General features: G+C 70.6%; 104 protein-coding genes, 2 tRNA genes and 1 pseudogene (1 of these 107 only partly in view). 48 read left to right on the top strand and 59 right to left on the bottom strand.

The features are described from left to right. From ACLQ2R_RS11915 to ACLQ2R_RS11900, 4 genes are all read right to left on the bottom strand, one after another. On the bottom strand, positions 1–257 hold the 5' end (the start) of the coding sequence (locus ACLQ2R_RS11915) for an urease accessory protein UreF (protein WP_425959483.1). The gene continues 715 nt to the left of window position 1, outside the view; only the first 257 of its 972 coding nucleotides appear in the window; the start codon lies at positions 255–257; its stop codon lies beyond the left edge, outside the window. 118 nt (positions 258–375) lie between these two features. Then, on the bottom strand, positions 376–2091 hold the full coding sequence (locus tag ACLQ2R_RS11910; protein ID WP_425959482.1) for an urease subunit alpha: 1716 nt from the start codon (positions 2089–2091) through the stop codon (positions 376–378). Continuing rightward, positions 2081–2407: an urease subunit beta gene (locus ACLQ2R_RS11905; protein ID WP_425959481.1), complete on the bottom strand. Its 327-nt coding sequence runs from the start codon at positions 2405–2407 to the stop codon at positions 2081–2083. The genes ACLQ2R_RS11910 and ACLQ2R_RS11905 overlap by 11 nt, the downstream gene beginning before the upstream one ends. 175 nt (positions 2408–2582) lie before the next feature. Beyond that, positions 2583–2885, bottom strand: coding sequence for an urease subunit gamma (locus ACLQ2R_RS11900; RefSeq protein ID WP_425959480.1), 303 nt, complete (start codon positions 2883–2885; stop codon positions 2583–2585). A gap of 326 nt (positions 2886–3211) precedes the next feature. Between ACLQ2R_RS11900 and urtA the strand changes: the two genes are divergently transcribed. The 7 genes from urtA to ACLQ2R_RS11865 all read left to right on the top strand — a co-directional run bounded on the left by urtA (position 3212) and on the right by ACLQ2R_RS11865 (position 10370). Further along, positions 3212–4453, top strand: coding sequence for an urea ABC transporter substrate-binding protein (urtA, locus tag ACLQ2R_RS11895; RefSeq protein WP_425959479.1), 1242 nt, complete (start codon positions 3212–3214; stop codon positions 4451–4453). Positions 4454–4605: 152 nt separating this feature from the next. After that, on the top strand, positions 4606–5472 hold the full coding sequence (urtB, locus tag ACLQ2R_RS11890; protein WP_425959478.1) for an urea ABC transporter permease subunit UrtB: 867 nt from the start codon (positions 4606–4608) through the stop codon (positions 5470–5472). Continuing rightward, entirely contained in the window at positions 5469–6575 is a 1107-nt protein-coding gene (gene urtC / locus ACLQ2R_RS11885; protein ID WP_425959477.1) for an urea ABC transporter permease subunit UrtC, read from the top strand. The genes urtB and urtC overlap by 4 nt, the downstream gene beginning before the upstream one ends. Further along, positions 6572–7330, top strand: coding sequence for an urea ABC transporter ATP-binding protein UrtD (gene urtD, locus ACLQ2R_RS11880; protein WP_425959475.1), 759 nt, complete (start codon positions 6572–6574; stop codon positions 7328–7330). Before urtC ends, urtD begins: the two co-directional genes overlap by 4 nt. Further along, on the top strand, positions 7308–7997 hold the full coding sequence (urtE, locus tag ACLQ2R_RS11875; RefSeq protein ID WP_425959474.1) for an urea ABC transporter ATP-binding subunit UrtE: 690 nt from the start codon (positions 7308–7310) through the stop codon (positions 7995–7997). The genes urtD and urtE overlap by 23 nt, the downstream gene beginning before the upstream one ends. A gap of 199 nt (positions 7998–8196) precedes the next feature. Then, on the top strand, positions 8197–9333 hold the full coding sequence (locus tag ACLQ2R_RS11870; protein WP_425959473.1) for a transporter substrate-binding domain-containing protein: 1137 nt from the start codon (positions 8197–8199) through the stop codon (positions 9331–9333). Continuing rightward, the gene (locus ACLQ2R_RS11865) at positions 9330–10370 is read left to right on the top strand and encodes a hypothetical protein (RefSeq protein WP_425959471.1); all 1041 of its coding nucleotides are present in this window, start codon (positions 9330–9332) and stop codon (positions 10368–10370) included. Before ACLQ2R_RS11870 ends, ACLQ2R_RS11865 begins: the two co-directional genes overlap by 4 nt. On the opposite strand, the gene ACLQ2R_RS11860 is transcribed toward ACLQ2R_RS11865, so the two are convergent. Together ACLQ2R_RS11860 and ACLQ2R_RS11855 are read right to left on the bottom strand one after the other, a co-directional pair. After that, a complete protein-coding gene (locus tag ACLQ2R_RS11860) occupies positions 10348–11775 on the bottom strand; it encodes a pyridoxal phosphate-dependent decarboxylase family protein (RefSeq protein ID WP_425959470.1) in 1428 nt (475 codons plus the stop codon). The two genes, ACLQ2R_RS11865 and ACLQ2R_RS11860, sit on opposite strands and share 23 nt — an antisense overlap. A 128-nt stretch (positions 11776–11903) precedes the next feature. Continuing rightward, a complete protein-coding gene (locus tag ACLQ2R_RS11855; protein ID WP_425959469.1) occupies positions 11904–12728 on the bottom strand; it encodes a helix-turn-helix domain-containing protein in 825 nt (274 codons plus the stop codon). A 175-nt stretch (positions 12729–12903) separates the two neighbouring features. On the opposite strand from ACLQ2R_RS11855, the gene ACLQ2R_RS11850 reads away from it, so the two are divergent. Continuing rightward, positions 12904–14103 carry a ricin-type beta-trefoil lectin domain protein gene (locus tag ACLQ2R_RS11850; RefSeq protein ID WP_425959468.1) on the top strand — a complete coding sequence of 400 codons (1200 nt, stop codon included), beginning with the start codon at positions 12904–12906 and terminating at the stop codon, positions 14101–14103. 186 nt (positions 14104–14289) lie between these two features. Further along, positions 14290–15645, top strand: a complete 1356-nt coding sequence (locus tag ACLQ2R_RS11845) for a M23 family metallopeptidase (RefSeq protein WP_425959467.1) — start codon at positions 14290–14292, stop codon at positions 15643–15645. Between the two features lie 166 nt (positions 15646–15811). Here the strand turns inward: ACLQ2R_RS11845 and ACLQ2R_RS11840 are convergent, their stop codons facing one another. After that, entirely contained in the window at positions 15812–16057 is a 246-nt protein-coding gene (locus tag ACLQ2R_RS11840) for a DUF2630 family protein (protein ID WP_425959466.1), read from the bottom strand. 286 nt (positions 16058–16343) lie between these two features. On the opposite strand from ACLQ2R_RS11840, the gene leuA reads away from it, so the two are divergent. The 6 genes from leuA (at position 16344) to ACLQ2R_RS11810 (ending at position 22880) form a co-directional block, all read left to right on the top strand. Continuing rightward, on the top strand, positions 16344–18059 hold the full coding sequence (leuA, locus tag ACLQ2R_RS11835; protein ID WP_425959465.1) for a 2-isopropylmalate synthase: 1716 nt from the start codon (positions 16344–16346) through the stop codon (positions 18057–18059). Between the two features lie 753 nt (positions 18060–18812). Continuing rightward, positions 18813–19145 carry an SSI family serine proteinase inhibitor gene (locus ACLQ2R_RS11830; RefSeq protein WP_425959464.1) on the top strand — a complete coding sequence of 111 codons (333 nt, stop codon included), beginning with the start codon at positions 18813–18815 and terminating at the stop codon, positions 19143–19145. 184 nt (positions 19146–19329) lie between these two features. Then, the gene (locus tag ACLQ2R_RS11825; RefSeq protein ID WP_425959463.1) at positions 19330–20115 is read left to right on the top strand and encodes an aminoglycoside phosphotransferase family protein; all 786 of its coding nucleotides are present in this window, start codon (positions 19330–19332) and stop codon (positions 20113–20115) included. 152 nt (positions 20116–20267) lie between these two features. After that, positions 20268–20654, top strand: a complete 387-nt coding sequence (locus ACLQ2R_RS11820; RefSeq protein WP_425959462.1) for a TraR/DksA family transcriptional regulator — start codon at positions 20268–20270, stop codon at positions 20652–20654. A gap of 200 nt (positions 20655–20854) precedes the next feature. Continuing rightward, positions 20855–22138 carry an FAD-binding protein gene (locus tag ACLQ2R_RS11815; RefSeq protein ID WP_425959461.1) on the top strand — a complete coding sequence of 428 codons (1284 nt, stop codon included), beginning with the start codon at positions 20855–20857 and terminating at the stop codon, positions 22136–22138. 190 nt (positions 22139–22328) lie between these two features. Next, a complete protein-coding gene (locus ACLQ2R_RS11810; RefSeq protein WP_425959460.1) occupies positions 22329–22880 on the top strand; it encodes a hypothetical protein in 552 nt (183 codons plus the stop codon). A gap of 121 nt (positions 22881–23001) precedes the next feature. On the opposite strand, the gene ACLQ2R_RS11805 is transcribed toward ACLQ2R_RS11810, so the two are convergent. From ACLQ2R_RS11805 to ACLQ2R_RS11795, 3 genes are all read right to left on the bottom strand, one after another. Beyond that, a complete protein-coding gene (locus tag ACLQ2R_RS11805; RefSeq protein WP_425959459.1) occupies positions 23002–24327 on the bottom strand; it encodes an acyltransferase family protein in 1326 nt (441 codons plus the stop codon). A gap of 77 nt (positions 24328–24404) precedes the next feature. Then, a complete protein-coding gene (locus ACLQ2R_RS11800) occupies positions 24405–24623 on the bottom strand; it encodes a DUF397 domain-containing protein (RefSeq protein WP_425959458.1) in 219 nt (72 codons plus the stop codon). Next, on the bottom strand, positions 24611–25438 hold the full coding sequence (locus ACLQ2R_RS11795; RefSeq protein WP_425959457.1) for a helix-turn-helix domain-containing protein: 828 nt from the start codon (positions 25436–25438) through the stop codon (positions 24611–24613). The genes ACLQ2R_RS11800 and ACLQ2R_RS11795 overlap by 13 nt, the downstream gene beginning before the upstream one ends. Before the next feature lie 145 nt (positions 25439–25583). On the opposite strand from ACLQ2R_RS11795, the gene ACLQ2R_RS11790 reads away from it, so the two are divergent. Further along, positions 25584–26036 carry an ATP-binding protein gene (locus ACLQ2R_RS11790; protein WP_425959455.1) on the top strand — a complete coding sequence of 151 codons (453 nt, stop codon included), beginning with the start codon at positions 25584–25586 and terminating at the stop codon, positions 26034–26036. A gap of 146 nt (positions 26037–26182) precedes the next feature. Here ACLQ2R_RS11790 and ACLQ2R_RS11785 read toward each other — a convergent pair whose 3' ends face one another. The 9 genes from ACLQ2R_RS11785 to ACLQ2R_RS11745 all read right to left on the bottom strand — a co-directional run bounded on the left by ACLQ2R_RS11785 (position 26183) and on the right by ACLQ2R_RS11745 (position 35687). Then, positions 26183–26521, bottom strand: a complete 339-nt coding sequence (locus tag ACLQ2R_RS11785) for a hypothetical protein (RefSeq protein WP_425959454.1) — start codon at positions 26519–26521, stop codon at positions 26183–26185. Between the two features lie 18 nt (positions 26522–26539). Beyond that, positions 26540–26962: a hypothetical protein gene (locus ACLQ2R_RS11780; RefSeq protein ID WP_425959453.1), complete on the bottom strand. Its 423-nt coding sequence runs from the start codon at positions 26960–26962 to the stop codon at positions 26540–26542. A 212-nt stretch (positions 26963–27174) separates the two neighbouring features. Next, a complete protein-coding gene (gene modA / locus ACLQ2R_RS11775) occupies positions 27175–28002 on the bottom strand; it encodes a molybdate ABC transporter substrate-binding protein (RefSeq protein ID WP_425959676.1) in 828 nt (275 codons plus the stop codon). 357 nt (positions 28003–28359) lie between these two features. Then, positions 28360–29049 carry a response regulator gene (locus tag ACLQ2R_RS11770; RefSeq protein ID WP_425959452.1) on the bottom strand — a complete coding sequence of 230 codons (690 nt, stop codon included), beginning with the start codon at positions 29047–29049 and terminating at the stop codon, positions 28360–28362. Continuing rightward, the gene (locus tag ACLQ2R_RS11765) at positions 29046–30350 is read right to left on the bottom strand and encodes a sensor histidine kinase (RefSeq protein ID WP_425959451.1); all 1305 of its coding nucleotides are present in this window, start codon (positions 30348–30350) and stop codon (positions 29046–29048) included. The genes ACLQ2R_RS11770 and ACLQ2R_RS11765 overlap by 4 nt, the downstream gene beginning before the upstream one ends. Positions 30351–30402: 52 nt before the next feature. Beyond that, a complete protein-coding gene (locus tag ACLQ2R_RS11760; RefSeq protein WP_425959450.1) occupies positions 30403–31191 on the bottom strand; it encodes an ABC transporter permease in 789 nt (262 codons plus the stop codon). Positions 31192–31395: 204 nt separating this feature from the next. Further along, a complete protein-coding gene (locus tag ACLQ2R_RS11755; protein WP_425959449.1) occupies positions 31396–32328 on the bottom strand; it encodes an ABC transporter ATP-binding protein in 933 nt (310 codons plus the stop codon). Positions 32329–32658: 330 nt separating this feature from the next. After that, positions 32659–34914, bottom strand: a complete 2256-nt coding sequence (locus ACLQ2R_RS11750; protein WP_425959448.1) for a GmrSD restriction endonuclease domain-containing protein — start codon at positions 34912–34914, stop codon at positions 32659–32661. A 71-nt stretch (positions 34915–34985) separates the two neighbouring features. Beyond that, a complete protein-coding gene (locus ACLQ2R_RS11745) occupies positions 34986–35687 on the bottom strand; it encodes a TetR/AcrR family transcriptional regulator (protein ID WP_425959447.1) in 702 nt (233 codons plus the stop codon). A 171-nt stretch (positions 35688–35858) separates the two neighbouring features. Between ACLQ2R_RS11745 and ACLQ2R_RS11740 the strand changes: the two genes are divergently transcribed. The 5 genes from ACLQ2R_RS11740 to ACLQ2R_RS11720 all read left to right on the top strand — a co-directional run bounded on the left by ACLQ2R_RS11740 (position 35859) and on the right by ACLQ2R_RS11720 (position 42219). After that, positions 35859–36803, top strand: a complete 945-nt coding sequence (locus tag ACLQ2R_RS11740) for an NAD-dependent epimerase/dehydratase family protein (RefSeq protein WP_425959446.1) — start codon at positions 35859–35861, stop codon at positions 36801–36803. A gap of 233 nt (positions 36804–37036) precedes the next feature. Continuing rightward, entirely contained in the window at positions 37037–38617 is a 1581-nt protein-coding gene (locus ACLQ2R_RS11735) for a S1 family peptidase (protein ID WP_425959445.1), read from the top strand. A 168-nt stretch (positions 38618–38785) separates the two neighbouring features. Then, the gene (locus ACLQ2R_RS11730) at positions 38786–40090 is read left to right on the top strand and encodes a S1 family peptidase (RefSeq protein WP_425959444.1); all 1305 of its coding nucleotides are present in this window, start codon (positions 38786–38788) and stop codon (positions 40088–40090) included. Between the two features lie 219 nt (positions 40091–40309). Continuing rightward, a complete protein-coding gene (locus tag ACLQ2R_RS11725; RefSeq protein ID WP_425959443.1) occupies positions 40310–41221 on the top strand; it encodes a Gfo/Idh/MocA family protein in 912 nt (303 codons plus the stop codon). Between the two features lie 77 nt (positions 41222–41298). Further along, positions 41299–42219, top strand: a complete 921-nt coding sequence (locus ACLQ2R_RS11720; protein ID WP_425959442.1) for a carbohydrate kinase family protein — start codon at positions 41299–41301, stop codon at positions 42217–42219. 21 nt (positions 42220–42240) lie between these two features. Here ACLQ2R_RS11720 and ACLQ2R_RS11715 read toward each other — a convergent pair. Beyond that, positions 42241–43074: pseudogene (locus tag ACLQ2R_RS11715) on the bottom strand (DUF2382 domain-containing protein). Positions 43075–43614: 540 nt separating this feature from the next. Between ACLQ2R_RS11715 and ACLQ2R_RS11710 the strand changes: the two are divergent. Beyond that, positions 43615–45216: an alkaline phosphatase D family protein gene (locus ACLQ2R_RS11710; protein ID WP_425959441.1), complete on the top strand. Its 1602-nt coding sequence runs from the start codon at positions 43615–43617 to the stop codon at positions 45214–45216. Positions 45217–45293: 77 nt separating this feature from the next. Here ACLQ2R_RS11710 and rocD read toward each other — a convergent pair whose 3' ends face one another. From rocD to ACLQ2R_RS11685, 5 genes are all read right to left on the bottom strand, one after another. Next, a complete protein-coding gene (gene rocD, locus ACLQ2R_RS11705; RefSeq protein WP_425959439.1) occupies positions 45294–46505 on the bottom strand; it encodes an ornithine--oxo-acid transaminase in 1212 nt (403 codons plus the stop codon). Beyond that, positions 46502–47341, bottom strand: a complete 840-nt coding sequence (gene ddaH / locus ACLQ2R_RS11700) for a dimethylargininase (RefSeq protein ID WP_425959438.1) — start codon at positions 47339–47341, stop codon at positions 46502–46504. Before ddaH ends, rocD begins: the two co-directional genes overlap by 4 nt. 133 nt (positions 47342–47474) lie before the next feature. Continuing rightward, complete coding sequence (locus tag ACLQ2R_RS11695) at positions 47475–47972, bottom strand: Lrp/AsnC family transcriptional regulator (RefSeq protein WP_425959437.1); 498 nt, start codon at positions 47970–47972, stop codon at positions 47475–47477. Between the two features lie 256 nt (positions 47973–48228). Continuing rightward, entirely contained in the window at positions 48229–48936 is a 708-nt protein-coding gene (locus ACLQ2R_RS11690; RefSeq protein ID WP_425959436.1) for a DUF5941 domain-containing protein, read from the bottom strand. Next, on the bottom strand, positions 48933–50507 hold the full coding sequence (locus tag ACLQ2R_RS11685) for a CDP-alcohol phosphatidyltransferase family protein (protein ID WP_425959435.1): 1575 nt from the start codon (positions 50505–50507) through the stop codon (positions 48933–48935). Before ACLQ2R_RS11685 ends, ACLQ2R_RS11690 begins: the two co-directional genes overlap by 4 nt. A gap of 168 nt (positions 50508–50675) precedes the next feature. On the opposite strand from ACLQ2R_RS11685, the gene recO reads away from it, so the two are divergent. Together recO and ACLQ2R_RS11675 are read left to right on the top strand one after the other, a co-directional pair. Continuing rightward, positions 50676–51413, top strand: a complete 738-nt coding sequence (gene recO / locus ACLQ2R_RS11680; protein ID WP_425959433.1) for a DNA repair protein RecO — start codon at positions 50676–50678, stop codon at positions 51411–51413. Beyond that, positions 51410–52225 (top strand): isoprenyl transferase, encoded by an 816-nt coding sequence (locus ACLQ2R_RS11675; protein WP_425959432.1) that lies wholly within the window; start codon positions 51410–51412, stop codon positions 52223–52225. Before recO ends, ACLQ2R_RS11675 begins: the two co-directional genes overlap by 4 nt. Before the next feature lie 49 nt (positions 52226–52274). On the opposite strand, the gene ACLQ2R_RS11670 is transcribed toward ACLQ2R_RS11675, so the two are convergent. From ACLQ2R_RS11670 to ACLQ2R_RS11645, 6 genes are all read right to left on the bottom strand, one after another. Further along, positions 52275–52823, bottom strand: coding sequence for a CGNR zinc finger domain-containing protein (locus ACLQ2R_RS11670; protein ID WP_425959431.1), 549 nt, complete (start codon positions 52821–52823; stop codon positions 52275–52277). Between the two features lie 152 nt (positions 52824–52975). Continuing rightward, complete coding sequence (locus ACLQ2R_RS11665) at positions 52976–53401, bottom strand: Fur family transcriptional regulator (RefSeq protein WP_425959430.1); 426 nt, start codon at positions 53399–53401, stop codon at positions 52976–52978. Then, the gene (locus ACLQ2R_RS11660) at positions 53398–54231 is read right to left on the bottom strand and encodes a metal ABC transporter permease (RefSeq protein WP_425959429.1); all 834 of its coding nucleotides are present in this window, start codon (positions 54229–54231) and stop codon (positions 53398–53400) included. Before ACLQ2R_RS11660 ends, ACLQ2R_RS11665 begins: the two co-directional genes overlap by 4 nt. Next, on the bottom strand, positions 54228–54980 hold the full coding sequence (locus ACLQ2R_RS11655) for a metal ABC transporter ATP-binding protein (RefSeq protein WP_425959428.1): 753 nt from the start codon (positions 54978–54980) through the stop codon (positions 54228–54230). The genes ACLQ2R_RS11660 and ACLQ2R_RS11655 overlap by 4 nt, the downstream gene beginning before the upstream one ends. Positions 54981–55016: 36 nt before the next feature. Beyond that, on the bottom strand, positions 55017–56003 hold the full coding sequence (locus tag ACLQ2R_RS11650) for a metal ABC transporter substrate-binding protein (protein ID WP_425959427.1): 987 nt from the start codon (positions 56001–56003) through the stop codon (positions 55017–55019). A 311-nt stretch (positions 56004–56314) separates the two neighbouring features. After that, positions 56315–56704, bottom strand: a complete 390-nt coding sequence (locus ACLQ2R_RS11645; protein ID WP_425959425.1) for a DUF6703 family protein — start codon at positions 56702–56704, stop codon at positions 56315–56317. Between the two features lie 113 nt (positions 56705–56817). Between ACLQ2R_RS11645 and ACLQ2R_RS11640 the strand changes: the two genes are divergently transcribed. The 5 genes from ACLQ2R_RS11640 (at position 56818) to ACLQ2R_RS11620 (ending at position 64207) form a co-directional block, all read left to right on the top strand. Next, the gene (locus ACLQ2R_RS11640) at positions 56818–57096 is read left to right on the top strand and encodes an antibiotic biosynthesis monooxygenase family protein (RefSeq protein ID WP_425959424.1); all 279 of its coding nucleotides are present in this window, start codon (positions 56818–56820) and stop codon (positions 57094–57096) included. 284 nt (positions 57097–57380) lie between these two features. After that, positions 57381–58766, top strand: a complete 1386-nt coding sequence (locus ACLQ2R_RS11635; RefSeq protein ID WP_425959422.1) for a glycine--tRNA ligase — start codon at positions 57381–57383, stop codon at positions 58764–58766. Positions 58767–59086: 320 nt separating this feature from the next. Then, entirely contained in the window at positions 59087–59758 is a 672-nt protein-coding gene (locus ACLQ2R_RS11630) for a response regulator transcription factor (RefSeq protein ID WP_425959421.1), read from the top strand. 381 nt (positions 59759–60139) lie between these two features. Beyond that, complete coding sequence (gene ppdK / locus ACLQ2R_RS11625; RefSeq protein WP_425959420.1) at positions 60140–62782, top strand: pyruvate, phosphate dikinase; 2643 nt, start codon at positions 60140–60142, stop codon at positions 62780–62782. A gap of 192 nt (positions 62783–62974) precedes the next feature. Continuing rightward, positions 62975–64207 carry a deoxyguanosinetriphosphate triphosphohydrolase gene (locus ACLQ2R_RS11620; protein ID WP_425959419.1) on the top strand — a complete coding sequence of 411 codons (1233 nt, stop codon included), beginning with the start codon at positions 62975–62977 and terminating at the stop codon, positions 64205–64207. Between the two features lie 121 nt (positions 64208–64328). Here the strand turns inward: ACLQ2R_RS11620 and ACLQ2R_RS11615 are convergent, their stop codons facing one another. Then, entirely contained in the window at positions 64329–65216 is an 888-nt protein-coding gene (locus tag ACLQ2R_RS11615) for a peptidoglycan DD-metalloendopeptidase family protein (RefSeq protein ID WP_425959675.1), read from the bottom strand. A 156-nt stretch (positions 65217–65372) separates the two neighbouring features. Between ACLQ2R_RS11615 and dnaG the strand changes: the two genes are divergently transcribed. From dnaG to ACLQ2R_RS11595, 4 genes are all read left to right on the top strand, one after another. After that, positions 65373–67223, top strand: coding sequence for a DNA primase (dnaG, locus tag ACLQ2R_RS11610; protein ID WP_425959418.1), 1851 nt, complete (start codon positions 65373–65375; stop codon positions 67221–67223). A gap of 185 nt (positions 67224–67408) precedes the next feature. Next, complete coding sequence (gene rpoD / locus ACLQ2R_RS11605; RefSeq protein WP_386231868.1) at positions 67409–68512, top strand: RNA polymerase sigma factor RpoD; 1104 nt, start codon at positions 67409–67411, stop codon at positions 68510–68512. Positions 68513–68866: 354 nt separating this feature from the next. Beyond that, positions 68867–70165, top strand: coding sequence for an MGH1-like glycoside hydrolase domain-containing protein (locus ACLQ2R_RS11600; protein ID WP_425959417.1), 1299 nt, complete (start codon positions 68867–68869; stop codon positions 70163–70165). Next, the gene (locus ACLQ2R_RS11595; RefSeq protein ID WP_425959416.1) at positions 70162–70623 is read left to right on the top strand and encodes a hypothetical protein; all 462 of its coding nucleotides are present in this window, start codon (positions 70162–70164) and stop codon (positions 70621–70623) included. Before ACLQ2R_RS11600 ends, ACLQ2R_RS11595 begins: the two co-directional genes overlap by 4 nt. Positions 70624–70870: 247 nt before the next feature. Here the strand turns inward: ACLQ2R_RS11595 and ACLQ2R_RS11590 are convergent, their stop codons facing one another. After that, positions 70871–71179, bottom strand: coding sequence for a YtxH domain-containing protein (locus ACLQ2R_RS11590; protein ID WP_425959414.1), 309 nt, complete (start codon positions 71177–71179; stop codon positions 70871–70873). Between the two features lie 172 nt (positions 71180–71351). Here ACLQ2R_RS11590 and ACLQ2R_RS11585 point away from each other — a divergent pair. The 3 genes from ACLQ2R_RS11585 (at position 71352) to ACLQ2R_RS11575 (ending at position 73889) form a co-directional block, all read left to right on the top strand. After that, positions 71352–71424 (top strand) — tRNA-Asn (locus ACLQ2R_RS11585). 246 nt (positions 71425–71670) lie between these two features. After that, positions 71671–72891 (top strand): nitric oxide synthase oxygenase, encoded by a 1221-nt coding sequence (locus ACLQ2R_RS11580; RefSeq protein WP_425959413.1) that lies wholly within the window; start codon positions 71671–71673, stop codon positions 72889–72891. A 224-nt stretch (positions 72892–73115) separates the two neighbouring features. Further along, a complete protein-coding gene (locus tag ACLQ2R_RS11575) occupies positions 73116–73889 on the top strand; it encodes an enoyl-CoA hydratase (protein WP_425959412.1) in 774 nt (257 codons plus the stop codon). Between the two features lie 210 nt (positions 73890–74099). Here ACLQ2R_RS11575 and ACLQ2R_RS11570 read toward each other — a convergent pair whose 3' ends face one another. Then, positions 74100–74621 carry a DUF402 domain-containing protein gene (locus ACLQ2R_RS11570; RefSeq protein ID WP_425959411.1) on the bottom strand — a complete coding sequence of 174 codons (522 nt, stop codon included), beginning with the start codon at positions 74619–74621 and terminating at the stop codon, positions 74100–74102. Between the two features lie 200 nt (positions 74622–74821). On the opposite strand from ACLQ2R_RS11570, the gene ACLQ2R_RS11565 reads away from it, so the two are divergent. Beyond that, positions 74822–75895 carry a hypothetical protein gene (locus tag ACLQ2R_RS11565; RefSeq protein ID WP_425959410.1) on the top strand — a complete coding sequence of 358 codons (1074 nt, stop codon included), beginning with the start codon at positions 74822–74824 and terminating at the stop codon, positions 75893–75895. Between the two features lie 83 nt (positions 75896–75978). On the opposite strand, the gene ACLQ2R_RS11560 is transcribed toward ACLQ2R_RS11565, so the two are convergent. Continuing rightward, positions 75979–77244: an MFS transporter gene (locus ACLQ2R_RS11560; protein ID WP_425959409.1), complete on the bottom strand. Its 1266-nt coding sequence runs from the start codon at positions 77242–77244 to the stop codon at positions 75979–75981. A gap of 77 nt (positions 77245–77321) precedes the next feature. On the opposite strand from ACLQ2R_RS11560, the gene ACLQ2R_RS11555 reads away from it, so the two are divergent. Beyond that, positions 77322–77933: a MarR family winged helix-turn-helix transcriptional regulator gene (locus tag ACLQ2R_RS11555; RefSeq protein ID WP_425959408.1), complete on the top strand. Its 612-nt coding sequence runs from the start codon at positions 77322–77324 to the stop codon at positions 77931–77933. A 148-nt stretch (positions 77934–78081) separates the two neighbouring features. Here the strand turns inward: ACLQ2R_RS11555 and galK are convergent, their stop codons facing one another. Beyond that, on the bottom strand, positions 78082–79203 hold the full coding sequence (gene galK, locus ACLQ2R_RS11550; protein ID WP_425959407.1) for a galactokinase: 1122 nt from the start codon (positions 79201–79203) through the stop codon (positions 78082–78084). A 159-nt stretch (positions 79204–79362) separates the two neighbouring features. Between galK and ACLQ2R_RS11545 the strand changes: the two genes are divergently transcribed. Next, positions 79363–79436, top strand: a tRNA-Ile gene (locus ACLQ2R_RS11545). Positions 79437–79579: 143 nt separating this feature from the next. Here ACLQ2R_RS11545 and ACLQ2R_RS11540 read toward each other — a convergent pair. The 12 genes from ACLQ2R_RS11540 to ACLQ2R_RS11485 all read right to left on the bottom strand — a co-directional run bounded on the left by ACLQ2R_RS11540 (position 79580) and on the right by ACLQ2R_RS11485 (position 90955). After that, entirely contained in the window at positions 79580–80989 is a 1410-nt protein-coding gene (locus ACLQ2R_RS11540) for a tyrosine-type recombinase/integrase (RefSeq protein ID WP_425959406.1), read from the bottom strand. After that, positions 80989–81174: a helix-turn-helix transcriptional regulator gene (locus ACLQ2R_RS11535; RefSeq protein WP_425959405.1), complete on the bottom strand. Its 186-nt coding sequence runs from the start codon at positions 81172–81174 to the stop codon at positions 80989–80991. Before ACLQ2R_RS11535 ends, ACLQ2R_RS11540 begins: the two co-directional genes overlap by 1 nt. A gap of 118 nt (positions 81175–81292) precedes the next feature. Then, positions 81293–82537: a DUF3631 domain-containing protein gene (locus ACLQ2R_RS11530; protein WP_425959404.1), complete on the bottom strand. Its 1245-nt coding sequence runs from the start codon at positions 82535–82537 to the stop codon at positions 81293–81295. Between the two features lie 32 nt (positions 82538–82569). After that, on the bottom strand, positions 82570–83472 hold the full coding sequence (locus ACLQ2R_RS11525) for a bifunctional DNA primase/polymerase (protein ID WP_425959403.1): 903 nt from the start codon (positions 83470–83472) through the stop codon (positions 82570–82572). Continuing rightward, the gene (locus tag ACLQ2R_RS11520) at positions 83469–85037 is read right to left on the bottom strand and encodes a DNA cytosine methyltransferase (protein WP_425959402.1); all 1569 of its coding nucleotides are present in this window, start codon (positions 85035–85037) and stop codon (positions 83469–83471) included. Before ACLQ2R_RS11520 ends, ACLQ2R_RS11525 begins: the two co-directional genes overlap by 4 nt. A gap of 518 nt (positions 85038–85555) precedes the next feature. After that, positions 85556–87811: a cell division protein FtsK gene (locus ACLQ2R_RS11515; RefSeq protein WP_425959401.1), complete on the bottom strand. Its 2256-nt coding sequence runs from the start codon at positions 87809–87811 to the stop codon at positions 85556–85558. Then, a complete protein-coding gene (locus ACLQ2R_RS11510) occupies positions 87808–88140 on the bottom strand; it encodes a hypothetical protein (protein WP_425959400.1) in 333 nt (110 codons plus the stop codon). Before ACLQ2R_RS11510 ends, ACLQ2R_RS11515 begins: the two co-directional genes overlap by 4 nt. After that, positions 88140–89159, bottom strand: coding sequence for a hypothetical protein (locus ACLQ2R_RS11505; RefSeq protein ID WP_425959398.1), 1020 nt, complete (start codon positions 89157–89159; stop codon positions 88140–88142). Before ACLQ2R_RS11505 ends, ACLQ2R_RS11510 begins: the two co-directional genes overlap by 1 nt. A 13-nt stretch (positions 89160–89172) precedes the next feature. After that, positions 89173–89337, bottom strand: coding sequence for a hypothetical protein (locus tag ACLQ2R_RS11500; protein WP_425959397.1), 165 nt, complete (start codon positions 89335–89337; stop codon positions 89173–89175). Between the two features lie 335 nt (positions 89338–89672). Then, positions 89673–90029 (bottom strand): WhiB family transcriptional regulator, encoded by a 357-nt coding sequence (locus tag ACLQ2R_RS11495; RefSeq protein WP_425959396.1) that lies wholly within the window; start codon positions 90027–90029, stop codon positions 89673–89675. Then, entirely contained in the window at positions 90026–90157 is a 132-nt protein-coding gene (locus ACLQ2R_RS11490) for a hypothetical protein (protein WP_425959395.1), read from the bottom strand. The genes ACLQ2R_RS11495 and ACLQ2R_RS11490 overlap by 4 nt, the downstream gene beginning before the upstream one ends. An 81-nt stretch (positions 90158–90238) precedes the next feature. Further along, positions 90239–90955 (bottom strand): hypothetical protein, encoded by a 717-nt coding sequence (locus tag ACLQ2R_RS11485; RefSeq protein WP_425959394.1) that lies wholly within the window; start codon positions 90953–90955, stop codon positions 90239–90241. Positions 90956–91023: 68 nt separating this feature from the next. Here ACLQ2R_RS11485 and ACLQ2R_RS11480 point away from each other — a divergent pair, with 68 nt between their 5' ends. From ACLQ2R_RS11480 to ACLQ2R_RS11465, 4 genes are all read left to right on the top strand, one after another. Further along, positions 91024–92199, top strand: a complete 1176-nt coding sequence (locus ACLQ2R_RS11480; RefSeq protein WP_425959393.1) for a helix-turn-helix domain-containing protein — start codon at positions 91024–91026, stop codon at positions 92197–92199. 4 nt (positions 92200–92203) lie between these two features. Next, complete coding sequence (locus ACLQ2R_RS11475) at positions 92204–92761, top strand: cysteine hydrolase (RefSeq protein ID WP_425959392.1); 558 nt, start codon at positions 92204–92206, stop codon at positions 92759–92761. A gap of 472 nt (positions 92762–93233) precedes the next feature. After that, complete coding sequence (locus ACLQ2R_RS11470; protein WP_425959391.1) at positions 93234–94472, top strand: pentapeptide repeat-containing protein; 1239 nt, start codon at positions 93234–93236, stop codon at positions 94470–94472. 1279 nt (positions 94473–95751) lie between these two features. Then, complete coding sequence (locus ACLQ2R_RS11465; protein WP_425959390.1) at positions 95752–95967, top strand: hypothetical protein; 216 nt, start codon at positions 95752–95754, stop codon at positions 95965–95967. Positions 95968–96319: 352 nt separating this feature from the next. On the opposite strand, the gene ACLQ2R_RS11460 is transcribed toward ACLQ2R_RS11465, so the two are convergent. Beyond that, positions 96320–96754 carry an ATP-binding protein gene (locus ACLQ2R_RS11460; protein WP_425959389.1) on the bottom strand — a complete coding sequence of 145 codons (435 nt, stop codon included), beginning with the start codon at positions 96752–96754 and terminating at the stop codon, positions 96320–96322. 199 nt (positions 96755–96953) lie between these two features. Here ACLQ2R_RS11460 and ACLQ2R_RS11455 point away from each other — a divergent pair, with 199 nt between their 5' ends. Further along, positions 96954–97811, top strand: a complete 858-nt coding sequence (locus ACLQ2R_RS11455) for a helix-turn-helix domain-containing protein (RefSeq protein ID WP_425959387.1) — start codon at positions 96954–96956, stop codon at positions 97809–97811. Further along, positions 97808–98044 carry a DUF397 domain-containing protein gene (locus tag ACLQ2R_RS11450; RefSeq protein WP_425959385.1) on the top strand — a complete coding sequence of 79 codons (237 nt, stop codon included), beginning with the start codon at positions 97808–97810 and terminating at the stop codon, positions 98042–98044. Before ACLQ2R_RS11455 ends, ACLQ2R_RS11450 begins: the two co-directional genes overlap by 4 nt. Positions 98045–98165: 121 nt before the next feature. On the opposite strand, the gene ACLQ2R_RS11445 is transcribed toward ACLQ2R_RS11450, so the two are convergent. After that, positions 98166–99608, bottom strand: a complete 1443-nt coding sequence (locus ACLQ2R_RS11445) for a S28 family serine protease (RefSeq protein WP_425959383.1) — start codon at positions 99606–99608, stop codon at positions 98166–98168. Between the two features lie 282 nt (positions 99609–99890). Continuing rightward, a complete protein-coding gene (locus tag ACLQ2R_RS11440) occupies positions 99891–100637 on the bottom strand; it encodes a DUF72 domain-containing protein (RefSeq protein WP_425959382.1) in 747 nt (248 codons plus the stop codon). 408 nt (positions 100638–101045) lie between these two features. Here ACLQ2R_RS11440 and ACLQ2R_RS11435 point away from each other — a divergent pair, with 408 nt between their 5' ends. Beyond that, a complete protein-coding gene (locus tag ACLQ2R_RS11435) occupies positions 101046–101417 on the top strand; it encodes a hypothetical protein (protein WP_425959381.1) in 372 nt (123 codons plus the stop codon). 163 nt (positions 101418–101580) lie between these two features. On the opposite strand, the gene ACLQ2R_RS11430 is transcribed toward ACLQ2R_RS11435, so the two are convergent. From ACLQ2R_RS11430 to ACLQ2R_RS11415, 4 genes are all read right to left on the bottom strand, one after another. Continuing rightward, the gene (locus ACLQ2R_RS11430) at positions 101581–102345 is read right to left on the bottom strand and encodes an SDR family oxidoreductase (RefSeq protein WP_425959380.1); all 765 of its coding nucleotides are present in this window, start codon (positions 102343–102345) and stop codon (positions 101581–101583) included. Positions 102346–102636: 291 nt separating this feature from the next. Beyond that, positions 102637–103158, bottom strand: a complete 522-nt coding sequence (locus ACLQ2R_RS11425; RefSeq protein WP_425959379.1) for an O-acetyl-ADP-ribose deacetylase — start codon at positions 103156–103158, stop codon at positions 102637–102639. Between the two features lie 298 nt (positions 103159–103456). Next, positions 103457–104248: an SAM-dependent methyltransferase gene (locus ACLQ2R_RS11420; protein ID WP_425959378.1), complete on the bottom strand. Its 792-nt coding sequence runs from the start codon at positions 104246–104248 to the stop codon at positions 103457–103459. 233 nt (positions 104249–104481) lie between these two features. Then, complete coding sequence (locus ACLQ2R_RS11415; protein WP_425959377.1) at positions 104482–105054, bottom strand: MarR family winged helix-turn-helix transcriptional regulator; 573 nt, start codon at positions 105052–105054, stop codon at positions 104482–104484. A gap of 153 nt (positions 105055–105207) precedes the next feature. On the opposite strand from ACLQ2R_RS11415, the gene ACLQ2R_RS11410 reads away from it, so the two are divergent. After that, complete coding sequence (locus tag ACLQ2R_RS11410) at positions 105208–106056, top strand: SDR family NAD(P)-dependent oxidoreductase (protein ID WP_425959376.1); 849 nt, start codon at positions 105208–105210, stop codon at positions 106054–106056. A gap of 125 nt (positions 106057–106181) precedes the next feature. Here the strand turns inward: ACLQ2R_RS11410 and ACLQ2R_RS11405 are convergent, their stop codons facing one another. The 3 genes from ACLQ2R_RS11405 to ACLQ2R_RS11395 are packed head-to-tail and all read right to left on the bottom strand — an operon-like array spanning position 106182 to position 110179. Next, positions 106182–108701 (bottom strand): PEP/pyruvate-binding domain-containing protein, encoded by a 2520-nt coding sequence (locus ACLQ2R_RS11405; protein ID WP_425959375.1) that lies wholly within the window; start codon positions 108699–108701, stop codon positions 106182–106184. Continuing rightward, complete coding sequence (locus ACLQ2R_RS11400; protein ID WP_425959373.1) at positions 108698–109447, bottom strand: TetR/AcrR family transcriptional regulator; 750 nt, start codon at positions 109445–109447, stop codon at positions 108698–108700. Before ACLQ2R_RS11400 ends, ACLQ2R_RS11405 begins: the two co-directional genes overlap by 4 nt. A gap of 48 nt (positions 109448–109495) precedes the next feature. Then, the gene (locus tag ACLQ2R_RS11395) at positions 109496–110179 is read right to left on the bottom strand and encodes an ATP-binding protein (protein ID WP_425959674.1); all 684 of its coding nucleotides are present in this window, start codon (positions 110177–110179) and stop codon (positions 109496–109498) included. Positions 110180–110487: 308 nt separating this feature from the next. On the opposite strand from ACLQ2R_RS11395, the gene ACLQ2R_RS11390 reads away from it, so the two are divergent. Continuing rightward, entirely contained in the window at positions 110488–111138 is a 651-nt protein-coding gene (locus ACLQ2R_RS11390) for a class I SAM-dependent DNA methyltransferase (protein WP_425959372.1), read from the top strand. 87 nt (positions 111139–111225) lie between these two features. Here ACLQ2R_RS11390 and ACLQ2R_RS11385 read toward each other — a convergent pair whose 3' ends face one another. Next, complete coding sequence (locus ACLQ2R_RS11385; RefSeq protein ID WP_425959371.1) at positions 111226–111984, bottom strand: neutral zinc metallopeptidase; 759 nt, start codon at positions 111982–111984, stop codon at positions 111226–111228. Between the last annotated feature and the right edge of the window lie 431 nt (positions 111985–112415).

Here is a 112415-nt window from a genome sequence, read left to right as displayed (position 1 = left end):
GCGGCTTCGGGAGGGAGGGGGGTGAGGCCGGCGGTCTCAGGAGGAAGGGTGACGAGGTGGGTGGCGTACTCGCAGGCCGCGGCGGCCAGGGCGGCCGTCACCAGCCCCGCGGTGGCCAGGCGGCCCCGCAGGAAGGCGGCGAGGCCGACGAGGTCCTGGATCGCGCCCATCCTGACCGCCTCCTCCACCCCTCCCGAGTGGCCGTGGCCCCCGGCGGGCAGCCGGGAGTCGGCCAGGAGCAGCAGGGCGGCGTTCATGTGCCGGGGCCTCCTTCGCGGCCGGACGGAGCGGTGACGATCGGGGACGGCGGGGTGAACGAAGGCGCTGGACGGCCGAAGCGGTGAAACGGCCGAAGGCGGGACGGTCGAGGGGCGGTCAGAACAGGAAGTAGCGCTGGGTCATCGGCAGGGTCTCCGCGGGGGCGGGTTCGATCAGGACGCCGTCGACGCTGACCGCGAACGTGTCGGGGTCCACGTCGATCCTGGGCATGGCGTCGTTGAGCGGCATGCTCTCCTTTCCCCGGCCGCGCACGTCGCCCACCGGCAGCAGGCGCCTGCGCACGGCCAGGCGGTCGGCGAGGCCGTCCTCGATCGCCATCGGGGCGACGAAGTGGACCGACGTGGCGGCGGCGGTGACCGGGGACGCGCCGAACATCGGGCGCGGCATCACCGGCTGCGGGGTCGGGATGGAGGCGTTGGCGTCGCCCATCTGGGCGTAGGCGATGACGCCGCCCTTGACCACCAGGTCCGGCTTGACGCCGAAGAACGCCGGGTCCCACAGCACCAGGTCGGCCAGCTTGCCGGGCTCCACCGAGCCGACCTCGCCGTCCAGGCCGTGGGCCACGGCCGGGCAGATCGTGTACTTGGCGACGTAGCGGCGGGCGCGGAGGTTGTCGGCGGGGCCGTCCCCGGGCAGCGAGCCCCTGCGGCGCTTCATCACGTGCGCGGTCTGCCAGGTCCGGATGATCGTCTCGCCCACCCGGCCCATCGCCTGCGAGTCCGAGCCGATCATCGAGATCGCGCCCATGTCGTGCAGGACGTCCTCGGCGGCCATCGTGGAGGGCCTGATCCGGGACTCGGCGAAGGCCAGGTCCTCGGGGATGGTCGGGTTGAGGTGGTGGCAGACCATCAGCATGTCGAGGTGCTCGTCGAGCGTGTTGACGGTGTGCGGGCGGGTCGGGTTGGTCGAGGACGGCAGGATGTTGCCGTAGGAGGCGACCCGGATGATGTCCGGCGCGTGGCCGCCCCCGGCACCCTCGGTGTGGTACGCGTGGATCGTCCGGCCGCCGATGGCGGCCAGCGTCGACTCCACGAACCCGGCCTCGTTGAGGGTGTCGGTGTGGATCGTGACCTGGGTGCCGGTGGCGTCGGCGACCGACAGGCAGGCGTCGATGGCGGCCGGGGTGGTGCCCCAGTCCTCGTGCAGCTTGAAGCCCGAGGCCCCGGCGCGGAGCTGTTCGAGCAGCCCCTCCTCGCTGACGGTGTTGCCCTTGCCCAGCAGCGCGACGTTGACCGGGTAGGAGTCGAGCGACTCCAGCATCCGGGCCAGGTACCAGGTGCCGGTGACGGTGGTGGCCTTGGTGCCCTCGGCGGGCCCGGTGCCGCCGCCCACGATGGTCGTGACCCCGGCGGCGAGGGCCTCGTCGAGGATCTGCGGGCAGATCAGGTGGACGTGGGAGTCGATCGCCCCGGCGGTCACGATCTTGCCGTTGCCCGCGAGGATCTCCGTCGAGGGGCCGATGACGAGGTCGGGGTGGACGCCGTCCATGGTGTCGGGGTTCCCGGCCTTGCCGAGGGCGACGATGCGCCCGTCCCTGATCCCGATGTCGGCCTTGACCACGCCCCAGTGGTCCAGGATCACCGCGCCGGTGATCACCAGGTCGGGTGAGCCCTCCGCCCGGGTGGTCCTGGCCTGGCCCATCGACTCCCTGATCACCTTGCCGCCACCGAACACGGCCTCGTCGCCCGCCCCGGCGGGGCCCATCGACAGGTCCTCGGTGACCTCGACGAGCAGGTCGGTGTCGGCCAGCCTGATCCGGTCGCCGGCGGTGGGGCCGTAGAGCGCGGCGTAGCGGGATCGTTCAACGAACACGGGGGCTCCCGTCGAGAGGTCCGGCCCACTCGGGGCGGAGGCCGGGGACGATCCGCGACCCGCCGATCGGCACCAGGGTCACGTCGCGCTCCACGCCGGGCTCGAAGCGCACCGCGGTCCCGGCCGGCACGTCCAGCCGGGTGCCCCAGGCGGCCTGGCGGTCGAACTCCAGGCCGGGGTTGCAGGCGGCGAAGTGGTAGTGCGAGCCGACCTGGATCGGCCGGTCGGCGACGTTGACGACGCGGACGACGATCCGCTCGCGGCCCGGGTTGAGCGGGACGGGCGCGTCGCCGTACAGGATCTCACCGGGTCTCATCGGGACTCACGGCTCCTCGGGGTTCACGGGGTCGGCCGGGGTGCGCAGGGGCGGCCGAGGGTCACGGGATCGGCCGGGACGCCCGGGGACGATCGGGGGTCACGGGATCGGCCGGGACGCCCGGGGACGGCCGGGGGCCATGGGATCGGCCGGGGTTCACAGCGGTGGCCCGGGGTCATGGGATCGGCTGGTGGACGGTGACGAGCTTGGTGCCGTCGGGGAAGGTGGCCTCGATCTGCACCGACGTCAGCATCTCGGGCACCCCCTCCATGACGTCGTCGCGGGAGAGCACCGTGCGGCCCGCCTCCATCAGCTCGGCGACGCTGCGGCCGTCCCTGGCCCCCTCCATCAGGAAGGACGCGATGATCGCCGTCGCCTCGGGGTGGTTGAGCCGGAGACCACGTGCCCTGCGGTCCCGGGCGACCCCGGCGGCGACGTGGATGAGCAGGCGTTCCTGCTCGTGTGGTGTGAGCCGCATTCCCGGACCATAGGAACCGGTGGTTTCCATGGTGTTGCACGTCGATGTCGTGCCGGTTTCCAGGTGCCGCGAGCCGCCCGGACCGGGCGGAACCGGCCTCCGGAACCTCTTCGCGGAAGGCCCCCGGCATCTTTCGACGTAGATATCACGAAATGGCGTCACCGACGGCGCGGAGGTGGTGAATCGCGCGCCGCCATCTCCTGTCACGACGGTGAAATCCCGGCCATCCGCAATTAACAACCGTGAACTCACCGGGAAACCTCACTCGGTCACCTTGGCGGCAGATAGATCGGTGCGGGGGCCGTACCGGCAAGGAGGAATAGTCAATGAGGAACACAGCATGGCGTTCCGCGGCGATCGCCGCCGCGCTGGCCACAGCCCTGACCGCCTGCGGCGGTGAAGCCCCCGCCGGCACGAGCGTCGCCTCGGCCGGAGGCGGCGCGGAGGCGGAGGGCATCAAGGTCGGCATCCTGCACTCGCTGAGCGGCACCATGGCCATCAGCGAGGTGACGGTCAGGGACGCCGAGCTGCTCGCCGTCGAGGAGATCAACGCCGCCGGGGGAGTGCTCGGCAAGAAGCTGGTCCCGGTGGTGGAGGACGGCGCGTCCGACTGGCCCACCTTCGCGGAGAAGGCCACCAAGCTCATCCGCCAGGACAAGGTCGCCACCACCTTCGGCGGGTGGACCTCGGCCAGCCGCAAGGCGATGCTCCCGGTCTTCGAGCGGAGCAAGGCCCTGCTGTGGTACCCGGTGCAGTACGAGGGCCTGGAGAGCTCGCCGTACATCTTCTACACCGGCGCGACCACCAACCAGCAGATCATCCCGGGCCTGGACTACCTCAAGGAACAGGGCAAGAAGAAGATCTTCCTGGTCGGCAGCGACTACGTCTTCCCGCGCACCGCGAACAAGATCATCAAGGCGTACGCGGCCGCGAACGGGATGGAGGTCCTCGGCGAGGAGTACACCCCGCTGGGCCACACCGAGTACAGCACGCTGACCAACAAGGTCGTCCAGGCCAAGCCCGACGCGGTCTTCAACACCCTCAACGGCGACAGCAACGTCGCCTTCTTCAAGCAGCTCGCCAGCGCCGGCGTCACCGCGAAGGACATGCCCGTGCTCTCGGTGAGCGTCGCCGAGGAGGAGGTCAAGGGCATCGGCGTCGACAACATCGCCGGCCACCCGGTCGCCTGGAACTACTACCAGACCACCGAGACCCCGGCGAACGAGAAGTTCGTCGCCGCGTTCAAGGCCAAGTACGGCGCCGACAAGGTCACCTCCGACCCGATGGAGGCCGGCTACAACGCCGTGTACCTGTGGGCCGAGGCCGCGAAGAAGGCCGGGACCGTCGAGGTCGAGGCCGTCAGGAAGGCCGCCGGGGGCATCGCCCTGGACCGTCCCGAGGGCCTGGTCACCATCGACGGCGAGAACCAGCACATGTACAAGACGGCCCGGATCGGCGTGATCCAGCCCGACGGCCTCATCAAGGAGGTCTGGAACTCCGGCGAGCCGATCAAGCCCGACCCCTACCTCAAGGGCTACCCCTGGGCGAGCGGCCTGGCCGACGGCTGACCCCACAGACCGGCTCCGGGCCGTGACCGGATCACGGACAGCACCGTGACGCGTCCGTCCCGCACCGCACCGCCGTGCCGCACCCACCGCGCCGGTAGGGGACGGACGCGGCACGGCCCGGAGCCAGACACCCGCAGGAAGGGGACCTCCCGGTGGAGGCGTTTCTCAACCAGCTCCCGATCGGCCTGTCCATCGGAGCCGTGCTGCTGCTCATCGCCGTCGGCCTGACGTTCACGTTCGGCCAGATGGGCGTGATCAACATGGCCCACGGCGAGTTCATCATGGCCGGGGCGTACACCGCCTACCTGCTCCAGGACCTCACCGGCCGGATGGCCGTGATCGTCGCACTGCCCGTGGCCTTCCTGGTCGCCGGGCTGATGGGGCTCGTCCTGGAGCGGCTCGCGATCCGGCACTTCTACGGGCGCCCGCTCGACACCCTGCTGCTCACCTGGGGCGTCAGCCTGGTGCTCCAGCAACTCGCCCGCGACCTGTTCGGGGCGCCCAACGTGCAGGTCCAGGCGCCTGCCTGGCTGCAGGGCGGCATCGCGTCCCTACCGTACAACCGGCTGTTCATCTTCGGCCTGGCGATCGCCACCGTGGTCGGCGTCTGGGCGTACATGAACCGCACCGGCCAGGGCCGCCGGATGCAGGCCGTGATGCAGAACCGGCAGCTCGCCGCGGTCAGCGGCATCAACACCGCGCACGTGGACCAGCGCACGTTCTTCATCGGCTCCGGCCTGGCCGGGGTCGCCGGGGTGGCCCTCACCCTCATCGGCCCGGTCGGGCCCGCCCTGGGCACCTACTACATCGTCGACGCCTTCCTGGTGGTCGTCGCCGGAGGGCTCGGCCAGCTCCGCGGTGCCGTGATCGCCGCCGCCGGGCTCGGGCTGCTCAACTCCTACGCCGAGTTCTGGACCGACGCCAGCCTGGCGAAGGTCATCGTGTTCGCCGCCATCATCGCCTTCCTCCAGTTCAGGCCGCAGGGCCTGTTCGTACTCCGATCGAGGGCACTCACGTGAATCTCGCACGCCTCAGGGGGCCGGGGGTCTTCGCGGCGGTGGCCGTCGCGGCCCTGGTCGTCGCGCCGCTCCTGCTGGAGCCCTTCCGCCTCGGCCTGCTGGCCAAGTACCTCTGCTTCGCGATCGTCGCCCTGGGCATCGGCCTGGCCTGGGGGCAGGGCGGCATGCTCGTCCTGGGCCAGGGCGTGTTCTTCGGCCTCGGCGGCTACGCCATGGCCATGCACCTGAAGCTGGTGGACGCCCGGGGCGACCTGCCCGACTTCATGGTCTGGAGCGGCGTCGAGCAGCTCCCCGCCCTGTGGAGGCCGTTCGCCAGCCCGGTGTTCGCGCTGGTCATGGTCGTGCTCGGGCCGATGCTGATCGCGACCCTCCTGGGCCTGCTGGTCTTCCGCCAGCGAGTGCGCGGCGCCTACTTCGCGATCCTCACCCAGGCGCTCGCCGCCGCGTTCGTCATCCTGCTCATCGGACAGCAGGGCCTCACCGGCGGCACCAACGGCCTGACCAACTTCTACGACCTGTTCGGCCAGGACCTGGCGGCCGACTCCACCCAGCGCGGGCTGTACCTCGTGGTCGCCGTCGTCACCGGCCTGCTCTACCTGGGCGCCCGGCACCTCGTGAACAGCCGCTTCGGACGGCTGCTCGTCGCGATCAGGGACGGCGAGGACCGCGTCAGGTTCCTCGGCTACGACCCGGCCCTGGTCAAGACCGTCGTCTTCGCGCTGTCGGCGGGCATGGCCGGGCTCGCCGGGGCGCTGTTCGTGCCGGTCGTCGGGATCATCTCGCCCGCGCTGCTGGGCGTGGTGCCCTCCCTGGAACTCGTCGTCGCCGTCGCGGTGGGCGGCAGGTACGCCCTCGCCGGGGCCATCCTCGGCGCGATCGTCATGGGATACGCCAAGACGACCTTCAGCGAGCAGTTCGCCGACGGCTGGCTCTACCTGCAGGGCGCGCTGTTCATCCTGGTCATGACGCTGGCACCGAAGGGCGTCTGGGGCCTGGCCTCCTCGGCCCGCGAGGCCCTGGCCCGGCGCTCCACGCGCCCGCCCGCCCCGGCGCCCGTACCCGCGGACGCCCCCGGCGGCAGGATCATGGAGGAGGTCCGATGAGAGCGATGCTGGAGGTACGCGGGCTGAGCGTCGTCTTCGACGGCTTCCGCGCCGTCGACGGCGTCGACCTGACCGTACGGGAGGGGGAGCTGCGCTTCCTCATCGGCCCCAACGGCGCCGGGAAGACCACGCTCATCGACGTGATCACCGGCCTGACCCGTCCCACCACCGGCCAGGTCCTCTTCGACGGCCGCGACCTGGCCGGCCTGCGCGAGCACCGGATCGTCCGGCTCGGCGTCGGGCGGACCTTCCAGACCTCGGTGGTCTTCGAGGAGCTCACCGTGGCGGAGAACCTCGACCTGGCCGCGTCCTTCCGCCGCCCGCTCTGGTCGCTGGCCAGGCGCGGGCGCGGGATCTCCGACGCCGTCGCCGAGGCGCTGGAGACCACCGGGCTGAAGGACCTGGCCGCACGCCCGGCCGGGGTGCTCTCCCACGGCCAGCGGCAGTGGCTGGAGATCGGCATGCTGCTCACCCAGCGTCCCAGGCTGCTCCTGCTGGACGAGCCGGTGGCCGGGATGTCCAAGGACGAGCGGGAGCGCACCGGCGAGCTCCTGACGTCCGTGGCGAACGACCACACCGTGATCGTGATCGAACATGACATGGAGTTCCTGCGCAGGTACGCCTCGCAGGTCACCGTCCTGCACGAGGGCAAGGTGCTGATCGAGGGGTCGGTGGACGAGGTCCGCGACGACCCGCGCGTGCAGGAGGTCTACCTCGGAAGGAAGCGGAGCGATGCTGTCGGTACGGGAACTTGACGCGGGGTACGGCAGGGCCCGGGTGCTGTTCGGGGTCTCCCTGGAGGTCGAGCCGGGACAGCTCCTGTGCGTGATGGGCCGCAACGGGGTGGGCAAGACCACCCTGCTCAACACCGTGACGGGCGTGCTGCCCGCCACCGCGGGCACCGTCGTCTTCGAGGGCCGCGACGTGACACGCCTGCCGCCGCACGAACGGGTGCGCCTCGGCATGGCGTACGTCCCCCAGGGGCACGAGACCTTCCCGCAGCTCAGCGTGCTCGGCAACCTCCAGGTGACGCTGGAGGCCGCCAGGGGGCCCAAGGAGGCGCTGGAGGAGGCGCTGGAGACCTTTCCCCGGCTCAAGCCGCTGCTCAAGCGGCGCGCCGGGTTCCTGTCCGGCGGCCAGCAGCAGCAGCTCGCCATCGCCAGGGCCCTGGTCACCCGCCCCAAGCTGCTCATCCTGGACGAGCCCACCGAGGGCATCCAGCCGTCGATCATCATCGAGATCGAGGAGGCGATCGAGCGGCTGCACGCCTCGGGGCTCTCGGTGCTGCTGGTCGAGCAGTACCTGGACCTGGCGCTCCGGCTGGCCGACCGGTTCGTCATTCTCGACGCCGGGCACGTCGTCCGTTCCGGAGCGGCCGCGGAACTGCGCGAGGAGGGGATCCACCGCCTTCTCGCCGTCTGAACCCCGGAGAAGCGGCATTTGATCTCTTCTTGGTGAAGGGGCTCCCACCGCGTGTGACGGCGGCATAGCCTGATCCGTACGAGAGAGTCCGGGGGTGTGAGCGGTGGGGAGACCTGCGGACGGGGGAGGGCGTGAGCGGTGGTTCGGCCGCCGGCCGGGGCAGCGGGCGACCGTGCCGGCGGGCGCCGGGCCCGATCGCGTGACCCGATCCGGTGACGACGACCGCGAGCGCCTCACCGGCGCCGCTCCCGGCGAGCCCGGTGACGCCGGTGATCACGCCGCCCTCGGCGGTCCGGGTGACCCCGGTGACCCGGACGGGCGGTACGCCGGGCCGCCCCCGCAGTCCCCGCAGCCCCCCAGGATCCGTCGCTTCCGCCGTTTCCGGCTGGTCGCCTGGATCGCGGTGGTCCTCGCCGCCGCCGTGGTCGCCGCGTCCGTGGCGTGGGTGAACGGCCCCCCCACCGAGGCCGAGCTGCGGGAGAAGGCGGGCCTGTTCGAGAGGGACAGGCTCCGGATCGGCGTGAAGGTCGACACCCCGGGCATCGCCCTGCGGGAGCGGACCGGCAGGCGCGTCTTCACGGGCTTCGACATCGACATCGCCTACATGATCGCGGCCGATCTGGGCTACCTGCCCGACCAGGTCGAGTTCCTGGCGATCGAGACCGAGGACAGGGCCCGCATGCAGGCCCAGGACGCCGACGGCCGGTTCGTCAAGGTCGACCTGGTGGTCGCGACCTTCAGCGTGACCCCCTCCCGCAAGGCCGACCCCTCGGTCGGCTTCTCCACCCCGTACCTGTTCACCGAGCAGTCGGTGGTGACCAGGTCGGAGTACCCGGGTTCGATCACCTCCCTGGGCCAGCTGGAGGGCAAGAAGGTCTGCACGCTCGGCACCTCCACCTCCGAGAGCGAGCTGTCCAGGGCGACCAGGGCCGTCGTCACCGGCAAGAACCTGATCAGCGACTGCGTGAGCGGCCTGCGGGACGGGGACTTCGACGCGGTGACCACCGACGCGGCCCTGCTGGCCGGGTTCGTCGCCCGTTCCGGCGGGAAGCTGCGCCACCACGACATCGCGCTGGAGAAGACCGAGATGTGGGCGGTCAACGCCGGGTCCAACGCGGCCCTGCGCACCCTGGTCGACCTCTCGTTCTACCGCTCCTACGCCGACCCGCAGGACCGGCGCTGGGAGAACGCCTACCGCGACCACATCGACCCGCTGCTGTCGGCCAGCCCGCAGGTGAACGTGGCCCAGGCCGAGCAGCCGTGCGCGCTGCCGCCGCCGGTGCGCCGCTGGCCCTGGGAGCGGTCCCTTCCCGTCCAGGACTGCCCCTCCCGTTGAAGACCGAGACGCGGATCGTGAGGACCGAGGCGCGGATCAGGGACGCGCCGAGGAACCAGGAGTGGTTCCTCACGCTGCTGCCGGTCTTCCCGATCGTCCTGCTGGTGATGCGGCTCTGGTACGCCAGCAGGCAGGACACCCAGACGCTGCTGCTGCTCGTGCAGACCATCAGCCCGCTGGGCCTGCTGAGCGCGGTCCTGCTGACCACGATGTGGGTGCTGCCCGTCGCCTGCGTCGGCGGCAGGCTGCTCGGCACCCTCTACTGGATCAGCACGGGCCGCTCCTCGTGGCTGGTGCGCTCGGCGCGGCGGCTGCCCGGCTGGGTGGTGGTCCTGACCGTCGTGGTGGGCGTGTGCACCTGGCAGCTGCGCTTCCTGCCGACCCTGATGATGCTCTCGCTCGCCCTGGCCGGCCTGACCGTGCGCGACCGCCTCCCCGGCCACGACGGGGTGCGCACCGCGCTCTGCTACGGGCTGCCCGCGGTCGCCGGGGTGCTGTCGTACGTGCTGCTCTGGCCCGCCATCGTCGCCGCGTTCACGCAGCGGGACGTGGCGACCGCGCTGCTGCTGACGCTCCCCCCGGGGGTGGCGGTGCTGCTGACCGGCCCGGTTCCCTCGGCGCCCGCCAGGGTGCTGACCCACGGCATCGCGATCGCGATGGCGGTGCTCACGCCGCTCCTGGTCGGGGTGGTCGTGATGCGGGCGCCGATCCTGCCGCTGGTCGCCGTGCAGATCGACGGGGAGAGCGCCCCCGAGGTGCTGGTCGGACATCTGGTCGCCACCGACGACCAGATGTCCACGGTGCTGGGCCGCGACGGCGCGGTGAGCTTCGTCCGCAACGACCGGCTGCGCTCGAAGGTGCTCTGCCCCGACCCCGGGGAGGTGCCCAGGACGTGGGTGAACCTGAACGGCTGGTACGTCGAGCAGAGCGTCATCTCCTGGCTCGCCCCGGCCTCGACCAAGGCGCCGGCCGACCCGCGCTGCCAGGGCCGCCCGGTCGCGGACGACGGGAAGCTCAGATCGGGCGGCGAGCGATGATCTCCCGGATGACCGAGACCAGCAGGTCCACGTCGCTCTCGGTGGTGCGCCAGTTGAAGATGGCCGGGCGCAGCGCCGTGACCCCCCGGTAGGTCGTGGTCCCGGCGTAGACGCGGCCGTCGGCGAGCAGCTCCGCGCCGATCCACGCGTTCAGCGCGTCCAGCTCCTCCTCTCCCACCCCCGGCGGACGGTAGCGGAAGCAGACCACGGCCAGCCGTACCGGAGCCAGCAGTTCCAGGTCGTCGGCCTCCTCGACGACCGCGCCGAGCCGCAGGGCCAGGTCGTGATGGCGCTCGACCATCTCCCGGTGCCCCTGCCTGCCGTACGCCCGCAGGGTCGCCCAGATGGGCAGCGCCCGCGCCCGCCGGGAGGACTCCGGGCCCAGCATGTTGTAGTTGACGTGCGGGTCGTCGCCGGCCGGCAGGTAGGCGGCGCCCCACGCGCCGAACGACCTGGCCATCAGCTCCGGCTCCCGGACGAAGGCGAACCCGCTCTCGTAGGGCACGTTCAGCCACTTGTGCCCGTCGGAGGTCACCGAGTCGGCCCGCTCCACCCCCCTGACCAGGTGCGACAGGCGCGGCGAGAGCGCCGCGAACAGCCCGAAGGCCCCGTCCACGTGCAGCCACGCTCCGTGCCGCTCGGCCAGGTCGGCCATGGCGTCGATGGGATCGAAGTCCCCGGCGTTCACCTCGCCCGCGTTGGCGACGATCACCGCCGGGCCGTCGATCTCGCCGAGCGCCCGGTCCATGGCCGCCAGGTCGACCCGCCCGACCTCGTCCGCGGCCAGGATGCGCGCGGCGTCGCGTCCGCAGCCGAGGATCTGCAGCGCCTTGCGGCTGCTCGGGTGGAGGTACCCCCCGGCCAGCACGGGCATCCGCGGCAGCCCCGCCAGTCCGTCCGCCGTCACGTCGGCGCCGTGCCTCTCACCCCACCACTGCCGGGCGCAGGCCAGGCCGGTGAGGTTGGCGAACGTGGCGCTGGGGGTCAGCACCGCGCCGTACGAGGACGGCAGCCCGAACAGCTCCTTCAGCCACCCCAGCACGACGGTCTCCGCCCGGGTGGCGAACGGCGAGGTCAGCCAGAGCCCCCCGACCTGGTCGAGCAGCGTGGTCGTCCAGTCGCCCGCCTGGGCCGCCGGGGTCGAGCCGCCGACGATGAAGTGGAAGAACCGGGGCCCCGAGGAGTGCGTGGCCGCGCCGGTGCCGACGTGCAGCAGCCGCCGGACGGTGTCCATGGTGCCCTCGCCGCGCTCGGGAAACGGATGGTCGAGCAGGTCGAGGAGATGGTCGGCCTTGTGGTCGTGGACGGGCCGGTCGTCGAGGGAGCCGAGGTAGGGGCCGGCGGCTCGGGCCACCTCTTCCAGTGCGGCCGCCGCCTGGTCACGCTCGTACAGGGGATCGCTCATCCCCAAGGATGAGCATGTCGCCTCCCGGCCCGCCACTCCGTCCCGCATCGCGGAACCGCCCCGACCGCGCGGACACGCCGTCCCGCATCAAGGCGTCCCTGCCCGCCGGCCGGGAGCGCGGGAAGCCCTCACTGCCATGCCTTCACATGCCAGCTCACCGGCGACTCCTGGCGGGCGCCGTCGGGCAGGTTCAGCAGGCCGTTGTCGACGATGTGGTTCTGCGCCATCTGCCGTTCGCCGGCGGCGTCCACGCTGATGACGTAGAACTTGGCGCGCATTCCGACAGGTTCCTTCAGGATGAGGCGGGCCACGGAGGATTCCCCGACGCGGGTTTTGAGGATCTGGGCCTTGACGTAATACGCGGGGTGAGGGTTTCGCAGGTCGACGTTGGGCACCTCCTCGACGACGAGGTATTTCCGGTCCGATGCCAGCACGCATTTCACCTCGGTCGTGACATCCATGACCTCCCCGCTCTGTGGCGGCACGTAAAACGACATCGGATAGTCCACCGCACACGGCGGCGTGGTGGAGCGTTTCATCCAGACCGTGATCGAGATCCCGGCGACGCACGCCACGAGGGTCGTCACGAGGATGATCGCCGTCCTCCTGCGATCCCTCTCCCGCGCTGTCGGGGGAGGCGCATCCCGCGGCGCGGCGCAGGGTTCCAGCGCATGCGCCTGTCTCCACAGGTCCGTCATGGCCGGCACCTCGGTGCCGCACAGCTCGGCCCAGCGGATCGCCTGCTTCTCGTCGGGCAGGGATCGAGCGTTGAGCCAACGGCTCACGGTCGCCTTGGAGGAGAACATCTCCACGGCGAGAGCGTTCAGGCTGAGGTTCGCCTTCTCCCGCCCCCTGCGCATCTCCTGGATCAGAGCCGCGCGCGCCGGAGGCACATCCGACGGCAGATCTCCCAACTGTCCGGGACTACGGCGACGGGGAGCCTCCTGACCCATGCTGCCTCCCTGTGATCGGTTCGTCACTCACTCACTCACGAAACGTTCCACATCGAGTTGTATTCGGGAAGGCGAAAGAGCTGAAACGTTACGCGGGACGTTGACCGGTTCCATGCGGGCCCGGGTTTCCGGAATCTCTGAGGAGTACGCAAACGGCAGAGAAAAAGGGGACCCCATGGGAAGAGCGATGCGCTGGAAAACGCTCGCGACGGTGACCGCGCTGCTCTCGGCGATGGCATCGGCCGTACCACCCGACGCTCACGCGGCCGCGGTGACCGGCCCGATCAAAGGCATCGCCGGCAAGTGCCTGGAAAACGCCGGGGGCAACACCGCCGACGGCAACCCGATCGTCCTGCGGGCCTGCAACGGCACCGCCCATCAGCGGTGGACCCTGCCCGGCGACGGCACGATCCGGGTACAGGGCGATCACTGCCTGGCGGTCAAGGGCGCCGGCACCGTCTCGACCACCCCGGTATGGCTGTACACCTGCGACGGCGGCCCCGCGCAGATCTGGACCCCCCGGCCGAACGGCACCCTCGTCAACGACCACTCCGGCCTGTGCCTGGCCTCCAAGAACGCCGGTACCGCCGACGGGAACCCGATCTGGGTCTACACCTGCGACGCCGGCCCGGCACAGCTCTGGCAGGTTCCCGCCGGCACGGTCGACCCCTCCGGGCAGGCCATGCCCAGGGGCGACCTGCCCGGATGGCGGCAGGTCTTCACCGACGACTTCGCCACCCCCGTACCGCTGGGCGGCTTCCCCGCCGCGGTGGCGAGCAGGTGGACCGCCTACGACAACGGCCCCGACACCTTCGGCAACGGCTGGTACGCCCCCAGGAAGGTGGTCAGCATCGGCAACGGCATGATGAACATGTACCTGCACACCGAGGACGGCAGGCACCTCGTCTCGGCACCGCTGCCGATCATCCCCGGCCACGCCAACGCCTACCACGGGCTGACCTACGGTCGCTACGCGGTGCGTTTCCGTGCCGACGCCGTGGCCGGTTACAAGACGGCCTGGCTGCTGTGGCCGGACTCCGACACCTGGTCCGACGGAGAGATCGACTTCCCCGAGGGAACGCTGAACGGCCGCATCGAGGCGTTCATGCACCACCGGGGCGCCCCTCAGTCGCAGGACCACTTCCCCACCACCGCCACCTACGGCGGATGGCACACCGCCGTCATCGAATGGACTCCCCAGTCGGTGCGGTTCGTGCTGGACGGAACCACCATCGGCACCAGCACGAACACCGCGCTCATCCCGAACCGGCCCATGCACTGGGTGCTGCAGACCGAGACGACCCCCACCGGGCCGGCCGACACCGCGAAGGGCAACGTCCAGATCGACTGGGTCGCCATCTGGGAACGCGCCTGACACTCCCGCCCGGCGCCGCGGGGGCACCGTCCCCGCCGGGCACCGCCCTCCGCCGGGCACCTCGGCCGTGACAGGCGGGCCGGCCGGTCCGTCGCGGCCCGCCTGTCACGGCCCGGCCTCTCAGCCCCTCCATCGGCACATTCACCCGCCGCGCCCCCCGCGGCACCCTCGCGAAGGAGTCATCCGATGACCGACACCGAATTCCCCGGGCTTCCGGAGAGATCGGACGCAGTGACGGCCCACCCCCACCGGCCCCTGATCCGGTTCCGGAGGGCAGCCGTTCTCACGGCCGCGTTCGCCCTCTCCTGGGCCACGACGGCCCTCACGGCGCCGGCGCACGCGGCCCCGGACGGCTACCTGTGGTGGCCGGCGAACGGCGTCGTCAGCGGCGCCTGCGGCGAGGCCCGCCCCACGCACACGCACGCGGGCGTCGACATCGCCCGCACCCCCTCCACACCCGTCTACGCCTCCTACGACGGCACCGTCGCCTGGAAACCCGTGGACCCGACCGGATACGGCAACTACCTGGACATCGTCCACTCCGGTGGCTGGTCGACCCGCTACGCGCATCTGGCCCAGTCGCCGAGCAACCCACTGGTCCCGAACGGCGCGACGGTCACCCGTGGCCAGTTGATCGGCCACACCGCCGTCAACGGCAGTTCCACGGGCCTGCACGTCCACTTCGAGATCCGCAGGAACGGCGCGATGCAGTGCCCGGCCAACGCCGGTACCGGCACGTCGATCACGGGTCTCACCCCGACCTCGATCAACATCGGTGCCCCGGCCACACCGGAGGCCGTGGCCAACGGCGGCGGCGTCCACATCACCGGCCCGAACTCCTACACCGACTTCTCCAGCACCGGTCAGGTCTATGCCTGGAACGGCGGGCACCACGGCGGCTCTCCCACCGGTTACTCCGGCCGCTTCGTCGACGGCAAGGTCACCTCGGGCGGGGGTGGTTACTGGCTGCTGAGCTCCGCCGGCCAGGTCTACGCGTACGGGAACGCGCCGTACAAGGGCGGCAGTCCCACCGGTTACCAGCAGGAGATCGTCGCCATGGCCGCGATGCCCGACGACCAGGGGTACGTCATGATGAGCGCCGGCGGCCAGGTCTACGCGTACGGCTCGGCCGTCTACCGGGGCGGCGGCCCGACCGGCTACACGGGCAGGTTCGTCGACGTGGAGATGACACCGGACGGAGGCGGTTACTGGCTGCTCACCTCCGCCGGCCAGATCTACGCCTACGGCAACGCCCAGTACCTGGGCGGCAGCCCGACGGGATTCAGCCGTGCCATCGTCGCCATGTCCCCCACGCGCGACGGACAGGGCTACGTGATGGTCAGCAAGGCCGGGCAGATCTACGCCTACGGCAATGCCCGCTACCTGGGCGGCTCTCCGGGGGGAGTCGCCGGCGAGGTCTCCGACGTGAGCTACCGGACGGACGGAAACCACGGGTACGTGATGGTCTCCACCACCGGTGGGCACTACGCATACGGCACACCGTGGCTGGGCAATCCCACCGGCACCACGGCCATCTTCTGATCTTCCGGTGAAGGTCACGCGCGGCGTCTCCGGAGACGCCGCGCGTGATCCTCCGGGTGGACGGTCTCCCGGATTTGGGTGGACGGTCTTCCGGGTTCCGCGAAGGCCCCGGAGAACGCTCCGAGCCGTTCCGGGACCGCTCCTGAACGGGGCGTGACGGGTCAGGTCACTGGCGGTAGTCCTCGACCTCGTCGATCGGGCGGGGGGCCGCGTCGTCCGGGTTCTCGCCGAACTCACGCCGTGCCCGGCGCTGCCTGAGCAGGTCCCACGCCTGGTCGAGCGCCTCCTCAAGGTGCCTGATCCGGGTGTTCTCCTCCCCGGAGGAGATCGAGTGCGAGGAGAGCCTCTCCCGGAGCTCCTTCTCCTCGGCGATGAGCTCGTTGATGTGGGCGAGAATGTCGCCGTCCTTCATGGCCGTACCCCCGTACTGTCCCTGTCGGCGTCCCTTCGGACTGTATCCGATCGAGAAAAGGCCGCATCGGCCCAGGTCCCGGCGGATGCGGGGATCCGGGGGAAACGACCCGTCTTGCCTGGTGAGATCGATGTCCAGATATTCGGGACCGTCTGCTAGCGTGCTGTGCATGCTGCGCGGCCTGCTTCTTAGCTGCCGCGACGAGGGCCTGTAGAGGCCGGCTCCCTCGTCGCGGAGCGAGCCATGCGCGTCGGCCACGATTGTTTTCCCAGTCGAGGAGCCTTGCATGTATCCGCAGCAGCAACCCAGTCCCATGCCGTTCGGGCGCTACCAGCCCTTCGAGCCGATCAGGCTGAACGACCGCACCTGGCCCGGCAAGGTCATCGACCGGGCCCCGCGCTGGTGCGCCGTCGACCTGCGTGACGGCAACCAGGCGCTGATCGACCCGATGGACCCCCAGCGCAAGCTGAAGATGTTCGAGCTGCTGGTGAAGATGGGCTACAAGGAGATCGAGGTCGGCTTCCCCGCCGCCTCCCAGACCGACTTCGACTTCGTACGGAAGATCATCGAAGAGGACCTGATCCCCGGCGACGTGGTGATCCAGGTCCTGACCCAGGCCAGGCCCGAGCTGATCGAGCGGACCTTCGAGTCGGTACGTGGCGCCACGCAGGCCATCGTCCACCTGTACAACTCCACCTCCACCCTCCAGCGCCGCGTCGTCTTCGGCCAGGACCGCGAGGGCATCACCGCGATCGCGGTCGAGGGGGCCAAGCTCTGCAAGAAGCTGGCCGACGACATGGACGGCACGGAGATCTACTTCCAGTACTCCCCGGAGTCCTTCACCGGCACCGAGCTGGAGTACGCCGTGGAGGTCTGCGACGCCGTCAACGACGTCTGGCAGCCCACGCCCGACCGCAAGGTGATCGTCAACCTGCCCGCGACCGTCGAGATGGCCACGCCCAACATCTACGCCGACCAGATCGAGTGGATGCACCGCAACCTGGCCCACCGCGACTCGATCGTGCTCTCCCTGCACCCCCACAACGACCGCGGCACCGCCGTCGCCGCCGCCGAGCTGGGCTACATGGCCGGGGCCGACCGGATCGAGGGCTGCCTGTTCGGCAACGGCGAGCGCACCGGCAACGTCTGCCTGGTCACGCTGGGCATGAACCTGTTCTCCCAGGGCGTGGACCCGGAGATCGACCTCTCCGACATCGACGAGGTCCGCCGGGTCACCGAGTACTGCAACCAGCTGCCGGTCCACCCGCGCCACCCCTGGGGCGGCGAGCTCGTCTACACCGCCTTCTCCGGCTCCCACCAGGACGCCATCAAGAAGGGCTTCGAGCACCTGGAGCGCGACGCGAAGGCGGCGGGCGTTCCGGTTGACGCGTTCACCTGGGCCGTCCCGTACCTGCCGATCGACCCCAAGGACATCGGCCGCACCTACGAGGCGGTCATCCGGGTCAACAGCCAGTCCGGCAAGGGCGGGGTCGCCTACATCATGAAGGCCGACCACCACCTGGACCTGCCGCGACGCCTGCAGATCGAGTTCTCCCGCGCCGTCCAGGCCCGCACCGACGCGCTCGGCGGCGAGGTGAACGCGGCGCAGATGTGGGAGGTCTTCACCGACGAGTACCTGCCCAACCCGGCCGCCCCGTGGGGCAGGCTGGGCCTGCTGGCCCACCGCACCGCCTCCGGGGGCGACGGGAAGGACGCCATCGGCGCCGACCTGCGCGTCGACGGTGAGATCCGCGAGGTCGAGGGGGTCGGCAACGGCCCGATCTCCGCGTTCTGCGACGCGCTGACCACGATCGGCATCGGCGTGCGCGTCCTCGACTACGCCGAGCACGCCATGAGCGCCGGCACCGACGCCAAGGCCGCCTCCTACGTCGAGTGCGAGATCGGTGGCCGGACCCTGTGGGGCGCCGGGATCGACGCCAACACCACGACCGCCGCGCTCAAGGCCGTCATCTCCGCGGTCAACCGCGCCGGGCGAGACTAGGGGAATCCGTACGGGCCTGTCCTGGACGACAGGCCCGTACCCGGTTCGTGCGGCTCACGCTTGTGCGGACCGTTCGCGGGGGCCGGATCTGTGTGGATCCGGCCCGTGCGCGTCCGGTTCGTGTGGACCGAGGTGGGGTGTCGTCCCGTCACCTGTCTCCCTCGTCGCAGGGTTTGCGGCCCGCCCCGCCCGGCGGAGGCGAGCGAGGTCGTTTCCGCTTGAATTGGCCGCCGCTCTGCTGATCGACTGGTTCGTGATATTCCGTGGTGAGTCGCTGCGAGACATCCCGACGTCGTCGGCATAGCATCTTCGCAGCTCAGGAAATGAATCTGTCCCCCCGGACAATCCGGAATCTCTATTTCGGTTATTACGATATTCGTACTATCGGGGGAATTCATGAAATGCGTTGTTGGCCTGGCCGCGGCCGGGTTCCTTCTCCTGGGCGGCACGGCCGTCGCGGACGCGCAACCACCGGGTGACGGGGACGGCTCACCGGTCGCCCGGTCCGCGGACCTGTCGCTCGTCCAGACCCCACCGCCGCCCAGGCCGTGGCCGCCGCGTCCCGACCCGAGGCCGCCGATGTCCGGGCCTCCGTGGGTGCAGCCGACCCCGCCGACCTCCGGCCCGCCGCCCTGGCCGCCGCGTCCCGACCCGACCCCACCGTGGGGCCAGCCGACCCCGCCGCGCCCCCGGCCGCCGTGGCCGCCGTGGCCGCCGCGCCCGGTTCCGCCCATCGTCGTTCCGCCGCGTCCGATGCCGCCCATCGTCGTTCCGCCACTCATCGGGCCGCTCCAGCGGGAACTCACGCTGGCCGTCTCGGAGAGGGGCGGTACGCGGCGCGTCCGGCTCTGGTGCGCGCCGATCCGCGGCACGCATCCCCGGCCGGCCGAGGCGTGCGGCGTACTGGGCCGCGCCCAGGGAGACCCGGCCTCGATCAGGCCCCCGTGGCGGGGGTGCCCGCAGTACTACGACGCCGTGACGGCGACCGCGACCGGCACCTGGGACGGCCGCTTCATCCGCTACTCCAGGACGTTCAGCAACAAGTGCGAGATGTACGCGGCGACCGGACCGGTCTTCGCCTTCTGACGTCCGCTCGCCGTCGACCAGGCCGTCGTGCCGGTGGGATCGCCCCACCGGCACGATGGCCTTCCTCGTGAGGGGCCGGTCGCGCGTGACGTCACGGATGTCCGAGGTGATCGATCTGATTGTCGCAGAATCGTCCGGGTACGCGAGCGACACGAGATCACGAGATCACGAGGGAGGGCGGACGATGCCCGAGCGGGAGGTTCTGGCCGGTGGTGGCGTCAACGAGGTGGTGAGGGTCGGCGCGACCGTACGACGTCCGGCCGGGCCGTGGTCACCGGCGGTCCACGGTCTCCTGGCGCACCTGCGGGCACGCGGGTTCACGGCGTCGCCCGCGGTCCGCGGAACGACCGGCGACGGCTTCGAGATCCTGGACTTCCTGCCGGGGGAGGTGGGCAACTACCCGTTCACCCCCGAGGTGGCCTCCGGCCGGGCGCTGGAGAGCGCCGCCGAGCTGCTGCGCGCCTACCACGACGCCACCGTGGAACACGCCCGCGACGTGACCGACGGCTGGATGCTGCCCGCCCGCGAGCCCGTCGAGGTGATCTGCCACGGCGACTACGCCCCGTACAACTGCGTCCACGACGGGGACAGGGTGGTCGGGATCATCGACTTCGACACCGCCCACCCCGGCCCCCGGCTCTGGGACGTCGCCTACGCCGTCTACCGCTGGGCCCCCGTCACCGCACCCGCCAGCCCCGTCGGCTTCGGCACGACGGCGGAACAGGCCCGCCGCGCCCGCCTGTTCTGCGACCGCTACGGGCTCGACGCCGCCGGCCGGGGCGTCCTGGTCGACGCGGTCATCGCCCGCCTGCACGCCCTGGTGGACTTCATGCGGGCCCAGGCCGCCGCGGGCAACGCGGCGTTCGCGGGCCACCTGGCCGACGGGCACCACCTCCAGTACCTCGCGGACGCCGCCTACCTCGACGAGCGACGGGCCGTCTTCGACCGCGCGCTCGGCCCCGGAGGATGACGACGGCCCCCTGAAAGGCCGTAAACTAGCGAAGTCGCAGGTCAACGGTTTTTTCGCGGGTCAGCGGCTTTTCGCGGCCGGTGGCTTTTTCGTCGGGACCGGGACGCTCCCGGCCGGGAGCCGGACCGGCATCGGGAGGGGACGGGACGGCGATGGAGGAACCTCTTCCCGCATCGGCGCTGCCGCCTTCGGAACGGGCGGCCATGGGCGATCTCCTGGCGGCCGACCGGGAGAGCACGATCTCCCAGATCGCGGCGCTGACGCGCGACTGGGACGACCTCGTCGCCGCGTCGGCGATGGTGGCCAACGACGACGAGCACGACCCCGAGGGGGCGACGATCGCCTTCGAGCGCTCCCACCTGCAGTCCATGCTGGACCGGGCCCGTGCCCACCTCGCCGACCTCGACGAGATGATCGAACGGCTCCACCGGGGCACCTACGGCGTGTGCGACGGCTGCGGGCGGCCCATCGCGCCGGAGCGCCTGCGGGCACGCCCGATCGCGCGCACCTGCATCGAGTGCGCGGCACGCCGCCGCTGATCATCCTCGGAGGCGTCCCACCGGGACGTACCCCGAGGCCCCGCGCTCGCGGCACCTCGCCCGGTCCCAAGGCCGGGTCCCAAGGCCGGGTCCCAAGGCCGGGTCCCAAGGCCGGGGACGGGTACACACCCGAGGCACCCCCGCGCTCGCGGCACCGGCCGGTCGCGCATAGCCTGGCGGGAGTCAAGGGAGGGCATATCGTGACCGGGCGGCCGACGAACTGGGCGGGCAACATCACCTACGGGGCGGCGCGGTTCCACCGTCCCGCCTCCGTCGAGCGACTCCAGGAGCTGGTCGCGTCGAGCGACGCCGTCCGGGCCCTCGGGACCCGGCACTCCTTCAACGAGATCGCCGACCGTCCCGGCGGGGACCTCGTCTCCCTGGAGGACCTGCCCGGCGCCCCGGAGCTCGACCCGGCACGCGGCACGGTCACGGTCGGCGCCGGCACGCGGTACGGGGAGCTGAGCCGGTGGCTGCACGGCGAGGGGTACGCGCTGCACAACCTCGGTTCCCTGCCGCACATCTCGGTCGCGGGCGCCTGCGCCACGGCCACGCACGGCTCCGGCGACGCCAACGGCAACCTGGCGACCGCGGTGTCCGGCCTGGAGCTGGTCACCGCGGACGGCGAGATCACCGTCCTCGACCGGGAGCGGGACGGTGACCGCTTCGCCGGCGCGGTCGTCGGGCTCGGCGCGCTCGGCGTCGTCACCCGGGTCGTCCTCGACGTCGTCCCCACCTTCGAGGTGCGGCAGTACGTCTACGAGAACCTGCCCTGGGCCGGCCTGGAGGAGCACTTCGAGGAGATCACCTCGGCCGCGTACAGCGTGAGCATGTTCACCGGGTGGAGCGGCCCCGCGATCGACCAGGTGTGGGTGAAACGGCGGGACGGCGACCCCGGCGCGTGGGAGCCCTCGCCGCGCTGGCTCGGCGCCGTGGCGGCCCCGGCCGACCGGCACCCCCTGCCGGGCATGTCCGCGGTCAACTGCACCGCCCAGATGGGCGTGCCCGGCCCCTGGTACGACCGGCTGCCGCATTTCCGCCTGGGTTTCACCCCGAGCAGCGGGGAGGAGCTCCAGTCGGAGTATCTCCTGCCGCGCCGGTACGCGCTCGACGCGCTGCGCGCGCTGGACGGGATCAGGGAGACGGTGGCCCCGGTCCTGCAGATCTCGGAGATCCGTACCGTCGCCGCGGACGGTCTCTGGCTGAGCCCCTCCTACGGGAGGGACGTCGTCGCCGTCCACTTCACCTGGAAGCAGGACTGGCCGGCGGTGCGCCGGGTGCTCGCCGTGGTGGAGGAGGCGCTGGAGCCGTTCGAGGCCCGCCCGCACTGGGGCAAGCTCTTCCTTACGCCCCCCGGCCGCCTGGCCTCGCTGTACGAACGGTTGCCGGACTTCCGGAAGCTGGCGGCGGACCTCGACCCGGCGGGCAAGTTCCGCAACCCGTTCCTGGACGAGCGCGTCTTCGCGGGCGAACTCCCTTCCTGAGGCGGTCCCGGACTTCCCGCGTGCGGGTTTCACCGCTTCCTGACCGGCCACAGCCACAACCTTGATCTGCGCATCGGTGCATCAGCGGATCGCATGAGCAGATTCGGGTAGCTAACTCCCATCACGGTGGTAACAGCGCGATATCCACCATAGAGATCGCGAAAGAACACGTGTGACGAGGGGGAAACGCATGAAACGCAATACCGTCGTGCGGGCGATGCACGACGTCGGACTGGCCGCCTGGTTCGGGGGATCGCTGATGGGCGCGGTGGGCCTCAACGGCGCCTCCGGCGTGGTCAGCGACAGGAACGAGCGGCTGCGGGTGGCCAACTCCGGCTGGATGCGGTGGAAGCCGGTGAACGCCCTGGGCATCGGCGCGCACCTGGTCGGCGCCGTCGGCCTGCTCGCTGCCAACAGCAGCCGGGTGGCGCACCAGAAGGGGGTGGGGGCGAGCACCACGGTCAAGGGGGCACTGACCTTCGCGGCCCTGGCCGCGACCGCCTACAGCGGGGCGCTCGGCACCAAGCTGGAGAGCGCGGGCGACGTGCCGGCGGAGAGCGGGGTGAAGCCCGAGAAGGAGACCCCGCAGGACGTCGCCAAGGCACAGCAGCAGCTGCGCGTCATGCAGTGGGTCATCCCGGCCGTCACCGGAACGCTTCTCGTCCTGACCTCCCTGCACGGGGAGCAGCAGCGACCAGGCGAGGTCCTCAGGGGTGTCATCCGCAAGACGTTCACCAAGTAGTACGGGGTTCACGGGCGGACACCCGGTCTGGCGGCGATCGCCGCCACGGGATGGCGGGGCGTGCTCTCCGGGGTGGCCGTACGGCCGTTCTCCGGGAGTCGCGGCGACCGGAGGTGCCGGATCACCCTCGATCGGGACGGCATGGCTCCTTCGGACACGAGGGAGCCATGCCTGCTCGACGGTCCGTCAGATCTGCCTGCTCCGTCCGGTCCGTCTGATCCGTCCGGTCCGTGTCCTCTGTCCGGTCCGTGCGGTCTTTTCGTGACGCCACGCGCCTGCCCAGCCGTTGCGCCGGAGCCTCCACGAAACGCCACGTCAGCGCGCTGAGCCCGAGCAGCACCGCCACCACGCCCGCCAGGGCCACCAGTCGCGTCCCCAGCGGCACGGACTGCGGTTCGGGCCACAGATGGTCCACGCTCTCCAGCAGCAGCGGGTGGAGAAGGTAGATCGAGTAGCTGACCACGCCCAGCCAGGCCAGGGCCCGTGGCACCCCGCGGTGCCGTAGCGCCATCCCGGCGGCGAAGGTGAGCCACGCGGCGATCGTGGCCGTCTGGACGCCGAACTCGTCCCGCCCCAGCCAGATCCCGGCCAGCGGGACCAGAACCGTCCACCCGGCCCGCCCCCAGGGGATCTCGCCCCGCTCGGCCCGGTACAGCGCCGTACCGGCGAACATGGTGGCCATGATCACGAGTCCCTGCCAGGGGCCGGGATAGCTCTGGTTGACGGCCAGCAGCACCAGCACGGTGCCGCCGCAGACGACCGCGCCCACGCGCCGCACCGCGTCCGAACCTCTCAGCACGGCGGTCAGGCCCGCCGCGACCAGGGCGGTCACCAGCAGCGTGACCGTCAGCATCCGGCTCGACGAGCCGTTCGACAGCAGTCCGGCCGGAAGGACACCCGCGCCCAGCACCGCCACGGCCGCGAAGCCGAGAGCACCCGTGGTGCTCCCGCGGTTCACGCCGAGGACGAACATCGCGGTCAGCAGCAGGTAGAAGGCCATCTCGTACGAGAGCGTCCACAGCACGTTGACCACGTTCGGCATGTACAGCAGGTTCTGCAGCATCGTCAGATGCCCCAGCGCCAGGGAGACCGGCCGGGAGTCCCACCAGACGTCCCCCTCGTCCCAGCCCATGGCCACCAGCAGCGCCATGCCCGCCACGCACACGCCGAACAGCGGGTACAACCGGAAGAGCCGGGAGGTCCAGAAGGCGCGCACGCTGCCCCGCCGCTCCAGCGACGCGGGCACGATGTAGCCGCTGACCAGGAAGAACACCATCACCCCGTACCAGCCGGGCTCGAAAACCGCCTTGACCGCGGATCGGGCCTCGGGCAGCAGCGGTTCGAGCGCGTGCTCGAAGACCACGACCAGGGCGGCGATGCCCCGCAGGGCGTCCAGCCATCCGAGGCGTCCCCGGGTCCGCTGCGGCGCTTCACGAACGGTCGACATTCGGGGCATGCTAGCGGTCAATGCCCGCACCTTATCGATCCAGGCGAAAACGCAAAGATCAGGGGCATCGACGGTCGCTACACCCGGTCGAACTCGTCTCTCTTCACCCCGCCGACGAAGGCCGCCCATTCGGCGGAGGTGAAGACCAATACCGGGCCGGAGGGGTTCTTGCTGTCGCGAACACCTCTACGGCCGCCGGACATGTCGGCAACCTCGACACAATTTCCGCCGTCAGGCCCCGACAGCGTGGACGTGCGCCATGTGGCCGCATCGAGTTCCCGGGTCAATTCGTCCATCGCTGCAATGTCTCCTTGATCAGTTCCAGGGACTCGCGCTGGGACAGTGCTTCGGATCGAATCCCCTCGTATCTGTATGCTAGAACGCCGACGTCTTCGGGTCGCTCCGTTACCCGGCTCATGACCCCGGCGGACTCGACATAAGCGGTGTCGAAAGTGCCCCGTGTCTGCGCTATGGCGAATCCACCTGCGAGTCCGATGGTGGAACATGCCTCCAGGGGAAGAACCTGAACGGTGGTCCGCGAGCTCTGACCGACCTCCAGAAGACGGTTGAGCTGTTCCGCCATCACGGCACGGTTGCCGATCGGGCGATGAAGGACCGCCTCGTCGATGACGACCCAGAACAAGGGGGGCCTGGGGCGTCTGAGAATGGACTGGCGCTCCATCCTGGTCTTCACCTGCTCCTCGACCTGCTCGGGAGTGACGCCGACATCGCCGCGCAGAATGGCCCTGGCGTAGTCCTCCGTCTGGAGCAGACCGGGCACGATCAGCGGCTCCCACGTGCGCAGCGCCTCCGCCGTGGCCTCCACGTCGAGCCAGGGCCGGAACCACGGCGGGGCCGACGCGTGGCTGACCATCGGCCAGAGCCGCATCAGGGCACCCTCCGCCTCCAGGGCCTCGTCGCAGTAGCGGGCGAATTCCTCCGACGGTGACCGCTTGGCGGTCTCGATCATGCTGATCGTCCCGATCGAGTAGGGCACCACCTTCGACAGCTTGATCTGGGACCACTCCCGGGCCTTGCGGAGCCGCCGCAACTCGTAGCCGAAGAGGGCCGTCGGGGAGTCGGAGGGAGAGAGATCACTTTCCTTCGGCATCGTGCCTCCAGGGGGAACCAACGTTTCAACAGGGGTTTCATTGAAACCGTTGATAACTGATCGAAGTCAATCGACTACCGAATGTATCCGAAATTTGGGATGGTCGGAAGGTCGGTCGAGGATGAGTCCCTCAGGTGGGTGAAACATGGAAACGGCGAGTCCGAAGCCAAAGGCCATCGGCAGCGTGGATCTGCCGGGTATTCGCGAATCCGTTTCACGAGCCCGTTCCGAAGTGCGTGCATGGCTCGGCGCCGATCATCCCGCGATCGACGATGTCGTCCTGGCGGTTTCCGAGCTGGTGACGAACGCGATCAGGCACTCCGACTCCGCGTGCAGGGATTTCATCGGCCTCACCGTCGCCGCTACGAATGAAATCATCTACGTTCACGTCAATGACCCGGGTTCCCTGCTTTCCGGGCCTCATGTCCGAAAAGAAGTGGACGCCGAGGACGGCCGGGGGCTGCTGATCGTCCGCGAGATCTCCCTGGAGTGGGGCACGCGCGAGCACGGCCACGGCCTCGGCCGCACGGTGTGGTGCGCCATCCCGGCCATCCCGCTCTTCGACGACCCACCCGCTCCCGAGTCGCCCTTCAAGTAGAGCAACACCCAGAACGTCCGGCCGGAGCCTTCCCCCGTACCCCGGCCGGATCGACCCCCGGTGAGACCGTCCCCCTCACCGGGGGTTCTCTCTGCCCGAGGTGGGGAGGGCGGCCCATCCACCTCCTGCGCACGTACGGGACGGGTTCAGTCGCGGAGGAAGTCGACCGCGCGTCCGTCCAGCTCCTGAGCGCAGCGTAATCCCCTGGCGCGGAACGGTGTCAGGCTGCGGCGCATGGCCAGCACGGCCTTTCGCGCACGGACGGAGTGAACCCCGTCCATGGCATCCATCGCCCGGCCCCAGGTCGCGCACGCCTGCTCGACACCGCCTTGTGCCGCCTGCATCTCTGCCTGAGCGACCAGATCAAGGGCGACGATCCGCGCGTACGTTCCCGGAGGCCGGCTCGCCGCCGCGACAGCGTACTGTTCGGCGGCCCCGCGCCGGTCGCCGAGCGTCTCGAAGACCTTGGCGGTGCGCGAATGCACGGTCGCCGTGGCCGGACCTCACGCCAGAGCCCAGAACGGCATCTCGTCGCCCTCCGCGCCGGCCAGGCAGGCACGCGCGCGTTCCACCTCCTGGACGGCCGGGCGGCGCTCACCCGTCTTCGCCAGAGCGTGCGCGTGCGTGATCGCGAACAGGGCCTCTGTCCGCGCGTCGACTTTCCCATGGACCCGTGAAAGACCGGTCTCGGCCAGGGCGAGACAGTGTTCGGGCCGATGCAGCTTCATCCCCTGCTGTGCCATGGTCCGCATCACGAACGCGTCGTGTCCGACGACCTCGGACTCGACGGCCAGAGCGTAGGACTGCAGGTAGTACCGCTGGGCGAGGCCCTGCTCTCCGGCGTCGTACGCCTTCCAGCCCGCCAGGTGCACGCCGGCGGCGGCCACGGAGTACGCGGATGCTGACAGGAAGCGTCGTCGGTCCACATCCGCTCTCCACATCCAGACCAGGACGCCCAACGGGTCGGGGCCGATGGGCAGTCCGATGCTGTCGTCTTCTTACCGGCTCGTGGGGAGTGCAAGCCGAGGTCATCCACGTTACGGCACGTCCCGGACGACGTGACAGCGCTGCGGCGAGATGTCGTCCCATCCGCCCTGACGCCCGGGTTCCGCTGCGCGGGGAACGCCGTCGTCGCGTCTCAGGGGGTCTGGAAGCCGGCCTTGGTCAGCACGTCCTTGCCCTGCTGCGACAGCACCAGGTCGACGAACCGCTCGGCCGCCTCGGGGGCGGGGGCCCTGGACAGGGAGGCGATGGGGTAGTCGTTGGTCGCTTTTCCCGACTCGGGGAAGTCGATGCCCTGGACCTTGCCGCCGGAGGCCAGGACGTCGGTCCTGTAGACCAGGGCGGCGTCCACCTCGCCGAGCTCGACCTTCGTGAGGGTGGCCTTGACGTCCTGTTCGAGGGTGACCGGGGTGACCTTCAGGCCGGCGGCGTCCAGGGCCTTGGCCGCGGCGGCGCCGCAGGGCACCTGCTCGGCGCACAGGGCGACCTTGATCTTCGGGTCGGCGAGGTCGGCCAGGTCGTCGACCTTGGCGCGGTTGTCGGCGGGGACGGCGATCTGCAGGCTGTTGCGCACGAACGTGATCGGGGCACCGGCCAGGGAGGCGTCGGTGACGGTCTTCATCGCGGCCGGGCTGGCGGCGGCGAAGATGTCGGCCGGGGCGCCTTCGACGATCTGCTGTGCCAGGGTGGCGCTGGAGCCGAAGTTGAAGCGCACCGTCGTGCCCGGGTGCGCGGTCTCGAAGGCCTTGCCCAGCTCGGTGAACGTTCCGGTCAGTGACGCGGCGGCGAACACCGTCAGCGTCGTGACCTCGCTCGACGGTGCCGTCGGCGCCGTCGATCCCGAAGCGGCCGGCGCGGCCGGGGCGGGGGTGGCCGAATCGCTGGAGCCGCACCCCGAAAGACCGGCGGCCAGGGTGAGGGCGAGGGGGACCGTGAGGGCCCACCGGGAAACGCGCCTGGACAACCTGAACAACAGGGGCTCCTTACTGGCTCGCTGCGCGAGCGGGATCGGCGATCTCCACGACGACGCCGGTGGGCTCGATCGCGGCGACCGTCACCTCCCCCGCCTCCGGTCCCGGCTCATCGGTGGACGATGCCGGGGCCGACGCTCGAAAGAGCGATGGCCTCGCTGGTCCGAGACGTCGTCGCGATCTCAGGATACCGTCGCAAATTCTGGCATCAAGCCTCGGGTTGCCTGGCAATCGCGGCATCGATCGCTGTCTTTCATCGCATCTGAGAATGGGGGTGTTCATGTTCCCGCGTACGTGCCGGCGTCGGCGAGTCCTGCCGGTGCGCGGGCGGAAGCCGGAGAGGCGAGGGCTCAGGGATGTTCGGACGCTCGCGGGACGAGGAGTCTGCGGTTGAACGCCTCGGTGACGGCGGCGGCGCGGTCCTTCACCCCGAGCTTGGCGTAGATGTTCAGCAGGTGACTCTTGACCGTGGCCTCGGTGATGAACAGGCGGGCGGCGACCTCGCGGTTGGTGTTCCCGGCCGCCATGAGTTCGAGGACCTCCAGTTCGCGCCGGCTGAGCAGTTGCGGCGCGGGGGTCCTGACGCGGGTCATCAGCCGTGCCGCGACCGAGGGGGACAGGACGCTCTCGCCCCGGGCGGCGGCGCGCGCGCCGCGCAGCAGGTCCTCCCGGGGGGAGTCCTTGAGCAGGTAGCCGGTCGCCCCGGCCTCGATCGCCGGCAGCACGTCGGTGTCGGTGTCGTAGGTCGTCAGGACCAGGACGCGCGCGGTGAGGCCGAGCCTGGCGAGCTCGGTGATGGCGGTGAGCCCGTCCATGCCGGGCATGCGCAGGTCCATCAGGATCACGTCGGGCCGGAGCCGCTGGGCGAGCCGTACGGCCTCGGCGCCGTCGGAGGCCTCGCCCAGCACCTCGAATCCGGGTGCGGAGGCGAACATGCTGCTCAGCCCGTCCCTGACGATGGGGTGGTCGTCCGCGACGATCAGCCGGATCGGGGGCTCGGCCGCCTGGCCGGTCGCGGGGTCGGTCGTGTCGCGGGTCATGGACGGCTCCCGGCCGGTAGGAGGGGGACGCGGGCGGAGATGCCGGTGCCGGAGCCGGGTTCGGACTCGATCCGCAGGCTTCCGGACAGTCCCTCGACGCGCTGGCGCATGATGGTCAGGCCGAACCCGCCGTCGCGGGTCGGCGGGTTGGGGTCGCCGTTCGCGATCGTGCGGGCGTCGAGGTCCGGCGGCTCGAAGCCCGTGCCGTCGTCGCGTACGTCCAGTGCGACCTCGTGCTCCAGGTAGGACAATGTCACCCCGACCCTGGTCGCGCGGGCGTGCTTGGCCACGTTGGCCAGGGCCTCCTGCGCCGTGCGCAGCAGCGCGAACTCGGCCTCCGGTGTCATCGGCCGCGCGGTGCCGGTCGTGGTGACCTGGACGGCGAGACCGTGCAGCCTCGACCACCGGTCGCAGACGTCGGCGAGCGCGTCGCTCAGGGGTGAGGTCTCCAGCGGCTCGGGCCGCAGCGCGTCGACCGAGCGGCGGGCCTCGGCCAGGCTCTCCCTGGCCAGGCCCTTGACGGCGTCGAAGGGCCGTCTCCACTGCGCGGGGACCTCGTGCATCTGCTCGGCCGCCTGGAGCTGCGCGATGATCCCGGTGAGTCCCTGGGCCAGGGTGTCGTGGATCTCGCGGGCCATCCGCCGTCGTTCGTCGAGAACGCCCGCCTCCCGGGCCTGGGCGAGCAGCTGGGCGTGCAGGCCGGCGTTCTCGGCGAGCGTCGCCTCCAGCAGCCGGTTGGCCCGGTTCAGCTCGGTGAGGGTCCGCTCGCGCTGCTCGTCCTCCCGCTCGGCGAGGCGGAGCACCCAGGCGGTGCCGCCCATGAGGCCCACGTTGGCGAGAACGATGATCATGGACAGTGTCAGGCCGGACCAGGTCGTGTTGTCGATGGTGGAGGCCTGCGCGGTGCCGGCCACGACCGCCGTGGCGGCCACGCCAAGAAGTCGCCACGGCCAGCGCAGGAGGGTGAAGGCGTAGATGTAGGGCGCCGGGGTGAACAGCCCGAACGCGGGATCCCGTACGACCAGGATCGCGGTGATCAGTACGAGTCCGGTGAAGAACACCGTCGTGGCCGCCGGTCGTTCCCACGAGGCGGGACGCAGGGTGAACATGCCGAGCATCCATGCCGCGGCCAGCGCGCACAGGCCGAGGTCGACGAGCAGGGAGCCGCCCTCCAGCGGCTCCCTGGCCACCCTGAGGACGGTGAGGGCGGCCAGCAGCGTGTAGGGCACCACGGTGACGAGGAGGAACGGCGGCTCCTGGGGCGCGGAGGCGGAGCACTCGGGTCGCCATCGGCTGTTCATGACTTTCCTCCCTTGGGGCGAGTGTATTGCCGGTGGGATCGGCGGATCGGGCCTATTCCCAGCGGAACCAGCGGACGGCGGCGAGCGCGCATCCGGCCGCGTAGGCCGCCAGGATCAGCAGGGGGGCGGCGGAGGGGAAGTGGCCGAGGTAGGCGTCCTGGAAGGCCCGCATGCCGGCGCCGAGCGGGGTGTAGTGGCTGATGGTCTGCAGCACCGGCGGCATCTGGGTGATCGGTACCCACAGGCCCGCGAAGAACATCATCGGGAAGAACAGGGTCGTGCCGATCGCCGAGGCCGCGTTGCGTCCGGGGGCGAGCGCGGTGATCAGCAGGCCCATGGCGAGCAGCGCGGCGGCCCCGAGCAGCCAGGAGACGGTGAAGCCGAGCAGGTGCCGTGGCAGGCGTACGCCGAAGCCGAGTCCCGCGACGGCGAGGAAGAGGACCATCGCGACGAGCGCTGTGGCGAAGTTGGCGGCGAGCTGGGCGGTGAGCATGCGGGCGGGGCCGACGGGCGTGGTCCGCATCCGGCGCAGGACGCCGTTCTCCCGGTAGCCCGCGAGCGTGGTGGGCAGGGCGGTCATGGCCAGGATGGCCAGGTTGAACAGGATCAGGACGGGGACGTAGAGCTCGAAGATCGTCAGGCCGCCTGCGGCCTCCTGGCGCTCCCGCAGGGCGGGGACGCTGCCGAGGATGACCAGCACGACCAGCGGGCAGCCGACGCCCCACAGGGGGCCGACCTTGTCGCGGACGGACAGTTTGCTCTCGGCCTTGACGAGTCTCCAGGTCGTGGAGCCGCGACGGGCGGTGACGGGGGGTGCGGTGGTGGCGGTCATGGCTGCCATGGGGGTGGCTCCCTTGTGTGTGTCGTGGTCTTCGCGGTCGAGCCGGAGTGGGCCGAACCGGGGGATCGAGCCGGACCGGGTCGGTTCGGGGCGGGCTGGGCCGGACCGGGGTGGTTCGGGGCGGGCTGGGCCGGACCGGGGTGGTTCGGGGCGGGCTGGGCCGGACCGGGGTGGTTCGGGGCGGTTCGGGCCGGGTGGTTCGGGTCAGGCGGAGCCGGACCGGGAGACGGGGGCGAGGTGCCTGCCGGTCAGCTCGACGAAGGCGTCCTCCAGGCTCGCCTGCTCGACGCGCAGGAGTTCGGCCACGATGTGGTCGCGGGCCAGCACGGCGGTGACGGCGTTGAGGGCGTTGCCGTTGCCGCTGACGATCACCAGCTCTCCCCGGCGGGTGACGCGGGAGACGTCGGGCAGGCTCGTCAGCAGGTGGTCGTCGATCGGCCTGGAGGGGCGGAACCGGATGCGCTGCTCGATGCGGGCCCGTTCGGTGAGGCCGGCCGGGGTGTCCACGGCGACGACGCGGCCGGCGTCGATCAGCGCCAGCCGGTCGCAGAGCCGCTCGGCCTCCTCCATGAAGTGGGTGACCAGCACGATCGTGACCCCACGGGAGCGGACCCCCTCGATCAGCTCCCAGGTGTCGCGGCGCGCCTGCGGGTCGAGGCCGGTGGTGAGCTCGTCGAGGATCGCCACCCGGGGGTTGCCGACGAGGGCCAGCGCGATCGACAGCCGCTGTTTCTGGCCGCCGGACAGCTTGGCGTAGCCGGTCCTGGCCTTGTCGGCCAGGCCGAGGTCGTGCATGAGGGCGCGCCAATCGGCCGGCCGGGGGTAGAAGGAGCTGTAGAGCTCCAGGGCCTCGGCGACCTGGAGGCGGTCGGGGAGGTGGCCGGCCTGCGGCTGGACACCGAGACACGGGGTCAGCTCGGCGCGGTCCCGCCGGGGGTCGAGGCCGAGCACCCTGATCTCGCCCCGGTCCGGCGTGCGCAGGCCCTCGACGCACTCCACGGTCGTCGTCTTGCCGGCGCCGTTCGGGCCGAGGATCCCGAAGATCTCACCCTCCTGCACGGTGAGCGAGACGTCGTCGACCGCGATCTTGTCGTCGTAGCGCTTGTGGAGGTTCCGTACCTCGATCACCGGTGGCATGTGATGTCCTCTCGGGCTGGTCCGTGGCCGTTCGGCCTGCGTTCAGCCTCCTATGACCAGGGCTTTCGCGACATCGGCCAGGGGACGGGACCGGGCCGTCGAACGGCGGGGCCGCGGAGTCAGCCGATCGGTTGATCGCCGACCGGACGACGGGCGCACGAACGACGGCGAGACGGCCGCCCGGGGACGCGTCGCGGGGAGCCGTAGAAGGCGGGACACGGGCCGCCGAGGGGTCAGGACCCGGGGTGCCGAGGGGTCAGGGCCGCGGGGTCAGGACCCGGGGTGCCGAGGGGTCAGGGCCGCGGGGTCAGGACCCGGGGTGTCGAGGGGTCAGGACCGGGGGATCAGGCCGCGGGTGAGGGCCTCCTCGCGGAGGCGTTTCAGCGGCATCACGGCCCCCTCGCGCTCGACGCGCCACACGTCCCAGCCCGCGCACGCCTTCGTCCCGGCGACCGCGATGCCCGCGGCGGACAGGGAGTGGTACGCCTGGCCCGTCGCCGCCACCCTGATCCTCCCGTCCTCCTCGACCGTGGCGAAGTGGATCTCGCCCCTGACCGTACGGAAGATCTTGGTGTTCGGCGCCACCAGGCCGACCCTGATCAGGTCGACGAGCTCGACGCCGTAGCGGCGGCGTGACGCGGACGGTTCGGGGGAGGGGGCGGGAAGGTCGATCGCGGGGAGGCGGAAGCCGAGCCCGGCCGGGTTCCAGACCTCCTCGCAGAGCAGCCGGTAGAGGTGCTGGCGCTGCTCGATCTCGGGCACGCCGAACGTCTCGCAGGGCCGGAACGCCCTCTCCAGCCCCGACTCCCGCAGGTAGTGGGTGAACGGCGTGTTGCGCTGGCGGCTCTTGGGGTGCAGGGAGGCCGCGAGCCGGTTCTCGGCGTAGTAGTGCTCGAGCTTCTTGGCGTAGGGGTCGTCCCGGAAGCTCGCGTTGACGGACTTGGGGAGCAGCAGCAGGGCGCCGAGGCGGTTGCGCCGGATGTAGAACTCCGCCCGGGTCTCCACGTCGTTCCCGTGCCGCTCGAAGCGGTTGGCCCAGATGTGCTCGATCTCGTAGTCGCGCGCCCCCCGCAGGAAGCCGTACTCGTGGTCGCCGCCCTCGCACGCCCGCTGCACGTGGGCGGTCACGCGGGAGAGCAGGTAGCGGACCAGGCGGCGGTTGTTGGCCCGCAGCCCGAAGGTGGCCAGCTCCCGGAAGTCGTACTCCAGCAGGGACGTCTCCCGGCCGAGGACGACCGCGACGTCCTCGACGGTCCGGCAGATGCGCAGGAGGGGGATCAGCCGGTGGACGATCTCGTCGAGGTCGCGCCGCTGCACCGGCAGGTTGTTGACGCACCTGCGCACGTAGACGAGGTCGAGGAACGAGGCGACCATCGAGCACTTGCGGGTGAACACCTCGTCGGGGTCGTCGGGGGAGACGACGCAGAGCAGCAGCGTGAACTGGTCGTCGATGCCGTTGTGGCCGTTGAAGTGGACGGAGGCCAGGTCGGACCTGTACTTCCGGCGGGCGCGCAGCAGCTCGCAGTAGCGTTTCGAGGTCTCCGTCAGCCTGCGGACGAAGTCGCGCGCCCCGGCGGGATGGCCGAGGCCGAGCTGCAGGTCGTTGCGCAGGATCCACTCGTGGGCGGCCCGCCCGATCTCGGCGGCGTCGGTGGAGGGGGCGCCGCCGGGGGTCTCGTCGAACTGCGCGTACCGCGCCAGCAGGAACGAGCGGACGTAGGAGCTGGGCGTGCCGGTCTCGGGGGAGTCGGTGTCGGCGGCGGTCAGGCGGGCGAGCATGCCGGCCCACGCCTCGCCCAGTTCCTTGCGCGCCTGGGGGCCGACCCGGCGGAAGAGGTGGCCCTTGAGCAGGTCCACGTGGTTCAGCCGCAGTCCCCGGTCGTTCATCGAGACGAAGATCTCGCGGCCGTTCTCCTGGCCGAGGGCCCGGATGCCGACCAGGCAGACCCTGTCGAGCAGCCAGCGGACGAAGGGCACCAGGGCCTCGCCGCGCAGCACCTCGGGGAACTCCCCGTCGATCTCCCTGCTGCGGTCGTGCAGGTTGCGGACCGAGACGTGCGCGTCGTCGGGCAGCGTGAACCCCGCGAGGCCGTTCCAGTCCCCGACCAGGGAGTTGAGCAGTTGCGCGCGGGCCAGCTCCTCGGAGCCGCCGACCTTGAAGCTCCGCCTCCCGTGCCGCGCGGTGTAGGTGAGCCGCTCCAGCTCGCTGGCGTAGATCCCCATGTCCTGGTCGAGCAGGAGCTGGCGCAGGTAGATCAGCACGAGGTGCAGGGTGGTGACCCGCTGCTGGCCGTCCACCAGGAAGGTGCGGCCGCCGCTCTCGTGGTAGACGTACGGGCCGAGGAAGTACGGCGCGTAGTGGCCGACCTCGTCGCGGTCGTGCAGCACGTCCCACTGGTCGAGGAACTTCTGGGCCAGGTCGTCGATGAGCGTGCCGACCTCGTGCCGCGTCCAGGTGTATTCCCGCTGGTAGTAATCCAGGGCAAAGGAATTCCGCTCGAAAAGGGCGCGTACCGTCACGCCTTCGCCGTGAATGGGGCTGTCCACCATGGAGTCGGGAGCGCCTCTCGCCTCTGTTTTGCTCATTAAGAGCTGATTCATCTCGTTTATCACGACAGATGAAGAGGCGTTACCGGTCGCGATGACATCGTGACGTACTACGCGGGCAGCCCCATCGTCCGGGCGTGGCAGCGCATGGCGTGGTCGAAGGCGGCCCTGAGGTCGAGGATCGTGTTGTTGAACTGGCCGAACATCTCGAAACTGACCCAGCCGAACAATCCGGTCCAGGCGATCAGGCCGCGGACGATCGCGTCGTCGGGAACGCCGGGCATGAGCGCGCGCACGCGCGCCGCGTCGTCGCGGAAGGACGCGGGGACGGGCGGGTGGTGGGCGTCCGGGGGGTTCAGGGCCCCGGCCCGGTGGGCGTCGGAGACGATCCGGCCGTAGACGACGGTGTCGCGGACCGCCGCGGGAACGGTGTCCTGCGGCGCCTTGTAGCCGGGCACGGGGGAGCCGTACAGCAGGGCGTACTCGTGCGGGTGGGCCAGCGCCCAGTCCCGTACGGCGTGGCAGATCGCCATCCACCTGCCCGCGTGGTCGCCGGGCGGGACGGCCGCGTCGGCGTTCTCCACGGCCTCGCCGAGGGCGTTGTAGCCGTCGACGATCAGGGTCGTGAGCAGGTCGTCCCTGGAGGGGAAGTAGCGGTAGACCGCCGAGGAGGCCATGCCCATCTCGCGGGCGACGGCGCGCAGGGACAGGCCGCTCGCGCCGTCGACGGCGAGCTGCCTGCGGGCGACGTCGGCGATCTCGCGGGTCAGCTCGGCTCTGACCCTCTCTCGTGCGGTGAGGCTCGAACTCATGCCCCGACCATATCAGAGCACCCGGAAGAAAAGAGAGCACTGCTCTTGACGAACGATGCTCTCAAGAGAGAGCATTGCTCACAGAACGAAACGGCAATCTCCCGAAACCTCCGGGAGGGCCGGCCGGTCCCGCCGGTCCGGTACGCCGACGATCAGTGAAGGAAGAAGATCATGGCCAAGCACGTCATCGCCGGAGCGGGTCAGGTCGGCTCCCACGTCGCCGGGCTGCTGGCCGGGCAGGGGCACGAGGTCGTCCTCCTCAGCCGCTCGGGCTCGGGGCCCGACCTGCCGGGCGTCCGCAGGGTCGCCGCCGACGTGAGCGACCGCGAGCGGCTGACCTCCCTGACCCGGGGCGCCTCCGTCCTCTACAACTGCGTCAACCCGCGCTACCACGAGTGGGCGCGCGACTGGCCGCCGCTCGCCGCGTCGATGCTGGGAGCCGCCGAGACCACCGGCGCGGGGTACGTCATCCTCGGCAACCTCTACGTCTACGCCGCACCCGACCGGCCGATGAGGGAGGACGACCCGCTGACGCCGCCCAGCGTCAAGGGCGGGATCCGGGCCCGGGTGTGGCAGGAGGCCCTGGCCTCGCACGAGGCGGGCCGGTCCAGGGTCACCGAGGTGCGCGGCTCGGACTTCTTCGGCCCCGGTTGCCTCGACCAGTCGCACCTGGGGGAGAGGCTCGTCCCCGCGCTGCTGTCCGGAAAGACCCCCCGCTTCGCCGGGGACCCCGACCAGCCGCACAGCTGGACCTACGTGCCCGACGTCGCGCGGACCCTGGTCGCGGCGGGCGAGGGGGAGCGCGCCTGGGGCCGCGCGTGGCACGTCCCGACGAACGAGCCGATGACGGTGCGCGAGGTCGCCGCGCGCCTGAGCGCGCTCGCCGGGGTCCGCGACCCGGGGGTCAAGCCCGTGCCCCACGTGCTGCTGCGCGCCGCCGGGGTCTTCTCGCCGATGCTCAGGGAGCTGGAGGAGCTGCGCTACCAGTTCGTCCGTCCCTTCGTCCTGGACTCGGCCGCCACCCGGGAGGCGTTCGGGATCGAGCCGACCCCGATGGACGAGGCGCTGACCGCGACGCTCGGGTGGTGGCGCGAGCGCCTGGCCGTCGCGGCGTAGGCCGCGCCGTCGCGCGGAGACGATGCCGGCGGATGCGCGGGATCGCCGCCGGTGGGTCGCGCGGACGATCCCCCACCTTCGGCCCGCACGTCGTCGCCGTCAGCGTGGCGCAAAGCTTTTGGGGCTTTGAGCGGCGGTGGCCGCATTACGATGACATCGTCGCGTACCGGCTTGACCGGTGCCACGAGGCGATCTCCCCTCACGCTCACACAGCCGAGGTCGAGGAGATCATCATGTTCCGCACGCGTGCCGCCGTCATGGGATGGTGCCTGGCGATCACCGCTCTTGCCCCGGTGGGGGCCTCGGCCCTCGCCACCCACCCCGCCCAGGTGACCTCGGCCGCTCCCGGTGACAAAGCCCTCGATCGGTCCGTCGCGGCAAAACCGCCCGTGGGCATGCTTGTGGTCCTGCAACGCGACCTGGGCCTCACCGAGGACCAGGCCCGGAGCCGTCTGCTCAACGAGGTCCGCCTGGCCCCGATCGCGGCGCAGTTGCGCAGACGGCTCGGCACCCGTTTCGCCGGATCCTGGCTGCTGGAACCCACCGCGCGGACCCTGGTGGTGGCCACCACCAGCCCCGCCGACCTCACCGAGATCACCGCCCAGGGCGCACGCCCCCTCCTCGTGCGACGGTCACTGGCCGAACTGCAGGCGATCAAGGACAGGCTCGCCGCCGGGCCTCTCTCGTCGGTGAGCAGCGTGCGCTACATCGACGTCAGGACCAACAAGGTCATCGTCCGGTCGGCCACCCCCCAGGCGGCTGCGAAAATCGTCAGGACCACCGGCCTCGCCTCCGACGCGGTGAAGGTGATCGCCTCAGCCGAACAGCCCCGCTCCCTGCCCACCACCGTGCGGCTTCTCGGCCCGTCGGCCGACCTGACGGCCGATCTGAAGATCGATCTGGTGGGTGGCCAGGCCTACCTCACCGGCGCCGGGACCCGCTGTTCGATCGGTTTCTCGGTGACGCACGGTGATCGCAAGGGGTTCGTCAGCGCCGGGCACTGCGGCACCCCGAATGTGACCACCGTCGGTTTTAACCGGCTCCCCCAGGGCGTCGTGCAGGCCTCGACGTTCCCGGGCGACGACCACTCCTGGGTCGCGGTCAACGACACCTGGGTCCCCCGGCCACTGGTGGGCAACGACAGCGGTGGCACCATTCATGTCTCCGGCCACAGGCAGGCCGTCGAGGGCGCCTCGGTCTGCCTGTCCGGATCCTCCAGCACCGGTCTCAACTGGCGCTGCGGCGTCATCACCCAGCGCGACGCCGACGTCACCTATCCGCAGGGGGTCGTCGACCACCTGATACGCACCAGCACCTGCGGTCAGGCCGGCGACTCGGGCGCCGCCATGCTCTCGGTCGACCAGGCCCAGGGAGTCGTCTCGGGCGGCTCAGGGAACTGCCCCGACGGCGGCGTCACCTACGTCCAGCCGATCGGGGACACCCTCACCGCCTACGACCTGACCCTGATCACCGACGACACGGCCCGCATGCCCAGCACGGGCGTCTGCACGGGCTACCCCCAGACCGCCACCGGCACGCTGGCCGGAGCCCAGTCGGTCTACCGGCCCGTCGGCTCGCCCTACCGTACGACGGTCGCCGGCAACCACTACGGCTGCCTGAACGGCAGACCCGACGGAGACTTCGATCTCTACCTGCAAAAGCAGACCGGATCGGTCTGGAACACCGTCGCGGCCTCCGACAGCCCCCAATCCTTCGAGGAACTCGGCTACTGGGGCCTGCCCGGCGACTACCGCTACATGGTCCTCTCCTCAAGCGGCACCGGCTCCTACACGCTGGGCTACACGACGCCATGACCACCGTGGGGAAAGCCCGGTCATCGTGAGAACCGGGTGGCCGTCCGCGTGGCGCGGCCGTGGACGGCAACCGCTGATCTAGGATCACGTTGCCCGCGTCGCACGATCATCCAGTGATGCGGGGTGGCCCTCCCCTCGCGTTTTGAGAACCGAGGTCAAGGAGGGCGTATGTCTGCCGGCCATGCTGTGAGCAGAGGCTGCGTCGTGGCCGTCACCGCTGTCGCGCTGGCCGCGGTCCCGGCCGGAGCCGCACGCCGGGCGGACCGGCCGGCCACCACAGCGACCACCACAGCGACCACCACCGCGGCCACTGCGGCGACGACCACGGTGGCAAGGATGACCAGGGTGACCACGGCCACCGTCGCGCAGCCGGATCCGTCACCGGCCATGCTGAGGGCGATGCAGCGCGATCTGGGCCTGACGCCGGAACAGGCTCGGACCCGGCTGCTGAACGAGGCCCGCCTGAGCCCGGTCGCGGCGCAGTTGCGCATACGGCTCGGAACGCGTTTCGCCGGTGCCTGGTTGCGGGGACCCAGCGCACTCAGGCTGGTGGTGGCCACCACCAGCGCCGCCGACACCCCGATGATCCTGGCCGCCGGTGCCCACGCGGAGATCGTTCCCCGTTCGCTGAGCGAACTGGCCGCGATCAAGAGCATGCTCGACAGGGCACTGCCGGTGAAGCGGCTGGTGTCCAGCGTGCGCTATGTCGATGCCAAGCGCAACAGAGTGGTGCTGCTGGCCCAGAGGACCGACGAGACCCAGAACGTCATCGAGGCCGTCGGGGTGGACAACGCCGCGGTGGTCGTCCTGCCCTCCACCGAGGTGCCCGAGCCGTTGCACGCCCCGGCGGTGCAGGACGTGCTGGGCGGCAACGCCTTCCACGTCGGCCTCACCAGCCGGTGCTCGGTGGGCTTCGCCGTGTTCACGGGCACCCGGAGCGGTTTCGTCACCGCCGGGCACTGCGGCAGGACCGGCACCAGGACCACCGGCTTCAACGGAACCGTCCAGGGAGTCTTTCGCGGGTCTCTCTTCCCCGGCGGCGACCACTCCTGGGTGCAGGTCGACAGAGGCTGGCGCACCGCCCCGGAGGTGGACGACGGCGAGGGCGGCACCGTGCCCGTCGCCGGCGCCCGGATCGCCCTCGAGGGAGCCTCGGTCTGCCGCTCCGACGCTGCCGGCGGTCTGCACTGCGGTCTCATCCAGCAACGCGACGCCAGCGTCACCTACCCCCAGGGCAACGTCTTCGGACTGACCCGCACCAGTGTCTGCGCCGAGGCCGGTGACTCCGGCGGCCCCTTCATCTCCTTCGACCAGGCCCAGGGCATCGCCTCCGGCGGCTCGGGCGACTGCGGCCAGGGCGGCACCTCCTACTTCGAGCCCATCGACGAGGTCCTCAACGCCTACGACCTGACCTTGAAGACCGTCGCCGACACCCGCCACCGGCCACCGGCCTCCCCCGTTCCCCCACCCTGATTCAGCACGTCGCGACCACGGACGTCACACGGGCTCTCCGGCGTTCAGGCCGCGAAGGACATGGACACGAGACGGGCCATGGCGGAGAAACAGCCGGAGCACACCACGAACATCCGTTGGCACCCTGGCGGGAGCACCTGGCGACAACCACCGACATCACGTCCGCGCGAGCCACTGACGGTCTCTCCGCGCACGACACGCGCGCCGTACGCTCGGAGCATGAGGATCGCTGTCATCGGCCTGGGGGACATCGCGGAGAAGGCGTACCTTCCCGTCCTCGGTGCCACGCCTGGCCTGGAGCTGCACCTGTGCACCCGCGACCGGGCCAGGCTCGACCGGCTCGGCGACGCCTACCGGATCTGGCCGCGGTTCTCCTCGGTGGAGGAGCTGCTCGGCGCGGGGGTCGAGGCGGCCTTCGTCCACGTGGCGACCGCGGCGCACCCGGAGGTCGTCGAGCCGCTGCTGCGCGCGGGCGTCCACGTCTACCTGGACAAGCCGATCGCCTCCACCCTCGCCGAGTCCGAGCGCCTGGTCCGCCTGGCCAGGGAGTGCGGGCGGTCGCTGCTCGTCGGCTTCAACCGGCGCCGGGCACCGGACTACGCCGCCCTGCGGGACCTTCCCCGCGACCTGGTGGTGATGCAGAAACACCGGGCCCGCCGGCCGGCGGACCCGCGGACGGTCGTCTACGACGACTTCATCCACGTCGTGGACACGCTCAGGTTCCTGGTGCCGGGCGAGATCGAGCGGACCGGCATCCGCGTCCGGGTCGAGAGCGGGCTGCTGGAGCACGTGACGCTGGAACTCTCCGGGGACGGCTTCACCGCCTTCGGGATCATGAGCAGGATGAGCGGCTCGGCCGAGGAGACCGTCGAGGTGACGGGCGGTGGCTTCAGGCGGCGGGTGGTCGGCCTGGCCGAGGTGCTCGACCACTCCCTCGACTCCTTCGGCGGCTCCGGCGGCGAGAGGCTGACCCGGCGGGGCGACTGGACCCCGGTCTCCCGGCAGCGGGGCATCGAGCAGATCTGTCACGAGTTCCTCGACGCGGTCGGCTCGGGCACGGTCGTGGACGCGGGCGACGCCCTGGTCACCCACGCGATCTGCGAGGACATCGTCGTCGCCGCGGGCGGATGACCGCCCCTGCCGTGTGGGGGCGTGAGCCCTGGGCACACTGGAGATCACGACAGATCCGGCGAAGTGGGGCGTGCGTCATGACGGCCGTGGTGATCGGTGAGACCCTCGTCGACCTCGTGTGGCGCTCCGACGCGGCCGTCGTCACGCCGCTGGCCGGAGGCAGCCCCGCCAACCTCGCGGTCGGGCTGCACCGGCTCGGCGTCCCCACGACACTCCTGACCTGCTGGGGCGACGACATACCGGGCGCCCTGGTCGCCGAGCACCTCGGGGCCTCCGGCCTTCCGGTCGTCCGGGCGCGGACGGCCTCGGGACGCACCGCCCTGGCCCTGGCCTACGTCGACGCCACGACCGGGGGAGCCGACTACGACTTCCTGGCCGCCTGGGACCCGCTCGACCTGCCGGTCCCCGAGGGCGCGACGCTGCTGGCGACCGGTTCCCTGGCGATCGCGGTGGAGCCCGGCGCGAGCCGCGTCCACGAGACGTGCGGGTCGTTCCGGTCGCGCCCGGGCGGCATGGTCGCGGTCGACCTCAACGTCCGCCCCCGTGCCCAGGCCGACCGGGCGGCCTACCGGGCCACGGCCGAGAGGTTCGCCGCCGTCGCCGACGTGGTCAAGGCCAGCACTGAGGACCTGTCCTGGCTCTATCCTGGGATCCCCCCCTCGGAGGCGGCGCGCGACCTGCTCGGCCTGGGCCCGGACCTGGTCGTGCTGACCGACGGCGCCGGAGGCGCGCACGGCTTCACCGCCGGGACGGAGGTGTCGGTCCCGGCCCGGTCGGTCCGGGTCGTCGACACCATCGGCGCGGGCGACGCCTTCCAGGCGTCCCTCCTGGCGGGCCTTCTCCACGACGGACGGCCCCGGCTGCCCGCCGATCGGGCGGCCCTGGAACGCCTGGTCCACCGGGCGGTGGCGGCGGGGGCCCTGGCCTGCGAGCGGGCCGGAGCCCGCCCGCCGGACCTCACCGAGCTGGAGGCGGCCGTCGCGACCGGCCGGTCGTGAGCGCGGCCGCGACGCGGGAGGTCAGTGGTCGCGGCCCGTGCGGCCGTCCCCCTCGCCGTCGAGGTCGACCTCGACGTGCTCCTTGCGGACCTTTCCCGACACCCTCTCCTGCTCGGTGACCTGCTCCTTGCTCATCCTGATCTGCTCGACCGGCACGGCCTCGGTGGTGACCACCGCCCGCTCGGCGTGCGGGGTGACCTCGTGCTCGGCCCCGGTGATGTCGGAGCCGCTCATCGCGCCGGCCCGGCTGGCGTCGGTGACGGGCTCCCGCTCGATGCGCACCTCCTCGCGGGTGACCGGTACGGTGATCTACTTCTCCTCGGTGACCACGTACTTGCGCAGCCGTGCCTTGCCGGTCTCGTGGGACTCGGTGCCGGCGTTGAGCCTCTCCTCGGAACGGGGCATCGCGTCGTCGCCGCGCCGGGCGCGTCCCTGGGAGCCGGGCATGGAGCTGGGCGTCGGGCGGTCGCGTCCCGGTGAGCCGGACATCGTGTCGCGTCCGGTGTTCCCGTGCATGCCCGCGTGGCTCTTGTCCCCCTTGCCGGGCCTGTCGTTCCCGCCCCAGCTCACGCCGTAGTACTCGTAGAGCCTGCGCTCCTCGTCCTGCGAGAGGTGTCCGCCGGACTCGACGTCGACGTTGGGGGCGTCCTTGATGCGTGCCTTGTCGTACTCGACCTCCACGTGGTCACCGACCACGGACGCCCTCTGGATGGGGACGAAGGTCTCCTTCATCCCGAACAGCCCGGTCTTCACGCACAGCCACTCGGGCTTGCCGGTGCTGTCGTCGAGGTAGACGTGCTTGACCTCGCCGACCTTCTGTCCTGCGGAGTCGTAGAGCTGGTGGTCGATCACCATCGGGATCTGCTCCTGGGTAATCATCCTTTTTTCTCCCCCTGTTGGCTTCCTATGTGCCATACCGCTAAGAACTCAGAAGAAACGGATTAAAAGGACAAAACGCCTAAAAATAATTAAAGTCGGGCCAGTGGGAACGGTGCGTCCGGAGGATGCCCGGCGACCGGGGGGAGGGGGCGTCGCGGCCGACGTCGCCCCCGATGGGGTGACCTTGTGGGCATCTGTGCGCAGATGGAACGGATGCCACCCTTGGCCAGGTCGCGGGTAGTGTGGTGGTGCACCCGGAAACCCCTGGACGGTGTCCATCCGGCCGTCGGGCGGCGGGGCCGGACCGGGACGACGAGCGGCGAGGAGTGACGAGCAGTGACGAGCCGTGTTCCCCTCTCGTGACCGGCGCCCGGGCTTTCCGGGCGCGCCGCGATCCCCCTGCCGGACGATGCGTAGTTATCGACCGGCGTCTCAGGGCAATCGGGGAGGAACGCGCAGATCTGGCAGGGCTCGACGACGAGCGCCTGCCGTCCCGTAGTGACTGAGGGGATGAACGTGCCGGAACTTGTGGTCGGACCGATGCTGCGCTACGTCGACGAGACGAGCGCCTCGGTATGGCTGGAGACGAGTGAGCCGTGCCAGGTGGCGGTCGAGGTCGCCGGTGTGCGTTCGGAGGCCAGGACGTTCACCGTCCACGGCCACCACTACGCGATCGTCGACGTCCGCGACGGCGGGACCTACGAGGTGCGCCTGGACGAGAAGACGGTCTGGCCGCTGCCGGACCACCCCCCGAGCCGCATCCGCCTGCTCGGCCCCGACGGGCCGCAGAAGGTGATGTTCGGCTCCTGCCGGACCAGCGTGCCGCACGACACCCTGCACACGATCTCCCACGGGGTGGACGTGCTGCGCGCGTACGGGTGCACGCTGATGGACGCCCCCGAGGAGCGCTGGCCCGACATGGTGCTGCTCATGGGCGACCAGGTCTACGCCGACGAGCCGTCCTCGGAGATGCTGGAGTTCATCGCCAACCGCAGGGACAGCGACCCGAAGAAGGAGATCGCCGACTTCGAGGAGTACGCCGAGCTGTACCGGATCGCGTGGACCGACCCGGAGATCCGCTGGATCCTCTCCACCGTCCCCACCGCGATGATCTTCGACGACCACGACCTGCGCGACGACTTCAACACCTCCCTGTCCTGGCGCACGGCGATGGAGAAGGTCTCCTGGTGGCGGCACCGGGTGGTCGCCGGGCTCGGCGCCTACTGGGTCTACCAGCACCTGGGCAACATGTCACCGGACGAGCGCGCCGCCGACGAGGTGCTCGGCAAGGTGTACGCGACCGAGGGTGACGGGGCCGAGATCCTCGACGCGTTCGCCGAGCACGCCTACGACGTCCCCGCCGACAGCCGGTGGAGCTACTCCCGCGACCTCGGGTCCACCCGCCTGATCATGCTCGACTCCCGCTGCTCCCGGCAGCTCGACCCCTCCGACCGGCGCATGCTCGACCCGGTGGAGTGGGAGTGGCTCACCGAGCAGCTCTCCAGGGGCGGCGCGGAACGCTTCGTGATCGGCTCCTCGGTGCCGTTCCTGCTCCCGGCGGGCATCCACCACATCCAGAACTGGAACGAGGCCCTGGCCCAGGGCGCCTGGGGCAAGACCGTGGCGCGCGTGTCGGAGATGCTGCGCCAGGCCGTGGACCTGGAGCACTGGGCGGCCTTCCGCCGCTCCTTCGAGGACCTGTCCACACTGCTCGCGGGCCTGGGCAAGCCGGTGATCATGCTTTCGGGCGACGTGCACTACTCCTACGTCGCCAAGGCCATCGACCTGCCGATCCACCAGCTCGTCTGCTCCCCGATCCGCAACCCGCTGAGCCGCACCCTCCGGTTCGCCAACATCATCGCCCAGTTCGGCATCGCCAGCCTGATCGGCCGCGTGCTCTCCAAGCTGGCGAGGATCCCCCAGCCCCCCTTCAAGTGGCGGATCACCAACGGCCCGTGGTTCTCCAACGCGGTGGCCGTCCTCCTGCTGGACACCTCCCCGGTCTCGGTCCGCTGGGACACCGCCACCGGCACCGAGATCACCGAGATCACCACGGTGGAGCTGGAGGAGGCCCCCCGCGAGACCGAGCCCCACCGGGTGGGACGCGCCGCGAGGTAGCGCCCCCGAGGGGCACACGAGAAGGCGCCCGGTACGGGACCGGGCGCCGGAGGCGGTGCGGAGGCGGTGCGGGAGGGTCAGCGCGCGAGTTCCTCCAGGACCGCGCCGAGCCTGCCGATCGCCCAGCGCACGTCCTCCTCGGAGATCACGAGCGGCGGGGCGAGGCGGACGGTCGAGCCGTGGGTGTCCTTGGCCAGCACGCCGTGGGCCATCAGCGCCTCGGAGACCTCCCGCCCGCTCGCCAGGGTCGGGTCGATGTCGACCCCGGCCCACAGGCCGCGCCCGCGCACGGCCACCACGCCGTGGCCGATCAGGGCGTTCAGCTCCTCGTGCATGACCGCGCCGAGCTCCCTGGCGCGGGCCTGGTACTCGCCGGTGGCGAGCATCTCGACGACCGTGCTCGCGACCGCGCAGGCCAGCGGGTTGCCGCCGAAGGTGGAGCCGTGCTGGCCGGGGCCGATCACGCCGAGCACGTCCTCGTTCGCGGTGATCGCCGAGACCGGGACCACGCCGCCGCCCAGGGCCTTGCCCAGCACGTAGACGTCGGGGACGACGCCCTCGTGGTCGCAGGCGAAGGTCTCGCCCGTACGGCCCAGACCGGACTGGATCTCGTCGGCGATCATCAGGACGTTCTCCGCGGTGCACAGCTCGCGGACCTGGGTGAGGTAGCCGTCCGGCGGGACCAGCACCCCGGCCTCGCCCTGGATCGGCTCCAGCAGCACCGCGACCGTGTCGGCGTCGATCGCCTCGCGGATCGCCTCGATCGAGCCGTACTTCACGATCCGGAAACCCGGGGTGTACGGGCCGAAGCCGCCGCGGGCGTCGGGATCGGTGGAGAAGCCCACGATCGTGGTGGTGCGGCCGTGGAAGTTGTCCTCCATCACGATGATGTTGGCCCGGTCGGGGGTCACGCGCTTGACCTGGTACCCCCACTTGCGGGCCACCTTGATCGCGGTCTCCACGGCCTCGGCGCCGGTGTTCATCGGCAGGACCATGTCCTTGCCGGTCAGGTCGCCCAGGCCCGTGGCGAAGGCGGCGAACCGGTCGTGGAAGAAGGCGCGGCTGGTCAGGGTGAGCCGGGAGAGCTGCTCCTGCGCGGCCGCGATGATCTTCTCGTTGCCGTGGCCGAAGTTCAGCGACGAGTAGCCCGACAGGCAGTCCAGGAAGCGCCGGCCCTCCACGTCGACCACCCAGGCGCCCCGCGCCTCACTGATCACCACGGGCAGGGGGTGGTAGTTGTGCGCGCTGCGGCGCTCGCTCAGCGCGATGAACTCGTCCGTGCCGGTCATACGTCCACCCCTTCCGGGCTCGGGACCGTCGCTCCCGCGACGCGCTCCCTGATCTCCAGTGTGCAGCACTTGGCCCCGCCGCCGGCCTTGAGCAGCTCCGACAGGTCCACCGGGACGACCTCGAAGCCGCGGCGCTTGAGCTCCAGCTGCAGGCCGGCGGCCTCGGCGCTGATCACCACGTTGACGCCGTCGCTGACCGAGTTGAGGCCGAACGTGAGCGCGTCCTCCTCGCTCGCCAGGACGGCGTCGGGGAAGAGGTTCCGCAGCACCTCGCGGCTCCCGGGGGAGAAGGCGCCGGGGAAGTAGGCCACGTTGTGCCCGTTCAGCGGGAAGAGCGCCGTGTCCAGGTGGTAGAAGCGCGGGTCCACGAGCCGCAGCGTCACCACCGGCCGGCCGAGGAACTCCTGCGCCTCCTTGTGGGCGGTGATGTCGGTGCGGAAGCCCGTGCCGGCCAGCACCAGGTGGTCGAGGGTGAGGAAGTCGCCCTCGCCCTCGTTGACGAAGGCCGCCTCGTGCACCCGGTCGTGGCCGTTCTCGGTGAACCACCGCAGGTACGCCGGCCCCTCGGCCTCGCGCTGCGGGTAGGCGAACCGCGCGCCGTACACCCGCCCGTCCACGACCAGCGCGCCGTTGGCGGCGAAGACCATGTCCGGCAGGCCCTCCAGCGGCTCGATGAGGCTCACGCGGTGCCCGAGGTCGAGGTAGACGCTCCTGAGCGTCTCCCACTGCCTGATCGCGACCTCCCGGTCGGCACCGGCCTCCGGGTGCATCCAGGGATTGATCGCGTACTCGACCGTGAAGTGGTCCGGCCGGCACATCAGGTAATGCCTCGTCATCGATAACCCCGTTACGAAAGGTCGTGGTGGCGGGCGCCGCCGGATCTCCGGCGGCGCCGTCATCAGCCTAGAAAGGGCATTACCGCAGGCCAAGGGGTCGTTCTTGCGTTACGGCACAGGATTGCCGCGTCTGTCAGGCGAAGAACGGCGATTCGTTGTGCGGGCCCAGGAACGGCTCGCCGCGCGAGGTCACCAGGGGCGCCTCGATCAGCCGGGAGAGCACGATGGAGCTCTTGGTCCGCACCACGAACGGCTCGGCGGCGATGCGCTCGATCACCCGCTCCACGTGCCGCACGTCGGTGGCCCTGATGTGCAGCAGCGCGTCGGCCTCCCCGGTGATCGTGCACGCCGACACCACCTCGGGATGGCGGCCGAGCGCCACCCCGATCTCCGACGGGGAGGTCTTGCCCGCGCAGAACAGCTCCACGTACGCCTCGGTGGTCCAGCCGAGCGCCGCGGGCTCCACCCGGGCGGTGAAACCGGTGATGGCCCCGCTCTCGCGCAACCGGTCCACCCGCCGCTTCACCGCCGACGCCGACAGGCCCACCCGCTGACCGATCTCCGCGTACGTGGCGCGGGCGTCCTCGACGAGCGCCCCGATGATGTCGCGATCAAGCCTGTCCAGTTCCACGCAGACCTGTATACAGCCAACGGGCTCCGGGCCGCGCGACCACCGGCACGGGAGGGGGCGCGGCCTTCCTCGTCCGGCCCCGCGGACCGCCCCGGGCCCGGACGGGGGGCGGCCCTCCCCGCCCGTACGGGTCGCCGGGCCAGGAGACGGGGAAGGCCGCCGGACGGATGATCCGTCCGGCGGCCTCACGGGGCTTCTCTCACGGGGCGCCCTTCACGGGGCGCCTCTCACGCGACGCGTGCGCGGGGTGCCAGGGTCAGGTCGGCTCGGCCTCGCCGGTGGCCTGCTCCTGCGCCTCCTCGGGGGAGGCCTCCAGGTCGTCGCCCGCCTGGGCGAGCGCGGTCTGCTTGTCCAGGCGGACCCAGCTCGTGATGCTCTCGATCGCGAACAGCACGCCCAGGTAGAGCGTGAGCGCGGCCAGCACCCACGTCAGCACGCCCAGCGCCGCACCGACGCCGATGATCAGCAGGCGCAGCTCCCAGCCCAGGCCCGCCCTGAACACCCAGGCGGCCGGCCAGATGCTCTGCCGCGTCCGGTACACCGTGTCGTAGGTGTGGTAGCCGATCACGTAGACCAGCACGTACAGCAGCCACTTGGGCGCCTCGGCCGCCAGGCCGATCAGGATGATCGTGAGGAACTCGGTGCCCCGGATCAGCGGCGGCACCAGCCAGTCGAGCCTGCCCAGGTGGTCGCGGGCGGCGGTGGGCAGCACCAGGACGATCATGACCAGCACCGGGGCGAGCAGGATCGGCCCGTCGTCGAGCACCCCGGCCACCGCCATGACGACGATCGCGACCAGCGCGGCCAGCGCGGCGGGGACCGCGGGCAGGCCGGGCCCGACCCTGCCGCGCAGCAGCGTCACCAGCGGGCCGTCGTCGCGGTAGGCGAGCAGCCGCGCGGTCTGCATGCGCAGCCGCTCCTCGTACGGGTCCGGGGCGGGGACGGTCTGTGGCTGGGTGATCATGCGAAAGACCTCATCAGGCGTCCGGTGAGCGAGTAGGCGGCACCGATGCCGCCCCAGATGATCAGGGTCAGGAAGGTGATCCTGGCGTCGAACAGGGCGCTGACGATCGCGATGGCGGCGAACCGCTCACCGATGGGGAACACGATCATCTTGCGGGCCCAGTGCACGGCCCGGTACCTGCCGGCCCTGCCCCACATCCTCAGCAGGCTGCGGACCGCGCCGACCTGGGCGCTCTTGCGCTGCTCCAGCGCCTGGCGCAGGCCGGTGTCGGCGCTGACCGACAGCGACACCGACGGCAGCGGGGAGGGGGCCTTGCGACGGTTCGCCGCGCCGTAGGAGAAGTCCAGCAGGTGCTTGATGGACTGCAGGCCGATCGCGATCAGTGCCAGCGTCCAGACGTCGCCCACCCCGGAGACCGCCGCGCCGACCGCGAGGCCGGCGAAGACCACGTACTCCTTGAACCGGTCGAAGGTGGCGTCCAGCCACGCCCCGAGGACGCCGAACTTGCGGGCGTAGCGCGCGACCTGGCCGTCCACGCAGTCGAACACGAACGCGAAGTAGATCAGCACGCCGCCCGCGACCATCCAGACCCGCTCGCCGACGGCGAAGCAGAGCGCCGCCGCCACGCCCAGCGCGATCGAGATCAGCGTGACCTGGTTGGGGGTCAGCCCCCTGCGGGCCGCCCAGCGGGCGATGAACCGGGAGTAGGTGCTGACGAAGTAGGTGGTGAAGAAGCCGTCGGCGCCCTTGACCGCGTTGTTCAGGCGGGCCCGGTCCTCGTTGAAGGTGGACATCTCGGCCACCGCCTCGGCGGCCTGCTCGGGGTCGGACACCCGGCGGAAGAACAGGTCGCGACGGCCCCGGATGCCGACCGAGACGCCCTTGCGCACCAGGCCCAGCACCAGGAGCTGGACCAGGTCGTCCTCGGGCCCCAGCAGGTGGGCCATGTCGGCCAGCTCGCGGGCGGCCTCGGCCAGCACCGGCGCGTGCTTGTGGTGCAGGTGCAGCGGGCCGAGCAGGACCGCGTTGGGCCGGGTCACCGCGTGGAAGGCCGACCCCACCGAGATGACCCGGGACCTGCGGGCGCGGACCCGCACGGGCAGGCCCTCCAGCAGGCGGTCGCCGATCTCCGGCTGCGCCTCCTCGATCGGGACGTCGGTCACGATGACGTCGCCGTTCTCGTCCTCCTCCCGCGGCTCCTTGGTGATCAGGGCCAGGGCGCCGCGCTTGGACTTGGTGATCTGGTAGATCAGCTCGTCGTGGATCAGCGCGTTCGCCGGCAGGAAGAGCAGGTTCTCGGTGGCGCCCTCGACCGCGTCGGCGATGGCACGCAGGTCGCCCGCCAGGTCGGCGGTCTCCACCAGGCGGCCGGGGAACCCCCGGTGGGCGGCGGCGTTGCCGGCGCGGACGACGGTGACCGGGTCGGGGTCGAGCGAGGCGAGCTGGCCGTGCAGCTTGCCGATCACCGTGGGGCAGCCGGGCAGTGCGGGCAGGGTCAGCGAGGCGGGCGTCGCCTGACCGGGAACGGCGTCGGGGCCGGGCGATGAGCCCAGCAGGACCACGCGGGGCATGGCACCCTTTCGTGCGGAGACGGTGTGAGGCGGTGTACCGGGGGCGGCATTTCGCCAGAGGCCAAAGTTTAGTGAGTTTTGGGTGAACAACACGCACCGGTGATCCGACCGTGTCGTTCACCCATGCTTCCACCTCTGCCGGGGAGACGGCCCCACTACACTGTGCGGGTGAGTCTGTACCGTGATGACGGCATCGTGCTGCGCACCCACAAGCTGGGGGAGGCCGACCGCATCGTCACCGTGCTGACCCGGCGGACGGGCAAGATCCGTGGAGTCGCCAAGGGCGTCCGGCGCACCATGTCACGATTCGGCGCCCGTCTCGAACCGTTCACCCACGTCGACCTCCAGCTGCACACCGGCCGCACGCTCGACGTGATCACCCAGGCCGAGACCATCCGCTCCTACGGCGGGCCGCTGGTGGTCGACTACCCGCGCTACACGGCCGGCACCGCGATGCTGGAGACCGCCGACCGCCTGATCATGGGGGAGAAGGAGCCGGCGCTGCGCCAGTTCCTGCTGCTCGTCGGCGGCCTGCGCACGCTCGGCTCGGGGGAGCACGAGGCCAGGCTCGTGCTGGACGCCTACTTCCTGCGCTCCCTGGCCGTGGCCGGCTACGCCCCCGCCCTGGAGGCCTGCGCCCGGTGCAGGGCCGTCACGGTGCGGGCCTTCGCCATCGTGGCGGGCGGCGTGGTGTGCGGGGCCTGCCGCCCCGCGGGCGCGGCCGTGCCGGAGGCGGAGACCCTGGCCCTGATGGCGGCGCTGCTGCGGGGCGACTGGCCCACCGCGGACGCCTCCCGCGGCCGGCACCGCGCCGAGTGCAGCGGCCTGGTCGCCGCCTATCTCCAGTGGCACCTCGAACACGGCATACGCTCTCTTCGACACGTAGAGAGGGAGCCCGTCACGTGAACGTCCGCCCACCCGTCCCCCACCCCTCCGGCGCCGTCCCGCCCCCGATCCCGCGCGATCTCGTGCCCCGGCACGTGGCGATCGTGATGGACGGCAACGGCCGGTGGGCCAAGCAGCGCGGCCTGCCCCGCACCGAGGGCCACAAGGCGGGCGAGGCCTCGCTCTTCGACGTGGTCGAGGGGGCGATCGAGCTCGGCATCCCCTACCTGTCGGCCTACGCCTTCTCCACGGAGAACTGGAAGCGCTCCCCGGACGAGGTCCGCTTCCTGATGGGCTTCAACCGCGACGTGATCCGCCGCCGCAGGGACGAGCTGCACGCGATGGGCGTACGGGTCCGCTGGGCGGGCCGTCCCGGGCGGCTGTGGCGCAGCGTGATCCAGGAGCTGCGCGACGCCGAGGAGATGACCGAGCGCAACTCCACGCTGACCCTGCAGTTCTGCGTCAACTACGGCGGCCGCGCCGAGATCGTCGACGCCGCGCTGCGCCTGGCCCAGGACATCGCCGACGGGCGGGTCAAGCCGGGCCGGGTGAGGGAGGAGACCTTCGCCCGCTACCTGGACGAGCCGCAGATCCCCGACGTGGACCTGTTCGTGCGCTCCTCGGGCGAGCAGCGCATCTCCAACTTCCTGATCTGGCAGACGGCGTACGCCGAGATGGTCTTCCTCAACCGGCTCTGGCCCGACTTCGACCGCCGTGACCTGTGGGAGGCCTGCGAGACCTACGCCAAGCGCGACCGCAGGTACGGCGGCGCCGTGCCCAACACCGTGCCCGACGACGGGCCCCGCGACCTTCCGGGCACCCCGGCCCCGTGACCTTCGGGCTTCCCTGATCCGGGTCGTCCCGGTCCGCCGGGGCGCGGTGTCAGACCCGGCGCCGCGCCCGGTAGGCGGCGACGTGCATCCGGTTGCCGCAGGTGCGGCTGTCGCAGTAGACCCGCGAGCGGTTGCGGGACTCGTCCACGAAGACGTGGCCGCAGTCCGGGGCCGAGCAGGTGCGCAGGCGTTCCCACTCGCCCTCGACCAGCAGGTGGGCCAGGGCGACCCCGAGGTCGGCCGCGAGGTGCTCGTGAAGCGCGGCGTCCGGGGCGAAGTAGTGCACGTGCAGGGCGTAACCGTCGTGCTCGGTCAGGCGCGGGGTGATGCGGGTCCCGCTGAGCAGGGTGTTCAGCCGGGCGACCGCGGTGGGCTGGTCCGGGGCGGTGAAGACCGTGTGAAGGGCCTCGCGCAGGGCGCGCACCTCGGCGAGGTCGGTGGCGTCCACCTCACCGACCCCGCTGACCTCGCAGCGTGCCACGAACTCGCCGAGTTCCCGCAGCTCGGTCATGGTGTCCTCGCCCCCGGTGGCGGGGGAGGTGTTGACGAGATCGACCGCGGTGGCGAGTGAGTGCACCATGTCATGTCCGAATGGCATGTTGACTCCCGTGGAATGCGGATGCGGAGTGAGAGCGTACGGCGTCTCGCCGTGTCGGAAGCGTATCCCCCCGGCGGACCCGTGGCGCCCTCACGCGGCCCCGCTCCCGGCGGACCCGTGGCCCTCGACACGCACCCGCCCCCGCGCCGGTCTCAGGCGCGGCTCGACGCCCGCGCCGGCGCACGGGGCGGCGCGGCGGGAGCGACGGCCGAGCAGGAGGCGCAGGTGCCGAAGATCTCCACGGTGTGGGTGACGTCGGTGAAACCGTGCTCGGAGCCGATCGCCTCGGCCCAGCGCTCCACCGCCGGCCCGGCCACCTCGACCGTACGGCCGCAGGTGCGGCAGACCAGGTGATGGTGGTGGTCGTCGCTGGCACAGGCCCGGTAGACCGACTCGCCGTCGTCGGTTCTGAGCATGTCCACGTGACCGGTGTCGGCGAGCGCCTGCAGCGCCCGGTAGACGGTGGTCAATCCGATCTTGGCGCCTTCCGCGCGCATCTCCGCGTAGACGTCCTGCGCGCTGCGGAAGGCCTCGCTCTGGCGGAGGACCGCGTGGACGGCATCACGTCTGTTGCTCATGGGCTGGACTCCTGAGGTCGGCTTCGGCGTACGAATCTACCGAGCCCGAGGGCGAGGACGAATCCCACCAGGGCGACGACCACAATGATCGCACCCGGAGGGACCTCGACGTAGAAGGAGGAGGTCAGGCCACCGACGGTGGCGATCATCCCGAAGAGCATCGCCAGGAACATGGTGCTCGTGAAACCCCGGGTGAGCTGCTGGCTGGTCGCCACCGGCACCACCATCAGGGCGCTGACCAGGAGCAGGCCGACGACCCGCATGGCGATCACCACGGTCAGCGCGGCCGTGACGGCGATCAGCAGGCTGAGGAAGCGGACCGGAAGTCCGGCGGCCTTGGCCACCTCCTCGTCCTGGCAGAGCACGTACAGCTCCCGCCCGAACACGGCCACCACGCCGAGCACCGCCACCGCGAGCAGGACGATCACCCACACGTCCTGGACGGTGACGCTGCTGATCGACCCGAACAGGTAGGACATCAGCGTGGCGTTGCTGCCGCCGGGGGCCAGCGAGATGAGCAGCACGCCCCCGGCGATCCCGCCGTAGAACAGCAGCGCGAGCGCCACGTCCCCGCTGGTCCTGCCGCGCGCGCGGACCAGCTCGATGGCCACGGCGCCGAGCACCGAGACCAGCACGGCCGTCAGCACCGGGGCGGTGCCGGTCAGGAAGCCCAGCGCCACCCCGGTGAGGGCGACGTGCCCGATGCCGTCCCCCAGCAGGGCCAGGCGCCGCTGGACCATGAACGTGCCGATCGCGGGGGCGGCCAGGCCGACCAGCAGGGCGGCGATCAGCGCCCGCTGCATGAAGTCGAACCGCAGGAGCTCGATCATGACGTGGGCCTCCACTCGAGCGGGCTCACGGGTACGTGCGCGGCGTGCGGGTGCACGTGGTCGTGTCCGGGCAGCGCGTGCGTGCCGACCGCCCGCGGGGGAGGGCCGTCGTGGCAGACGGACCCGTGCCGCAGGACCACCGCCCGGGTGATCAGCGACTCCAGCGGGCCCAGCTCGTGCGCGACCAGCAGGACCGTCTTGCCCTGCCCGACCAGCGCGGACAGGGTCTCGGCCAGGAGGTGCTGGCTCTCGGAGTCGACGCCCGCGGTCGGCTCGTCCATGACGAACGTGTCGGGCTCGCCCGCGAGGGCGCGGGCGATCAGCACCCGCTGCTGCTGCCCGCCGGACAGGGACTGCACCGGGTCGGAGGCCCGGTGGGCCAGGCCGACGGTCTCCAGCGCCCTTTCGGTCGCCTCGCGGTCGGCCGCGCCGGTCGGCCGCAGGCGCCGCTGCCGGGAGATCCGGCCGGAGGCGACGACCTCGCGGATCGTGGTCGGCACGCCGCCGCCCACCGAGAGCCGCTGGGGGACGTAGCCGATCCGCCACCATTCACGGAAGCGGGCGGGGGGCCTGCCGTACAGCAGCGTCTGGCCGCCGGACAGGGGGACGAGGCCGAGCAGGGCGCGGACGAGGGTGGATTTTCCCGACCCGTTCGCGCCGAGCACGGCCACCGCCTCGCCGGGCTTCACGGACAGGTCGATCCCGCGAAGCACCGGACGGCGGTCCAGGTCGACCTGGCCGCCGTTCATGGTGAAAACCGTTGTTGTGGACGTCACATGAGACCTTTACGAGCAGCGGAGCGCCGCCTGGAGGGTGGTGAGGTTGGTGCGCATCGCGGACAGGTAGTCGCCGCCGGGCGGCTGGCTCTCGATCGGGTCGAGAACCGCCGTCTTCGCGCCGACTTCCTGGGCGAGGATCTCGGCGACCTTGGGGCTGACGAGAGTCTCGGTGAAAATCGTAGTTATTTTCTGCTGTTTCGCCACTTTCGCCACTTCGGCGAGGCGGGCGGGCGAGGGTTCGGCGTCGGGGTCGATGCCGCTGATGCCGATCTGCTGGAGCTTGTAGCGGGCGGCGAGGTAGCCGAACGCGGAGTGGCTGGTGACGATCGCCCGTGAGGCGCACGTGGCCAGGCCCTTGGTCAGCTCGCCGTCCAGCGTGGTGAGATCGGCCGCGGCCAGGGCGGCGCGGCTGCGGTAGGCCGCCGCGTGCGCGGGGTCGACGACGGCGAGCTTCTCGCCGAGTTGCGTGGCGATCGTCGCGAAACGGGCCGGGTCGAGCCAGAGATGCGGGTCGTACGCGACCTCGTGGCCGTGCTCCTCGCCCTCGTGCCCTTCCTCCTCCTCGTGCTCCTCCTCGGTGGCCGGGAGGGTCGCGACCGAGGTGGCCGCGTCGAAACCGCGATCGGCGGCGTGCTGCTCGACGGCCTCGTCCACGGCGGGCTGGACACCCTTGATGTAGACGACGAGCCCGGTCTCCGACAACTCGGCGACCTGCACGGGGGACAGCTCCAGGTCGTGCGGCTCGACCCCGGGCTCGGTCAGGCCGGTGACGGCCGCGTCGGTGCCCGCGATCTTCTCGGTGAGCCACTGCAGGGGGTACATGGCCGCGGTGACACCGGCCTTCCCGTCCGCCGGAACGCCCGGCGCGCCCCCGGCGTCGGAGCCCGTCGAGCCGGCCTCGGCGCCGCAGGCGACGGTGGCGGCGAGAAGGGCGGTGGACGCGACCAGGCTGGCGTTACGTATGTATATACGTCGGGAGGACTCGGACATCATGCCGACAGTATGCCGGTAAATGAAAATGGTTGTCAAAATCGCCGGGGCAATCGTCCGCTATGGGAGATTTTGTGGTGGGCCGGGGGACGGAAGGCCGGCGTGAGGGAGGGCCCGCGCGCCCGGTGCGCCCGGTGCGCCCGGTGCGCTGGACGGCCCGCCCGGACGAGGTACGGGGTACGGGGTGCCGTAACGGGGCGTGCCCTCGGAAGGCGACGGCCTCGGGCGGAGCGCCCCCGGCGGGAACGGTCCCGAAAGGAGACCCGTCCCGGAGGGAGACCCGTCCCGGAGGGGCGGTTTCGGGAGGGACGGTCTCAGAAGGCGCCGAAGCGGTCGGCGGCGAGCAGGATCAGGAAGGTCAGCAGCGCGACGCGCATGAGCCGGCCACCGGTGCCCAGGGACGGCCAGGACATGTAGGCGAGCCAGCCGACGAAGCCGATCACCGGGAGCACGGCGACCCCTCCCCAGAAGGAGGACACGGCGAAACCGGCCAGCATCAGCACCACCAGCACCACCGGGGCGATCCACCGGGGAAGCTGGAACAGGAAGACGAGCGGGGCCGCGCTGCGCTGCTCGACCTTCTGCCGCAGCCCGGTCGCGCCCGGCGTGAAGAACTGCTCGCCCGGGGGCAGCGGGCGTTTGCCCCGCTGGGGACGGGACTGCGCCAGAGGGTGTGCGGGACGTTCTCCGCGCTTGTCGGCCACGGGCCGAGCCTAACGCGCCGGGACCCGCGGACGACACACCCGGCGTGCGGAGCGAGGCCGCCTCCCCGTTCCCCGCGGGAGGGGGCCGGGTACGGGCATGGCATGCTGGGCGGATGCTCGCCTTCATCCGTTACTCGGTGCCTCCGGCGCGGACCGAGGAGTTCCTGGCCGGGGCCCACGAGATCGCGGACACGCTCGCCGGGCAGCCCGGTCATCTCCGCGGCCGGGTGGCGAGGTCGGTGGACGAGCCGGAGCTGTGGGCCGTGGTGAGCGAGTGGGAGGGCGCCGGGTTCTACCGCAGGGCGCTGGGCGCGGCACGGATGGCGATGTACCCGCTGATGACCCTCATGATCAACGAGTCGAGCGCGTTCGAGGACGTCGACCGTCCCTGAGGCCGGTCTCCTCCGGCGCCCGAAGGCGGGCAGGGGGGAGACGGCGGCCCTCCTTACCGTGCCGGACCCCGTGGCGCCCGGGAAGCTCGCGGTGGACGCGTCGACATCGGGTGTGAGGCCGTTTCCGGACCGCGTCCGGCTCCCGCGCCGTCCGGGGGGCGGGCAAGGTTTACCCGGGGAGGTGGGCGGGATGGGTCATGCGAATGTCCCGGCGGCCCGTCTCCCCTAAGCTGGAGGCTCCATCACTTCCTCGCCGACCTCCAGCCGGATGGAGATTTTCCCTTATGGCACGCCGCACGGACATCATGGACACCATCGTCAGCCTCGCCAAGCGACGTGGTCTTGTCTATCCCTCCAGCGAGATCTACGGCGGCCTGCGCGCGTCGTGGGACTACGGCCCGCTGGGAGTGGAGCTCAAGAACAACGTGAAGCGGCAGTGGTGGAAGACCGTGGTGCAGGGGCGTGACGACGTGGTCGGCCTCGACTCCTCGGTGATCCTGGCCCGCGAGGTGTGGCAGGCCAGCGGCCACGTGGAGACCTTCACCGACCCGCTGACCGAGTGCCAGTCCTGCCACAAGCGCTACCGCGCCGATCACCTCGAAGAGGCGTACAGCGAAAAACACGGCAAGCCCCCGGCGGGCGGCCTGGCCGACATCACCTGCCCCAACTGCGGCAACAAGGGCGCCTTCACGACGCCCAAGCAGTTCAGCGGCCTGCTCAAGACCTACCTCGGCGCGGTCGAGGACGAGTCGGGCCTGGCCTACCTGAGGCCGGAGACCGCCCAGGGCATCTTCATCAACTACCTCAACGTGCAGCAGTCGGCGCGCAAGAAGATCCCGTTCGGCATCGGCCAGATCGGCAAGTCGTTCCGCAACGAGATCACCCCGGGCAACTTCATCTTCCGCACCCGCGAGTTCGAGCAGATGGAGATGGAGTTCTTCGTCAAGCCCGGCGAGGACGAGGAGTGGCACCAGTACTGGATCGACGAGCGCTTCCGCTGGTACACCGACCTGGGCATCACCCAGGACAACCTGCGGCTGTACGAGCACCCCAAGGACAAGCTCTCCCACTACTCCAAGCGGACCGTCGACATCGAGTACCGCTTCAACTTCACCGGCACCGAGTGGGGTGAGCTGGAGGGCGTCGCCAACCGCACCGACTTCGACCTGACCGCGCACGGCAAGGCCTCCGGCACCGACCTCAGCTTCTTCGAGCAGGACAGCGGCGAGCGCTACGTCCCGTACGTGATCGAGCCGGCCGCCGGCGTCGACCGGGCCACGCTCACGTTCCTGATCGACGCCTACACCGAGGACGAGGCGCCCAACGCCAAGGGCGTCATGGAGAAGCGCACGGTCATGCGCCTCGACCACCGCCTCGCGCCGGTCAAGGTCGCGGTGCTCCCGCTCTCGCGCAACGCGGACCTGTCGCCCAAGGCCAAGGACCTGGCGGCCCAGCTCCGCCGCCGGTGGAACGTCGAGTTCGACGACGCGGGCGCGATCGGCCGCCGCTACCGCCGCCAGGACGAGATCGGCACGCCGTTCTGCATCACCGTCGACTTCGACACCCTCGACGACCACGCGGTGACCATCCGCGAGCGCGACTCGATGGCCCAGAAGCGCGTGGCCCTCGACCAGGTCGAGTCCTACCTCCGCCAGCACCTCAACGACTGAGACGCCGGCACCTCGACGACCGAGACGGCCCGGCCCCGGTGATCGGGGCCGATCCCGCCCGGCGACGGCCGGCGACCCCCCCCCCGGGGGGGGCCGCCGGCGGGGGGCAGCCCCCCGGCCCCGGGGGGCCGGGGGCGTGGGGCCCGCCCCCCCCGGGCCCGGCCGGCCCCCCCCCGCCGGGGGGGCCCCGCCCGTCGTGCTCCTCCCGCCGGCACGGTGGCGCCCGTCGCCGGACGGATCGTCCGCGGGGCGAGACGACCGAGGACACGTGACCGCGGTGGCATCCGGGTTTCCGGCCGCCCACGACCTAGGTTCGTACCATGCGACTGCTCGTTGTCGAAGATGAGGCGGATCTGGTCGAAGCGCTGCGCATGGGGCTCGTCCGGGCCGGATACGAGGTCGACGTCGCCCGCGACGTGGCCGAGGCGCGCGAGAGGCTCCGGGCCGACCCCTACGACCTGGTCCTTCTCGACCTCACCCTTCCCGGCGGGGACGGCTTCGAGGCGTGCCGGGTCCTGCGCGGGACCGATCGGGGCCGGGCCGCGCGGATCGTCATGGTGACCGCGCGGGACCGGCCGGAAGACCGGCCCGCGGGGCCGGACGAGGGCGCCGACGACTACCTGGTGAAGCCGTTCGTCTTCCCCGAGCTCCTGGCCCGCGTCCGCGCGCTGCTCCGCAGGGAGCGGGGTGGCGACACCACGGTCCTGCGGGTGGGCTCGCTGCGGCTGGACACCTCCCGGGCGGAGAGCCACTCCAACGGGCGGGAGCTGGGGCTGACCCCGAAGGAGTTCGGGGTGCTGCGCCACCTGATGGCCCGTCCCGGGCACGTCGTCTCCGCCGAGGAACTGCTGGAGCACGTCTGGGACGAGCACACCGACCCGTTCACCAACACCGTGCGGGTGACGGTGGGCAACCTGCGGCGCAAGCTCGGCGCCGACGCGGTGATCGAGACCGTGGTCAGCAAGGGCTACCGGCTCAGGGAGGACACGTGAGTCCCTCCTTCTCCCGCGCGATCCGCTCCCGGCCGACGGTCCTCGACGGCACCGGCTCGCCGCTCCCGCCCGGCCCCCGGCCGGGGGGACGGGACCGCCTTCGTGCCCCGGCCCCCGGCCGCCACGGTCGCCGTGAACGATCGTGAATGGCGGTGTGATTGGTTTATACCAATTGGTGTAAACCAATTCTTGCGACGGTCGAACGCGGCGTTCATTCGATCGGAATTTGAAGTGGATTAGACCGGTGGACCCACTGTGAGCTGGGAAGATGCCGTTCTCGACGGCGGGTGCCGTTTCATCGGCTTGTTCGTCTGTAGAGTTCTTGGGGAGGCGGACCAGACGTCGTTTTCGAAGCCGTAGGAAGCCGTAGAAGGAGCGACCGTGCCCAAGTACGTTTACGACTTCACCGAGGGAAACAGAGATCTCAGAGACCTGCTCGGCGGCAAGGGGGCGAACCTCGCCGAGATGACCAACCTCGGGCTGCCGGTGCCCCCCGGCTTCACCATCACGACCGAGGCGTGCCGGAGCTTCCTGGCCGACGGCGTCCTGCCCGGCGGGATGGAGGAGGAGGTCGCCGCGCACCTGTCCGCGCTGGAGAGCGCGATGGGACGCGAACTCGGCCAGGCCGACGATCCGCTCCTGGTGAGCGTGCGCTCCGGGGCGGCGTTCTCCATGCCCGGCATGATGGAGACGGTCCTCAACATCGGGCTGAACGACGACTCGGTCCACGGGCTGGCCAAGCAGGCCGGCGGCAACGAGCGCTTCGCCTGGGACTCCTACCGGCGCCTCATCCAGATGTTCGGCAAGACCGTCCAGGACATCGACGGCGCGCTGTTCGACGACGCCCTGGAGGAGCTCAAGGACGGCCGCGACGACCTGGAGCTGGAGGCGGCCGACTTCCGCGCCCTGGTGGCGACGTACAAGGAGATCGTCCGCGCGCACACCGGCGAGGACTTCCCCGCCGACCCGCACCTGCAGATGCGCATGGCGGTGGAGGCGGTGTTCTCCTCCTGGAACGCGCCGCGCGCCGTGCTGTACCGCCGCCAGGAGCGCATCCCGGCCGACCTGGGCACGGCGGTCAGCGTCTGCTCGATGGTGTTCGGCAACTGCGGCATGGACTCCGGCACCGGCGTGGCCTTCACCCGCGACCCGGGCAGCGGCCAGCAGGGCGTGTACGGCGACTACCTGCAGAACGCCCAGGGCGAGGACGTGGTCTCCGGCATCCGCAACACCCTGCCGCTGCAGGAGCTGGAGAACATCGACCGGTCCGTCTACGACGAGCTCATGCGGACCATGCGCACCCTGGAGGAGCACTACCGCGACCTGTGCGACATCGAGTTCACCGTCGAGCGCGGCAAGCTGTGGATGCTGCAGACCCGGGTGGGCAAGCGCACCCCCGGGGCCGCGTTCCGCATCGCCGTGCAGCTCGTCGACCAGGGCGTGATCGACCTCGACGAGGCGGTCACCCGGGTCACCGGAGACCAGCTCGCCCAGCTCATGTTCCCCCGCTTCGCCGAGGAGACCGGCACCACGGTCATCGCCAGGGGCATGAACGCCTCGCCGGGGGCTGCCGTGGGCAAGGCCGTCTTCTCCACCGACCGCGCCGTCGAGCTCGCCGAGCGGGGCGAGGCCGTCATCCTGGTACGCCGCGAGACCAACCCCGACGACCTGGCCGGCATGATCGCCGCCCAGGGGGTGCTGACCAGCCGGGGCGGCAAGACCTCCCACGCCGCCGTGGTCGCCCGGGGCATGGGCAGGACCTGCGTCTGCGGCGCCGAGGCACTGGAGGTCTCGGCCGCCGACCGCACGTTCACCGCGCCCGGCGGGGTGGTGGTCTCCGAAGGGGACGTCATCTCCATCGACGGCACCAGCGGGGCCGTGTACCTGGGCGAGGTGCCCGTGGTCCCCTCCCCGGTCGTGGAGTACTTCGAGGGCTCGGGCGACCGGGACGACGAACTGGTCCGCGCGGTGCACCGGCTCATGACCCACGCCGACGCGGTACGCCGGATGGACGTGCGCGCCAACGCCGACACGGCCGAGGACGCGGCCAGGGCGCGCAGGTTCGGCGCCCAGGGCATCGGGCTGTGCCGCACCGAGCACATGTTCCTCGGCAAGCGCCGCAGCCTGGTCGAGGACCTGGTGCTGGCCGTCTCCGACGAGGAGCGGGACCACGCGCTGGCCGCGCTGGAGCCGCTGCAGCGGGAGGACTTCACCGCCATCTTCCGGGCGATGGAGGGACGGCCGGTCACGATCCGCCTGATCGACCCGCCGCTGCACGAGTTCCTGCCCGACTTCACCGAGCTGTCGGTCAAGGTCGCCCTGGCGGGCGAGGAGGCGACGGAGAAGGACCGCAAGCTGCTGGTCGCCCTCAAGCGACTGCACGAGGAGAACCCCATGCTGGGCCTGCGCGGGGTCCGGCTCGGCCTGATCATCCCCGGCGTGTTCGCCATGCAGGTCCGGGCGATCGCCGCGGCGGCCAGGGCCGTGCCGGGCAGCCGGCCGGAGATCATGATCCCGCTGGTGGCCGCGGTGCAGGAGCTGGAGCACGTCGGGGACGAGGCGCGCGCGATCCTCGCCGAGACCGGCGTCGAGGCACTGGTCGGCACGATGATCGAGGTGCCGCGCGCCGCGCTGACCGCCGGGCAGATCGCCGAGGCGGCCGAGTTCTTCTCCTTCGGCACCAACGACCTGACCCAGATGACCTGGGGCTTCTCCCGCGACGACGTCGAGGCCGCGTTCTTCTCGAAGTACCTGGAGCTGGGCGTCTTCGGCGTCTCCCCGTTCGAGACGCTGGACGCCGACGGCGTCGGCAGGCTCGTCGAGATCGCGGTCGAACAGGGCCGGACGACCCGTCCCGATCTCAAGCTGGGCATCTGCGGCGAGCACGGCGGCGACCCCGACTCGATCCACTTCTGCCACAGGGTGGGCCTGGACTACGTGTCCTGCTCGCCGTTCCGCATCCCGGTCGCCCGGCTGGAGGCCGCCCGCGCCACCCTGGCCTGCGCCGGGTCCGACACCCGCTGACGCGCCGGCGGGGGCGCCACGGTGACGTCACCACCGGCCGCCACCGGCCCCGGCGGGCCGGTGGTGACGTCGTGCCCCCACCTGCCCCACGCCCCCCAGGCGAACGCCGTCCGGGGGGCGTACCCCCGGTAACCAGGTGTTTTCCCGCCGTTCGGCATGAGCGGAGCTTTCGCGGATAAAATCACTGCACGTATGCACCGTTACGATGAGCACGATCAGGCCAGGTGGGTGCCGGAACCGCCCGGCAACCCCGGAAGAAGCATGTTCCAGCGCGACCGGGCCCGGGTGCTGCACAGCGCCGGGCTGCGCAGGCTCGCGGCCAAGACGCAGGTCGTCGGCCCGGGGGAGACCTTCGGCGGCGGCCAGCACATCCCGCGTACCCGCCTGACCCACTCCCTGGAGTGCGCGCAGATCGGCCGGGAGATGGGCGGCACGCTCGGCCGCGACCCCGACCTGATGGAGACCGCCTGCCTGGCCCACGATCTCGGCCATCCCCCGTTCGGCCACAACGGGGAGACGGCGCTCAACGAGCTGGCGAGCGGCTGCGGCGGCTTCGAGGGCAACGCGCAGAGCCTGCGCCTGCTGACCCGGCTGGAGGCCAAGGTCGTCACCGAGGACGGCCGCAGCGCCGGGCTCAACCTCACCCGGGCCTGCCTGGACGCCGCCGTGAAGTACCCGTGGACCCGCGAGCGGGGCGCCAAGTACTGCGCCTACGACGACGACATGCCGGTCTTCGCGTGGATCAGGGAGGCCGCGCCCGAGGGGCGGGTCAGCTTCGAGGCCCAGATCATGGACTGGGCCGACGACGTCGCCTACTCCGTCCACGACCTGGAGGACGCCCTGCACTCCGGCGCCGTGGTGTTCAGGGCGCTGCGCGACCCGGCCGAGCGCCGCGAGGTCTGCGCGACCACCCGCGACTGGTACGCCCCCGAGGCCGAGCCCGGTGAGCTGGAGGACCTCTTCTCCCGCCTGATCACCCAGCCGTTCTGGCCCCGCCACTTCGACCGCTCGCTCGCGGGCCTGGCCGCGATCAAGGGCCTCACCAGCTCGCTCATCGGCCACTTCTGCAGGTCGGCCGAGATCGCCACCCGCGAGGCGTACGGCCCGGCGGCCGGGCGCTACAGCGCCGACCTGATCGTGCCCAGGGCCACCCGGCTGGAGTGCGCGCTGCTGAAGGGCGTCACCGCCCACTACGTGATGACCGGGGACGAGCACAACGCGAACCAGGCGCGGCAGCGCGAGCTGATCCACGACCTGGCCCACCAGATCATGCTGGGCGCCCCCGGCACCCTGGAGCCCGCGCTCAGGCCCGCGTTCACCCGGGCGGCCGGGGACGGCGAGCGGCTCCGCGTGGTCGTCGACCAGATCGCCTCGCTCACCGACACCTCGGCGGTCGCCTGGCACCGCCACCTGTCGGGCCGCTGACCGCCCTCCCGGCCGGACCGGAGACGATCGGGGGAGGCTCGAGGACCGGGGGGACGGTCGGGGAGGCCCGGGGGGCGGGGGGCGGTCAGGGGAGACCCGGGGGCGAGGGGTCCCGCGGATGTCAGCCGACGCCGCCGTCGCCGCCCAGGGTGACCTGCTCGGGCTCCTCCGGCGTCGGCGTGGGCCGGGGCTTCTTGGTCGGCTGGGGCTTGGACGCGCACAGGGTGAAGCACCGCGGGGTGGCGCCCGTCCGGTTCATCACGGCCCGCATCTCCTCGCGCGGGGAGAGGGTGGGATTGCCCTTCAGCCAGGCGTCCAGGTAGTTCCACGGGTTGACCATGCCGCGGCGCACCCACCAGAGCGACGAGGAGGTCTTCCAGGAGATCGCGAAGTAGAGGTTGCTGGCGGTGGAACGCGCGTTGCCGGAGTTGCCGACCTGGCCGAGCGCCTGCCCCGCGCCGACGCGCACCCCCGGCCTGATCCCCTCGGCGACCTGGTCCAGGTGACCGCCCAGGTAGCGCACCCCGTCGTCGCCGACGACCGTGACGAACCGGCCCTCGCGGTCGGCGCCGCGGTCGGTGGAGGGCTTCCACCGGTTCTTGATGTTGACCTCGTCGACCACCCCCGCCACCGGCGAGACGAACGTGCAGCCCTTGCCCGTCCAGATCGTGGTCTTGGGCAGCACCAGCAGGCGGCTCTCGTAGCTGACCGAGCAGCCCTTCACCGGGAAGGCGTAGGTGTGCTTGGAGAGCTTCGGTGGCGGGACCCGCACCGGGGGGTCGGCCTTGGGACGGTCCACCGCCGTCTGCGGGACGGGGGTCGGCGTCGACTCCGGGATGGTCGCGGTGACCGAACCGGGCGTCCCGGCGGCGCTCTCCGCCCCGCTCTCCGCCCCGGGGGCCGGGGGCATGGTGCCGATGCCGGCCACCCCGCCCGGGGACGCGCAGGCTCCGGTGACGAGCACCGCGCCGGTCACGGCGGCCAGTCGTACCTTGTGCCCCGATCGCATGATCTCCACCCGCGTACAGTATCGAGAAATCGCTTCTACCTTTGTAACCGACGTCATGGTTGGTCACGACCTCTTCGGGAAAGTCATCGTTCCTCCTGCCCCCGCGGCCCCCCTCGTACCGCCCGAGCTGTCGGGGGGCCGGACTAGACTCGCGGCGTGGCAGGCCGGATCAGTGACGAGGACATCGCGCTCGTACGAGAGCGCTCACCGATCGCCGACATCGTGGGCGAGCACATCCAGCTCCGCAACGCCGGCGGCGGCAACCTGAAAGGGCTCTGTCCCTTCCATGACGAGAAGACCCCGTCGTTCAACGTGACCCCCACCCGGGGGTACTGGTACTGCTTCGGCTGCGCCGAGGGCGGTGACGTCATCACCTTCGTCCGGCGCCTGGAGCACCTGTCGTTCGGCGAGGCCGTCGAGCGGCTGGCGAACAGGGCGGGCGTCCAGCTCCGCTACGAGCAGGGCGGGTACGTGCCCGGCCGCGAGCAGGGCGAGCGCAGCCGGCTGATCGAGGCCCACCGGGCGGCGGCGGAGTTCTACGTCTCGAAGCTGTCGGCCCCCGACGCCGCGCCCGGACGCCGCTTCCTGTCCGAGCGCGGCTTCGAGCGGGTCGACGCCGAGCGGTTCGGCGTGGGGTACGCCCCGGCCGAGTGGGAGGCGCTCGCCCGGCACCTGATGGGCCGCGGCTTCACCGCCGCCGAGCTGATCAAGGGCGGGCTGGCCAAGGAGGGGCGGCGCGGCCCGATCGACCGGTTCCGGGGGCGGCTGGTCTGGCCCATCCGCGACATCACCGGAGACGTCATCGGCTTCGGCGCGCGCAAGCTCAACGACGCCGAGGAGGGCCCGAAGTACCTCAACACCCCCGAGAGCCCGCTCTACCACAAGAGCGAGGTCCTCTACGGTGTCGACCTGGCCAAACGCGAGATCTCCAAGCGCTCGCAGGCCGTGATCGTCGAGGGCTACACCGACGTGATGGCCTGTCACCTGTCGGGGGTGCCGACGGCGGTGGCCACCTGCGGCACCGCGTTCGGCGAGGAGCACATCAAGGTGCTCAGAAGGCTGCTGCTCGACCAGTCGGGCTCGCAGGGCGAGGTGGTCTTCACCTTCGACGGCGACGCCGCGGGCCAGAAGGCGGCGCTGCGCGCGTTCGCCGACGAGCAGAAGTTCGTCACCCAGACCTTCGTGGCGGTGCAGGCCGACGGGCTCGACCCGTGCGACCTGCGCATCCGGCACGGCGAGGCGGCCGTGCGGGATCTGATCGCCGCCAGGGAGCCGCTGTTCGCGTTCGCCATCCGCAGCGTGATCTCCAAGTTCGACGTGAGCACCAACGAGGGCAGGCTCTCCGCCCTGGACGCCGCCGCCCCGATCGTGGCGGGCATCAAGGACCGCTCCCTGCGCCAGCTCTACGCCGTCGACCTCGACCGGTGGCTGGGGTTCAACAACGAGCGCTTCGTGATCGACCGGATCACCGAGGTCTCCGCGGCGGCCCAGCCGCGCGACCGGCGCCCCGCGGGCCCGCGCCGGGTCGCCGACCTCACCGACCCCGGGGTCAGGACCGAGGCCGAGGTGCTGCGGCTGGCCGTGCAGCGTCCCGCGCTGCTCGGTCCCCGCTTCGAGGCGGTGGGCCCGGAGGCCTTCACCCTCCCCGAGCACGTGGCCCTCTACCGGCTGATCGTCGGCTGCGGCGGCACCGCCGCGGCCGGGCAGGGCGGCCGGGAGTGGGTCGACCTGCTGCTCGGCAGCGCCGAGGACTCCCTGCGCGGGATGGTCACCCGGTTCGCCGTGGAGGAGCTCAGGGCCGACCTGGCGAGCGAGGAGCGCTACGCCTCGGCCATGCTGGCCGCGCTGGAGCTCGTCTCGGTGGCGCGGGCCATCGAACAGCTCAAGTCACGGATGCAGCGGACCAACCCGGTCGAGGAGCAGCAGGAGTACAACCGGCTGTTCGGCGAGCTGGTCGCGCTGGAGCAGCAACGGCGCGTCCTCAAGGAGCGCACCGCCGCGAGCTGACGGCGTAAATTGCTTTAATATCCAGCGGACGATTCCGCCAAACCCTAATAAGGTCTCGATCCCATAAGGAACGCGGCCTTACCTTCGGTGACAAAAATAGGTCTGCCATTTTGGGGAGCCAATACAGCAGACTGTCTCCCGTGGGTGCATCGGTGCTGCCAAGTGGGCCGCCATCGGTAGACCAGGTGGCCGACCTCGTCGCGAAGGGAAGAGAGCGCGGAAGCGTCACGGTTGATGACGTGGCCGCCGCTCTCGACAAATCCGAGCTGCCGTCCGACGCGCTTGAACGCGTCGTGCGCATGCTCACCGAGCACGGAGTGGAGGTCCTCGAGCCCCAGGGCGACGAGGAGCCCGCCCGGCCCGATGAGGAGGATGTCGGTAAAAGGGCGCCGACCAGCGATCTCGTCCGTATCTACCTGCGGGAGATCGGCCGGGTGCCCCTGCTCACGGCCGAGGAGGAGGTGGAGCTCGCCAAGTCGATCGAAGCGGGCCTGTTCGCCGAGGACAAGCTGACCAGCGTCGTCTCACGCCTGGGGTTCCCGGAGTTCAGGGAGCTCGTCTGGCAGGGAACGCGGGCCAAGCAACGGCTGATCGAGGCGAATCTTCGCCTGGTGGTGTCAATCGCCAAAAGATATGTGGGACGCGGCATGCTCTTCCTGGATCTCATCCAGGAGGGCAACCTCGGGCTCATCCGTGCGGTCGAGAAATTCGACTACACGAAGGGCTACAAGTTCTCCACATACGCCACCTGGTGGATTCGCCAGGCGATCACCAGGGCGATCGCGGACCAGGCGCGCACCATTCGGATCCCGGTGCACATGGTCGAGACGATCAACAAACTGGTACGGGTCCAGCGCCAGCTCCACCAGGATCTGGGCCGCGAACCCGCCCCCGAGGAGATCGCCCTCGAGATGGACCTGCCGATCGACCGGGTGATCGAGATCCAGCGGATCGCCCAGGAGCCGGTCTCGCTCCAGTCCCCGATCGGCGAGGAGGACTCCGACCTCGGCGACTTCATCGAGGACGCGGACGCGGTCGTGCCGATGGAGGCCGCCGCCTTCATCATGCTGCAGGACCAGCTCGACGACATCCTCGCGACCCTGTCGGACCGGGAGCAGCGCATCATCCAGCTGCGCTTCGGGCTCGCGGACGGGCATCCCCGCACGCTGGAGGAGGTCGGCAGGGAGTTCGGGGTGACGCGCGAGCGCATCCGGCAGATCGAGTCGAAGACCCTCGCCAAGCTCCGCCACCCGACCAGGGCGCAGATGCTGCGCGACTACCTCGACTGAGGCGCCGCCCGGCGCCCCGTCAGGGCCGGCGCCCGGCTCCGGCCGGGACGCCGGCCTTCGGGCGTCGTCCCCGTCGTGGTCGTGGTCGTGGCCGTCTCCGCTGTCGCTTCCGGCATGGCGGGGCGTGTCCGGCCGGCTTCTGAGCCGCTTTCGGCCCGGTTCCGCGGTGAATCCGGCCTGGTTCCCAGACGGCTCCGGCCCCGTTCCCAGGCGAACCCGTCCTGGTTCCGAGGCGAACCTGGCCGGTTCCGAGGCGAACCCGTCCTGGTTCCGAGGCGAACCCGGCCGGTTCCGAGGCGTCTCCGGCCCGGTTCCGGGCTGTTCTCCGGGGCGATACAGGCGCAGACTGGGCGAATGGAGTCGCGAGCGGCGGTCGACGACGCCGCACTGGGCCGGGAGGCGTGGGCCGTGCTCGACGCGAACCGGACCGGCTCCGCCACGGCCCCCGCCCCCGGCCTCTACCCCCACCAGTGGAACTGGGACTCCACCTTCGTGGCGATCGGCCTGGCCCGCTGGGACACCCTCAGGGCCGGGGCCGAACTGCTCAGCCTCCTGCGGGGGCAGTGGAGCAACGGGATGGTGCCGCACATCGTCTTCCGGCCCGTCCGTACCGAGATCTACTTTCCCGGCCCGTCCGTGTGGCGCTCGCGGGACCACCGGTGCGCCCCCAACGGGGTGGGCACCTCCGGGCTGACCCAGCCGCCCCTGCACGCGCTGGCGCTGTGGTGGATCTGGCGGCACGCGACCGACCGCGACACGGCCACGGCCCTGGTGCGGAGGCTCTACCCGATGCTGGTCGCCCAGAACGACTACCTCGCCACCGCCCGGGACCTCGGTGGAGCGGGTCTGGCGGCCATCGTCCACCCGTGGGAGTCGGGCATGGACGACAGCCCCGTCTGGGACGCCCCGCTGGAGGCGCTTCCGGCGGCCGGAGCCCCCTACCGGTACGCGGAGTCCTCCGAGGGGCGGCCGGGCGGCCACCAGGACCGTCACATCGCCCTCGCCCTGCGCTACCGGGACGCCGGCTACGAGGCGGCCTATCTGCGCGACGAGCACCCCTTCGCGGTCGAGGACCCGATGTTCAACGGGATCTGGCTCGCCTCCTGCCAGGCCCTGGCCGAGCTGGCACCGGTGGCGGGCGCGGACGCGGGCCCGCACCGGGCGGCGGTGGAACGGATCCGGGCGGCACTGCTGGAACGCCTCTGGGCCGACGGCCTCTTCCGCGCCCGGGACCTGCGCGGCGGGGGGCTCAGTCCCGTCTGCACGATCGGCTGTTTCGGGCCGCTGCTGGACCGGGAACTGCCCGCCGACCGTGTCGCGGAGCTGGTGGGCGTGCTGGAGTCGGCCCGCTTCATGGGGGCCGCCGGGTACCCGGTGCCCAGCTGCGAGATCCGCGCCCAGCAGTTCGACCGGTCCTGCTACTGGCGCGGGCCCTCCTGGGTGAACACCAACTGGCTGCTGCGCCGGGCGGCGGCCGTCCACGACCTGGGGGGGCTGGCCAGGGTGCTGGGGGCCGGCACCCTGCGCCTGGTACGGCAGGGGGGCTTTCGCGAGTGCTTCGACCCCTTCGACGGCAGCGGCCGGGGCAGCCGCGACTTCTCCTGGTCGGCGGCGCTCACCCTGGACCTGCTCGCCGATACCGTGGAGACATGAAGCTCTTCAGCCGCATGCCCGCCGAGGTCCGCGCGGCCGTCGTCCGGGGTGACCGGGTGCTCACCTACGCCGAGGGGCCGGACGGCTACGTGATCGCCGCCGACCGGGCCCTCTACCTGGGGGGCGCGCGCCTTCCCTGGTTCCAGGTGGATCGCGGCACGTGGGACGAGGAGGGGCTGACGGTCGTCACCACGGACGGGCGCTCGCACCGGGCGTTGCTGCCCGAGCCGGGCCGGGTCCCCGAGGCCGTGCGGGAGCGGGTGACGGCCTCGATCGTCGTCAGCCAGTACGTCCCGCTGGACGCCCGAGGGGGAGTGCGGCTGGTGGCCAGGAGGGCCGACGCCGACGAGCTGGTCTGGGAGCTGGTCTTCGACGCCGGTCTCGACGCGGAGGACCCCGGCCTGCGCGCCCTGGCCGAGCAGGCGCTGGAGGAGACCCGCCGCAGCTTCGGCGTCTGAGCCGGGATCTCCGGGCAGGCGGGAAGGGGCCGTCCGGGTTCTCGCGGACCTGGCGGGGACGAGGAGCCGTGGGGTGAGCCCCGGGCCCCCGGACACGCGAAAAGACCCTTGGGCGCGCGAAAAGACCTCAGGCGCGCGAAAGATCCCCGGACGAGCGAAAGATCCCGGACGCGCGAAAGGCCCCCGGAGGGGCCTTCGCGCCCGCGGGCCGCTTCCCGGCCCGGGGCCCGGAAGCGGCGCCGGCCGGTCAGTAGGGCGCGGACGTCTTCTGGCCCTCCGGCCAGCCGGTGCCGGTCTCGTCCGTCTCGTCGTGCCAGCCGTTGGCCGACTTCAGGAACGGCAGCCGGTTCTTGGCCACGTCGCTGACCTTGTCCTTCGCCACGCCCGTGGCCTTGGTGACCTTGGCGCCCACCAGGCCGGCGGTCTCCTGCACGGACGGGTTCTCCGAGACCCGCTGGGCGAGCTGCTTGATCTGCTCGTAACGCTCCCGTCCGGCACGGCTCCCCAGGACGTAACCGGCCGCGAATCCCACACAGAACATCATTCGATAACGCATGTCCACCTCCACAAGCATGTTCCGCCGGACCCCGTGATGCGATCACCTGCGGATCGCCACTCCCCCCGCCCTACCCCGGAGTATCGATGCGACACACACCCATGGAGTGCGCTAATCTATTCCTGCGCCGCAAGGAACGGGGAACATCCGCTCCGACCAGCGCAAAGCGCAATCCCGTGTAGCTCAATCGGCAGAGCAGCCGGCTGTTAACCGGCAGGTTATAGGTTCGAGTCCTATCGCGGGAGCATCGTGAAGGCCCCGGAAGCACAGCTTCCGGGGCCTTCGTCGTCCGTATCCCGATTCGGCGGACAAACCACGGCGAATCACAGAAAATAAGATCGCCGTACCCGGGGCCCCGTGATCACAGCGGGTGGACCGGCGCGCGGCTGCCGCGGACCACACCGATCGCAGCGGGGAAGGGCCGCCGCGTTCAGGGCACCGTGCCGCCCGGAACGGCCCCGTGCCCGTGAGCCACATTGGGTGGTTTTGCTGTGCTCACCTGGCGAAGGTCCCGGCATCGTGCCCCGGATCCGGTCCATGCCGTTCCCGAGGCGCCCCCGGCGGCCGTACGGGCCCCGTCCGACGAGAGGGGCGCGGCCGACGTGGAGGCCGCGGCCGAGGACTATCTGAGGTTGTTCCACGCGGAGAATCCCGGGGCAGGTGACCCGCGGGAGCGGCTGCGTGAGGTCCGGCAGGAGATCGCCAGGACCGGGACGTACACGCACACCCCCGACGAGCTGGTCTTCGGGGCCCGGGTGGCCTGGCGCAACAGCGGCAGGTGCATCGGCCGGCTGTACTGGCGCTCGCTGCGGGTGCGCGACCGGCGGTACGTCACCACGGCCGAGGGCGTCGCGGTCGAGTGCGTGAACCACCTGCGGGATGCGGCACCGGCCCGCCGGATCCGTCCGACGATCACCGTCTTCCCCCAGGACCGGCCGGGAGCCCCCGGGCCCCGGATCTGGAACGAGCAGCTCATCCGGTACGCCGGGTACCGCACGGCGGACGGCTCCGTCGTCGGGGATCCCCGCTACACCGACTTCACCGCGATGCTGCGGGAGCTGGGCTGGCCGGGCGGCCCCGGGAGCCCGTTCGACGTCCTGCCGCTGGCGATCTCGGTGGGGGACGGTCCGCCGCTGCTGTCCACGCTCCCCGGCGACGCCGTGCTGGAGGTGCCGATCTCGCATCCGGTGCACTCCTGGTTCGAGGAGCTGGGGCTGCGCTGGCACGCCGTCCCGGTGATCTCGAACCTGTGCCTGGAGATCGGCGGGGTCTGCTACCGGGCGGCGCCGTTCAACGGCTGGTACATGGGCACCGAGATCGGCGCCCGCAACCTGGCCGACGCCGACCGTTACGACCTGACGCCGCTGATCGCCCGGCGCCTGGGCCTGAACACCCGCAGCGAGCGCTCGCTGTGGCGGGACTACGCGCTGGTGGAGCTGAACGCGGCGGTCCTGCACTCGTTCGGGCGGGCCGGGGTGACGATGACCGACCATCACACCGAGTCCCGGCACTTCCTGAAGCACCTGGAACGCGAGGAGAAGGCCGGCCGGGTCTGTCCCGCCGACTGGAGCTGGATCGTCCCGCCGATGTCGGCCTCGGTCACACCGGTCTTCCACCGCTACTACGAGGACCGGCTGTTCATGCCGAACTTCGTCCACCATCCCGACTCCCTGGAGCGAGGACTCGGCCGGCGGGGAGCGCGCGAGGGCTGATCGGGGGATCGGGACGGGGGCGGGCGGAAAGGGCCGGACCGGACCTGAAGGGGAGGCCGGTCTCCGGCCGGGGCGTGGCGGACCTCCGGCCGGGGGTGTGGCGGGTCTCCGGCCGGCCCCGCTCTGCTGACGCCGGGGCGGGAAGGGTGTAGAACGATATTCTGTAACCTCCGATCGGAGGTTCTCGTGCGGGAGCGCTTCGGGGCTTCCCGAAGGGAGGCGGAATGGTCGATCTGGTGCTGTCGTCGATCGAGCGGGGCGTGCTGACGCTGACGTTCAACCGGCCGGACAGGCTGAACGCCTGGACCGACGACATGGGCCGGCGCTACTTCGACCAGCTGGCCGAGGCCGAGAAGGACCCCGAGGTCCGGGTGATCGTCGTCACCGGAGCGGGGAGGGGCTTCTGCGCGGGCGCGGACTTCCAGACGCTCGCCGCCCTCCAGGACGGCTCCTACTCCGCGGAGCCCGACAGCCGTCCCACCACCTTCCCGACCACGATCCGCAAGCCGGTCATCGCCGCCGTCAACGGTGCCTGCGCCGGGCTCGGCATGGTCCACGCCCTCGTGTGCGACCTGGTCTTCACCGCGGACGAGGCCAAGTGGACCACCGCGTTCGCCCGGCGGGGCCTGGTCGCCGAGTACGGCCTGTCCTGGATCCTGCCGCGCCTGGCGGGCCAGGCCACGGCCATGGACCTGCTGCTGTCCGGCCGTACCTTCACCGGCGCCGAGGCCCGTGAGCTGGGCCTGGCCAACCGGTCGGTGCCCGGGGAGAGCCTGATGGAGGAGACGCTGGCGTACGCGAGGGAGCTGGCCACGTACAGCTCGCCGGCCTCGATGGCGGTGATCAAGCGCCAGGTCTGGGGGGACTGGCAGCAGACCCTGGAGTCCTCGGAGTCGGCGGCCGTGCGCCTGATGCTCGACTCCTTCTCCCGGCCGGACTTCGTGGAGGGCGTGGCCAGCTTCGTCGAGCGCCGCGCCCCCGGGTTCCCGCCGCTGTAGGCAGGTCCGCCGGGCCGCACGGGGCCCGGCGGACCGTACGGTCCGCTGAGCGACAGGCGACCGGGGCGCGGGTGCCCGGGGTACACAGGCACCCGGGGTTCACGTGACGAGGGTTCACATGACGCCGAGGTTCACGTGCCCCCGAGGTTCACGTGCCCCCGGGGCTCACGTGACCGGGGCTCACGTGACCGGGGCTCACGTGACCAGGGCTCACGTGACCAGGGAGAGCCAGTGCGGGGCGGTGCCGAAGGGGGCCGTGCCGGAGGTGACCGCCTCCATCAGCCAGGCGGCCGAGGCGCGGGCGTTCTCCACCACGTCGGGCGGGTACGCGTAGCGGACCCGGTGCTCCTCGAACTCGTCCTCGTCGTCCAGGTAGATCCGCCTGGTGCGGCCCTTGAGCACGTCGCGGCGCGTCCGGATCACGTCGAGATCGAGGTCGATCATGGTGACCTCGCCGTCACGCCACTCCGGCACGGTGGAGATGTCGCAGTAGAGCTCGTGCTTGTTCGGGGCGGCGTTGAAGGCGGCTGTCCACCAGGCGTCGCGGGGGAAGAGCATCACGAAGGGGGTGGGCCAGACCACGGCGGGCCCGTCCCCCTTGTGGCCGCTGGAGCCGGCGGCACAGCCGGTCCACACCCCGTGCTCGTCCTCGCCGAGCAGCAGGCCGCGGTGGTGCCAGTGCAGCGATCCGTCGTACTTGCGGTAGACCACGTTCACCATCTCGTTGGGCATCCTTTGACAGTAGGGCTTGACAGTGATCTATGCATTTCCTACCTTTTAAATAGGTTAAATGCGTCGACGCGAGACCCCGGCCGATTGACGGGCGCCCCTTCCGTCGCGAGGGGCGCCTCCGGGGGAGACCCGGCGGCACGGTCGGCGTGCCGCGAACGCGGCCCCCTCGGGGGCCGCCGAGACGCGCACGGGAGTGCCACATGTCGCAGAGCGCCACACCGGAACCCGGCCCCTCCGGCCTCGCCGATCTCGATCCGGACGGCGTCCCCGCCGGAGAGCCGGTGATCGTGAAGGGCACGGGGCCGGCCCTGGCCGACCTGCTGGCACCGCTCACCACGGGCCGGGGCGGCCGGTTCGTCCACGGCTACGACGGGGAGCAGGTCTACCTGCCCGGCGGGCGCGAGCCCCTGCTGTACGTCGGCTCGGAGCGCGGCGTGCCGCACCACTCCGGGTTCGCCCATCCCTTCGTCGGCACCGAGCCGCCGGTGCCGCGCTTCCTCACCCGCGAGACGCTGGGCGCCGGTCCGTGGAACTTCCGCAGGGACGTCTGGCCCCTGGTGGCCAAGGAACTCGCCTTCGCGTACTACCACGAGCTCATCACCGCCCATCCGGAGCGCGTACGGTCGACCTGGGGGGAGTTCGAGGAGGCCTTCGCGGGCGAGGAGTGGCGCAGTGTCGCGATGCGCAGGATGATCCGCGCCGCCGTCCCCCGGCATCCGGACCGGCTCGACCTCGACCGGCTCGACCGGCCGCTGCACGGCATCAGGTTCGGTGACCTGCCGGGGATGCGGAAGTGGATGCGCGGCTACCTCGCCGCCGACCTGGAACGGCGCTCCGACCCCGAGCACAGCGCCGACCACGCCATGGTCCTCGCCCTGCTCTCCGTCCGCGCCGTCCTCGCCGGGGCGGGCGTGACCGACCCCTGGTTCCGGGAGTTCTCCGACCATCTCGCCGGCGGCCCGCCGGTGTCGCACCTGGAGGACCTGCGCGCCCTGGCCGCCGCGGGGGTGGTCACCTTCCTGGGCGCCGACCTCCGGGTCGACCGGTACGAGGGCCGCTGGCGCGCGCAGACCTCCACCCTTCCCGGCGAGGTGACCGCCGCCGTCCTCGTCGACACCGGACGGCTCGCCTGGTCGCCGGACAGGGCGCCGGTTCCCGCCGCCGGGCCGGACCCGTGGACCAGGACGCCGCGCAGGAGGCCGGTGGCGAGGAACGAGGCGAGATTCTCCAGGATCCTCGCGACGACGCCGGTCTGGGGCCGCCACCCGACCTGACCCGTCACCGGACCGCACGGACCGTACGGGATTTCCGCTCGTACGGGGACAAGGGCCGGGGGTGCGCCTCCGGCCCGGTCCGGTCACGCCACCGGGTGACCCCGCACCGCGCCGGAGGCGGCGTCCCCGGCCCCGTGGCCGATCCGTCGGATGTCGGGCAGGACCAGGACACCCAGGCAGGAGGCCGCCAGCAGCGCCGCGGCCCCGTACAGGGTGGGGGTGGTGCCGACGGCGGCGGCCAGAGGTCCGGCCAGGGCCATGCCGAGGGGCGTCAGCCCGATGGAGAGCAGCCAGTCGTACGCCGACACCCGCGAGAGCGTCTCGGCCGGGATGTTCTCCTGCACCAGCGTCTCCCACAGCGGGGCCATGAACGCCAGGCCGCCGGTCATCAGCCCGTAGGCCACCGCGACCGCCACCGCGGGCGCCCCCGCGGCGAGCAGGGCGAGCGGCAGCGCACCGAGCGCCAGCGCGAGGTTGGCGACGACCAGCGGCCTGGACGGCCTCAGCCGCAGGGCGAGCAGCGCCCCGCACAGGGCGCCGACCGTGCCGCCCTGCACGATCGTGCCCCAGGCGATCTCACCGCCGAGGGTCGCGACGGCGAGCACCGGCCCGACGACCATCAGGACGCAGCGGCTCAGGTTCCACATGGAGTGGCCGATCAGGTTCGTCCAGTACCACCGGTGCCGGCGCAGCTGCGCCCAGCCCTCGGCGAGCTGCCCGAGGAACGGCTCGCGCGGCGTGGGCGGGATCGGCGCGAGCCGGAGCCGGCCCAGCAGGATCGCGCTGACCGCGAACGTCAGCGCGTCCAGGATCAGCGCCCAGCCGGCGCCGGCGGTCAGGGCCAGGGCGGTGGCGATCCCCGGTCCGAGGAGGATGGACCCGCGCTGGGCGATCGCGATGAGCGCGTTGGCGCGGGAGAGCTGCTCCGGGGCCACGGTGGCGGGCACCAGCCCGGTCGCGGCCGGCAGGAAGAACGCGGAACCCGCGCCGGACAGGGCCGCCAGCACCGCCAGGTGGACGATGTCGGCCGTGCCGGTGACCAGCTCGACGCCCATGGCCGCGTGGGCGAACCCGCGCACCAGGTCGGCGGCCACCATCACCCGGCGGCGCGGCAGCCGGTCGGCCCACACCCCGCCGAGCAGCATGAGCGCCACCGTGGCGATCGACTGCGCGGCCAGCACGACGCCCAGATCGGTGGCCGACCCCGTCGCGGTGACGATCGCCAGCGCGAGGGCCACGGCCGTGACGGAGTCGCCGACGGACGACAGGCTCTGCCCGGCCCACAGCAGGCGGAAGCGGGCGTCGCGGAGGGGGACCAGGGAATCCCGCAGGGAGGTGGTGAGGGTCACGAGAGCAAGTTACTACGAAAACAAAATATATGCATTCGTATAAATGACGATCCTCCGGGGCGGCGTACCCTGTGGGCATGTCAGAGCCCGACTCCGTCGACCGGCACATCGCTCACTGGTCCCGGGAGCTGTCCGACCTCGACCCCCAGTCCGAGGGGATCGTCACGCGCATGAGCATGCTCGTGCGGCTGCTCAACCGGCAGAAGGAGGAGTGGCTGGCCGAGGGCGGGCTCAAGCCGTGGGAGTTCAAGGTGCTGCACCACCTGGTCGCGTCCGGGCCGCCCTACCGGGCGACCCCCTCGATGCTGGCCGGGTGGCTCGACACCCACCCGGCGACGCTGACCAACCGGCTCGACCGGATGGAGCGGGCCGGGTACGTCGACCGCGCGCACGACCCCGCCGACCGCCGCAGGCTGCTCGTGGGACTGACCCCCGCGGGGCGGGCGGTCTGGGAGGAGCGCATGGACCGGGGGGACAAGTCGGAACGCGCGCTGCTCGCCCCGCTCGACCCGCGGGAACGCGAACTGCTCGACGACCTGCTGCGCCGCCTGGTCCGCGCGGCCGAGCACGAGGGGCCACCGCTGATGCCCGACTGGCCGTCGGTCCCCGAACCGTCCGGCCCTCAGGCGTCCGGTCCCGAAGTGTCCGCCCCGGACCCGCCCGCCGGTGTCGTCACGGACACGCGGTAGGGAAAGGCGGACGCGGCCAGCCTGGCTCGGCCTGGTTCGGCTTGGCACGCGAGCCGGGCCAGGGAGACGGGGCCGCCGGAACACGAGGTTCGGAGCAGCCGCCCGTCTCCCTGCGCGTTCCGGACCGGCGCCGGTCTCCCGAGGCGTGTCAGGCCAGCCGGCGGGCTCCCGGGGCCGGGAGGGCGGGGTAGATGTCCGGGGCGGCCCAGCCGCGCTCGGCGTAGGCGCCGGTGACCGACGCGCGTACGCTCTCCACCCGGTCGTCGGCGACCAGCGCGATCGCCGACCCGCCGAACCCGCCGCCGGTCATCCGCGCCCCCCGGGCCCCGCCCCGGACCGCCGACTCCACGGCCACGTCCAGTTCGGCGCAGGAGACCTCGAACTGGTCGCGCAGCGACAGGTGGGAGGCGTTCAGCAGCGCTCCGATCTCGGTCGCCTTCCCGGCCCGCAGCAGCCCGATCACCGCCTCGACCCGGTGGTTCTCGGTCACCACGTGCTGGGTGCGCCTGCGCTCGTCGCCGCTGAGCCGCCCGAGGGCGTCCGCCAGGTCGGTCACGTCGCGGAGCGCGTCCACGCCCAGGTGTGCCGCGGCGTTCTCGCAGTCCCGGCGGCGGTCGGCGTACTCCCCGCCGGCGTGCGAGTGGTGCACGCCGGTGTTGACGATGAGCAGCTGGAGGCCCAGACTCGCCAGGTCGAACGGGATCTTCCTGGTGCCGAGGCTCCGGCAGTCCAGGAACAGCGCCTGTCCCTCCTCGCCGAGGGCCGAGGCCGCCTGGTCCATGATCCCGCACGGCATGCCCACGAAGTCGTTCTCGGCCTTCTGCGAGGCCAGCGCGATCTCCATCTTCGTCATGCCGAGCCCGTACAGCTCGTTCAGCGCCGTGCCGACCGCCACCTCCAGGGCCGCGCTCGACGACAGGCCCGCCCCCTGCGGCACGTCCCCGTCGATCACCACGTCCGCGCCGCCCACCCGGTGCCCGGCCTCGCGGAGCGCCCAGAACACCCCGGCCACGTAACGGGCCCAGCCCTGGGCCGCGTCCAGCCGTTCCAGCGTCACCGGCTCGCTCTCCGCCTGCAGCGACCGGAGCCGGACCACCCCGTCCTCGCGCGGCGAGAGGGCCGCGTTCACCCCCCACGGCACCGCGAACGGCAACACGAACCCGTCGTTGTAGTCGGTGTGCTCGCCGATCAGGTTCACCCGGCCGGGAGCGTGCCACACCCCTGCGGGCTCCACGCCGTACGACTCCCGGAAAGCTCCAACAACGCGCATGATCCAACACTCCTCAACACGGTTCACCAGTAGGGTAGCGAGTTCCCCGCCCTCCGGGTCCGCCCGTGGCCCCGCCGAAGGTCACATCTTGAACCCGGCCCGCCGGGCGGCGGTGCGAACGGGCCCGACCTTTGGTTGAATGCCGCGTACGGCGTGCGAGGGGCGGTAGCTCAGCCGGTTAGAGCAGGGGACTCATAATCCCTGGGTCGCGGGTTCGAGTCCCGCCCGCCCTACCCCTTGTGACCATGAAGAAAGCGCCCCTGACCTGCCTGTTTGCAGTTTAGGGCGCTTTCGTCGTGTCCGGCTGTCTACGGCTGTCACTGATCGTTTGCGGTTGATCCTTCCCAATGCCTTCCCACGGGGCGCGACGTGGGCGTCACTCCTCCCTGAGCGCGTCGGCAATCCGGCGCTTGGCCGTCTCGTCCTGGCCGACGATGCACTTGGCGTAGATCTTCAAGAGCACGTCCACGCTGTGCCCCGCCCACGCGGCGACCTGGGTAGGCGGCACCCCTGCGTTGAGCCAGGTGGACAGGCAGGCATGCCGGAGGTCGTAGATGCGCTTACCGAGTGGAGAGGCGTACTCGGCCTTGGTCAGCACCTCGGCGCGGGCCTTGTCCCACGCCCGCCGGTAGGTGATGGTCGGGAGGTTTCCGCCGTTGACTCCGGTGAACAGGTGACCGTTCTCGCCGGGCGGGAAAGCGGCCAGGTGCGAGCGGAGGAACTTGACCAGTTCAGGCGTGCAGGGGACGGCACGGCTGTCCCCCTCGGCACGATGCTTGAGCTGGCGTTCTTCCCGCTGGGTGCTCCCATCGGTCCATTCCTTGCCCACGTCGGGCGCTGCCGTCCGGAACCGCAGCTCTCCCCACGCGTCCGGCGACTCCTCCCACTCCTCCGTTTCCTTGTTCCATTCCAGAGCAGGCAGGATCACGTTCGCCGTACGGAGGTCCATCGCCTCCTCGGGCCGCAGGCCGGCAAAGTAGAGAACCGCGAAGAAGGCCACCAATCTCGGGCCGCTTCGTTGCTGTGCTGCTACGGCGGTCAAGAGCTTCCGGGCCTGGGCAGGGTTGACGACGCAGTCGCGGTTGACCTCGTGTGAACTCTTCGGAGCTTGCCACTTCAGTCCCCGGATCGGGTTCGTGGTGAGCAACTTCAGCTCAACCGCGTAGTCCAGGGCGTTGAAGAGAATCGCCCGGTTCCGGCGCGCGGTACTCGCTGCGGCGGCCTTGCCGTCGAGTTTGGACGTTGCGATATCCAGCACCTTGCGCATGGTCGCGGCGTCTTCGAGCGTCGAAACCATGCAGGTACCTCGCTTCAACCATCCGAGAACAGGGTCTTCGGCCGAACGGCTGTCCCTGTCCTTGGTGTTGAAGGCCCAGCGCGTGAGCGCCTTCCGGATCTCCTTGTCGGACGGCTTACTGCGGTCGGCGGTGAGCATGGCCGGGGATGCCGCGGTGAGGGCTCGCGCGATGTCACGCCGGTAGCCGGCGGAGGCTCGCTTCCACTTCATGTCCACGTAGGCGGTGGTGAAGTCGTACCAGCTCATGTCCGGCCGTTCGGTGCGGCTCCATGAGACGGGCTCACCGGTGATGAGGCTGAACGCCTCGCCGTTGCGAGCGGCGGTGATCAGGGCGCTTCGGTAGGTGTCCGCCTGAGCTTCCTTCGGAAACGGTTTCTTCCAGGGCTTCCCCGCGGTTTGCCACAGCACCCGGTAGGACGTCGCCTTGCCGTCCTTGTTCTTGCGGGTCTCGGTCTTGTAGACGCGAACGTTGTAGGTGGTGTTCTTCATCAGGAAGCGTCCTCCAGGCTGGTCAGCCAGCGGTCATAGTCGGCGCGGCGGACGCGGAGGTCTCCGTTGGGGAGCTTCATGCACTTGGGGGCGCGGCCCTTCTGGCGCCAGTCGTAGAAGGTGGATCGGCTGATGTCGAGGTCTTCGCAGATGTCGGCGATGGTGAGCTTTTCGCCCTTGGGCATGGGTGTCTCCTGGCGGATGCGAGGTAGGTCGGAGCAGTTTCGAGGGGGGTAGCCGTACCAGCCGTACCAGCCTCGTTTTTGCTGGTCAGGGCTGGTACGGCTTGATTTGTGGTACGGCTCAAGCCGTACCAAGGTCCTGCGGTGGTACGGCTTGAGCCGTACCGGGCGGCAAGCCGTACCGTGCCTGACCTGCGGAATTGAGGCTGGTACGGCTGGTACGGCTACCCCTGCCGAACGGGAGCACATCGCCGGGGTCCGTCGTCGCCGACGGGGTGCTCTCGGCGGTGTCGAGGGCCGGGCAGTAGCGCGCCCAGGCGTCGGTGAAGTCGGCGCGGTGGTATCCCTTGGCCTGTCCGATGGGGACAGGGAAACGGATCGTGTCCGAACGGATGTCGTACTCACGCAAGAGCGCGCCGAGCCGCATGGGGGTCAGGCCATTGGGTCCGTAGTCGGCCCACGGTGCTTCGGGGTCGGCCTTGAGCCGCTCCAGCAGCACGGCGGTCGGCAAGGCGGGATCAGTGCCGAAGGCCGTGCGGCAGTCGGCCAGCAGCCGGACCCGGGTCGAGGTCTCGCCGTTGTCGTCGGCCTCGGCGGTCAGGGCGAGCACCGCGGCGCGGGCACGCTCGGGCCAGTGGCCTCCGGCGTGGTCGGCGACGGCGACCAGGGGTTCCCAGGTGTCGGCGGCGCGGTCTTCCACCGGCATCGCCGGTTCGGCCTGCTCCAGGGTGGGCAGGTCGGCGCGCAGCCACGCGGACAGGTCCTCGGCCAGCTGGCGCAGCAAGGGCCGGTCCCGGCGGTGCCGGTAGGGCGCGACGCTCTCACCGGGAGCGCGCCGGCGCATCCGCACCACCACGGCGCGGTCCTCGATCGTGTCGGGCATCGCGCCGATGCCTGCGAGCGCGGCCATGGCGAAGGTCGGGATGGACTCGACGCGGCCGGTGTTGGCGTCGTAGCGCTTGGCGGGCCGGTTGCGCTGGTGTCCGGCGTTCAGCAGCCCGCGCAGGTCCTCGTTCCCGTCGGCCTTCGGGCCGAAGATGGTGTCGGCTTCATCAACGAGCATGGTGGGAGGGTCCTCGGTGATGGAGCGGTAGACCGCGGCGGATGAGGAGTTGACGGTGATGAACGGGTCGTGACAGGTGGCCTCGACCACGTCCAGCAGCCGGGACTTACCGCACCGCTTTTCGGGGGCGCGGATCACCAGCCGGGGCGCGTGCGCCCAGGCGGGTTGGCCGTGGCTGGCGGCGATCCACAACACCACCGCATCGGCGGCCTCGGGACTTGGCAGGATCACGTAGCGGGTCAGGGCGGCCAGCAGCGCGTCAAGCAGCATCGCGCCGTGGCCGGCGGGTTCGGTCTGGGACATGGAATCTGCTCTCTTCGGTGTCGGTGTGGTGGTCATGCGGCGACCGTCCGGGGCCGCTTGGCACCGGCTTTCAGGCCGGATGCGATGGTGTGGATGGTCTCGGCGCGGCTCAGCCCGGCATCGACCCCCTGTTGTTCCAGCAGGGTTGTCACCTCGCTCTCGGCGAGCGCGCCGCCTGCGACGAGTTGGCCCAGGGCGATGGCGGCCAGGTAGAGCGAGCCGTTGCGCTGGCCGTGCGGGGCGGTGGCGACGCGGTCGAGTTCGCGGGTGATGGCCGCGTGCAGGTAGGCGCCATGCCGGGTGTCGGGCAGGGCCAGGCGCACCGGTTGCGGCGCGGGTCGGGGCGGGGGTGAGAGCTGCTGGAACAACCAGGGGGGCAGCGGGGCAGGGGTCGTGTTGTGAACTACCTCGTAGCTGCCAGTGCCGTCCGGAAGATCCACGAAGCTGCCAGGACCCAGGACGTAGCCACCGTTCGCGCGGGTGTCGATCAGCCAGCCCAGCCCGTTGCCCTTGTCGCCCTCGGTGTTGCCCAACCGGGCGCGGTCCGGGGCGGTGAAGTACAGGTGCATGCCACCGCGACGAGTGCGCACAGTGAAGGTCTCGAACGGCAGGGGTTGCCCGGCGCGTTCGCACAGCACGGCCAGCACGTCGGCGCCCTCGTTGACCCCCGGCAGGTCCCAGGAAGGCGGCGGGCTCTGCCCGTCCTTTCGGGTGTCCAGATCGATGACGACCAGGTTGGAGGGGCCGCAGGCAATGCCGATGTTGTACGGCGCGTTCGACCAACAGCGCCGGATCACGTCGGGGTCGGTGGTGGCGTTGGTCTCCCAGTCGGTGAAGCCCTTGAGTGGGGGCTTGTCGCCGACTGCGACGGGGAAGACGCGCCAGCCGCGGGCGGCGGTGGCCAGGGCGTAGCGCAGCGTCGCGGGGGCGTTCATGCGGCCACCTCCAGGGTTTGGCCGGTGATGGCCTCGACCAAGGCGGAGATGATGACCTCGGCCACGGGTGGGGTGACGGCGTTGCCGTACTGGCGGACCCGCTGGCGTTTGTTGCCCAAGACCTGATAGCCACCGGTGAAGGCCATCGCCTTGCCGATCTCGTGTGGCTCCAGCATCCGAAACAGCACGTCGGCGATGTCCACCTGGGGGGCGTCGTCGGTGGTGGCCAGGGCGTAGCGGTCGCGAGTGGTCAGGGCGCCCACCGGGTGGGTTGCCGGGCGGGCGGCGCCGGTGCCGTAGTAGGGCACCAGCAGCGCGCCGGGATCGCCCGTGTTCGTGGTGGGTGGGGTGACCAGGCCGTGGTGGTTGCCCGAGGCGGTCACGGTGGCCAGCGCCTCGGCGATGGAGCGGGCATCGGAGCCGCCGCCGCGTAGCTCAGCGATGAACGCGCCGAGGGCGGCGGGTGGGAAGGCCAGGCCGGTTTCGTTGCGCGCGGTCTGGGTGCGCATCGGATCGGAGGCGCAGGCGGCGGTTTTGCCGTCGCGTCCTTCGACGGGGATCAGCATCGGCGGGACGGCCAGGGCGTCGTTCTCGCGGGTGGTACGGGTGGGCATGGGGGCGGTGATCGGGCTGGCTGCCGTGCGCCAGGTGCCGCCGGCGGGGGTGAGGATCGGCGCCCAGTAGCGGGTCATGCCCGCGCGGATGCGCTGCATGGTGGCCTCAGCCAGCGGTTCGTCGCGATCCCCGATGCGCCTGCCGGGAAGGCCCCAGTCGATGGCGTGCGCCGCGGGCAGCGCGTAGGGCTCGACCACGGTGTTGCGGCAGGTGGTGTGCGGGCATCGGTAGCTGTACTGCTGGCGGTAGCGGCCCATGTCGGCGCCGGGCTTCTTGAACACCTGCACGGCGATGATGGTTTGTTCACAGACCGAACACCAGGCACTCGGGCGTAGCCACTTGTCGAAGTCGGGGGCGCGGCCCAGGCTCTCGTGCCAGTAGGCCAGATACAGCCGGTCACGGGACTGCGGGGCGGCGGGGGTGCGGACCGGGCGGGCGTGCATGGAGTTCAGCGCGATCAACCTCGTGCGGTAGCCGAGGGCGTGAATGCGGTGAAGCCAGGCGTTCCACTGATCCCAGTCGCGGCAGTCGATGACGTTCTCGACCACCCCGGCGAGCACGCGCCCGCCTCGGGCTTGGACGCCTTCCAGGTATTGGGGGACTTCCTGCATGAGGGCGCGGGAGCGCTCGTCCTCCTGTGAGCGGGTGGTGTCGGCGATGGGGAAGAGTTCGCCCTGGCGGGTGTTGTGGAAGTCACGGCGCTTGCCGCGGGCGCGGCTCCACTTGGGGCACTCCGGGCTCGCCCAAAACAGGTCGGCCACCGGCCACCGCTCCACCGGGGCGGTGCGGATGTCGCCCTTGTAGTGGTCGGCGGCGGGGAAGTTCAGCGCGTGGGAGGCGATCGCCATGTCCCAGTGGTTGGCCGCGCGGGCGACCTGCACGCCGGGCACGGCGTGCGCGCCCTGAGAGGAACCACCGGCTCCACAGAACCAGTCCATCAGTGTCAGCATCAGCTCTCCTCGGTGGTGGGCTTAGGGCGGCGTAGGCCGCGAAACGGGCGCACGACCTTCGAGCCGTCGGCGCGTTGGATCAGAACGTTGCGGGGGCCGGGGCCGCTCCAGCGGATGAGCACCACGACGGGCCGGCCACGCTCCAGGTAGGTGCGGCCGATCATCGGGTGCCATTCCGGTGCAGGCGGCGGAAGTGGACGTAGAGCTGCCAGCCGATGCGGGGGCGCATCCCGGTGCCGTTGCAGGCGCGGCAGGTGCGGTTCTTGCCGCCCGGCGCGCATCGGCGGCAGGTGCCCCACGGGGAGGCGAAGCATCGAGCGATGTAGCAGAGTGTGACGACAGGTAGGCAGAGTCCTAGCAGGACGATGGCGGTGCTCACGGGGGCCTCCAGGGCCGTTTCCGGGGTTTTCGCAGGTGGCGCTCTAGGCGCTAGGTCGCTGGCAGGTCAGCGAATGGGGCTCTAGGCGGGCCTCTAGGTCTAGAGGGGCGAGCCTCTAGACCTAGAGGCGATCAGCGGGTCAGGAACTGGTCCCGGACCCCTGCTTTCCGTCACGCTCGGTGATGGCGTTCAGGATGTCGTCGCGGACGATGCCGATCCGGTTGGCGCCCTTGCCGCCACCGGCCGGGGTGCCCCACACCTGACCCGACTTGATGCCGTACGGCTTGAGCGCGTTGGTGAGTTGAGCAGTCTTGGCCGGGCCTTCCTGCTCGGCCCACGGCCCGTACACGTCGGGTCGCAGCTCGGCGAGGCGGTCCACCACCACCTCATTCCAGACCTTGGCCTCACCGGCGACCAGGACGGCGGCGATGTCGGCCAGCAGGTCGTAGGCCGGGGTGGTGGCCTCGGGCTGTTCGCCGATCGCGTGGCCGGACAAGGTGCCGGCGCCAGTGCGCAGCGCGTGCGCGCGGTCGGCGATGGTCTGGGTGGCCGGGGTGTTGAGGTAGGCGGCTTTGACGACCTTGGGCACTGGGGTGGCACCGACCAGGTAGCCGATTCCGGCGTCGGCCTCGGGCACGAACGTGGTGGCGCGGATGCCGTTCTGGTACGAGGAGGTGCCTAGGATCATGTCGTTTTCGGTCTGGCCACCGACGCGCAGACAGAATCGCAGGGACACGTTCGCGCTGACGCCGGTGGGCAGGCTGCGCTTGTCGGGGCGTTGGGTGGCCAAGATCAGCACCACGCCCAGGGCGCGGCCCAGTTTGATGATGAATTCGGCGTCGCGGCCGGCCTGCTCGCCGTACTCGGCGTGGGCGAACAGGTTCTGGCACTCGTCGAAGATGGCGATGAGCGGGTGCAGGCCCAGTGAGCGGATGTCGGCGATCTGGCGGGTGATGCGCTTGTCTGGGCACAGGTCGGCGGGCAGGGATTTCAGCGCGGCGGCGCGGCGCATGACCTCCTTGCACAGCAGCGACAGTGACTCGGCGGCATAAGCGATGGCGGGGTCTTGGATGCCGGAGACGAAGCGGTGGGAGATCTTCTCCAGCGGGTCGAGGTCGCCGGTGCCTTTGAGTTCGTGCAGCCACATTTCCGCGGTGGGGTCGAGGGAGACGCCGCAGGCCAGGGCGCGCACGGCGCCGGTCTTGCCCTGGCCGGGTTGCGATCCCATGAGGATGTTGTGCTGAATCAGCGGGACGGTGATGATCCTGCCGCGCGGGTCGGCGCCGAACGGGATGCCTTTGAACACGTCGTGGCGGGCGGCGTCGGCCAGGGCGAAGCGGACCATGGTCTTGGACAGGTCCCGGTCCCCGACCCACAAGATCAGCCGTCCCTCGTGGACGGACGGGTCGCCCTCGGGCCAGATGCAGCCCAGCGGGCGGCGCAGCCCGGAGGCCAGGCGGGGCCGCTTGTCGAGGATGTCGGCCACGGTCACCCCGTAGGGCAGGTCCAGATCCGCGCGCCAGCCCGGACCCTCGCGGGTGATCGGCGCCACGAAGTTGACGTCGGCCTTGGCGTTCAGCCCGGACACCCCGATCACGGTCAGCGCCCGGACCACGATGTCACTGGTGAGCTTCTCCACCCGGGTCGGCAGCACCGCGCGATTGATGAGCGGCCGGTCGGCGGGCCGTCCGATGACGCCCAGCACGGCCAGCGCCACGGCCAGCGCCGACCACTGGGCGACGGTGGGCGCGGCGGCCACCAGGATGGCCGCGATCAGCAGCGTGACCAGCGCGGCGCCGGTCACCCAGACCCGCAGCCGCACGCGGGAATCGCGCTGCCTGCTCAGTTTCAGGTATGCCTCGGGGTCGGCTTTCTGCACGGCGGTCAGCCGGACCGGCTCGCCTTCCAGGTCGAGGGTCCAGCGGACCATGCCGGAGATGAGGCGGGCCAGGCCGCGCGGGGCGCGGGCGGTCAGCCGTCCGGCGTACAGCGGGGTGCGAGACAGTTGGTAGCCGGCCACGTAGGCGCCATACTCGCCTGCCCAGGTCAGGGTCTCGATCGCCTCGCGCCGGGAACGCAGCCACAGCGGGACGACCGGGCGGCGGGTGCGGTTCTTCTCCTCCAGCTCGGCCCGCCAGTCGCGATCGGCCTCACCGGGGGCATCCACCCGGATGACTTCGCCCTCTAGCACCGGGCCGTTCGATGCTGGCGCGGGGGTGGGCGGGTAGGGGTGGCGGCGCTCACGGGCGGTGTCGAGGGACACCACCTCGGCGCCGTCGGCCCCCTTGGCGCGCGGTCCGTTGTCGACCGGTCCGCCTTGTTCGGGGATGGCGGTGATCAGGTCGGGGGCCGGGTTCGGGCGGTGGCCGTTGGTCTCGGTCGGGGTGTCGGTCATGATGAGGTCACCTCGTGCTGATTGATGGTGGCGGGGTTGCGGGGCGCGGCCGTGTTCTTGGCGGAGTGGGGTCGCGTCCCGTGCGGGAGGTTGGTGAGGGGCGGTAGGTCGAGTTCGGCCTGCCAGCCGTTGACGAACAGCCACAGCGGGTCCTCGGCCGGCGGGGCCAGGGCGAGGATTTCGGCGATGGTCAGGGCCGTGATGGCTTGGTCGCGGGTGAAGGTCCGTCCGGGGTGAGCGGTCACGATCCATCCGTCGTCCGCGGCGCGGTGGGCGCGGTGGCCGGATGCTTCCTCGGTCATGGTGGTGGCGGTGATGTGCAGGCTCATCAGGCGGCTTCCTTGACGAGGATGTCGCGCACCGTGCGGGCGGTGTCCATGCCGCATCGGGCCGCGCGGCGGATCGCCGCGGCGCTGGGGTAGGCGGGCAGGTCTCCGGCGGCGATCAGGGAGCGCACGTGCGCGGTCACGAAGTGGACGCCGATGCCCTCGGAGTGCTCGTGCGGGTCGGAATCAGGGTCGGGGTCGGAATCGGGGGTGGTGTTCGCCCTGTACTCCAGGGGGGTAAGGGGGTTACCGGATCTTGCGGTCATGCCGTGGTCGAGGCGGGTGAAGGCAGCCAGGATGATCGGCAGTGCGGTGACGATGGCGACCGCGACGACCGGGCCGAGGATGTGCAGGACCAACCGGGAGATGCTGAACTCGGCGGCGACGCCGGGCAGGTAGGGCCAGGCGTTCATGCCGAGGGTCAGGGCCAGGAACAGCCACTCGATCCGGACCAGGGTGGGGGAGTCGATGGGCTGTCCGCGGGTGCCCAGATAGGCGCGGGCACCGACCACGACCAGCAGGGCCAGGGACATGAACGGCTCGACCAGCCAGGCGAACACCCACGCCGGCGACCACGCCTCGGCGCCGTCGGCGGCGAAGGTCTGTACACCGGCCGTGGACCACGCCAGTGCCAGCGTCAGCGACACCATGGCCGCGGTCACCAGCAGGCGGCGCATCCGGGCGGCCTGCCAGGCGCGCATGGCCGGGTCCTGGCCCAGCTCGTGCAGCCGGGCCGCTTCCCGGGCGGCCTTGCGGCGCTTGCGCACCTTGGCGGTGTCCACCAGCAGCGGCGCGTCATCGCCCTGCAAGGCGGCGAGCTGGTGGGCCTCGGCCACCTCGGCACGCAGCCGCAGCACGCGCCGGGTCCGGCCGTCGGCCTCGGCCGGGTGAGAGGGAGCGGCCGGGGCGGGCGAGAGGGCCGGGAGCGGCGGGGCCTGCCGGTCGAGGTGGCGTTCCAGCTCGGCCAGGCCGCGCGCGACGTCCTCGGGCGTCGGTTCCGGGGTCGGGGTTGTCGTCGTCATGTCGTCCCTCCTCCTACTTGGTGGGCTTGGTGATGAGGGCGCCGCCGGGCACGCGCACGGCCGTGGTGTTGGTGCTGGACTCGCGGTGGATGAGGTGGCGCCCGTCGCGGTCGCAGGTGACGGACTCGCTGCCGTCATGGGCGATGAACGTGGTCTGGCACTTGCTGGTCTTGCTCACGGTGATCTCCTGTAGATCAGATGGACTGAGAACGGGCCAGGGTGCGGCACAGCCGACAGCCGGCCGTGCAGCGGGCGCCGTGGACGGGGCAGCGCTGGACCTGGCAGCCGGTTGCGGTGCCGCAGCGGCGGCAGCCGACGGCGCTAGCCGAGCGGGACCGGCAGTCAGGGCAGGAGAAGCGCGCCATCACCGGCCACCCCCGCACGGGATCAGAGCGACCGCATCCCGGCAGCCCTCACAGGCCGGGTCGTAGCCGAAGGTGTGCAGCGGGCAGCGCGCCAAGTCCTCGCTGCGGTGGAGGCCCGAGCACAGCGGGCACTGGTAGCGGCTCATGATCAAGCCACCTCGGTCCGCTGCTCGATCAGCCCGAAGGTGGCCAGCAGGTCGGCCAGGCCGTTGACCTCGCTGGCGGTGAGACCGGCCCACACCCCGTGCTCGGGACGCAGGCGCACCGCGCGGTCCTCGCACAGCTGGCGGACCGGGCACTCGGCGCAGACCTCGCGGGCCACCTGCTCCCGCGCGGCCCGCTCCTCGGCGGGCTCGGGGGTGAAGGTGTCCGGGCCGGTGTGCAGCTCGGGGTCCAGTCCGCACAGTGCGCCCTCGGCCAGCTGGCGCGGCAGGCCATCGGTGACGGCGTCGAACAGGGCCAGGGCGGGGTGAGCGGCGGGCAACAGGGCCGCGGGGGTGCTCATCGGTGCACCCCGCACTGGCCGGTGCCCTCGCAGACGCCGCAGATCTGGGTGGAGGTCATCCATCCACCGCCACCGCAGCAGTGGCAGGGGTCCCGGCGCACGTTGGCCGGGGACGTCGGGTAGGTCATGCTGGTTGTGCTCCTTGCCAGGAGTGAAGGGGCGGCCCTGGGTCTTGGCGGATTGGGGGTCGCCCCGTTTGTGTGGGTGGATCAGCCGAGGGCGCTGGCGAAGGTCACCAGCGAGTCGGTAACCGTCAACAGGCCGTTGAAAGTGCTCGTGGCGATGTCTGCGGCCTTGGTCGGCTCGCGGACAACGAAGAACATCAGGCAGACCAGGACGGCGAACGGCAGAAGACGACGAGGCTTGGCAGTCGGGATCATCGGTGACCTCTCCTTCAAGGTGATTGTCTTAAGACGCGTCGCCTTCTGTCTCAAGACAGTAATTGTGGGGGTCTTGCTCGTCAAGGGTTTTGTCGTAAGACGGTTGAGTACGCTTGATCCATGGAGAAGCGGAGTCCTCGCGGGGACGCAGATCGCCACGCGAGCAAGAAGCTCGCCGCTGTTCTGCGCACTGACATTGCAGAGGGGCGGTACGCCCCCGGCGCTCGACTGCCCTCCTACCGGCAACTCGCCGAGAGGCATGGAGTCGTGGTCAACACCGCTCAGGCGGCGGTTCGCTTGCTCCAGGCGGAGGGCCGAGTGGCGATCCAGCCGGGCAGTGGGACGGTTGTCCTGGATGAGTCCGATGCGCTGCCGGAAGGGCTGAGGGGCGAGTTGGAAGAAGTTCAAGGGCGGTTGCGCCGGACCCAGGAAGCTCTGTCCGCAGCCGAGGAAGCGGTAGCGGCGCTCTTGGGGCGGCTCCCTGCCAGAGCTTTTGGAGAGACTCGGCGGGAACCGGGTGACGGTTGATCGGGCGTTTTCTTTCACGCCTCAAGAATTGCTGTGACGTTCGGTAGGCAGTAGACGACGCGAATAGACGCGAAGGGACATCCCCCATGTCCGGAGAGAGCGTACGTGCCGGCAGTAAGCAGTTCGCCCCGAACAACGTCCTGGTCGCCAAACGCCAGGCGCTCGGGTGGAGCCGCAACCGAGCGGCGCGGGAGCTTGAACGGGCTGGCAGGGATCGAGGGCTAAGCGTCCCAGAGCTTGGGACGATTGAAAAAGCCTTATATCGGCACGAAACGGGCCGTGCCGCTTGCCGAGATCCGCTCTATGTCGAGCTGTACTGCCTTGTCTACGAGGCGACGGTTCAGGACCTTTTCGGAGAAATCGAACCGGCTTCCCCTGTTAACGGCGAAGAGTTCGGAGTCCGTTCTCATAAGTTCGTTGCGGCTTATATCGGCGCTGAACAGGTTGACGCGCTTGTCGCCAAGGGAGTGGTCGCCGAGAATCCTCCTCAATGTGGTCTTGAATGCCATGCGACAGACACAGCGCACGCCGAGGGAGAATGTCGCCTCTATGTCTGGCCGTTCGGTGTCGCAATCTTCCACGTCGTCGAGGAACTCAAACTTCCCAACATTGCACGCTTGGCCGTGTGGCGCAGAAAGACATACGTCAGGGAGTTGGAATGGGCCTCAAGTTATCTTTCCGATCTGACAGGTGCGTTAGTCGAGGCATCCTACGTGCTGAGCACTTATTGGCTTCACCAGCCGTCATGGCCAGGGCATGAGATAGACGCAGCGCTCCGTATCATGTGTGCGCCACGAGTGCTCTTAGAAAGAGACTCAGAGGCCACAGAGGCGTCACTGGCACATGCGGAACTAGTCGAACGCTCCTTGCTGGCCGAAGGATACGAACCAGCGGAAATGATCCCTTTTGGAATCAAGGGGATATCGATCGGATATGCCTCTTGGTCTGGAGTCGTGTACTGCCCTACTGCTCCTCGGCGTGCGCTGGCCGAAGATGAACTTGTCACCATTGAGCTGGCCACCCAAGCTATCTGGGCGTACTGCGAGCACATCAACCGACAGGTAGAGCAGGGCATGGACCCTGAAGTACCCGAACCGTACAGCTGGCGCTTCCTGCGGGGCGTCCGTTCTCGACTGACGAACGCCCGTCCACAAGAGACCGGGCAACATAGGTCTATGCGCACTGCGATCCTGGACACGAGCGGCCTTATCGGCCACCTTTCCCAAGCGATCGACATTCTCAGAGAAACCAGCGAAAGGTAAACCCGTGTTCAACAGTTCCGCGGTTCTGGTCGTGGTAGACGTCCAGAACGGATTTGTGCGGGAGCAGTCGGCCCATGTGGTTCCAGTCATCGTGGATGTAGTGAGTCGCTGGCAAGCTGCGGGCGGCGACGTAGTTTTCACTCGGTACTTCAATTACCCGGGAAGCAACTTCGAGCGGCTGTTCAAATGGTCCAAGCTCATGGAATCACCTGAAACGGACATCGTTCCTGAACTTATCCCGTACGCGAACAAGGCAACGGCTGTAGTCGATAAGACTGTGTATAGCTTTTTCAATGAAGAGGGTATAGCTCTTGTACGCAGCCACGGATGGACTGACATCTACATCTGCGGAATTGCAACGGAGAGCTGTGTCCTCAAAACCGCGGTTGACGCGTTTGACCACGGCGACCACCTGACGCCATGGCTCATCGAAGACGCATCGGCAAGCCATGCGGGCCAGGTGGCCCACGACGCCGGAGTTCTAGTGGCATCTCGGTTCATCGGTCCTGATCAAATCATCAAGGCCGCTGATATTCCGTGGGTTGAGCTCGCTGCGACGTAAAGCCGTCAAGTGAGTGAGCTGAGAGACTGCAAAATACAGCCAGAGTGCATCACGTTGACAGGTGGAGGTAAGCCCCTTGCCTCCGGAGACCTCTGTGGTTCTGTGGGGTAGAGAAGCGGGCAGGTCAGAGCCCGCTTCCAGCGGTGCACGGCGCATCGACAAGATTCGAAGATCACCACATTAGAAGTCTCTACGATTTGAGGATATTTCTCCCGTTCATGCCTCCTGAACGCGTCCGAACCGATGGAATAAGGGTATGCAGGGAAAAATAGCCGGTCGTGTGCTGGCAGGGATGATCATTGGGGTAACTGCAGGCTGGGCTCTTCGATCCCGGAGAGCAATCTCCCCACAGTTGGACACTAATTCGCCACCTCCCCAAGGCGAGCCGCTGCCATCCATTGAGACTGAGCCTGCGATGGCACAGACCGGGACTGGGCGAGGCCAATTTGTTTGGCTGCTTATCGCTGCCGCCATGATCGTTTCGACAGCTGGGATAGCGGCGTTTGCCCCTCTTCTGGACTGGGCTCGCTGGATTCTTGCTGGCCTTGCCGCCATAGGGTTTATTGCTCTGTTGCTTGGCCCGGGAGCGCACTGGTTGGCTGGGGAACGACAACCTCTCACTGATCAAGAAAGGCGTGAACTCTCAGCAAACGAGCGAGTTGAGGCGATCAATTCTGCTCGCCATACCCTCCTTCAATCGGCAACCGGCTTGGTCGTGATCGGAGGTGTTGCCTTTACCGCGCAAGGTCTGTGGTACACCGCACAAACTCTCGATACTGCGCGACAGAGTCAACTTACTGCTCAACAAAGCCATATCACGGATCGATATACAAAAACTGTTGAGCAGCTTGGGTCAAGTAATCTCGATGTGCGCCTCGGTGGCATCTATGCCCTGGAGCGTCTTGCTCAAGACTCCATTCGTGATCACCAAACTATTTATGATGTTCTTGTTTCTTTTGTTCGCACGCACGACCTTAAGTCTAAAGCTAAATCTATTTCTAAGCCAACTATAGATGTTCAAGCCGCATTAACGGTTATCGGTCGTCGGAAGATGCATCTAGACATCAGCCGACTTGACTTGACCGGCGTGCGTATTCCTAACGCAGATTTAACTGGAGCGAGGCTGAAAAATGCCAATCTAGCGGGCGCGGATTTGAGTGGTGCGAAATTATCTTACGCGGATCTGAGTTATGCAGATTTGAGTGGCGCAAAATTACCCCGCGTGATCTTGAACCGCGCAAACTTAACCCATGCGAAGCTGTTTTCTGCGGATCTGAGTAATGCAGATCTAACTAGCGTAAATTCTGCTCGCGTAGGACTGAGTGATGCAAATTTAAGCGGAGCAAGTTTAAATCGCGCTTACCTCGGCGAGGCGGGCATGAGCGGTTCAGACCTAACCGGCGCTGATCTAATCGGAGCTAATTTGAACGGTGCTGGCTTAATTGAGGCGAAGTTGACGAACGCAAACCTATCTAGCGCGGACTTAATTCAATCAAACTTGAATAAGGCCGATTTATCTCGTTCGAACTTTGAAGGGGCTAACCTTAGTCACTCGAATCTGACAAAAGCTAATATGGTCGATGCGAATCTCAATAGAACTGATCTAAGGTCTGCGGACCTGAGTGGGGCTACGGCTATTGTGGAGATAAAAGTAAGGGGGATCGCGATGACCAATACAGAGACCCAATTCGGACTATTGTCGAATTTTTGATTCCGTTTCACCCGAGCGTTCAGCGCGGCAAACATCCTGTGGTGAAGTCGAAAAGGAAGCATGGAAAGTTGCAACTTGAGGAGATGATCCCGACTCTCAGCTACGTCTTGACCGACCCGACTGTAGGACTCTGCGTCCATGATCATTCCCAATGTTTTCCCAGGCATGGGCTGATAGGGAGACGGTGAGGAAGTTTCCGCAGGTAGCGAGTACGGCCGATGCTTGTTGTAGACGTGTCTCATAATCCCTGGGTCGCGGGTTCGAGTCCCGCCCGCCCTACCCCTTCGGACCACACGAAAAGCGCCCTTGACCTGCGTGTTCGCAATCGAGGGCGCTTTCGTCGTGTCCGACTGTCCATAGCTGTCTACGATCGTTTGCGGTCTATCGTTCCCACTGCCTTCCCGTAGGCAGGTTGGGCTGAACTTTTCTACTCGGCTTCAGAGGAAATCACCCGTAGCTCTAACTCATGGCTGCGGTGCAGCTTTCAACACCGCAGCTGGTCGATCACCGGCCAAGGGCCTTCGCGCCGCCTTCGAAATATTGTTCCAGTTGTGAGCTGCATCCCTAAGCGCGCCAAGGCATGCCAAGCTGCGCAAAGATCTCCGAATCTGGGATGCCGACTGTGCCACGTGGGTTGAAAGAAGCAACTCAACGAAGGTGCATTTCCCCCCCAAAGCTTCAGGGATGCCCGCAAGACGGTCTTGGTCGCCTTACCTTGGTCTCTGCGAGTCCTGTTCGATACCGCTTCCTCCCGTTGGAGCCTCAGGGAGGATCCGCCGGACGCTCCGGCGGAGAGGGGGTAGGTAGGTATGAATCGGAAGGATCGCGAAGAAGAGGCGCGGTACTGGAGGCTCCAGGCGATCTTGACGTGGATCAAGTTCGCAGTCTGGGTCGTCTGGAGCATCATCAACCCGCGCAACTTCTTCTAGGAGTGGTCGGGCCTCCTATCCGCCAGGCTTCAAACTTGGGCAGGTAGGAGGCCCTTCCACTTGCTCAGCTTACGGATCGTGGTAGATCTGTATACGTTTCACGTGGGTCCTGGAGAAACTTCTCCCTATGGAGGGGGTAAAGCTTCTTTCCGGGGGAGGGATCCTTCTCCCTGAATAGCATGTAATCCCTCCCGAGCCTTGCCTTCTGTCGCCTATGGGGCATATGTCTTATTTATCATCTTTTGGGTTATATGAAACCCATTTATCCTCGGGCAGCCGGACCGCTGGTCACGGCATGATCGCGAGTTGATGGTCCGTCCTCGGAAGTAGAGAAGCTCCCGGTAGACGGGTTGATCACCACAATCAACGCCCGCTACAACCAGGAGCTTCAGGTGCTGTTCTATCGTGCTGCCGTCGATGTGTCGCGTTCGACGCTGAACTACGTCGCCAGCCTCATCCGCCGCCACCGCAAGGTCAGTGGTCTTCCCATGGTTACGGCACCTCTCCGCGCGGGTACTGGCCGACCCGATGTCGAACGCGCAACTCACCCATACGCTGCCGGATGAGAATCATGGCGAGGTGGCCGCGCCTTGAGTTACGAGTGCGGTGATGCGGTAGCCCTTGCGGGGTCTCGTGCGCGGCCCGGCTGCCAGCCCGAAAGCGTCCGTCGAACCCCTGGAAGTTGCAGCGAACGTCGTGCTCATGAGCTCCAGAGCCGACGGCGGGGGCAACCGCCCCCCCGCCGGGGCGGGGGGGGGGGGGGGCGGGGGGGGGGGGGGGGCCGCCCCCCGGACGGCGCCCCCGGGGGACGTCCACGTCATGCACGGGGGAGCACTGGACGTGGACGCGTCAGGGGAAGTGACGAGGCTTTTTCGGCCGGATGCTCGCCGGGTTCGTCCTCGTTCTCGGTGTAAACGATCAGTTTGAGGTTCCCGGGAGGTCGCCATGGCAGGGAGAGGAGACGCGTAGCCGGAACCAGACGCGTTTCCCGCCCAGCAGTGGCTCGAACCTCAGGTCCTCCATGAGCACAGAGAGAAGGAACAGCCCTCGGCCGTTCTCCTCACCCTCGGTCGGTTCCCTCACGACGGGAAGGGTGCTGTCGAAGTCGGTGACCTCGACGGTTATCCCGTCCGCTGTCTCGCGGACCAGGAGCTCGCATGCGCCGAAGGTGTGCTTGTGCACGTTGGTCAGTAATTCGGTCACTCCCAGCTCGGCCAGGGGACTCAGCTCGCTCTTGCTCCAGAGCCGCAGGTAGACCCTGACGACCTCGCGAACGGGGCCCATCACTTCGGGGCACGCCTCGGACAGCACCATGTAGTACTGGCGAGCGGGAGTAGCCGTCATAGCGGTCATGTGACCCCTCCAGGATGGGATGAACGAGCCCGGAAAGTGTCCTTCTGTAATCAGTTGAACACCTTCTGCTGTCATGACTTGATGATGGGGCAGGTCTACCCTGTAGGCAAGCCGTTCTCTTAAGAAAGTCTTTCCTATAAAGGAGGGCGCTTCTCTGAGGCGGCGGCGGCATTACGCTCCACCGAGGAAGGAGGTGGTCATGCCCGTCGAACCCACTCCACGACGGCGGCGCCTGGGGGCGGAACTCAGACGTATCCGCGAAACCCTGGGATGGACCCAGGAGGAGGCGGCGAGCCGCCTCGGCTACCAGTCCCTCTCGACGGTCAGCAAGATCGAGAATGGGTTGCAGGGACTCAGGATCCAGCAGCTTCCGCACTTCTTCGAGGTCTTCGGCATCACCGACACCACTCTGCGAGAAGAACTCCGCGATCTCGTGCGCCGTGCCGGAGAAGCCGACTGGTGGCAACGGTACGAGGGTGTGGTCGACGATCCCCTCGGCGACTACCTCTCCCAGGTGGAGAACGCCCGGGGGCTGTTCGTCTTCAACCCTCTCGCCGTTCACGGGCTGCTCCAGACTCCGGAGTACGCCCGGGCGGTGACCGAGGGCAGCAGGGTCTGGAAGACCCCCGAGGACATCGACCGCTTCGTGGCGTTACGGCTGGAGCATCAGCGCGCCATGGCGGAGCGCCGGCCACCCTTGAAGATATGGGCGGTGCTTCCCGAAGGACTGCTACGTCAGGAGGTCGGAGGGCGGGCCTGTATGCGCGAGCAGATCGAGCACCTGATGCACCTGGCCCGTACCAGCCCCATCGTCACGATCCAGGTTCTTCCGCTTTCCGCCGGAGCGCACGCGGGTATGGACGGCCCTTTCATGATCATGTCTTTTCCGGCAGGGCGCGATATCGTCTGCGTAGAGTCCCTGCGCGCCTCCCTGCACCTGAACGAGCCCGAGACCGTCGAGCTCTACCGGACCACCAGCGACCTGCTGAAGTGCGACGCCCTGTCGCCGAAGGCCTCGCTGCCGTTTCTCGCCACGATCGCGAAGGATCTCTCGTGAACAAGAACACCCTCGACCCCGCCTGGATCGAAGCCCGGCTCCGTGACGCCCGCTGGCGGACCAGCAGCCTCAGCAGCGGCGGCACCAACTGCGTTCAGGTCGCCTTCCTGGACGGCGGCATCGTGGCGCTGCGCGACTCCAAGAACCCGCAGGGGCCGCCGCACCTGTTCACCGACGCCGAGTACGACGCCTTCGTCGGCGGCATCGAGCGCGGCGAGCTCCGGCGGGGCTGAGCGCGCTCGGTCTTTCCCCGGCGACGGCTCGGTTCACGTCGTCGAACGGTTCGTCGTGGACGAGGAACATGCGTCCCGGGTGGCCCGGAATCGGTTCGGGCCACCCGGGACGCGGTGGGAATCAGAGCGGACGGCGGCGAGGGAGCATGTCGTCGTCGGGGAGGGGGGCGGTCCGCGCGGCCGGCGGGGGAACGGCCACCCCGGCCCAGCGTCGCAGGGTCGCCGTCGCCGCCAGGCGGTCGGCCTCGGGCAGCGCGGCGATGTTCGCCCCGTGGTTGGCGCCCGGCGCGACGTACAGGTAGGAGTCGTTCCGGCTGGGGGCGAACCGCTCCGCGCCCCACGGGTCGTTCTCGCCGTAGACGAACATCATCGTGCTGGAGCGCGTGCGCACCCAGAGGTCCACGTCCAGCATCGGCAACGGGTTGTGCGCGGAGCGCAGCTCGGCGGGGAGCGACGAGTTGGCCTGGTACAGGCCGCGGTAGCGGGTCAGGCCGCGCAGGTGCTCGAACTTCAGCTCGGGCCAGCCGAGCTGGTTGGCCGCCTGGTAGTAGTACGGGAAGTAACGCTCCAGGTCCTGGTCGGTGTAGAACGAGAAGGTCGCGACGGAGTCGATCCAGTCGTAGATCTCCTCGTCGGTGGCCGTGGTCGGCGGCACCTCCGGGCAGTCGCCGGTGCCGAGGTACTGCCAGAACGCCCAGACCGTGTCGAGCACCGTCATCTCGAACGAGCGGTCGGCCGTGCCCAGCGTCCGGGTGAAGGTCCAGCCGTTCTGCGCGGCCTCCGCCTCCAGGCGGGGCACCAGCCGGTCGCGGCGCTTGAGCGCCTCCTTCTGCACGTTCTCCAGCGCGCTGCGGCAGGCCGCGTCACCGACGGTCCGGAAGAACCGGTCGTACGCGCCGTCGAGGGGGTTGATCCTGTCGTTCGGCGCGACGTAGGCCACCACGCCGTCCACGTCGCCGGGGTAGAAACGCCGGTGGTAGACCGAGGTCATGCCGCCCTTGCTCGCACCCGTCTGGATCCACTTGCCGGAGTAGATCGTCTTGAGCGCCTGGACGATGCGATGCTCGTCACTGGCCTCCTGCCAGATGTCGAGCTTGCGCCAGTCCGCGGGGTCCGGCCGGGACGGCTCGAAGAAGCGGTGCTCGACCGAGACCTGGTTGCCTTCGAGCAGCCGCGTCGGCTCGGTCCTGGAGGGCCCCGGGTTCGCGGCCAGGCCGTATCCGCCGGTGTAGAGGACCGTCGGCGCGTCCTCGGCGCGGTGCAGCAGGGTGAGCCGCTGCTGGTACGAACCCCGGCTCGGGCGCAGGTGGTCCACCGGCTGGGTGAAGGTGAGCACGAAGAAACGGTGGCCGCTCGGCTGGGTCTCGGAGACCACGGTCAGGCCGGGGATGGCCTGGAGCCTGTCCTTCAGGGTGTCCTCGGCCACCGACGGGACCGCGGAGACGGCGGGCACCGGGGACGGGGCCGTGAGGGAGAGCGCGGCCGCCGGGACGGGCAGGGCGAGGGAGCCCGCGGTGAGCAGCGAGAGCACGAGGGCGGGAAGTGCCCGGGTTCGCACGGTCATTTCTCCTGGGGGGTGGGGGGAGGAGGCCGGGGATCACGTGGCCGTGCGGGGAGGGGTGCCTCCTCCGTACGACCGCCGGGAAACAGGCGCTATGGGATTGTCCCGCCTACATTCGCTGGATTCCGGAAGATGTTCAAGAGGATCGGATCATGCGGGGCCGTCAACACGGGCCGGTCGTGCGGGGCCGCTCGTACGGGGCGTCGTGCGGGACCGCAACACGGAGCCGCAACACGGAGCCGCTCACGTGGGTCAGGTCGTGCGGGTCCGGTCGTGCGGGGCCGGTCACGCCGGGACGGTCGGCCAGCCCTCGGCGGTCGCGAGCCCGGCGAACCGGACGGCGTTGCGCACCGCCGCGCCACCGGGGTCGTTGTTGAAGTACGCGTACACGTCGCACCGCTCGTCCCACGTCTCGCCCAGGCGGCGCAGCCAGGAGCGGAGGGCGTCGTCGCCGTACGAGGGCCAGGGGTTGGCCCGGCCCTCGTGGAAGCGCAGGTAGGCCCAGTCGGCGGTCCGCCACGGCGGCGTCTGCGGGCGGCCGAGCCGGTCGGCCCAGCACAGGGCCGCGCCGTGCGCCGAGAGCGTCTCGCGGACCGGCTCGCTCCACCAGGACTCGTGCCGCGGCTCGACGGCGATCCGCACATGGCTCGGGAAGCAGCCCAGGCACGCGTCGAGCAGCCCGGTGTCGGCGCGCAACGTCGGCGGGAGCTGCAGAAGGATCGGCCCCAGCCCGTCCCCGAGGCCGTCGGCCGCCGCCATCAGGCGCTCGACCGGCTCCCGCGGATCCTTCAGCCGCTTGATGTGGGTGAGGAAGCGGCTCGCCTTGACCGCCATGACGAACCCCGGCGGGGTACGCTCCCGCCAGTCCTCGAAGGTCTCGCGGGCCGGGAGGCGATAGAAGCTGTTGTTGTTCTCGACGGTGCCGAAGTTCTCGGCGTACCGCTCCAGCCAGAGCCGCTGGGGCAGGCCGGGCGGGTAGAGCCCCCCGCGCCAGTCGGCGTACTGCCAGCCGGACGTCCCCACCAGCATCATCGCAGCTCGGCCCCCGTCCCCCGCCGCTCGGCTTCCGCTTCCCGGCGTTCACTGCCGGTGATTCCGGTACGAGTGTCGCCCTGTCGGCGTCCCGTACGAGCCGTACCGGCATTCCCGCACGAGACACACGAACCGCGCGGGCCGCGTACGCGCGTCGTCGTGTCGCTCCTCTTCTTCCCGGCGCGTACGGAGCCATGCCGCTGCCGTCCTTCGTAGCCGGTCCTCCGGTGTGTCATGTCTGGTTATCGGTGGAGTGTCAGTAATTCTCGCTGCTCAATGTGGTGATCTTCATGTCTGGGCCCGGCGTGAGGGGGGCGGTGGCCGCGACCGGCCCCCGGGGCGCCCTCCGGCCCGAGGGCGGCTCCCGCACCCGCTCGGTAACGGCCTCGCCCGGCTACCTTGGGAAAGGTGGAAGAGAACCGGGCCCGGCGGGTCGTCGACGCGTTACGTGATCGTGGCATCAACGCCCAGCTGGCCAGGGGCGGTCTTCACATGGGCGTCCGGGTGCTGCTGCCGGGCGGCCGGGAGGCCGACTGGGACACCGACGGCACGGCCGGCCTTGAGGCGCAGGTGATGCGGAACGGTATGCTGGTCGGCTTCGTGCCGGTGATCGAGGGGTCCGAGGACTACGACGAGGAGCAGGTCGTCGACGCCATCGCGCGGACCGACTACGACCGGCCCATCGCCCGCCAGCGTGCGACGGCGCCGCCCCCGGCCGAGCCGCTGCCCCGGGTGGGCGGGGTCTTCCGCCGGTTCCTCGACGGCTTCCGCTACCGCTGACGCTCTCGCCGCCAGGGACGGCTTCCGGTGAAGGCTCGGGTACCGGTGACGGCTCCGGCGTCGGCGACCGGTACGGCCTCGTTGATCGGTTCCGTCGCCGACGACCGGCTTCGTCGCCGACGACCGGGCCCGCCGCCCCTGACCGGCCGTCCGGCCGTACGGGTCAGGAATCGCCCTCGGCGGAGGGGAAGAGCGGGCCGCGGTGCACCTTGTGCTGGGCCGCCTGGGCGAGCGGTCGTACGATCAGCTGGTCGATGTTGACGTGGGGCGGCAGGCCGACCGTCCAGGCGACGCACTCGGCGACGTCGTCGGCGACGAGCGGCCGGTCCACGCCGGTGTAGATCGCGGCGGCCTTGCCCGCGTCGCCCCGGAAACGGTTGAGGGCGAACTCCTCGGTGTGCACCATGCCCGGGGCGATCTCCACCACCCGGATCGGCTCTCCGGCCAGCTCCAGCCGCAGCGTCTGGACCATGGCCCACTCGGCGTGCTTGGCCGCGCTGTAGGCGCCGCCGCCCTCGTAGTTCACGTGGGCCGCGGTCGAGGTGAGGGTGACGATCGTGGCGGTGCCGGCGGCGCGCAGGAGGGGCAGCAGCGCCTGGGTGACGTGGAGCGTGCCGAGCACGTTGATCTCGAAGTTGCGGGTCCAGTCGGCGGGGTCGCCGGTGGCGACGGACTCGGTGCCGATCGCCCCGCCGGCGTTGTTGACCAGCACGTCGCACCTGTCGAGCTGCGAGACGAGCGCGGCGACGGACTCCCGGTCGGTGACGTCGAGGTGGATCGCGCGCCCGCCGATCTCCTCGGCGAGCTTCCGCAGCCGGTCCATGCGGCGGGCCGCCAGCACCACGTCGTACCCGTCCTTCGCCAGCCGCCTGGCCGTCGCCGCACCGATCCCGCTGCTCGCACCGGTCACAACCACGGTTCCGGACATCGGACGCTCCAATCGGTCGGTGGTTCACGCGTTCACGAGGAGACAGGCTCCGGGCAGCGGCCATAACGTATCAAGCCCCGGAGATCACCGAGCGGCGGCTCCGTTCGAGCGGTGAACACCTGGTCGGAGCCTTGGACGATCAGCGGTCGACGGCGAGCCCGGCCGGGATCGCGCCCATCGGGCGATCCCGGACGTGATCCCGGACGTGATCCCGGACGTGATCCCGGACGCGGAGCGGCTCGGGCGGATCCGGGCAGGCCGGGAATCCGGAGAGCCCGGGAAAGGTCCGGACTATCCGGTCCCCTCGGCACCGAGGGCCCGTTCGAAGGCGGTGTACGCCTCCTCGTTGAACAGGACGAACCGGACGTCGGTCACCTTCGTCTCGGTGGCGCGTACGGTCCCGACCGCGATGCGGGCGGCGTCGCCGACGGGCCAGCCGTAGATCCCGGCGGACACGGCGGGAAAGGCGACGACGGCGGCGCCGAGCTCGTCGGCGACGCGCAGGGACTCGCGGTAGCAGGAGGCGAGCAGGTCCGACCGGTCCTCACCCGGGGAGTACACCGGCCCGACGGTGTGGATGACCCAGCGGGCCGGCAGGTCGCCCGCGGTGGTGGCCACGGCCTGCCCGGTCGGCAGCCCGCCGCCGTAGTGGGAGGCGCGCAGCTCGCGGCACTCCTTCAGGATCGCCGGGCCGCCGCGCCGGTGGATGGCCCCGTCGACCCCGCCGCCGCCCAGGAGGGAGGAGTTGGCGGCGTTGACGACGGCGTCGGCGTCCTGCTCGGTGATGTCCCCGCGGACCAGTGTGACTCTCATGAGGTAGGGCCTTCCCCGAACCTCCTGCCTCTCACCCGCGCCGTCCGCGTGCCCCGCGTCCGCGGCGATCCGGCTACGTCGCCCGCGCGCCGTCGTGCTCGTGATGATCCGGTTACGCCGTCCGAGGCCGTCGTGTTCACCGTGATCCGCCCGTGCCGCCCGTGCCGCCCGTGCCGCCCTTGTGCCGTCGCGTTCGCGGTGATCCGGTTACGCCGTCCGAGGTCGTCGTGTTCGCGGTGATCCGGCCGCGGCGGACGGGAGCCCGGGAAGTCCGGGTACCGACCGCCGCGGCCGGTGTTCACGACGCGGCCGCTCCGGCCGCTCCGGGTTCTTCGGCCCGGCGCGCGACCAGCATCAACCGGCCGGAACCGATCTCGAAGGGCGTGTCGTCCGGCCCGCCGAACCGCGCCACATCGGTGAACCCGCCCTCGGTGAGCAGGTGGCCCAGGTGTGCGCTGGTGTACACGTGGTGCAGCGCGGTGGCCTCGAACACCTCCGTGCCCCGGCTGAAGCGGTATTCGCTGAGCACGATGCTGCGGGTCGCGTCGTAACGGGTCGTGCCCGTCATGACGATGTCGCCCGTCTCCATGCTGCGTGGCTCGCTCCGGTACCCCGGCAGGACGGACTCGGCGGTGGCGCTGAAGTCCACCACCAGGCCGCCGCCCGGCCGTACCGCCGCGGCCAGCGCGGCGACGAACGCGCGGGTGCCCGCCAGGTCCAGGTAGCCGAAGCTGTTGCCCATGCAGACGGCGGCGTCGAACGAGCCGTCACGCGGGACGTCCCGCATGTCGGCGACGTCGAGCCGGACGTCGAGCCCGGCCTCGGCCGCGGCCCGCCGGGCGTACCCGATGGCCTCGGCCGAGATGTCCACGCCGGTCAGGTGATGGCCGCGCGCGGCGAGCGCCAGGGTGTGCCGCCCGCTGCCGCAGGGGGAGTCCAGGACGCGGGAGGCGGGCCTCAGGCCGAGGTGGCGTTCGATGAAGTCGGCCTCGGCCTCGGTGGCCTCCGGCGGCACGGCGCGCCGCCAGAACTCGTTGGGAAGTTCGGTGAAGAAGTCCGCGTACCACGCGGACGAGCTGTCGTGTGACAACGTAAGGCTCCTACGGTGTGTGCGTCGAAACGATCGCGACATCACCGGGCACCACAGGGGGGCCGACCGCCGTTCAGGCGTCGGCCACGATCGTCACCGGGCCGCGGCGGCCGGTGCGACGTGGTGGCCCGGTATCGAATCCCGGGCTGCCATGGCTTCCTCCATGCTCGTCACCGGACCTCGTCCGGCGGGATGCCCCACGGTAACAAACGCGGGTGCTCCCGCGCCTCCGATTATTCGGACCGCGCGGAAGGGCGTCCGTGCCCGGTTCCGTTCCCGGCCTCGTGCCCGGTTCCGTTCCCGGCCTCGTGCCGGGCTTCCTGCCCGGTTCCGTGCCCGGCCCCGTGCCCCGTTTCGCGTACGGCTGCGGGGCCCGTTCCCTGTCCCACGTTGCGTTCCATCGTGGCGAGCACCCGCTCGAAGGCGGCGGTGTCGTCCCCGTCCAGATCCGCGCGGAGCCGCCGGTCGAAGGAGACGGCCGCCTCCCGCAGCCGGTGGAACAGCGCCTCTCCCTCGTCGGTGAACTCCACCACGTGGGCGCGCCGGTTGGCCGGGTCGCGCCTCCGGGTGAGCAGGCCCGCGCTCTCCATCGCGTTGAGGTGATGGGTCAGCGTGGCGCCCTGGATGCCGACCGCCTCGGCGAGCTCGCGCTGGTTGCCCAGCCGGCGGGTCTTGAGGGAGATGAGGATCAGCCACGTCGGCAGAGATCCGCCCGCCTCGGCCAGTGCCTCGTCGAAGGCGCGGCCGACGGTCTTGGAGACCCCCGTCAGGCGGAGGCCGATCGGCGGCGTGAAGGGAGGCGGCATGCCCTCAGGATAACGGCATCGTCTAACTGTTTGACATCTAATGATTAGAGATCTAATTTTCAGTCGGGAGGCGGCCGGAACCGACGGTCCACCTCGGCCCGACAGCTCGATCGAAAGGGAGAAACCGATGACCCCCCGCATGGGAAGCACGCCATGACCACCCCCGCCCCCACGACCGGCGACCGCCCGTTGCGGGACAGGGTCGCGCTCGTCGCCGGTGCCAGTCGCGGCATCGGCGCCGTCACCGCGACCGCCTTCGCCCGCGCGGGTGCCGCCGTCGTGCTGGGAGCCCGCGACCGGGAGGCGACGGAGTCCGTGGCCGCGTCCATCCGCGCCGAGGGGGGCCGGGCGGTGGCGGTGCCCACCGACGTGGGCGACGCCGCCTCGTCCGAGCGGCTGGTCCGGCGCGCGCTGGAGGAGTTCGGCCGTCTGGACGCGGCCTTCAACAACGCCACCGACGGGCCGCTGCCCGCGCCGCTGGCCGACATCGATCCCGACGACTTCGACCGGGGCATCCGCGTCAACGTCCGCGGCACCTTCCTCGGCATGAAGTACCAGATCCCGGCGATCCTCGCCTCGGGCGGCGGCGCGATCGTCAACATGGCCTCCGTCGCCGGACTCCAGGGCGTCGCCAATCTCGCGGCGTACGTGGCCGGCAAGGCGGGGATCATCGGCCTGACGAAGGTCGCGGCCCTCGACTACGCCGACCAGGGCCTCCGGGTCAACGTCGTCGCCCCCGGGCCGATCCTCACCCACCACCTGCGGGCGGCCGGCGAGGAGGTCCAGCGGATGGCCGGCATGGCCACCCCGATGCGCCGCGTCGGCCAGGCCGAGGAGGTCGCCGACGCCGTCGTATGGCTCTGCTCCGGCAACGCCTCCTTCGTCAACGGCGCGGTCCTGCCCATCGACGGCGGGCAGTACGCGGGCAACAAGCCCCCGCAGATGTACCGCCAAGGGTCACCGGTGCGACCGCAGGACTCGCCGCGGGAGACCTCGGCCTGAACGCGGCGACCGGGCCGTCGGCACGGCGGCGGGGCTCTCGTCGAGAGAGGCCGGGTCGTCGGTGACGCCCCCGGTCTCCTGGACGACGCGGTCGGCGGTGTCCGGCGGGCCGGTCCGGCGAAGTGTCACCGGGGCGCCAGCACCTCGACCGTGCCGCGTTCGCCGTCGACCCTGATCCGGTCGCCGTCGCGCAGGCGCGCGGTCGCGTTCCCGGTGCCGACCACCGCCGGGATGCCCAGCTCGCGGGCGACGATCGAGGCGTGCGACAGCGGGGCGCCCATGTCGGTCACCACGGCGGCGGCGCGGGGGAACATCGGCGTCCAGCCGATGTTCGTCAGCGTCGTCACCAGGATCTCGCCGGGCGCGAGCCGGTGGCCGTCCTCGGGCCCGTCGAGGAGGCGGGCCACGCCCTCGACGACGCCGGGGGAGCCGGGGAAGCCGGTCACCGTATCGCTCACCGGGGTGAGGGTCCCCCGGGCGTCGAACAGGTCGCGACGCCGGTCGGGGTCGGCGGCCCAGCGGACCGGGTCGAACCGGCCGACGATGACCGTGGGGTAGGCGGGCAGCGCCGCGTACCGCTCGTAGGTCGCCCGGCGCACGCCGACCCTCGCCAGGGGGGCGTCGTCGCCGCGCAGCACGGCGAGGATCTCCTGGATCGACAGGAGGAACAGGTCCTCGCCGTGGCCGGTGAGCTCGCCGGCGCGCAGCACGAAGGCGCGCAGCGCCCAGAAGGCGCGGATCACCTCCGAGCGGGACGTCTCCCGGTCGCGGACGATCGCGTTCCACCGCGCCAGGCGCTCGCGGGTCCCGGCGACCTTGCGGGGATGGCGCTCCGCGAAGCGCCTCCAGGCGGCGTCGCGCGCCTCGCGCCGGCGTTCGAACAGCACGGCGGTACGCCCGCCGTCGGCGGAGAGGGCCGCGAGCTGCGCGTCGATCCAGTCCGGGTCCTCCCCGGGCCGGGGGAGGGAGACCTCGAACTCGTGCGCGCCACGGTGCCCGTACAGGCGGGCGAAGGTGTCCCGGTCGATCTCCCGGGCGGCGAGCCGTTCCAGGCCGACGATCGTGCCGAGGCTGGCCAGCTCCCCGTCGTCGCCCGACCCGGTGAGCATGGCCTCGGCGTCCCGTTCCCCGGCCAGCCGGTACAGCCTCTGCCGGGTCATGACCAGCGCGGTGCCGCCCTGCCGCCCGGCGGTCTCCAGCATCCGGCAGGCCTCGACGAAGTACGGCAGCAGCTCCGCCTCCCAGAGCGCGGCCAGCTCACCGGTGGTCGCGGCGGTGGACGCCCGCTCGCGCAGCGTCTCGCAGCGCCCCCGCGCCGTGGCCAGGAACCCCGAGAGAGCGCGGGTGCCGGCCGCGACCCGCCGGCGTATCGTGACGGCGAGCGGCAGCACGGCCCGGATGATCCGCAGGCGCGGGACGGGCAGCGACGGCACCTCCAGGCCGGACGGCAGCCTGCCGAAGACCTGCTCGATCGCGCCGAGCCTGCGGCCCATGCCCACCGCGCGGGCCACCGAGAACGCGACGCTCAGGTTCATGTAGAACCGGCCGCCGATGTTGCCCACCACCGCGAAGCCCGGCAGCCGGGACGAGGACATGGCCTCCCCGATGAAGATCTGCACCAGCGACCACGTGCACGGCGTCATCACGTCGGGAATGGCCTCGCCGAGGTTGGCGGAGGTCCACAGGTAGTCGCCGGTCAGGCTGTCGTTCCACTCCTCGACCTGCCGGCCGAGCCGGGTGATCGGGCGGGCCTGCAGGACGAGGAACGCTCCCTCTCGCCTGGCCCACTCCACGTCCATGGCCGTCCCGTAGAGCTCCTCGATCCGCGCGGCGATCTCCGTCAGGCGCGCGATCTGGGGCCGGTCGAGCACGGGGCGGCGGCGCAGCTCCCCGGGGACCGGCTCCTCGCGGGTGCCGCCGGGCGTGCGGACCGTCATGACGGTCTTGTCGCCGATCCGCTCCTCGACGACCTCGCCCCCGGGCAGGGCCGCGACGACCGCGTCGGGCGTGACCTGCCCGCCCACGACGGCCTCGCCCAGCCCCCAGGAGGCGTTGATCACCACCCGGTCGCGGGCTCCCGTCATCGGGTCCGCGGTGAACAGGATTCCCGACGCGTCGGCGTCCACGAGCTCCTGGACGACCACGGCCAGGGCGACGTCGTCGTGCGGGACGCCGTTCGAGACCCGGTAGGCGATGGCGCGGGCGGTCCAGAGCGAGGCCCAGCAGCGCCTGACCGCGTCCGGCAGGGCGTCGCCGCGGATGTTGAGGTAGGAGTCCTGCTGCCCGGCGAACGACATGTCGGGCAGGTCCTCGGCGGTGGCCGACGACCGTACGGCGACCGGCACGTCGTCGCCGAGCGCGGCGTGGGCCGCGCGGATCCCGGCGACGAGCCCGGCGGGCATCTCCCGCGCGGCGAACAGCTCCGCGATCCGCCGCGACGCCTCCTGGGGGGACGCGCCGGAGACGGCCTCCATGATCTGCTCGTTCAGGCCGTCGCGCGCGACGAAGTCGCGGTAGGCCTCGGTGGTGACGTGGAACCCGCCGGGAACCGGCAGGCCCGCGCGGGCCATCCGCGCCAGCGACGCGCCCTTGCCGCCCGTCAGGGCGAGGTCGGCCGTCTCGTCGTCCAGGGGGAGGATCCTCACAGCGTGCTCTCCTCGGTTCCGAGGGAGACGCGCAGTTTCCGCTGCGCGGCCTCCACGGCGGCGTCGACGTAGTCCAGGGTGGCCCGCGCCGCCGCGCGGGCGGCGGCGGCCGGGACCGGGCCGGTGGGTTCCAGCGCCCGGCCGCCGGCGTCGGCGAGCAGCTCGGCCAGCCGCTCGTCGGGCGGCCGGTACTCGGCGGGCATCATCTGCGCGACGATCAGGAATCCGTACAGCACGGAGACGAGCGTGGTGACCTGCTCGGAGGGGGAGAGGTCGTCGCGCAGCGCGCCGTGCTCGCGCAGCGTGCCGAGGTAGGTCTGGAAGTCGCCGCCCAGCTCGGCGGCGGCCGTGCTCTCCCGTTTGCGACGGGTGAGCGCGCCGAGCACCTCCGAGTCGCCCAGGAGGCTCGCCCGCGTCATCGGCCTGCCCAGCAGCTCGGTGGCGAGCAGCGCGAGCAGGTCGCGCAGCGTGCCGGGGCCGTCCGTGATCCGCCGCCGCACCTCGGTGATCATCTCGACCCGCTCGCGGCGCAGCAGCGCGGCGAACAGCTCCTCGCGCGTCCTCCAGTGCAGGTAGATCGTGCCCTTGGCGACGCCGGCCCGCCGGGCGATGTCCTCGACGGTGGTCTTGTCGTACCCCCAGCGCAGGACGAGGTCGGCGGTGGCGTCCAGGATGCGGTGCGCCCGCGCGAGGCGGTGCGAGGCGTCCTGCGGGGGGCGCCCTGCTCTTCTGTTCTCCGGGCTCACGATCCCCGCCGTTCTCAGATGTTTGACCGGATGCTCTTATCCGGTCATTCAATTGATACCACGGGACGGCACGCCGGGGGGAGAGGGGGTCTCAAGGACGAGAGGCGGTGTGCTGGGGGAGGGGGCGCAGCGGGGGCGTCTCAGAGGTGGGACGGTGCGGGGGTCTGGGAGGGAGGGGCGATACGCCGGGGTGAGGGGGTGTCTCGGGGGTGAGGGCGGTGCACCGGGGCGTCTCAGGGGTGGTGCGCCGGTAGGTCGAACCAGACGCCGGTCCCGAGCAGGCCGGTGCCGCACAGCCGGGTCCAGCGCGCCCCGCACCGGCCCGCGGTGAACTCGCCGACGATCCGGAGGCCCCGCCCGCCGAGCTCCAGCCCCTCGACCTCCCGCGGGGCGGAGAACGGGAGGCGCAGGAGACGCTCGATCAGCGGCGCCCCCACCGGCGTCGACCACCTCGACCCTGACCGGCAGACCGCGATCGCGGTCGTACAGGACGCGCAGCTCGTACGGGCCGGGGGCGTGGCCGGCGGCGTTGGCGGCGAGCTCGGTGACCACGACCTCCAGGTCGGCGACCTCGTGCGCGGCGAAGGGCGGCCCGGGCAGCAGGTCGCGGAGCAGCCGGCGGGCCCGGCGGGCGGCGTCGCCCGGGGGCAGGCACCAGACGGTCGTCCGGAAGCGGCCACCGGCCCCGATGCACACGCCGGTGTCCGGGGCTGGAGCGTACTCGGCGAACATCGTGGCTCCCATCGCGTAGGGCGCCGGGTCCGCGATCCTCAAGGGCCGCCAGGTGATGGCGTACGAGGTGCTGGCGCGCATCGCCGACGGCCTGGGCACCCCGCGCGGCTACCGAAATGCGGGGTACATCACCGCCTCCATAAGACCAGGGGCACACCAGAGTCTCCACGAAACCCGGCGCGGTTCAACCCGGGTGTCCGGGCACAGTGGGAGCACCGGATGCGCAGCTTCAAGGCCCGCGACCGGACGGTCAGGTGGCAGCCGTACCGGTGACCCTGCCCGCTCCGCGCCCCCTACGATGGCCGCCCATGACCGAACCGGACTTCCTCACCGCCACTCGCGCCGGCTACGACGACGCCGCCGTTCCCTACGCCGAGCTCATCGCCGCGCGGTTCTTCGACAACCCGCTCGACCACGCGATGATCTCCGTCTTCGCCGGGATGGTCCGGGCCGCGGGCGACGGCCCGGTGGCGGACGTGGGGTGCGGTCCCGGTCACGTCACCGCGTACCTGCGCTCGCTGGACGTCACCGCCTTCGGCGTCGACCTGTCGCCGGAGATGGTCGCGCTCGCCCGCGCGGCCCATCCGGAGCTCCGGTTCGAGGTGGGACGGATGGAGGCCCTGGAGGTGGAGGACGCCTCCCTCTCCGGGATCCTCGCCAACTACTCGATCATCCACACCCCGCCGGAGCTGCTCCCGGACACGTTCGCCGAGTTCGGCCGCGCGCTCGCCCCCGGGGGCCTGCTGCTGTGCGCCTTCCAGGGGTACGACCACCCCGCCGAGACGGCGGAGGCGTTCGACCACAGGGTGTGCCTCGCCTACCGGTACTCGCCCGACCGGGTGGCCGCCCTGCTGTCCGGGGCCGGGTTCACCGAGGTCGCCCGGCTGGTCGTCGCTCCCGGCGAGGACCCGGTGCGGGGCTTCCCGCAGGCGCACCTCCTCACCCGGCGCGGAGACTGATCCTGCCCTTCACGCTCCTCGCACGGCCGCCCGCCCCGTCGTCCGGGCGGCCGGGCGCGGCCGGTGAGTTCGTTCCGCTCGTCCCGGTCAGGAGACCAGGGACGGCGCGGCGCTCCAGGTGTCGCAGGCGGCGGGGGAGACAGCGCGGTGGCCGCGCTCGAACCAGCGGAGCCGGTTGGCGCCGACGCCGTGCGTGTGGCGCTCGCCCTCGTCGCCGCTGGCCCGGAGGGCGTCGCGCAGCGCCTCCCAGTCCTGTCCGGTACGCGGCAGGGATCGCCGCACGCTGCCCATGAACACCCCGGACAGGCAGTCCGCCTGCAGTTCGTAGCGGCGGCCGAGCTCGGCCCGGTGGGCGCGGTCCGATCGGGCGCGGGCCTCGTAGGCGGTCCTGACGCCCGTCAGGCTCTGCAGGTGGTGGCCGTACTCGTGGGCCGCGACCTTCAGGGGGTACAGGTCGGTCCGGTCCTCGATCCAGGCGCCGGTGAGCGGGAACACCAGCGTGGCCCGCTCGGTGCAGTAGAAGGCCGCCGCGTTGGGAGGCCACGTCAGCCCGCAGACGCGCCGCGCGGGCTCCTCGTACAGACGGACCGCAGGCTCGCGGAAGCGCAGCCCGGCGCGGGCGAAGTGCGCCGACCACGACTTCCTCAGGCACCGCAGGGCCGCCGTCAGGTACTCGCGCGTCCGGGGGATGCCCCGGTCGACGATCGGCGGTTCCTGGCACGAGGTGACCGCCAGCCTGCCGGATCTCAGCAGCGCGTTCCCGGGCGGCGCGACCGACGCGATCGGTGCGACCGACGCGACCGACGCGACCGGTGCGGCCTCGGCGGGCAGGGGGATTCCGGTCACCAGGAGAGCCAGGCACGCGGCCACCGGCGCGGCCCGTCGCGCGGGGGCGGCCGGCGGGCTCCGGTGAGGCCGCCGGGAGGCCGCGCGGGGTGGGAGGAGGCGCATGGTCGGACAGCATAGGACCTCGCGCCGTCCGGTCCTCACGATCGTCGTCCGGGTGGGCGTCCCTCTCGTCGCCGCCGGCCCTCCGGCTTTTCGACCTGCCGATTCACCGTTCTGATTCGGGGCGGAATCGCGGTCGGCGCGCACCGTTAAGCCATCTGCAAGTCAGGCACAAGACCGACTCTCAAAGATGATGCTTATAAGCCTCACTTGCGTCCAGAGAAGGATATTTACTTAATTCCCTCCGGATCGGATAGGCCATGAAGTCGATCAAGGTAAAGGTGTCCGGTCGGCGGCTTTCCCGGGTGCGGGCGACGAGCACGCGTTTC

The organism is Streptosporangium sp. DT93 (assembly GCF_049844535.1).
GTDB lineage: Bacteria > Actinomycetota > Actinomycetes > Streptosporangiales > Streptosporangiaceae > Streptosporangium.
The sequence above is the reverse complement of the archived record's forward strand: the minus strand, read 5'-3'. Positions and strand labels throughout refer to the sequence as shown.

Coding starts and splice junctions, on each gene's coding strand:
- ACLQ2R_RS11905 (WP_425959481.1), bottom strand. CDS start 2,407: ATGAGACCCGGTGAGATCCTGTACGGCGACGCGCCCGTCCCGCTCAAC.
- ACLQ2R_RS11900 (WP_425959480.1), bottom strand. CDS start 2,885: ATGCGGCTCACACCACACGAGCAGGAACGCCTGCTCATCCACGTCGCC.
- urtA (WP_425959479.1), top strand. CDS start 3,212: ATGAGGAACACAGCATGGCGTTCCGCGGCGATCGCCGCCGCGCTGGCC.
- urtD (WP_425959475.1), top strand. CDS start 6,572: ATGAGAGCGATGCTGGAGGTACGCGGGCTGAGCGTCGTCTTCGACGGC.
- urtE (WP_425959474.1), top strand. CDS start 7,308: ATGCTGTCGGTACGGGAACTTGACGCGGGGTACGGCAGGGCCCGGGTG.
- ACLQ2R_RS11860 (WP_425959470.1), bottom strand. CDS start 11,775: ATGAGCGATCCCCTGTACGAGCGTGACCAGGCGGCGGCCGCACTGGAA.
- ACLQ2R_RS11855 (WP_425959469.1), bottom strand. CDS start 12,728: ATGGGTCAGGAGGCTCCCCGTCGCCGTAGTCCCGGACAGTTGGGAGAT.
- ACLQ2R_RS11850 (WP_425959468.1), top strand. CDS start 12,904: ATGGGAAGAGCGATGCGCTGGAAAACGCTCGCGACGGTGACCGCGCTG.
- ACLQ2R_RS11845 (WP_425959467.1), top strand. CDS start 14,290: ATGACCGACACCGAATTCCCCGGGCTTCCGGAGAGATCGGACGCAGTG.
- ACLQ2R_RS11840 (WP_425959466.1), bottom strand. CDS start 16,057: ATGAAGGACGGCGACATTCTCGCCCACATCAACGAGCTCATCGCCGAG.
- leuA (WP_425959465.1), top strand. CDS start 16,344: ATGTATCCGCAGCAGCAACCCAGTCCCATGCCGTTCGGGCGCTACCAG.
- ACLQ2R_RS11830 (WP_425959464.1), top strand. CDS start 18,813: ATGCCGCCCATCGTCGTTCCGCCACTCATCGGGCCGCTCCAGCGGGAA.
- ACLQ2R_RS11825 (WP_425959463.1), top strand. CDS start 19,330: ATGCCCGAGCGGGAGGTTCTGGCCGGTGGTGGCGTCAACGAGGTGGTG.
- ACLQ2R_RS11820 (WP_425959462.1), top strand. CDS start 20,268: ATGGAGGAACCTCTTCCCGCATCGGCGCTGCCGCCTTCGGAACGGGCG.
- ACLQ2R_RS11810 (WP_425959460.1), top strand. CDS start 22,329: ATGAAACGCAATACCGTCGTGCGGGCGATGCACGACGTCGGACTGGCC.
- ACLQ2R_RS11805 (WP_425959459.1), bottom strand. CDS start 24,327: ATGTCGACCGTTCGTGAAGCGCCGCAGCGGACCCGGGGACGCCTCGGA.
- ACLQ2R_RS11800 (WP_425959458.1), bottom strand. CDS start 24,623: ATGGACGAATTGACCCGGGAACTCGATGCGGCCACATGGCGCACGTCC.
- ACLQ2R_RS11795 (WP_425959457.1), bottom strand. CDS start 25,438: ATGCCGAAGGAAAGTGATCTCTCTCCCTCCGACTCCCCGACGGCCCTC.
- ACLQ2R_RS11790 (WP_425959455.1), top strand. CDS start 25,584: ATGGAAACGGCGAGTCCGAAGCCAAAGGCCATCGGCAGCGTGGATCTG.
- ACLQ2R_RS11770 (WP_425959452.1), bottom strand. CDS start 29,049: ATGACCCGCGACACGACCGACCCCGCGACCGGCCAGGCGGCCGAGCCC.
- ACLQ2R_RS11765 (WP_425959451.1), bottom strand. CDS start 30,350: ATGAACAGCCGATGGCGACCCGAGTGCTCCGCCTCCGCGCCCCAGGAG.
- ACLQ2R_RS11760 (WP_425959450.1), bottom strand. CDS start 31,191: ATGGCAGCCATGACCGCCACCACCGCACCCCCCGTCACCGCCCGTCGC.
- ACLQ2R_RS11755 (WP_425959449.1), bottom strand. CDS start 32,328: ATGCCACCGGTGATCGAGGTACGGAACCTCCACAAGCGCTACGACGAC.
- ACLQ2R_RS11750 (WP_425959448.1), bottom strand. CDS start 34,914: ATGAGCAAAACAGAGGCGAGAGGCGCTCCCGACTCCATGGTGGACAGC.
- ACLQ2R_RS11745 (WP_425959447.1), bottom strand. CDS start 35,687: ATGAGTTCGAGCCTCACCGCACGAGAGAGGGTCAGAGCCGAGCTGACC.
- ACLQ2R_RS11740 (WP_425959446.1), top strand. CDS start 35,859: ATGGCCAAGCACGTCATCGCCGGAGCGGGTCAGGTCGGCTCCCACGTC.
- ACLQ2R_RS11735 (WP_425959445.1), top strand. CDS start 37,037: ATGTTCCGCACGCGTGCCGCCGTCATGGGATGGTGCCTGGCGATCACC.
- ACLQ2R_RS11730 (WP_425959444.1), top strand. CDS start 38,786: ATGTCTGCCGGCCATGCTGTGAGCAGAGGCTGCGTCGTGGCCGTCACC.
- ACLQ2R_RS11725 (WP_425959443.1), top strand. CDS start 40,310: ATGAGGATCGCTGTCATCGGCCTGGGGGACATCGCGGAGAAGGCGTAC.
- ACLQ2R_RS11720 (WP_425959442.1), top strand. CDS start 41,299: ATGACGGCCGTGGTGATCGGTGAGACCCTCGTCGACCTCGTGTGGCGC.
- rocD (WP_425959439.1), bottom strand. CDS start 46,505: ATGACCGGCACGGACGAGTTCATCGCGCTGAGCGAGCGCCGCAGCGCG.
- ddaH (WP_425959438.1), bottom strand. CDS start 47,341: ATGACGAGGCATTACCTGATGTGCCGGCCGGACCACTTCACGGTCGAG.
- ACLQ2R_RS11690 (WP_425959436.1), bottom strand. CDS start 48,936: ATGATCACCCAGCCACAGACCGTCCCCGCCCCGGACCCGTACGAGGAG.
- ACLQ2R_RS11685 (WP_425959435.1), bottom strand. CDS start 50,507: ATGCCCCGCGTGGTCCTGCTGGGCTCATCGCCCGGCCCCGACGCCGTT.
- ACLQ2R_RS11670 (WP_425959431.1), bottom strand. CDS start 52,823: ATGCCATTCGGACATGACATGGTGCACTCACTCGCCACCGCGGTCGAT.
- ACLQ2R_RS11665 (WP_425959430.1), bottom strand. CDS start 53,401: ATGAGCAACAGACGTGATGCCGTCCACGCGGTCCTCCGCCAGAGCGAG.
- ACLQ2R_RS11660 (WP_425959429.1), bottom strand. CDS start 54,231: ATGATCGAGCTCCTGCGGTTCGACTTCATGCAGCGGGCGCTGATCGCC.
- ACLQ2R_RS11655 (WP_425959428.1), bottom strand. CDS start 54,980: ATGAACGGCGGCCAGGTCGACCTGGACCGCCGTCCGGTGCTTCGCGGG.
- ACLQ2R_RS11650 (WP_425959427.1), bottom strand. CDS start 56,003: ATGATGTCCGAGTCCTCCCGACGTATATACATACGTAACGCCAGCCTG.
- ACLQ2R_RS11640 (WP_425959424.1), top strand. CDS start 56,818: ATGCTCGCCTTCATCCGTTACTCGGTGCCTCCGGCGCGGACCGAGGAG.
- ACLQ2R_RS11635 (WP_425959422.1), top strand. CDS start 57,381: ATGGCACGCCGCACGGACATCATGGACACCATCGTCAGCCTCGCCAAG.
- ACLQ2R_RS11630 (WP_425959421.1), top strand. CDS start 59,087: ATGCGACTGCTCGTTGTCGAAGATGAGGCGGATCTGGTCGAAGCGCTG.
- ACLQ2R_RS11620 (WP_425959419.1), top strand. CDS start 62,975: ATGCACCGTTACGATGAGCACGATCAGGCCAGGTGGGTGCCGGAACCG.
- ACLQ2R_RS11615 (WP_425959675.1), bottom strand. CDS start 65,216: ATGCGATCGGGGCACAAGGTACGACTGGCCGCCGTGACCGGCGCGGTG.
- ACLQ2R_RS11600 (WP_425959417.1), top strand. CDS start 68,867: ATGGAGTCGCGAGCGGCGGTCGACGACGCCGCACTGGGCCGGGAGGCG.
- ACLQ2R_RS11595 (WP_425959416.1), top strand. CDS start 70,162: ATGAAGCTCTTCAGCCGCATGCCCGCCGAGGTCCGCGCGGCCGTCGTC.
- ACLQ2R_RS11590 (WP_425959414.1), bottom strand. CDS start 71,179: ATGCGTTATCGAATGATGTTCTGTGTGGGATTCGCGGCCGGTTACGTC.
- ACLQ2R_RS11575 (WP_425959412.1), top strand. CDS start 73,116: ATGGTCGATCTGGTGCTGTCGTCGATCGAGCGGGGCGTGCTGACGCTG.
- ACLQ2R_RS11570 (WP_425959411.1), bottom strand. CDS start 74,621: ATGCCCAACGAGATGGTGAACGTGGTCTACCGCAAGTACGACGGATCG.
- ACLQ2R_RS11565 (WP_425959410.1), top strand. CDS start 74,822: ATGTCGCAGAGCGCCACACCGGAACCCGGCCCCTCCGGCCTCGCCGAT.
- ACLQ2R_RS11555 (WP_425959408.1), top strand. CDS start 77,322: ATGTCAGAGCCCGACTCCGTCGACCGGCACATCGCTCACTGGTCCCGG.
- galK (WP_425959407.1), bottom strand. CDS start 79,203: ATGCGCGTTGTTGGAGCTTTCCGGGAGTCGTACGGCGTGGAGCCCGCA.
- ACLQ2R_RS11540 (WP_425959406.1), bottom strand. CDS start 80,989: ATGAAGAACACCACCTACAACGTTCGCGTCTACAAGACCGAGACCCGC.
- ACLQ2R_RS11535 (WP_425959405.1), bottom strand. CDS start 81,174: ATGCCCAAGGGCGAAAAGCTCACCATCGCCGACATCTGCGAAGACCTC.
- ACLQ2R_RS11530 (WP_425959404.1), bottom strand. CDS start 82,537: ATGTCCCAGACCGAACCCGCCGGCCACGGCGCGATGCTGCTTGACGCG.
- ACLQ2R_RS11525 (WP_425959403.1), bottom strand. CDS start 83,472: ATGAACGCCCCCGCGACGCTGCGCTACGCCCTGGCCACCGCCGCCCGC.
- ACLQ2R_RS11520 (WP_425959402.1), bottom strand. CDS start 85,037: ATGCTGACACTGATGGACTGGTTCTGTGGAGCCGGTGGTTCCTCTCAG.
- ACLQ2R_RS11515 (WP_425959401.1), bottom strand. CDS start 87,811: ATGACCGACACCCCGACCGAGACCAACGGCCACCGCCCGAACCCGGCC.
- ACLQ2R_RS11510 (WP_425959400.1), bottom strand. CDS start 88,140: ATGAGCCTGCACATCACCGCCACCACCATGACCGAGGAAGCATCCGGC.
- ACLQ2R_RS11505 (WP_425959398.1), bottom strand. CDS start 89,159: ATGACGACGACAACCCCGACCCCGGAACCGACGCCCGAGGACGTCGCG.
- ACLQ2R_RS11495 (WP_425959396.1), bottom strand. CDS start 90,029: ATGAGCACCCCCGCGGCCCTGTTGCCCGCCGCTCACCCCGCCCTGGCC.
- ACLQ2R_RS11490 (WP_425959395.1), bottom strand. CDS start 90,157: ATGACCTACCCGACGTCCCCGGCCAACGTGCGCCGGGACCCCTGCCAC.
- ACLQ2R_RS11480 (WP_425959393.1), top strand. CDS start 91,024: ATGTCCGGAGAGAGCGTACGTGCCGGCAGTAAGCAGTTCGCCCCGAAC.
- ACLQ2R_RS11470 (WP_425959391.1), top strand. CDS start 93,234: ATGATCGTTTCGACAGCTGGGATAGCGGCGTTTGCCCCTCTTCTGGAC.
- ACLQ2R_RS11460 (WP_425959389.1), bottom strand. CDS start 96,754: ATGACCGCTATGACGGCTACTCCCGCTCGCCAGTACTACATGGTGCTG.
- ACLQ2R_RS11455 (WP_425959387.1), top strand. CDS start 96,954: ATGCCCGTCGAACCCACTCCACGACGGCGGCGCCTGGGGGCGGAACTC.
- ACLQ2R_RS11445 (WP_425959383.1), bottom strand. CDS start 99,608: ATGACCGTGCGAACCCGGGCACTTCCCGCCCTCGTGCTCTCGCTGCTC.
- ACLQ2R_RS11440 (WP_425959382.1), bottom strand. CDS start 100,637: ATGATGCTGGTGGGGACGTCCGGCTGGCAGTACGCCGACTGGCGCGGG.
- ACLQ2R_RS11430 (WP_425959380.1), bottom strand. CDS start 102,345: ATGTCCGGAACCGTGGTTGTGACCGGTGCGAGCAGCGGGATCGGTGCG.
- ACLQ2R_RS11425 (WP_425959379.1), bottom strand. CDS start 103,158: ATGAGAGTCACACTGGTCCGCGGGGACATCACCGAGCAGGACGCCGAC.
- ACLQ2R_RS11415 (WP_425959377.1), bottom strand. CDS start 105,054: ATGCCGCCTCCCTTCACGCCGCCGATCGGCCTCCGCCTGACGGGGGTC.
- ACLQ2R_RS11410 (WP_425959376.1), top strand. CDS start 105,208: ATGACCACCCCCGCCCCCACGACCGGCGACCGCCCGTTGCGGGACAGG.
- ACLQ2R_RS11395 (WP_425959674.1), bottom strand. CDS start 110,179: ATGTTCGCCGAGTACGCTCCAGCCCCGGACACCGGCGTGTGCATCGGG.
- ACLQ2R_RS11390 (WP_425959372.1), top strand. CDS start 110,488: ATGACCGAACCGGACTTCCTCACCGCCACTCGCGCCGGCTACGACGAC.